The following is a 111,962-nucleotide window of genomic DNA, read 5'->3' as shown; positions in this document are numbered from 1 at the left end:
TTGAAACGCCCGAGCAGGGTGCTGCGCAAGTGGTGCTCGCCCTGAGGCGTGACCAGTGTGGCGCGCACGCCTTCGTCATTGAATTGGGCTTCGCGGCAATACAGGTACGCGCCGGCGTCTTCCAGGCTGTAGGTGATCAGGCGCGCTTCGCTGTCTTGGGCCGCCAGTTGGCGACCAAAAGCGTCGTCCAGGTTGATCACCCGGCACTTGAGGTCATTCCAGGCAAACAGCTTGGCCTTGGCGGCGGCGTACGCCTCCATGGTGCCGTGATAATCCAGGTGATCGCGGGACAGGTTGGTCATCACTGCCACATCAAAGGCCAGGGCGGTGACGCGGCCCTGGTCCAGACCGTGGGACGACACTTCCATGGCAATCGCCTTGGCACCGGCCTTTTTCAGGTCGGCCAGGGTCGCTTGCACGGCGATGGGGTTCGGCGTGGTATGCAGGCCGCTTTGCAGCGCGCCATAAAAACCGGTACCCAGGGTGCCGACGATGCCGCAGTGCTGGCCCAGCAGGTCAAGGGCCTGGGCGACCAATTGGGTCACGCTGGTCTTGCCGTTGGTACCCGTCACGCCCACCAGATTGAGGTGGCGGCTCGGGTCGCCGTAAAAACGCCCGGCAATATCGGACAGTTGCTTGGCCAGCCCCTTGACCGGGATCAGCGGCACGTCGGTGATCGGCAGCACCGTGGCGCCTTCGACTTCATAGGCCACGGCAGCCGCGCCGCGCTGCAGAGCGTCGGCGATGTGCGCACGGCCATCGTACTTGCCGCCCGGCACCGCCAGGAACAGGTCGCCAGCGCGCACGTTACGGCTGTCCAGGGTCAACTCGCGAATCAGCAGATCGCGGCCGGCGTGGGCAAAAATCTTGTTCAGGCTAAGAGACATCAGCCGCGCCCTCCATTGGCTTTTACTGCAGCGGCCGGTGGTCCGGCATTCGCTTGTTGGGTCGGCGGCAGGTTATCCGGGGTGATGTTCATCAGGCGCAGGGTGCCGGACATCACTTTGCTGAACACCGGCGCCGATACCAGGCCACCGAAGTAACCGGCTTTGCTCGGCTCATCGATCACAACGACGATGGCGTAGCGCGGATCGCTCATCGGGCCGAAGCCGGCGAACAGCGAGCGGTAGGAGTTTTCGGCGTAGCCCTTGGTGCCCACCGACGTCTTACGCGCGGTACCGGACTTGCCGGCCACGTGATACGCCGGCACCTGGGCACGAAATACGCCGCGCGGTGCTTCGATCACTTGTTGCAGCATGCCCTGCATGGTCTTGGCGACATTTTCCGGGATCACCTGGGTGGCTTTCGGCGCTTCATCGACGTGGATCAGGCTCAGCGGCACCATGCGCCCGTTATTCGCCAGCACGGAGAAGGCATGGGCCAGCTGGATGGCGGTCACCGACAGACCGTAGCCGTAGGAAAGCGTGGCGGTCTCGGCTTTTTTCCAGTCGCGGTAGTTGGGCAGGTTGCCGACGCGCTCACCCGGGAAATCCAGGCCGGTGGGTTGCCCCAGGCCGATCTTCTGCGCCAGGTGGTAGATGGTTTCACCACCGATATCGAAGGCGACCTTACTCATGCCCACGTTACTGGAGTTGATCAGGATACCTGTCAAATCCAGCACCGGACCTTCAGTACGGGACACGTCGCGAATGGTGTATTTGCCCAGCTGCAACGTACCCGGATACACCTCGACCTTGTCGCTGGGCTTCCAGCGTCCGGTTTCCAGGGCGGCACTCATGGAGATGGCTTTCATGGTCGAGCCCGGCTCGAACACGTCGATCATCGCGCGGTTACGCATCATCGCCGGTTGCAGGTTGCGACGGTTGTTCGGGTTGTAGGTCGGCTGGTTGACCATGGCGAGGATCTCGCCGGTCTTCACGTCCATGATCACCAGGCTGCCGGCCTTGGCGCCGTTCTCGATGATCGCGTTACGCAGCTCACGGTTGGCCAGGTATTGCAGGCGCAGGTCAATCGACAACGCCAAGGGCTTTCCGGCCTTGGCGTTTTTGGTGACTTGGACATCCTTGATCAACCTGCCGCGCCGATCCTTGATGACCTGTCGTTTCCCCGGCACCCCAGCCAGCCATTCATCGTAGGCGAGTTCCACACCTTCACGACCATGATCGTCAATGTCGGTAAAGCCGACCATATGGGCAGTGGTTTCACCGGCCGGGTAGAAACGACGGAACTCCTCGATGCCGTAGACACCGGGGACTTTAAGGTCGAGCACCTGCTGGCCTTGTTCGGGGGTAAGGCCGCGAACGAGGTAGATAAATTCTTTATTTGCCTGGGCCTCGAGGCGCTCAGCCAAGGCTTTCGGATCCTGGCCCAGGGCGGCAGCCAACTGCGGCCACTTGTCCTTGGCAACCTGCAATTCCTTGGCGTTGGCCCACAGGGTGGTCACCGGGGTACTCACCGCCAACGGCTCGCCGTTACGGTCGGTGATCAGGCCACGGTGCGCAGGGATCTGGATATGACGCAGGCTACGGGCATCGCCCTGGCCGATCAGGAAGTCACGGTCGACCACTTGCAGGTCGATGATCCGCCAGGCAATCGCACCCACCATCAATGCCAGCAAGCCGAGCATCAGGCGGAAGCGCCATGGGTAGAGTGCGCCTTCGAGTTTCATCATGGCGCCACCATGCGCACTTCGGCCGCGCCCGGGATGTGCATTTTCAGCTGTTCGGTGGCCAGCACTTCGATACGGCTATGGGCCGTCCAGGTGCTTTGCTCGAGGATCAAACGGCCCCACTCCGCCTGCGCCTTGTCACGCACGCTCAATTCCCCATAGAGGGTGTTGAGCAGTTGGCGGTTGTAATGGGCGCTGTAGGACACCGCAATTGCGGACACCAGCACGCCGACAAACAGCAGCAACATAAAGAAGCTGCCGCCCGGGAGGGGCTTGGCGAAAAGCTTGCTCACCGCAGCTTCTCCGCGACGCGCATGACGGCGCTACGGGAACGTGGGTTGGCCTTGAGTTCGGCTTCGGAAGCGAACTGCGCTTTGCCATGGATTTTGATTTTCGGCACAAAGGCTTCGAAACGTACCGGCAGGTTGCGCGGCAGGTTGTCGGACTCGCCCTTGACCAGGCGGCGCATGAACAGCTTGACGATGCGGTCTTCCAGGGAGTGGAAACTGATCACCACCAGGCGACCGCCTACTTCCAGCGCCTCGAGGGCGGCCTCGAGGCCAGCCTCCAGGTCGCCCAATTCGTTGTTGACGTGGATACGCAGGCCCTGGAACGCGCGGGTCGCCGGGTTCTTGCCCTTTTCCCACGCGGGGTTGGCGACTTTCAGCACTTCGGCCAGGTCGGCGGTGCGCTCGAACGGCTGGATTTCGCGGCGCTCCACCACGGCACGGGCCATGCGGCCGGCGAAGCGTTCTTCACCGTATTCCTTGAACACACGGGCGATTTCTTCCACCGGCGCGGTGGCAATGAACTGCGCGGCACTGACGCCACGGGTAGGGTCCATGCGCATGTCGAGGGGGCCGTCGTTCATGAAGCTGAAGCCGCGCTCCGGGTCATCGAGCTGCGGCGAAGACACGCCCAGGTCGAGCAAAACCCCGGCTACCTTGCCCGCCATGCCACGCTCGGCGACTTCGGCACCCAGCTCGGCAAAGCTGCGCTGCACAACGACAAAGCGGCCGTCTTCGGCCGCTAGCGCTTGCCCGGTGGCAATCGCTTGGGGGTCTTTGTCGAACCCGAGGAGTTTGCCGTCGGGCCCGAGCTGGCTGAGGATCAACCGGCTATGCCCGCCCCTGCCAAAGGTACCGTCCAGATAGCAGCCATCCGCGCGTACGGCGAGAGCCTCAACGGCTTCGTCAAGCAGTACGGTGATGTGGTTAAAGCCGCTATCAATAGTCACAGGATCAAATCACGCAGTTCATCAGGCATGGCGCCCGGTTGTTGAATAGCAGCCAGGTCAGCTGCAGAAACAGCATCCCAGGCATCTTCGTCCCACAATTGGAACTTGTTCAGTTGGCCGACCAGCATTGCGCGCTTATCCAGCTTGGCGTACTCGCGCAAACGCGGGGGCACCAGGAAACGACCACTGCCATCGAGTTCGAGGTCGACGGCATTACCAATCAGCAAACGCTGCAGACGGCGGTTTTCTTCACGCAATGAAGGCAAGGCACGCAACTTGGTCTCAATCAACTCCCACTCATCGAGGGGGTAAACACATAAACAAGGGTCAACGGCATCGATTGTGATGATCAACTGTCCGGAACTTCGCGAAATCAGCTCGTCACGATACCGGCTCGGCATGGCGAGACGGCCTTTTGCATCGAGACTGATAGCGTTAGCTCCGCGAAACACAGATGCGTTTCTCCAAATTTTAGCGTTTTACGTTCAAAAAACCCACTTTGTGCCACTTTCCGCCACTTGCGCACACTATAGGAATGCGCCCACCACACCGTCAAGGCGCGGATTCAAGGAAAAGCCTTACAGATCGGAGATTTAGGAGCGTAAAAGGAGGAGAAACCAGAGTTCGGCGGTGTTTTTGGCTCGACAAGCACAGATAGCTCAAAGAGCTACAGATCAAAGTTAAAGTGATTTATTAAGAGTAAGATTTTTTTGGTATTACGAAGATGCATCTGCCAATGATTTGGCAGGGAGGGATTCTTGCGCTACTACCGGTTTTCTGCCCGAGATTCGGACAGAAGGAAAAAGGTGGAGAGTCGATCTGTAAGCCGGGTTCTGTCTTGAACAGTCATTCGTCTACGATGGCCATCACTGGACATCTTTAGCAACCTACCCGGTCCCAGCGCGGGCCACGCCTTGGGACCCTATTTGGTCTTGCTCCAAGTGGGGTTTACCTAGCCACGAACTGTTGCCAGTCGTGCGGTGCGCTCTTACCGCACCTTTTCACCCTTACCGGCACCGAAGTGCTTAGGCGGTTATTTTCTGTGGCACTTTCCGTAGGCTCACGCCTCCCAGGCATTACCTGGCACTTCGCCCTATGGAGCCCGGACTTTCCTCCCCCCCCTAATTTTCATAGAGGGCAGCGACTGTCCAATCGACTCTCCGCCGCGCAGGTTAACGGCACGACGGCTTCAGGACAAGTATTAAAAGTGCAGCATTGCCATCACGTTCGGACGGAATACCGGTTTACCCCCGGAACTATTCGGCTTTCTGTTTATCCAGCGCGACTTGATACAACACATTCTTGCGCACGCCGGTAATTTCCGCCGCCAACGCCGCAGCGCGCTTGAGGGGCATCTCCTTGAGCAGCAGGTCGAGGATACGCATGGCCTCGCTGCCGACGGCCTCTTCATTTTCCGGCGCGGTCCAGCCCGCCACCAACACCACGCACTCGCCGCGCTGCTGATTACTGTCGCCCTCGACGAACGCGCGCAGCGCTTCCAGCGGCAGGCCCTTGAGGGTTTCGAAGGTTTTGGTCAGCTCACGGGCCAGCAGGGCCAGGCGCTCGCCGCCGAACACCAGTTCCATATCCTGCAGGCATTCAAGAATACGATGAGGCGCTTCGTAGAAGATCAGCGTGCGCGGCTCTTCTTTCAATGCCTGTAGACGCGCACGACGCCCCACGGCCTTGGCCGGCAGGAAACCTTCGAAAATAAAACGGTCCGACGGCAGGCCTGCCGCCGACAATGCAGCGATCAGCGCGCACGCGCCTGGAACAGGCACTACATTGATACCTGCGGCACGCGCCTGGCGGACCAGATGGTACCCAGGGTCGGAGATCAGCGGCGTACCCGCGTCCGAGATCAGCGCCACATCGTCGCCCGCCAACAACCGCACGATAAAGCGACTGCCTTCTTCGCGCTCGTTATGCTCGTGACAAGCCGCCAATGGCGTGCTGATACCAAAATGCTGCATCAAACGCTGGGAGTGTCGAGTGTCTTCCGCCGCAATCAATTTAACCTCGCGCAACACTTTCAGCGCCCGGGCACTGATGTCGTCCAGGTTGCCAATGGGCGTCGCCACGACAAAAAGCGAGCCTGCAGTGGAATTCAAAGGACCTGGAGCAGTCAAAGCGCACACCTCGATGGTTGGCAAAAGCCATATTGTAGCGCGTAGGCGCCTTGAAAATATGCCATCACGGCCGATGGCTTTTCAGCCGTGCATGGCTGATCGCACCACTTGCACGACCTAAATCGACGGTTTCACGCCAGTAACATCGCGCCTGGGCCAGTGCTTGGGTACAATTCCACGCTAATTTGATCGGTATCAGGAACACTTACATGATCGCTTGCCTGCGGCTGCTCTCCGCCCTCTGCCTCGCTGCCTTACTGGCCGCTTGCGCCAGCTCGCCCTCGTCCAGCCTTGGCGACCTTCCACGGACCCCGGACGCCAGTATCGAGCAACTGCTCGAACAGGCCACCACCGCCAAGACGCCAGAAAAGGCCGCGTTGCTGCGCCTGAGTGCGGCAGACATGGCCTACCGCCAGAACAACCCTGGCCGCTCGTCGCAGATTCTTGCGCAAGTGTCCCCGGATGTCCTCAAGCCAGCCGCGCAAGTCTTTGCCAGCACCCTGGCTGCCGAATTGGCCATGACGCGCAACCAGCCCAAGGCCGCGTTGACCGCCTTGAACCATCCGAGCCTGCAAAGCCTGAAGGAGCTGCCGACCGAACAGCAGATCCGCACCGGCACCGTGCACGCCCGCGCTTATGAAGCCGATGGCCAGACCCTGGCCGCTGCCCGCGAGCGCGTTGCCATGGCGCCATTGCTCAGCGGCGATGCCGCCAAAAGCAATCACGAAGCCATCTGGACCTTGATTGCCGCACTGCCTGCAGAACAACTGCAAGCCAGCGGCAACCCGACCCTGGACGGCTGGATTACCCTGGCCCAAGCCGTCAAGGGCGCCGGTACGCTTGAGCAACAGCAGGCCGCTATCGACACTTGGCGCGCACAAAACCCGGGCCACCCGGCCGCCGTGCAACTGCCAACCCCGCTGACCAAGCTCAAGGAGCTGGCCAGCCAGCCCTTGAACAAGATCGCCCTGCTGCTGCCCCAGGAAGGCCCGCTGGCCTCCGTCGGCAAGGCCCTGCGCGAAGGTTTCATGGCGGCGCACTACCAGGCTGAACAAGCCGGGCAGAAGCCACCGGTCATCGAGTTCTATGACAGCTCGCGCCTGGCCTCCATCGACGACTTCTATGCCAAGGCCCAGGCTGCAGGCGTGCAATTGGTAGTTGGTCCGCTGGAGAAGCCATTGGTCAAGCAGCTCAGCACGCGCCCTCAGCTACCGATCACCACGCTGGCGTTGAACTACAGCGAGACCGATCAGGGCCCGGCGCAATTGTTCCAGTTCGGCCTGGCCGCTGAAGACGAAGCCCGCGAGGTGTCGCGCCGCGCCCGTGCCGATGGCCTGCACCGCGCCGCTGCCATGGTGCCCCGTGGCGAGTGGGGCGAGCGTGTCTACAAGGCCTTCCGCCAGGATTGGGAAGCCAACGGTGGCACGGTTGTCGGTGTCGAGTATGTCGACCAGCCGGTCGCCCTCGCCCAGCAAATTGCCGACCTGTTCCAACTGCGTAAAAGCGAAGGTCGCGCCAAGAGCCTGCAAAGCACAGTGGGCACAGACGTAGCGGCACAGCCGTCACGTCGCCAGGACATCGAGTTCATCTTCCTGGCCGTTACCCCGCAACTGGCCCAGCAGATCAAGCCGACCCTGAACTTCCAGTACGCCGGTGATGTGCCGGTGTACGCCACGTCCCACGTATTCAGCGCCAGCGGTGACAAGAACCAGTACCTGGACATGACCAACGTGATGTTCTGCGAAACCCCTTGGCTGCTCAACACCACCGACCCGCTGCGTAACCAGGTTGCCGCACAATGGCCGCAAGCCAATGGCAGCCTTGGCCGCCTGTATGCGATGGGCGTCGACGCCTACCGCCTGGCCCCGCGCCTGGGCCAGTTGAAGGCACTGCCGGATACACGCATTGACGGCCTCTCGGGCAACCTGGGCATCAGCACCAACCAGCGCGTCGATCGCCAGATGCCATGGGCGAAGTTCGTCGGCGGCGAGATCCAGCGCCTGCCGGACACCCCGCGCTGATGCCGGAGCGGTCTACTGCACAAAGCGGCAAGGATGCCGAACTTCAAGCATTGAAACACTTGCAACAACAGGGTCTGCGCCTGCTGGCGCAGAACTGGTTGTGTAAACGCGGCGAGCTTGATCTGGTCATGCTTGACGGCGATACAGTAGTATTCGTCGAAGTCCGCTACAGAAAACACGCACAATGGGGTGGCGCGCTCGCCAGTATCGACGGGCGCAAGCGTCAGAAGCTGATACTCGCTGCGCAGTTTTTCCTGCAACAAGAGCATCGCTGGGCCGACGCCCCCTGCCGTTTCGATGTGGTTGCCATGGAAAGCACACCGTCTGGTCAGGTTGATCTGAACTGGCTGCAAAATGCCTTCGACAGCTGATTCACCGGACATCTTCACCACACACTTTTGCTCTTTGCTTTGCGGGCTGCACATTCCTGTGCCAAACAGCCGCGCTACTTAAGGTCACACAGATGGACATGCAATCCAGAATTCGCCAGCTTTTCCAGGCCAGCATCGACACCAAGCAACAGGCGATGGACGTACTTGCACCGCACATCGAGCAAGCCAGTCAGGTCATGGTCAATGCCTTGCTCAACGAAGGCAAAATGCTTTCGTGCGGCAACGGCGGTTCGGCCGGCGATGCCCAGCATTTTTCGTCCGAACTGCTCAACCGCTTCGAACGTGAGCGCCCGAGCCTGCCGGCCATCGCCTTGACCACCGATTCGTCGACGATCACCTCGATCGCCAACGACTACAGCTACAACGAAATCTTCTCCAAGCAGATCCGCGCCCTGGGCCAACCAGGCGATGTGCTGCTGGCGATCTCCACCAGCGGCAACTCGGCGAATATTATTCAAGCGATCCAGGCCGCACATGATCGCGAAATGATTGTCGTAGCATTGACCGGACGCGACGGCGGCGGCATGGCCTCGCTGCTGCTGCCCGAAGATGTGGAGATTCGCGTCCCGGCCAATGTCACCGCACGTATTCAGGAAGTCCACCTGCTGGCGATCCATTGCCTGTGCGATCTGATCGACAGCCAACTGTTTGGGAGTGAAGAATGACCGTTAACCGCCTCGGCCTTTTGGCCATTACGTTGTGCCTCGGCATCAGCGGCTGCAGCACGGCAATCACTGCGACACGTGACACCCCTATTCAGGATGACAAGGGCACCCGCACCTTCGGCAGCAAGATTGATGACTCGCTGATCGAAACCAAGGTCGAAGTCAACATTGCCAAAGCCGCCACGGACCTGGGCAACGGTGCTTCACGCATCGTCGTGACCAGCTTCAACGGCGTGGTACTGCTCGCAGGCCAAACGCCACGCGCCGATCTCAAGGCCCAGGCCGAACAGGCGGCCTCGGCCGTACAGCGGGTCAAGAAGGTCCACAACGAATTGCAGGTCATGGACCCGATCACCCTGCTGGCCATCAGCAACGATGCCCTGCTGACGACCAAGATCAAGGCGCAGATGCTGACCGACAACGCGATTCCCGGCTCGCGGATCAAAGTGGTCACCGATAACGGCATCGTCTACCTGATGGGCCTGCTGACCCAGGCGGAAGCCACGCGCGCAGCCAACCTGGTGCAGGGCGTATCCGGCGTGCAGAAGATCGTCAAGGTGTTCGAGTACATCGATTGATGTAAGCGGCCATAAAAAAGGGCGCCATGCATTCACTGCATGGCGCCCTTTTTAGTGACCAGCGTTTATTGGTATTGCTGGTACGGGTTGCCCTGGAACTGGTTGTTCTGCTGCGGCGCTTGCTGCTGCGCGCCAGGCTGGCCGTACTGCTGGCCGGGGATCGGGCCGAGGTTCACTTCTACGCGACGGTTCTGCGCACGACCGTTCACGTCGGCGTTGCTGGCTATCGGGTTATCCGGGCCGGCACCGCGTGCACTGAGGTTGGCACCATTGACGCCTTGGGACGTCAGGTAGTTGGCCACGCTCTGGGCACGGCGCTGGGACAGGTCCATGTTCAGTTGGCGGCTGCCGGTGCTGTCGGTGTAACCGACGATCTGGATGGTGTTCTGGTTGAACTGCTTGAGGGAGTTGGCCAGGTTGTTCAGCGGCTGGTAGAAGCTGCTGGAGATCGCGTCCGAGTTGGTGGCGAAGGTGATGTTACCCGGCATGATCAGCTTGATCTGGTCGCCCTGGCGCTGAACTTCAACCCCGGTATTGGCCATGCTCTCACGCAGTTTCTTTTCCTGCTGGTCAGCGTAGTAGCCGTAACCCGCGGCGCCAGCACCTGCAACCACGGCACCGATCAGCGCGCCCTTGCCACGGTTGTTATGGTCGATGGCAGCACCCGCCAATGCACCGGCCAGGGCACCCAGGCCACCGTACTTGGCGGTCTTGCTCATACCGCTGGATTCATTATTCGCCTGTCCCTGGCTGCCACCGCCATAAGGATTAGGTGAAGCGCAGCCGGACAACAGGGCTACGGCGGTAGCGACAACAAGCAGACGACGCGGAGTGAACATGAAGGGAGCTCCTACTTTTGCATTCTGTGGTGCAAAGGACATTGGCAATGGACCCGTGCCGAGTTTGGAACGCGACAAACGGTAAAAATTCCGTGTGCACGCCCCGAGCTGTAACAAAACATTCGGGGCTTGCGTTGCTACAGAAACCGTAGCAGACACATGCTGAACGCGGCCTGAGTTTTTGCTACAGCGGATTGCCGTTCGAACCATTGCTTCACGCCCGCACAAATGGGTTCTCACGCATCTCGTCACCCAGGCGCGTGTCCGGGCCATGGCCGGTCACCACCGTAGCGCCCTCGTCCAGCGTGTAGAGCCGTTGCTTGATCGAACGCACGATCGTCGCCTGGTCCCCCCCCCACAAATCCGTACGCCCAACACCGCGCCGAAACAGCGTGTCCCCGGCAATCAGCAGCTTGGCATCGGCAAACCAGAAGCTCATCGAGCCGGGCGTGTGCCCCGGTGTATGCAGCGCCACACCGCACCCGCAGGCCAACCCCTCATCATCGGCCAGCCAGCGATCCGGCGACGGCACCGGCGTGTAGGGCACACCAAACATCTGGCACTGCATCTCCAGGTTGTCCCAGAGAAACTGGTCTTCCTTGTGCAGGTGCAGGGTTGCACCGGTCTTTTCCTTCAATTGCCCCGAGGCCAGGAAGTGATCGAGATGGGCATGGGTGTGGATGATGCTCACCACTTTCAGGCCCAGGGCATCGAGGCGCGCCAGGATCAGTTCATGATTGCCACCCGGGTCGACCACGATGGCCTTCTTGGTAATGGGGTCGCCAATGATCGTGCAGTTGCACTGCAACGGGCCGACCGGGAAGGTTTCGCGGATCAGCGCGGCTTTTTCAATATTCATCGATGCTCCTGCGGGCGCTATGGCATATTCCGCACAGTATGGTTGACGCGCTGCCAGACCTGAAGAGCAGCGACTGCTAAGCTTGCCCACGCCATCGAAAAACAACCCAGGCCCCCGCCACCGTGCCGCGTTGGAGCGATCCCCATGGCGAATCAACTGATCATCTGCGAGCACTGCGACTGTGTGTACGAAAAAGTCACGCTCGCCAAACATCAAAAAGCCCACTGCATACGTTGCGCAGGCGTGCTCCAGCGCTACAACGGCCTGACCGTGCAACAGCGTCTCGCCCTGACGCTGACGGCTGCGGTGCTGTGGACGTTCGCCAATTTCTATCCCGTGATGAGTATCAGCCTGCAAGGCCTGAAAAGCAGCGCCACGCTATGGGATTCGGTGGTAGCGCTGAGCCTGGGGCCGATCACGTTTATCGCCTTGGTGGCGGCCATTTCCATCATCATCGCGCCGGTGTTCCAGTTGCTGCTGCTGATGTGGGTCTTGAGTTTCGCCCTCGCGGGCAAGCGCTCACCGGCGTTCCGATTGTGCATGCGTTGGCTGGAGGCACTCAGGCCCTGGAGCATGCTGGAGGTGTGCCTGCTCGGGGCAATGGTGGCGGTGTTCAAGCTGGCCGGCATGCTTGATGTGATCCCCGGCACCGGCCTGTTTGCCCTGGCCGTGCTCAGCCTGTTGCTGATCCGCATTGCCGGGCGTGATGTGCGCGACCTGTGGGACAGCGTATGAGCACACCGCCGACGGCCAGCGAGCTCGGCCTGTGCCTCTGTCACAGCTGCGGATTGTCCTGCGACCTGCGCGCCGGGCCGACCGAATGCGAGCGCTGCGGCGCGCCCTTGCACCGGCGCAAGGTCAATTCCCTGACGCGCACCTGGGCCTACATGCTCACCGCGCTGGCGTTCTATGTGCCGGCCAATCTCCTGCCCGTGATGAACACCAGCATGCTCGGCTCGGGGGCGGACAGCACCATCATGAGCGGGGTGCTGGAGTTCTGGCAGCACGGCGCGTGGGACATCGCGCTGATTATTTTCATCGCCAGCATCGCAGTGCCCGGCATCAAGTTTGTGTCCCTGGCCCTGCTGCTGGTCACCGTGCAGCGCAATAGCCTTTGGGCACGCAAGGAACGTTCGAAGCTGTTCCGCTTCGTCGAACTGATTGGCTACTGGTCGATGCTGGATGTCATCGTGGTCGCGCTGGTGGCCGCACTGGTGAAGTTCCAGGCCCTGGGCACCATCGAGCCGCGCCTGGGTATCCTGTTTTTCGGCCTGGTGGTGGTGTTTACCATGCTGGCCGCCATGAGCTTCGACCCGAGGCTGATCTGGGAAACCCCACACAACAAGGAGACCGCGGATGACGTCACATCCCACTGACACCCCGCAAGCCCCAGGATCGCCTGCGATCAAGACACGGCGCTTCAGCGTTTCGCTGGTGTGGATCGTGCCGATCGTCGCGGTGCTGGTGGGGATTTCGCTGGTGGTACACAGCGTCCTCCAGCAGGGCCCGACCATCACCCTCAATTTCAAGACCGGCAGCGGTCTGACCGCGAACAAAACCGAGGTCAAGTACCGCAACGTGGTGATCGGCCAGGTGACCGACGTCGCCTTGAGCGACGACCAGAAAAGCGTCAACGCCACGGTTCAACTGGCCAAGCAGGCCGAAAGCTTCACCCGCGCCGATTCGCAGTTCTGGGTGGTGCGCCCGCGTATCGGCGCCGGCGGCGTATCCGGCATCGACACCCTGCTCTCCGGCGACTACATCGGTGCCGACATCGGCCAATCGGAGACCCGTGCCAAGCAGTTCAAAGGCCTGGAAAACCCGCCGCCCATCACCTACGGCGAACCGGGCAAGCGTTTCACGCTGCACACGCAGACCCTTGGTTCGCTGGATATCGGCTCACCGGTGTACTACCGCAAAATCGAGGTCGGCCAGGTGGTGGCCTACGAGTTGGATGCCGAAGGCAAGGGTGTCAACGTCGAGGTGTTCGTGCATGCGCCCAATGATGCCTATGTCACCGAAAACACGCGTTTCTGGAACGCCAGCGGGGTTGACCTGAGCGTCGGCGCCAATGGCTTCGCGCTGAAGACCGAATCGCTTTCGTCCATGCTGGTCGGCGGCATCGCCTTTCGGGCACCGCCGTACAGCCCCAACGACAAACCGGCCGACGAGGCACGTACCTTTGAGCTCTTCGACGACCAGGACAGCGCCCTCGCCCCACCCAATGGCGAGGGGCAATACATGGCCCTGCGCTTCGACCAGGCATTGCGCGGGCTCAAGGTCGGGGCGCCGGTGGAGTTCCTCGGCGTCGAGTTTGGCAAGGTGGTGTCGATCAACCTGGACTTCGATGCCAGTAAACGCAGCTTCCCACTCAACGTCGGTATCGTGATCTATCCACAGTTGCTCGGGCAGGCCCACACCAAACTGCTCAAGGTCATGAACCATGACCCCAACGATGAGGCCGCCGGCGTACGGCTGATCGGCTCGTTCATCGAAAATGGCCTGCGCGCCCAGGCGCGCAGCGGCAACCTGTTGACCGGCCAGTTATACATCGCGCTGGACTTCTACCCGAAAGCCGAGAAGGTCAAATTTGACCCCAGCCTGCGCCCGGTCAGCATTCCAACCATTCCCGGCAACCTCGAGCAACTGCAGGAAAAACTCGAGAGCATCGTCAACAAGATCAACCAACTGCCGATCGAACGCATTGCCGGCAACCTCGACAGCAACCTGGTCGAGCTGCGCAAAGGCCTGACCCAATTCAATGCCAAGACCCTGCCCGGCGTGCAGAACACCCTGGCTGACGTGAGCAAGACGCTGCAATCGGCCAGTTCGACCCTGGCCGAGGACTCACCGCAGCGTGAGCAGCTGACCCAGACCCTGGATGAACTGGGGCGCATGTCGCGTTCCCTGCGCGAACTGTCGGACTACCTGGGCCGTCATCCGGAATCGCTGATTCGCGGCCGTCCCGACAACGCCGCGCCCCTGGACCTGCAAGGACCTCCACGCAAATGACCCCTGGAGCAAGCGCCATGACGTTTCCGTTGAAAATCACAGTGGTCGGCATGCTGCTGTTGCTGGCGGCGTGCAGCAGTACGCCGATTACCTTTCATACGCTGACACCGGCGCACTGGAATGCGGCCACGGGAGCCGAGGCAGGCAGCATCCGGATTGAAAGCATCACCGTTCCCCCCCAGGTCGACCGACCGCAGATTGTGATTCGCCAGGGCGACAGCGGCGTGGCGATCCTGGAAACCCAGTGGTGGGCCGCGAGCCTCGCGGATGAGCTGAGGAGTGCGCTGGTGGACCAACTGGCCAACAGCAACCCTCGGCAATCGATGTTGTTGCGTCTTGAAGTGCAGCGCTTTGACTCAGTGCCCGGCCAGTACGCGCTGCTCGACGTCAAATGGCGCCTGCGCCCGGCCGGGGGCACCGAGCGCCCACCGCTGACCTGCCGGACCACGTTGCAGTCGCCCGCCGGGCCGAGCATCGACAACGTGGTGCTCGCCCATCAAAACAATCTCAAGCGCTTTGCCGCGCAGGTCAGCCAGACGGTCGACAGGTCAGCCGGCCAGTGCCCGACGGCACCGTAAACCGCCCGGCACTTACGCCAGCAAGCCCATGGCCTTGGCTCGCGCCACGGCCTGGGTGCGTCGCTCCACCCCAAGTTTGCTGTTGATGTGGCTGGCGTGGGTCTTGACGGTGTGCAGGGAGATAAACAGCTGGTTGCTGATTTCCTGGTTGGAGCAGCCTTGGGCGATCAGTTGCAGGACCGCCAGCTCGCGCGTGCTCAGGGTTTCGTGGCCAGTCGTGACCTCGGGCGTCACGGCCGCCGGGAGAAGCGCGAGCAGGCTCTGGTGCAACACACCTTGCGGGTCTTTGCCCAATTGCTCGCGCATCCAGTCCGGATACCCGTCCAACAAGCGCTGGAACGGCTGTAACGCGCCCCCGGCGCCCGACTCAAGCGCCTGGGCCAGCACCGGCCGCGCCCTGGCTTCCTGACCGCACTCCAGCAGCAACTGCGCCTGCTGGGTCAGCGCCATCAGGGCAATCATCTGGCGCCCACTGTCGTGGGCCTGTTGCGCCAGTGCTTCGAGCCGCTCCAGCGCCGCCAGGGGCTGATGGCGCACGGCATCGAGGGCGGCTTGTTGCAGCCCGATATGTTGCGGCAAGTGCGGGTGGAATTCCGGTGCAGCGGCGGCCTGTTCGCCGTGGTAAGTCTGCCCCAGGCGCGTCAGCCAGGCATCCGCCAGGTCGGTGCGGCCCTGGGCCAGCCACAGTTCGCATTTGATCAGGGTAATCATCGCCAGGTAGTAGATCGGCGGCACATCCCAGATATGCATCAGGCGCTCGGCTTCGGCGAGTTCGGCGAAGGCTTTGGGAAAGTCATGGCGCCGCCCTTCGAAGCTGGCGATCACGCAATGGCCGATCAGCACGCTGATATCGCGACAGGCCCGCGCCTCGGCCAGGCCTGCGCGCAGGAGGGCAATGCCGGTTTCGGGCTGGTTGCGCACCAACAGCAAATAGCCTTCGTAGAGCGACAGCCGCGCACGCACCGCATACAGTCGCTGCGGTGCCAGGCCGTGTAGGCGCTGCAGGCCCTGGCGCACCTCGTCGAGGGCGCGCAGGATTTCGCCACGGGCCTGCAGCACCCGTGCACGGTCGTAATGGGCCAGGGCTTCGAACAGCGGGTTGCCGACGCGCTGCGCCAGTTCCAGGGATTCACGGTTCAGGCCACGGGCGCGCCACAAATCGCCATCGGCAATGGCCAGGTTGGACAGGGTCGACAGGCACACCAGGCGCTGGCCGTAACGCCGTTGCGGCAGGCTGTCCAACGCCTCGCTGCAATAGCGCTGCGTCAATTCACGGTCACCTCGACCGCGGGCGATAATCCCGCTCAGCGCCAGCCACTGGGCCAGCATCGAGCGCTGTGCGGTGGCCGAGGGCGCCGGCAGGAAGCGACTGAGGTACGCGGACAGCTCCTGCGCCGCATCCAACTGGCAGGCCAGTGCCAACGCCCAGCTGTACAGCACAATCAGGCGCGGCGTGCTGATCAGCAGGCTGTCGGGCAAGTCCATTTTCCAGCGCAGCAACATGCCGACATTCTGCTCGGCCAGCAGTTGTTCTTCGGACAGGTTCTGCACCAGGTTGGCCGCCACGTCGAGGTGCCCGGCACGCAACGCCTGCTCCACCGCCTCGTCGATCAAGCCCTGGGCGTTGAACCAACGGCACGCGCGCAGATGCAGGCTGGCGGCCGGCAAGACATTGCTGCTCGCGCGACGGGTGCGCAGCAGGTCGGAGAACAAATGGTGATAACGGTACCAGTGCCCCTGCTCGTCCAGGGGCACCAGGAACACCTGGTGGGCTTGCAGGTAACGCAGGATCTCGGCGCTGTCATGGGCTTCGCGCACGGCATCGCACAACTCGCTGCAAAAACGCTCCTGGGGCGCGGTGTCGAACAGGAACGCCTGCACTTCGGGTGGCAGGCAGTCGATCACTTCTTCCAGCAGGTAGTCGCGGATCAGCCCTTCCCCACCGTGCAGGCTTTGTGGCAAGGCGTCCTCGCTGCCGGCTTCGGAAGCCGCCAGCAGCCAAAAGCGCAGGCCGGCCACCCAGCCTTCGCTGCGGCGGATGAGGTTGTCGAGGGCTTCACCACTCAAGGAGCTGCTGTGGCGATCCAGCAACGCCTGGGATTCGGCATGGGTCAGGCGCAGGTCTTGCTCGTGCAACTCCAGCAAATGCCGTGACAACCGCAATCGCGCCAGATGCCAGTCCGGGCGCTGGCGGCTGGTGACCAGCACCACCAGGCCATCGGGCAAATGGTTGAGGAAGAATTGCAGGCAACGATCCAGCACCGGTCCCTGGGCCAGATGGTAGTCATCCAGCACCAGCAATAATGGCGCACGGGTGGACAGGTGCACGGTCAGCTCATCGAGCAGGCCGTCGAGCCACTCTTCAAACGCAAAGGGTTGGTGACGCTGGCGCATTTTCAGCAAGCCCAGGGATTGGGCGCCGAGTGCCGGGAAGTAGTGCTGCAACCCTTCGAGCAGGCGCTCAAGAAAACGCCCCGGGTCGTTGTCCCGTGGGCTCAGGCCCAGCCACAGGCTGTGCCAGTGAGCCGGCAGGCCCTGGCAGAACTCCACCGCCAACGAACTCTTGCCGAACCCGGCCGGTGCGCAGACCAGCAGCAACCGCCCCTCCAGGCCGGCGCCCAGCCGTTCACACAGGCGCGGGCGCAGCACGTAGCCATCAGGCAGCGGGGGCCTGTAGAAGCGACCTTCCAGGGTCGGGATTATCCGGCTGGCAGGCCCTTGGATTCGGGACAGATCAGTCATCGCCGGGCTCTTGTAGAAGGCTGTTGTCGGCATTGCAGATGTCCGCAGACTAGCGGTAAAAGCGGCGGGTTTGTAGATATTTGCAACATTTGCCTGAAAAAGAACTGAGACAAGAAATATCACCGCAAACAAAAAGTGGAAGGGGGCTTGCTCCCGATAGAGGCGGATCAGTCAATGCTGCGCTGACTGTCACATCGCTATCGGGGCAAGCCCCCTCCCACCTTGAGTTACTCGTGCAGCTTAGCGAACACCGTCCTGGCGCAGGGCCGCCGGGGTGAAGTCGCTGGTGGTGGCGGTGAAGCCGAAGTCATAGGCCTGCTTCTCTTCGTTCTTCATGCCCAGGGCCAGGTAGCGGCCGGACTGCAGGTCGTAGAGGGTTTCCAGGGCGTACCACGGCACTTGCTTGTCGTAGTAGTTCTCGGCATGGGCTTCGGCGACACGCCACAGTTGGCCACGGCCGTCGTAGTGGTCGATCACTGCGGCTTGCCAGGTGTCTTCGTCGATGTAGAAGTCACGCTTGGCGTAGATGTGGCGCTGGCCTTCCTTCAAGGTCGCGACCACGTGCCAGACACGGCGCAGCTCGTAGCGTGCCAGGTCCTGGTTGATGTGGCCGGCCTTGATGATGTCGGCGTACTTGAGCTTCGGATCGTCGATCTTGTAGCTGTTGGAGGCGATGTAGATTTCCTTCTTGCCTTCCAGTTTCCAGTCGTAGCGGTCCGGCGCACCGTTGTACATGTCAAGGTTGTCGGAGGTACGCAAGCCGTCGGCGGCGGTACCCGGCCCGTCATAGGACACTTGCGGCGCCCGGCGCACGCGGCGCTGGCCGGCGTTGTAGACCCACGCCGAACGCGGTTCCTTCACCTGGTCCAGGGTTTCGTGCACCAGCAGCACACCACCGGCCAGACGTGCCGGCGCGGTCACTTGCTGCTTGAAGTAGAACAGGATGTTGCCCGGGTTTTTCGGGTCGAAGTCCTTCATCTTGTCACGGAACACGAACTGGTCGCGGAAGTACACCAGGCTGTAGGAGCCGTTGGTTTGCGGCGTGGCCTGGGTCACCAGGCGGGTCACGCTGCCGCCGCGATAACGGGTGATGTGGTTCCAGATGACTTCCACGCCGCTTTTCGGGATCGGGAACGGTATGGCGGTTTCGAAGTTCTCCAGGCCGTTGCCGCCAGACACCAGGTTGGTGGTGGTGGCGTTCTTCTTGATGGAGGCGAACACATCGGCCGGCACGGTAGCGCCGCGATGGGTCGGGTAGACCGGCATCTTGAAGGTCTCCGGGTAACGCTTGAACATCGCGTACTGCCCCGGTGCCAGCTTGTCCTTGTACTGCTCGACGTTCTGCGCGGTGATGGTGAACTGCGGTTGCTCACTGGCGTACGGGTTGGCGAGGAAACCTTTGGTATCCACAGCGCCGGCGTTGGTCGGCATCGGCGACCATTTCGGGATGGTGCCGGCCGCGTTACCGGCCATTTCCGCGCCCATCGGTGTCAGCGTCGTGCCCAGCTTGGCGGCTTCATCCGCCGACACTGCCGCCATGACATTGCTCGCCAGGATCGACAGCCCAAGCACACCCACGTGCAACAGACTTTTGGTTATTTTCATGTTCTGGTCTTCCTGAAAATACAGTGTGCTTAGAAGTTGGCGCCGAAGCTCAGGGCGACGAAGTCGCGGTCATTCACCGTGCTGAAATCACCACCGAAAAAGTTGGTGTAGTTGAGGCTGGCGGTGTAGGTGTTCTGGTACTCGGCATCCAGGCCCAGGCTGACGGCTTTGCGGCCCTCTTCGAAGTTGGCGCCAGGACCTGGGGAGTACCCCTTGACGTCATGGGACCATGCCACGTTTGGCTTAAGGTTTACGCCGGCGAAAACGTCCGGATATTCCCAGATAGCACGGGCGCGATAACCCCAGGAAGTAGCCGTGGTAAAGCCATCATTGTTGCAGTTGGTATTCAGCCCGTTGGCGTTACCCAGGCCGGCGCCCACAGCGGTCGAGTTATTGAGCGTGTTACAGAAACCACCGGGCAATGTGCCTGGACCAAACACCGGGTCGCGCCCATAACGCGCCTCGGATTTGCTTTCCAGGCCGCCCACGTGAGTCACACCGATCTCACCCACCGTAGTCAAGCGGCTTGCGCCCATTACCTGATCAAAGAAGTGCGTGAACGTGGTCTGGAACTGCGTGACCTCCTTACGGTTGTAACCATGCAAGTCTTGACCGGCCGAGCCCTTGAGCACAGAGGCATTGCCAAAACCAATAATGGGCGTAACACCGGCGTAAAGGATGTCGGTGGTACTTAACTGCACGGGCGCATTTGGCCGATAGCTCAACTCACCGCTCCAGGCGGTCCCCGTAGGCAGGGTGGTGGAAAAGCTCAAGCCGTAGAGGCGGATATCTTCTGGGTATTCGACGAAGTAGTTAGAGCTACCCGCCACAATCACTGGACGCAATGCCGCCAAGGGCCCCAGAGGCCGCGTGTATGCCGAAGCTGGCGCACCTTGTGCACTGAAAATCGGCGCACGGCTGTGATAGTTCATGAAGTACGCGCCGAATTCGGTGTCCAGCGGCTCAAAGTTGTAGTGCATCGCCACGCCAAACTGGCCACTGTCACGAGCATCGCGGTCAGGACCACGGCGCACCAATACGCCCTCCTCATTCACATCAACACCAGCAGCGTTGAGGGTTGGATACGCCAGAGGCGAAATGCGCGAGCGCTTGCTCAAGACCCGCAGGTTGTTATCGCAGCCATCAGAGATAACGTCCGGCTGCGAAAAGAACGTCCCGCAATTATCGGTAACCGTCTGGTCCCACTCCAACTGATAAAAGGCTTCCGCCGACAAGTTATCGGTCAGCGTTTGCGACACATAGAACATGTTGACCGGAATCAAGCCTTCCTTGATTTCGGCCCCCGGACGACGGAACGCAGACACGTCGATCGGGTTGATGGAGTTGATACCACCGCCGATGAAGGTACTTTCGCCCCAACTCACCACCTGCTTACCGAACCGCACGCTGCCCGGCTGATCGGCAATGGCATAGTTGTGATAGACGAAGGCGTCGAGAATCTGCCCACCGGAGGACTTGGCGCCCTCCTTGCGGTTGTTGTCGCTGATGTCCTTGAACTCACGGCTTTCGTCCTTGAGTTCGAAGTCATACCAGTACTTGCCGCGCACAAATACGCCGGTATCGCCGTATTTCAATTCCAGGTCATGGATGCCCTTGAAGATCTTCGAGAACGTTTCACCGCGCTTGAAGTTCAAGTGCCCATCATCGGAGGTCTGGGACAGACCTTTGCCACCGTTGTTGGCACCGATCAGATCCTGGTTCGGCTTGGCCGTCGACCAGCTCGCCCCCACAGACAGCGACGAGTCAAAACTCCCTTCGATTTCACCGATATTGAAACTGACGCCGAATGCGGGCCCGGCGAGCGTAGAGGCGAGACTGACGGCCAGGGGCAGTCTTGCCCGGCGCCAGAACTGGTTTACTGAGGTCATCGACGCTACTCCATGTGCATTATTGTTATGGCAGTGAGTTTGTTCTGTGATGCTTGTAACGGCCGGAATACAACGATTCCAATGCCGCCTGGCAACTGAACCTCCATGGCCCGAAGCGATGCATCCTTGAAAAACTCTGGGTGGGACTATAGCCAGCAGGGGGTACCGCTTGATCCCTCTAAAGTGTGATTTGCATCACCAACCCGTCTGCCACAGCCCTTTCGCCATGTCGGCGAAGGCCGACGCGGCAAGGATGGCTGAAAATTGGCAAATCACAAGTGAAGGCGCGAGATAGAGCATCGCCGTGCCACAAGGGCACGGCAAATCGGCTCAGAGGGTGGACAGGAAGGTGCTGTTGTTGGCCTGCCATTCAATGATGTCAATACGGATACGTTTTTTGTCGAGCTTGCCGACACTGGTCTTGGGAATTTCCGTAACAACGGCGATCTGGCTCGGAATCGCCCACTTGCTCAGATGGCCCAGTTCGACAAAAGGCTTGAGGTGTTCCTTGAGCTCGCGGGCCCCAATCTCATGGCCATCACGCACCACCAGCAACGCAAACGGGCGCTCGCCCCACTGCGGGTCGGCGATGCCCACCACCGCTACTTCGCGTACCGCCGGGTGACGGCTGACCAGGTCTTCGAGGGCCAGGGAGGAGATCCACTCGCCGCCGGTCTTGATCACGTCCTTGATGCGGTCGCGGATATCGATCACCCCAAATGCATCGAGGGTGGCCACGTCGCCGGTGTGCATCCAGCCACCCGCCCACAGCTCGGCGCCCTTCTGCGGCTCGTTGTAATACCCCTCGGTCAGCCACGGCGCGCGCAGCACCAACTCACCCTGGGACTCGCCGTCGGCGGGCAGGAAATTCCCCTCAGTGTCCATGATCGCCGCTTCCACCAACGGCCCGGGCACGCCGGCCTTGATGCGATAGCTGATGCGCTCGTCCTCGGTGCCGGCCATCAGTTCTTCGTTGAGGTGGGCGCAGGACACCAGCGGGCCGGTCTCGGACATGCCGTACGCGGCGGTCAGCTGAATCCCACGGGCCTTCGCCGCCTCATACAGCGTGCGGTTGAGCGCACTGCCGCCGATGACGATTTTCCAGCCGCCAAAATCGACGCCTTGGGCAGCCTTGGCGTTGAGCACCATTTGCAGGATGGTCGGCACGCAGTGGGAAAAGGTGACCTTCTCCTTGCGCCACAGCTCCACCAGGTATTCCGGGTCGTAGCGGCCGGGGTAGACCTGCTTCAGGCCAAGCATGGTCGCCACATACGGCAGGCCCCAGGCATGCACGTGGAACATCGGCGTGATCGGCATGTACACGTCGTTGGTGCCCAGCAGGCGCACACTGTCGACGCTGCCCATGATGGTCGCCACGCCGATGGTGTGCAGCACCAGTTGGCGATGGGTGAAGTACACGCCCTTGGGGTTGCCGGTGGTGCCGGTGGTGTAGAAGGTGGTGGCGACGGAGTGTTCGTCGAAGTCCTGGAAATCGTACTTCGGGCTGGCGGCGGCCAGCAGGGTTTCATACTCACCGACCAGGTTGGGCAACTCGGCGGTCTTGGCTTCGCCGTCGGTGAGCAGCAGCGTCCTGTCGACGGTGGTGAGCTGCCCGGCAATGGCCTGGTAGAGCCCCACGAACTCGCTGTTGACCAGCACGAAGCGGTCTTCGGCGTGGTTCATGGTGTAGAGAATCTGTTCCGGCGACAGGCGCACATTGATGGTATGGATCACCGCGCCGATCATCGGGATGGCGAACATGCATTCCAGGTAACGATGACTGTCCCAATCCATCACCGCCACGGTGTCACCGGCCTTGACCCCGGCTGCGGTGAGCACGTTGGCCAGGCGCGCGACGCGCTCGATCAAGGTCGGGTAGGTGTAGCGCAGCTTGTCGCGGTAGACGATTTCCCGGGTCTTCTCGTAACGGGTACCGGACATCAACAGGCGCTTGATCAACAGCGGGTATTGATACGCACCTTCGGCGGGCGGAATAACACGGGTCTGCAACATACGAATCCCTTTTATGACTGCACGGTCTTGGCTTGAAGACCTGCACTGTAGAGACGTTATGTGTCAGACAAATCAGCCAAAGGAATGATTTGCAGAGGCTGGGGAATGCTAGCTTTGAGCCATTATTCAGGGACAATGGAGGTCAAATGTGGGAGGGGGCTTGCTCCCGATGGCGGTGAATCAGTCAATACACGTGTCGACTGAAGCACCGCCATCGGGAGCAAGCCCCCTCCCACACTGGATTGTGTTTACTTGAGAACAGCGTTTATTTCGCGCTGGTAAACGCCAACTTCACCCCAATCGCAATCAACACCGCTCCCATGGTCCGATCAAACCAATGCCCCATCCGTGCAAACCCGGCGCGCACGCGCTGCTGGCTGAACAACATCGCCACCAGGCAGAACCACAACGCCGTCGCCACCGCCAGGTACACGCCGTAGCCGGCCTGGATCGCCAGCGGTGTGTGCGGGTTGATCACCACGGTGAACAGCGACAGGAAGAACAGCGTCGCCTTGGGGTTCAAGCCGTTGGTGACGAAGCCTGCGGTAAACGCGCCGCGCGGGGTGCGCTCGCCCGCTTCGCGGTGCAACTCGCCCTCGACGGCAGGCTTGGCCGGTTTGGCGCGCAGGGCCTTGAAGCCGATGTACAGCAGGTAGGCGGCGGCCGCCCATTTCAGTGCGTTGAACAACACGATGGACTGGGACACGATCAGGCCGATGCCGAGCAACGAATAGCCCACGTGCAGGAAAATCGCCGAGCCCACGCCCAACGCAGTCCAGGTTCCGGCGCGGCGGCCGTGGGTCACGCTCTCACGCACCACCACCGCAAAATCCGGGCCGGGGCTGGCCACCGCCAACAGGTGAATCAGGGCTACGGTCAAAAACTCGGCGGCGTACATACTCACTCCATTAAGTAACGGATTATTTCATCTGATAGGCTCGGCAGATTACGCCTTCGAACCCTGTCGCAAAAGGTACAGTTGATGACGAACAATCGCCGCGCCGTCTTCCTTGATCACCCGTCCCTGGATCTGGGCGACCTCGACCTCAGCGAGTTGCACGCCCGCTTCAGCGACTTGCAGTTGTTGACGGGCACCACGCCGCAGAATGTGGTCGAGCGCCTGCAAGGCGCGCAGGTGGCGATCAGTAACAAAATCCCGCTCAACCGCGAAACCCTGGCGGCCTGCCCGGAACTCAAGTTGATCCTGGTTTCGGCGACCGGCACCAACAACATTGACCTGGAAGCCGCCCGCGCCCACGGCATCACCGTGAGCAACTGCCAGGGCTACGGCACACCGTCGGTGGCGCAGCACACGATCATGCTGTTGCTCAACCTGGCGACGCGGCTGCAGGACTATCAGCGCGATGTGAGCGCCGGCAAATGGCAGGAGGCCAAGCAGTTCTGCCTGCTGGACCACCCGATTGTCGAGCTGGAAGGCAAGACCCTCGGCCTGCTGGGCCATGGCGAACTGGGCAGTGCCGTGGCCCGCCTGGCCGAAGCCTTCGGCATGCGCGTGCTACTCGGCGCGATTCCCGGGCGCCCTGCCCGTGCCGACCGCGTGCCCCTAGATGAACTGCTGGCGCAGGTGGACGCACTCACCTTGCACTGCCCGCTCAATGAACACACCCGGGACTTTATCGGCGCCCGTGAATTGGCGCGGCTCAAGCCCGGCGCGTTTATCGTCAACACCGCGCGCGGTGGCTTGATCAACGAGCAGGCCCTGGCCGATGCCTTGCGCAGCGGCCATCTGGGCGGCGCGGCGACCGATGTGCTGAGTGTTGAGCCCCCGGTCAATGGCAACCCATTGCTGGCCGGCGATATTCCTCGACTGATCGTCACGCCCCACAATGCCTGGGGCAGCCGCGAAGCGCGGCAGCGTATCGTCGGCCAACTGGCGGAAAACGCCCGGGGCTTTTTCAGCGGCGCCCCGCTGCGCGTCGTCAGTTGATAAACTGCGCCCCTTTTCAAGGAGCAGACCATGGATCCGCGCAGTGAAGTACTGCTTCGTCAGGCCGAACTTTTTCAAGGCAACCTGCTGCTGGTGGGCTTGCCCGCCGACGACCTGCTGGGTCGCCTGCCCAACGCCCACGGCTGGTGCTGGCATGCCGGCGACCAGGCGGCGCTCGACGCGCGCTTCCCGGAGCGCAGCCAGTTTGGGGTGAATGCGCCCGAGCGCGGGTTCGAGGCGGCGGTGATCTTCCTGCCCAAGTCCAAGGACCTCACCGATTACCTGCTCAACGCCGTGGCAGCGCGACTGCCCGGCGCAGAGCTGTTCCTGGTAGGGGAGAAAAAAGGCGGTATCGAAAGCGCCGCCAAGCAGATGGCCCCGTATGGCAAACCGCGCAAGCTCGACAGCGCGCGGCATTGCCAGCTGTGGCAAATCACCGTGGCCAACGCCCCGCAAGCGGTCGAGCTGGAAAGCCTGGCGCAGGTGTTCGATGTGCCGCTGGCCGAAGGCCCGCTCAAGGTGGTGAGCCTGCCGGGTGTATTCAGCCACGGCCGTCTGGATCGCGGTACCGAGCTGTTGCTGGAGCACTTGGACAAACTGCCGAGCGGCCACTTGCTCGACTTCGGTTGCGGCGCCGGTGTGCTGGGAGCGGCGGTCAAACGTCGCTACCCGCACAACAGCGTAACGATGCTGGATGTGGATGCTTTCGCCGCCGCCAGCAGTCGCCTGACCCTGGCCGCCAACGGTCTGGAAGCCGAGGTATTGACCGGTGACGGCATCGACGCCGCGCCGATGGGGTTGAATGCAATCTTGAGCAACCCACCGTTCCATGTCGGCGTGCACACCGACTATTTCGCCACGGAGAACCTGCTGCGAAAAGCGGCGAAACACCTGGCAAAAGGTGGCGAACTTCGCCTGGTGGCTAACAGCTTCCTCAAGTACCAGCCGTTGATCGAAGAGCATCTGGGCGTGTGTGCGGTCAAGGCCGAAGGCAATGGTTTTCGCATCTACCGTGCCAAGCGCGGCTGATGGCGGTTTGAAAAAGAACGCTTGCCGAATGGATTTTGCCTAGGCAGAATCCGCTCCGTCCTAGGGGAGTAGTCTCCCACGAGCGCCACGCTCGTCCGGCATACGTCAACATACTTGGTCAACAGGCCATGGCGTATGCGACCCAGGAGTCCGCACAGACGGACCGGGGTTTGACAAGACCTATGACACGCACACCTTACCCGGGGCGGGAAGGCTGTACGTGTCATAGCCGTGTCGACCCGCCCCCTGGAAACCTACCTGATGCTGGATTCATTGCTCGTTCCTACCGCAATCGTTGCCTTGGCCGAAATCGGCGACAAGACGCAACTACTCGCGCTCATCCTTGCCGCACGCTTTCGCAAACCCTGGCCGATCATCGCCGGCATCGTCGCTGCGACCCTGGCCAACCATGCGGCCGCCGGTGCCGTGGGGGCCTGGTTCGGGAGTTTCTTCTCGGATGCGGTATTGCACTGGATTCTCGCGGCCAGCTTCTGCGCCACCGCGCTGTGGACCCTGGTGCCAGACAAACTCGACGACGACGAAGCCAGCACCACGCGCAAGTTCGGGCCGTTCCTGACCACGCTGATTGCCTTCTTCCTGGCGGAAATCGGGGACAAGACCCAGATCGCCACGGTGATGCTGGCGGCGCAATACCCGGAACTGTGGCTGGTGATTATCGGCACCACCCTGGGCATGTTGATTGCCAACGTACCGGTGGTTCTGGCGGGGAATTTCGCGGCGGAGAAACTGCCACTGACATTGATTCGTCGACTGGCGGCTACGGCGTTCTTTGTCCTGGCGATTGTGGCGGTGTACAAGGCCATGCAGAGCAGTGGCTGGATCTAGCTGCAAGCTTCAAGCCTCAAGTTGCAGGAAGAAGCAGTGCTTTTTCCTGCAGCTTGAAGCTTGCTACTTGTCGTTGAAGTCTTAGGACTTCTTGGCCTGCTGATAGAGCGGCATCACCTTCGGAATCGCCGCCTGCAACGAGGCGATCCGGCTGTCGGAGGCCGGGTGAGTGCTCATGAACTCCGGCGGTGCGCCCTCCGAAGCCTTGGCCATCTTATTCCACAGGGTGATCGCCGCGTTCGGGTTGTAGCCGGCGCGGGCCGCCAGTTCCAGGCCGATCAGGTCCGCTTCGTTTTCATTGCTGCGGCTGTTGGGCAAGGTCATGCCGTAGTTGGCCACGGTATCGGCCAGCGCCAGGCTGTCCTGGCCCAGGCCGAACAACGCACCGGCGCCCTGCTTGGCCATCTCGATGCCGTAGGCCTTGGACATGGCTTCGCGGCCGTGCTCACGCAAGGCGTGGGCGATTTCATGGCCCATCACCGCGGCGAGTTCATCGTCGGTGAGCTTGAGGTTGTCGATCAACGCGCTGTACACGAAGATCTTGCCGCCAGGCCCGCAGTTGGCGTTCATCTCATCGCTCTTGATCAGGTTCACTTCCCACTTCCACTGCGCCGCATCCGGGCGGAAGGTCGGCGCCTGGGCGATCAGGCGATTGGCGATCGCCTGCACGCGCTTGGCATTGGCACTGGTCTTGTCCAACTGGCCTTTGCTGCTGGCCTCGCCCAGGGTCTGCTGGTAGGACTGGGCGTACATCTGGTCGACTTCCTGGCTCGACAGCATGCTGAACATATATTGCTTGCGCTCAACCCCGACGGCGCCGCCGCTGGTGGTGTTGACCGACTGACACCCGGCCAGCAACACGCCTGCCGCCAATACACTTACGGCCAATGATTTCTTCATCAATACACTCTCCCTGAAAAGACGCCCTGAAAACATGGCGCGTATCGTAGGCGCTCATTTGTATCGGCGCCAGATACAACAGACGTGTAACCGATGAATTTCGGACACATCTCACACGCCCGGCAACGTCAGTGAGCAACCGGCCTCAGGCTCAGGCCGGGGTCAGGCACTCCGGCCCGTTGAGCTTGGGATCATTGACCATGTTGGCCAGGACTCGCTCACGCAATGGGGCCGGCTCACTGGCCAGCAAGCCTTGCAACACATGCAAGGGCGTCTCGGGATCGAGCCAGGCGGCCTGCCCCGCCGCGTCCAGAATCAACGGCCGGCGCTGACTCTGGGCGGCCTGGGTCACCACTGCCGTACTCAGCCACACCTGCTCCTGCACCGGGTACGCCTCCCAGATCGCGGCAAAAAACAGGGTCGAGCCCTCCCCCGGCGTCAGCCAGTACGGACGCTTGCGCTGGGTGCCGCGCCATTCGTAAAAGCCGTTGGCGGGCAGCAGGCAACGACGCTGGCGAAACGCTTCGCGAAACATCGGTTGCTCGGCCAGGGTTTCGGCACGGGCATGGGCCGGGGTGCGGGAAAGGTCAGTCAGCCAGGGCGGCGTCAGGCCCCAGCGCGCCCGTGCCAGGGTGCGCTGGCCGTCATTGAGGCGCTGGATCAGCACCGAATCATTCGGGGAAATGTTCCACTGGGCCTGCTGGTCGGCCGGAAAGCCCGGCAGGGCAGCAAAGGTAGGGTTCCAGCGAAACAGGGCATAACGTCCACACATGGGGCAACACGACTCTTGGGTAAACCGACCGACAGCCTAACAGACCAATACGTCGGGGAAGCTGTCGGGTTCGTCGCCGGGCAGGGGTTGCGCACCGATATAGGCGGTAATCAGCTCGCGGGCTTCAGCCGCCCGGTCGTTGTCCACTTCCAGCCCCAGCAGGCCGAAGATCGGCAACTCCCCCGTGCCGCCGAGCAAATGGCGCCCTACCAGGTGCGCCTCGATGCCCTCGCTGGCGAGCATTTGCTGCAGCAACTCGCCTTCCATCAGGTTTTCCGGTTCGTAGATTCGCTGCATGGGCGTACCTGCTATTCGTTTTCACTGCGGGTTTCGAGCATCCACTCTTCACCATGGACCTGCAGGTTGAAAATGATCGGTCGGCAACACACCTGACAGTCCTCGATGTAGGTCTGATCACCGCCGGATAAATCCACCGCGGTCTCTACCGCTTCACCACAATAAGGACAATCGTACAGTGCAGTTTCCAGCATCGCAGTCTCCCAGGTGACTTGTGCGTATAATCGCCGGTCTATTTACAGGGCTATTTTCCGGCCGGGCCAATTCCCCGGACCGCACCCTGGTATTTCCTTTACTTACCCTAGCCGTTTCTAACAAGAGAGCATGATGGGCGAATTCGATACCATCCGACCTTACAACGACAGCGAAGTCCCGGCAGTGCTGGCCCGGCTGTTCAGTGACAAGGCCTTTCTGGACATCCTGACCCACTTCCGCTTCCCGCGCTTTGCCGGCGCCCTGGGCTGGCTGCTCAAGCCCATGATCGCGCGCAAACTGCGTCGCGAGTTCGCCGGTGTCACCACCGTGGCCACGCTTCAGGACAAAGTCGAGTATTACGTCGACCACACCATTGACCGGGCGACCGACGGCGTGACCTACACCGGCGTCGAACAGCTCAAATCCGGCACCGCCTACCTGTTCCTGGCCAACCATCGCGACATCGTGATGGACCCGGCCTTCGTCAACTATGCCGTCTACCACGCCGGCCTGCCGACGCCACGCATCGCCATCGGCGACAACCTGCTGCAAAAGCCGTTTGTCAGTGACCTGATGCGCCTGAACAAGAGCTTCATCGTGCACCGTTCGATCACCGGGCGAAAGGAGAAGATGGCGGCGTTCAACCTGCTGTCGGCCTATATCAACCATTCGATCCGCAACGACTGCCAGTCGATCTGGATCGCCCAGGCCGAAGGCCGCGCCAAGGACGGGGATGACCGCACCGAGTCGGCGATCCTCAAGATGTTCCATGTCAGCCGCAAGGACGAGCCGTTTGCCGAAGTGATCCAGTCACTCAACCTGACGCCGGTGTCCATCAGCTACGAGTACGACCCGTGCGATGCCGCCAAGGCCCGCGAACTGTATATCCGCGCCACCACCGGCACCTACGTCAAGGCGCAAGGCGAGGATGACGTCAGCATTGCCCTGGGCATCACCGGCTACAAAGGCCGCGTACATATCAACTTCGCGCCGCCGATTACCGAGCGTTTCGAAGACACCAAGGTCCTGGCCGTGGAAATGGATCGACAGATTCTCGGCGGCTACCGGCTGTTCCCGGTGCACTACCTGGCGTACGCCCAGTGGAGCGATGCCGACCCGCAGTTGCAGGTGCCGAAGGCGGCCGACGTGTTCCCGGCGGACGAACTGGCCAAGGCACAGGCGGAGTGGGAGCGGCGCCTGAACGAATGCCCGGCCGAGCACCGTCCGTTCCTGGTGGTGCAATACGCGACGCCAGTGCGCAATCAGTATCGGGTCAAGGCTGGAATCCCGCTGTAAACACCGATCAAGAAAATATGGGAGGGGCCAAGCTCCCTCCCATATGATGGGTTCTGCGGTTTTTTAGATTCGGGTGCTGAGCCAGGAAATAGCCAGCGCCAGCCCAAGGCAGGCGAACCCGATGCGGTAAGCCACACGGTGCGCCCGCTCGGTGCGCACATCCAGGAACAGCATGGGCTGGTCGATTGCGCGATCTTCACTTTGCGCCGTCAGTTCAGCCATGGCGCGTTGCTCGCGCAGGCGGGTGATGAACAGCAGCGCAGCGCCTGGGCAGGCCACTGATAAAGCCACGGCATTGATCAATAGTGCGGGCAGCGCCATCGCAAACCTCGATGAAACAGTGTCTGGGTATCGGTTCAGATAGAAACCTGAACCGTAGTGGCCTCGAGCGCCAAAACCGCTCCGCCTCCCATGGACGATTAATGTATCCAGTAATTTACGCCGTCACCTGAACGTCACCTTAACAAGCCACTCTGTTGCCCTTCGAACATTCAGGAGCTTGTCATGCTGCACGCGCACAACCAGGATCGGCTGTATCTGATTGCCCAAAGCGACGAGCAGGAGGCGCTGATCGGCGGCCTGGCGTTCAACGTGCAGGACCGCCACTGGCTGGTGTATTGCGCCCTTGGCGGGCACCAGCATGCGGACTTGCCGGAGGCCGATCTGTTGACGGGGGTGAGCATGCTGGACTTTTGTATCGACACGGCCGCGTGAAACTGAAGGCATAAAAAACCGGGCTCATCGCTGAGCCCGGTTTTTTGTTTGAGCGATTACTGCGCGCTGAGCAATGAACCGATGCTTGGGTCCTTGAACAGGCGGGTCAAGGCGTCGCTCAGGACGTCGCTGACCAGCCTGGTGTTGGTTTCCTGGTTAGGCGACATGCCGAAGCGCTGGTTCAGCGACGCACCGTAACGGCCGCTGTAGCGACGGGTGCCGGCGGTGACGTCGGACTTGAAGGTGGCGCCAATGGACGCCTCGGTCACGTAAAGACCGTCTTTAGGCGACTGATACTTCAACTCGGCCAGGGTGATCGTCAACTGCGGAGCGCCCGGCGCGTTGGGGCTGGGGGTGAAACCCAGCAGCCGCACCGCCGCTTCGGCCTGGGCCTGCAGCTTGGGCAGCACGTCTTGAGCGTTCACCGACACCAGGGCGGTTTCCGGGTACAGGCCACCGCGCGAACCGAGTGTCGGCGACGGACGACCGTCCACCACCCGTACCGACACCGGCTGGCCGTGGCCCACCGGGGCCAGCTGCGTGGTGATTTTCGGTTCCGGGGTCAGTTGCTGCGGGCTGTTGGCGCAGCCAACCAGGGTCAAGCTGGTCACAGTGATCAAACCGAACAACAGGCGTTGCAACATGCGCTTCTCTCCAGAAATCAGGTACCGACAGGCCGGCAGTATAGCGGGGCGCCCCTGCAGGGAACTAGCGTCAGTTACAACCTGTGACCCGGGGCTTCGCCTGCGGTTCGATGTCACCGATATGTCATAGCCGTTACATGGGCTCGTCATCCGAAGCAGGCATGCTTGGCCTCAATCTCAGGAGGTTGATCGCCATGCATTTTCTCTGGTCGCTGTTTACGCGCAAGCCCGCCCTTCGCCAGTTCGCCCTGCTCGATGCGCAAGGCCGTTGCCAGGCGTTCAAGGCGTGCTGCCAGCCTCCCGTCGGCGAAGGCTGGGTGGAAATCGAAGAAATTCGCCTGAGCTGGATGCATCATCCGTTGCCGGCCCGCGCCCGTGTAAACCCACGCCCTGCGCGGTCGCCACGTCACCAGGCGTTGGCCGCCTGACCGAACGCCTAATAAAAGTCATAAAACCCGCCCATTTCCCCGGCGTTCTTCGCTACAATCTCCCCCCGATTATAAGGACGTCTCCTGATCGGGCCTCGCAGCATCGTTAATGCCTCGGTATTAACCCCAAGAATCGCCCACAGAGAGCCGCCCACACAGATCGAGTGAAGCTGGCGAGCTTGCTGTTTCCTTTGCAAACCACCCGCCTTTGCCGAATCTGCCAGAGCTGCCATTGCGCTCGGCCACTTGAGTTGTTTGCCCGTTTTGCCGCGTGTCGGCAGAGGTTTGCGGGCCAGGTGCCAGGCCGGGGCAGCCCTTTTTTGAGGTTCACGTCTTCAAAAGAGCGTGAAAAAAACGGGTTTTCACAACTTCACAAGAGTGTGGCGAGCAAATGAATAGTTTGGCGTTTGTACAAGCACCATCAGCGTCTGGAACAGCCCAACCACACAGGACCGAGTACTCCGCAAACACCGGAGCTTGAGCCTGTCCGCTACGGATTGATTGCACGAATCCCACGCTTTGACCATAAGTCGAATTGCCACAGGCGCCCATGAATGCGTTCATAGGCAGATCAGGCCGGGCAGGAAGCGTGTGCTGAATGTGCAAGGAATTGCGAAACGGACATGGCGATCCTGGCCATGGGTGACCTGGGGCAACACGTGAAACGCCCCGTCACTCCTGGCAGCCATGCCGTCAATTTGGTGCTGCAGATTTTGGAGACGCGTTAAATGGCGCATAACGAAGCAGTCGACGTAGTACTGGTAGGGGCCGGCATCATGAGTGCCACCCTGGCCGTACTGCTTAAAGAGCTCGACCCCGGCCTCAAGCTGGAAGTCGTTGAGCTGATGGACTCGGGTGCCGCGGAAAGTTCCAACCCGTGGAACAACGCCGGTACCGGCCACGCCGGGCTGTGTGAGCTGAACTACACGCCCCAGGCCGCCGATGGCTCCATCGACATCAAGAAAGCCGTGCACATCAACACCCAGTTCGAGGTGTCGAAGCAGTTCTGGGCCTACCTGACCAGGAAGGGCACCTTTGGCTCGTCCAAGTCCTTTATCAGCCCGGTGCCGCACCTGAGCTTCGTGCAGGGCGAAAAAGGCGTGGAGTTCCTCAGGAAGCGCTTTGAAACCCTCAGCCAGCACCATGCGTTCTCGGACATGCACTACACCGAAGACCGCAGCGAAATGGCCGAGTGGATGCCGCTGATGATGCCGGGGCGCCCGCTCGACGAAAAAATCGCGGCCACCCGCGTGATGAACGGCACCGACGTCAACTTCGGCGCCCTGACCAACCAGTTGCTCACTCACCTGACCAGCTCACCGGACGCCCAGGTCAAGTACAGCAAGCGCGTGACCGGCCTCAAGCGTAACGGCGCGGGCTGGACCGTGAGCATCAAGGACGTCAACAGCGGCAACAGCCGCGAAGTGGACGCCAAGTTCGTGTTCCTCGGCGCCGGTGGCGCGGCCCTGCCGCTGCTGCAGGCCTCGGGTATCGAAGAAAGCAAAGGGTTTGGCGGTTTCCCGGTCAGCGGCCAGTGGCTGCGTTGCGACAACCCGGAAGTGGTCAAGCACCACCAGGCCAAGGTCTACAGCCAGGCTGCCGTGGGCTCGCCGCCGATGTCCGTGCCGCACCTGGACACCCGCGTAGTCGACGGCAAGAAATCCCTGCTGTTCGGGCCCTACGCCGGCTTCACCACCAAGTTCCTCAAGCACGGCTCGTTCCTCGACCTGCCGCTGTCGGTTCGCGCCGGCAACATTGGCCCGATGCTGGCCGTGGCCCGCGACAACATGGACCTGACCAAGTACCTGGTCAGCGAAGTGATGCAGTCCATGGAGCAGCGCCTGGAATCCCTGCGTCGCTTCTACCCTGAAGCGAAAGCCGAAGACTGGCGCCTGGAAGTGGCCGGCCAACGGGTGCAGATCATCAAGAAAGACCCGAAGAAAGGCGGCGTGCTGCAATTTGGCACCGAGCTGGTCGCGGCCAAGGACGGTTCGCTGGCTGCGCTGCTGGGTGCCTCGCCGGGCGCCTCGGTGACGGTGTCGATCATGCTGGAATTGATCGAGCGTTGCTTCCCGCAGAAAGCTGCCGGTGAATGGGCGACCAAGCTGCACGAGATCTTCCCGGCGCGGGAGAAGGTCCTGGAGACTGATGCCGAGCTGTATCGCAAGATCAACGCGCAGAACAACATCAGCCTCGAACTGGTTGAGCAGAGCAACGAGGCCGAGAGCTACGCCTAAGGCATTGCGGCCATGAAAAACGCCCCGTTCTCGCGATGAGAACGGGGCGTTTTTTTATGCCCAGGAATAATCAGCCGCGGGCGTTGTCGATCAGCTCGATATAGTCGGCGGCGTTGCGCTGGTCCTTGATCAGGTCGACAAACGTCTGGCCGTGCTCATCCTTGCCATCCAGGTCCAAACCGGCCGCCTTGAAGAAAACCAGGAAGCGTTCGAAGTCGTCGATACGCAGGCCACGGTAGGCCTTGATCAGTTTGTGCAGGGACGGGGACGTCGCGTCAACCGGCTCGAAGTCCAGGAACAACTTGATCTGGTCGTCGCCGATCTCGTCACCAATCACCTGTTTCTTATCTTTACGCATTACCGACTCCAGCCAGCAGACATTTACACGGGATTTGAAGTCTACCTGCGAGGCGCAGGCTTCGAAAGCGGTGAAGAACCAATGCGGCCGGGGGCAAGCCCTTCCCACATTGGTTCTTCAGTGTTTTTGCTATTTGCTACGAACAGCACCGGTATGCACATCCGCCCAGACATGCCCGTTGGCGTAACTGAGGAACTGCACATACACCGTGTCATTGCGCAGCAGGTCGACAATCACTCGGTACTGGGCCACCGGGTAGGACAGGGTCAAGGTTTTGCTCTTGTCATCGTATACCGGCTTTTTCAGGCTTTTGCTTTCGGCATCGAAGTTGAGCACCACCTGGCTGATAGTCGCGCCTTTGTTCAGGGACTTGCCCTTGAGACGGATCATCAGCGGCGAGGTCACCGGGATCGGCTGTTGCGTGGATTGACGCTGGTTGCCCACCACCACCGCATACTCGGTGACTTGCAGCAGTTGCTGCTGGTCAGGGGTTTCGGCGCGCAGGGTCAGATCGTCCGGCGGCAGGAACTGCGCATGCATCGGCGCAGGCGCCGCAGCCAGCGGCAGACTGAGGGTCAACGCCAGGGCGGCGCAGGTGCGTATCAACAGGCTCATGGGCCGCTCCGCAAGAGGTGGCCCAGCACTGTAGCTCAATCGAACTGGGCAAGCATCCAGCGTTGATACTCGGCCACGTTGGCGTCGCCTTCACGGGGCGCCCAATCGGCCAGTTCGCCTTCGCCCACCGGCCGATAAGGCCCGGCCTTGCACTCGAACATCACCGTGTCGGGGGCGAGCACCACCAGGCCATGGAACACGCCGGGCGGCAGGTCGACGCCCGAGCATTCGCCGCCGGCCTGCATCACGCGCTTGGCAAGCACCTCGCCGGTGTCGCTGAACACCAGCAAGCCCAAGCGCCCCTGGAGGACCAGCAAGGTTTCCGCCTTGTCCGCGCTCAAGTGCCGATGGGGCGGCACGTAGGTGCTGGGCTGCAGGCCCACGGCCAGGCGATGGCACGGCTCTTCCATCTGATGAAAGTTGTGATGATGCCGGCCACGGAGGCTGGCGCCCGCTTTCTCGGCCAACTCGGCAAACAGCGTCTGATCAAGAAAGCGAGTCATGGGTTACATACCTTTGACGGCGTAGATTCCATTGGCGTTGCGCCAGTAGCCCTTGTAATCCATACCGTAACCGAAGATGTAGCGATCGATGCACGGCAGGCCGACGAAATCGGCTTTCAACTCGGGACGGGCCTTGCGGTCGTGGTCTTTGTCGATCAGCACGGCGGTGTGCACCTTACGTGCGCCAGCGTGTTTGCAGAAGTCGATGATCGCGCCCAGGGTGTGGCCCTCATCGAGGATGTCGTCGATGATCAGCACGTCGCGGTCGATGAACGAAACTTCCGGCTTGGCTTTCCAGAACAGGTCGCCGCCGCTGGTTTCGTTGCGATAACGAGTGGCGTGCAGGTAGGACGCTTCCAACGGGAACTGCAGGTGAGTCAGCAATTTGCCGGCGAAGATCAGGCCACCGTTCATCACGCAGAAGACCACCGGGTTGGTGTCGGCCATCTCGCGAGTGATGTGTGCGCCGACCTTGGCGATCGCTGCTTCGACTTGCGCTTCGGTGTACAGGCAGTCAGCCTCGCGCATGATTTGACGGATATGCTCGAGATCAGCGGACATGGCGCTCTCCAAGGGGTGCTGTGGCAAGAAAAGCGGGCGAAGGTACGCTTCTCATGCGCTCCGAGCAAGCCTTAATGGACTAACGTACTAGATGTCTATAGGACAACACCCTCGGATAGATTAATCTAGGCCGGTTTTTTTGCCCGCCGCCGGAGCCTTTCCCATGCCCACTCGCGAGATCCGCCACCCGCTGATCCGACACAAACTCGGCCTTATGCGCCGTGCCGACATCAGCACGAAGAATTTCCGTGAGCTTGCTCAGGAAGTTGGAGCGCTGCTCACTTACGAAGCCACCAAAGATTTGCCCCTGGAAACCTACGACATCGAAGGTTGGGCTGGCACCGTCCAGGTCGAGAAAATCGCCGGTAAGAAAATTACCGTGGTGCCGATCCTGCGTGCCGGTATCGGCATGCTCGAAGGCGTGCTCAGCCTGATCCCGGGCGCCAAGGTCAGCGCCGTCGGCGTCGCCCGCAACGAAGAAACCCTGCAGGCCCACACCTACCTGGAAAAACTCGTACCGGAAATCAACGAGCGCCTGGCCATGATCATCGACCCGATGCTCGCTACCGGCAGCTCCATGGTTGCCACCATCGACCTGCTGAAAAAAGCCGGTTGCCGGGACATCCGTGCCATGGTGCTGGTGGCCGCGCCCGAAGGCATCGCCGCCGTCGAGAAAGCCCACCCGGATGTACAGATCTACACCGCCTCCATCGACGAGCGCCTGAACGAACACGGTTACATCATCCCAGGCCTGGGCGATGCCGGTGACAAGATCTTCGGCACCAAGCAGAAGGACGCGTGAGCATGCAGGATGAGTTCAACGACCCGCTTTGGCGCCAGATCCTGTCTGGCGCACAGATGCTCTTCGTAGCATTTGGCGCGCTGGTGTTGATGCCACTGATCACAGGTCTTGATCCAAACGTCGCCCTGTTCACCGCCGGCCTGGGCACGTTGTTGTTCCAACTGGTGACAGGACGGCAGGTGCCGGTCTTCCTGGCGTCGAGCTTTGCCTTCATTACCCCGATCATTCTTGCCAAGGGCCAGTTCGGCCTCGCGGCGACCATGGGCGGGGTGATGGCGGCCGGTTTTGTCTATACCTTCCTCGGCCTGGCCGTGAAGATCAAAGGCACCGGTTTCATCGACCGCCTGTTGCCACCTGTGGTGATCGGCCCGGTGATCATTTCCATCGGCCTGGCCATGGCACCGATTGCCGCGAACATGGCGATGGGTAAATCCGGCGATGGAACCGAGTTGATTCATTACCAGACGGCGATGATGATCTCGATGCCGGCGCTGCTGACCACGTTGATCGTCGCGGTGTTCGGCAAGGGTATCTTCCGCCTGGTGCCGATCATCTCCGGCGTGCTGGTGGGCTTTGCCATGGCGTTCTACTTCGGCGTGGTCGACACGGCGAAGATCGCCGCAGCACCGTGGTTCGCCCTGCCCCACTTCACCGCGCCGGAGTTCAACTGGCAGGCGATCCTGTTTATCGTCCCGGTGGCCCTGGCCCCGGCGATCGAACATATCGGCGGCGTGATTGCGGTGGGCAGCGTGACCGGTCGCGACTACCTGAAGAAACCTGGCCTGCACCGCACCCTGCTCGGTGACGGGATCGCCACCACGGCCGCCGGCCTGTTTGGCGGCCCGCCGAACACCACCTACGCCGAAGTGACGGGCGCGGTGATGCTGACCAAGAACTACAACCCGAAGATCATGACCTGGGCGGCAGTGTTTGCCATCAGCCTGGCGTTCATCGGCAAATTCGGTGCACTGCTGCAAAGCATCCCGGTGCCGGTGATGGGCGGGATCCTGTGCCTGCTGTTCGGCTCGATTGCCGCGGTGGGGATGAACACCTTGATCCGCCACAGGATTGACCTGGGTGAGGCGCGCAATCTGGTGATTGTGTCGGTGACCCTGGTGTTCGGCATTGGCGGCGTGCTGGTGGGAACCGGGACCGGTCCGGATGACTTCGGCCTGAAGGGCATTGCCCTGTGTGCGGTGGTAGCGATTGGCCTGAACCTGTTGCTGCCGGGTAATGATGGCTGGAAGAACAAGAAGCCGGATGAGCCGCTGATCTAACACATATGGCAGAACCTAATGTGGGAGGGGGCTTGCTCCCGATGGCAGTGTGTCAGTCAATTCATTAGCTGACTGACACACCGCTATCGGGGGCAAGCCCCCTCCCACATTTTTTGATCTTCAGTTTGGCTTAGAGCTCACCCAACCCATCGATCAGCGCCTGGTTCTGCTCCGGCGTACCGATGCTGATCCGCAGGAACTGGGCAATCCGCTCCTGCTTGAAGTGCCGCACGATCACCCCTTGCTCACGCAGCTTGGCCGCCAGGCCGGCTGCGTCGTGCCGTGGGTGGCGGGCAAAGATGAAGTTGGCCGCTGACGGCAACACTTCAAAGCCTTTACCTTCCAGTTGCGCGACCACCTTGTTGCGGTTGTCGATGACCAGTTGGCACGTCTTGTCGAAGTACGCCCGGTCCTCGAACGCCGCCGCCGCGCCGACAATCGCCAGGCGATCCAGCGGGTAGGAGTTGAAGCTGTTCTTGACCCGCTCCAGCGCTTCGATGAGGTCCGGGTGGCCCACGGCCAGGCCCACGCGCAAACCGGCCAGTGAGCGCGATTTGGACAGGGTCTGGGTCACCAGCAGGTTCGGGTAACGGTCCACCAGGCTGATGGCTGTTTCGCCGCCAAAGTCGATATAGGCTTCATCGACCACCACCACCGAATCCGGGCTGGCCTTGAGGATCTGCTCTACGGCGTCCAGCGCCAGCACACAGCCGGTGGGCGCGTTCGGGTTGGGGAAGATGATCCCGCCGTTGGGCCTGGCATAGTCCGCTACGCGGATCTGGAACTGCTCGTCCAACGGCACCGGGTCGGACTTGATGCCGTAGAGGCCGCAGTACACCGGATAGAAGCTGTAGCTGATATCCGGGAACAGCAACGGCAGCTCGTGCTGGAACAGGCCGTGGAAGATGTGCGCCAAGACTTCATCGGAGCCGTTACCGAGGAACACCTTGCCGGCGTCTATCCCGTAGTACTTGGCCACGGCCTGCTTGAGCAGGTCGCTGTTGGGGTCCGGGTACAGGCGCAGGTTGTCGTTCAACTCGGCCTGCATCGCAGCCAGCGCCTTGGGCGACGGGCCGTAGGGGTTTTCATTGGTGTTGAGCTTGACCAGCCTGGTCAGCTTCGGTTGCTCGCCGGGCACGTAAGGCACGAGGTCCTTGACGAAGGGGCTCCAGAATTTGCTCATGTGTTATTTCCCCTCTTCCAGGATTCGATACTCAGCACTACGGGCGTGGGCGCTCAGGGATTCACCACGGGCCAGCACCGAGGCGGTCTTGCCCAATTCGGAAGCGCCTTGTGGCGAGCAAAAGATGATCGACGAACGCTTCTGGAAGTCATACACCCCCAGCGGCGACGAGAAGCGCGCGGTGCCGGACGTCGGCAGCACGTGGTTGGGACCGGCGCAGTAGTCACCCAGGGCTTCGCTGGTGTGGCGGCCCATGAAGATCGCACCCGCATGGCGAATCGACGGCAGCCAGGCCTGTGGATCGGCCACGGACAGCTCCAGGTGCTCCGGCGCGATACGGTTGGCCACTTCGATAGCCTGTTCCATGTCACGCACCAGGATCAGCGCGCCACGGCCATTGATCGACTTCTCGATGATCTCGGCGCGGTCCATGGTCGGCAGCAGCTTATTGATGCTGGCGGCGACCTTGTCGAGGAACTCGGCGTCCGGGCTGACCAGGATCGCCTGGGCGTCCTCGTCGTGCTCGGCCTGGGAGAACAGGTCCATGGCGATCCAGTCCGGATCGGTCTGGCCGTCGCACACCACGAGAATTTCCGACGGGCCGGCGATCATGTCGATACCGACCTGGCCGAACACGTGGCGCTTGGCAGTGGCCACGTAGATGTTGCCGGGGCCGACCACCTTGTCGACCTTCGGCACGCTTTCAGTGCCATAAGCCAGGGCGGCAACCGCTTGGGCACCGCCGATGGTGAACACGCGGTCGACACCGGCAATGCAGGCGGCAGCCAGTACCAGTTCGTTGATTTCACCGCGCGGGGTCGGTACCACCATGACCACTTCGGTCACGCCGGCCACCTTGGCGGGAATCGCGTTCATCAACACCGACGAGGGGTACGAGGCCTTACCACCCGGCACGTACAAGCCGGCACGGTCCAGGGGCGTGACCTTCTGGCCCAATACGGTGCCGTCGGCCTCGGTGTAGCTCCAGGAATCCTGCTTCTGTTTTTCGTGGTAGCTGCGCACTCGGGTCGCGGCGACTTCGAGGGCCTGGCGCTGGGGCGCGGTGATGCGCGTCAGGGCCAGTTCCAGGCGTTCGCGGGGCAGGATCAGTTCGGACATGGACTTGACGTCCAGACCGTCGAACTGCCGGGTGAAATCCACCAGCGCCGCATCACCGCGCTCGCGCACGGCCTTGATAATGTCGAGGACCCGCTGGTTGACCGAGTCGTCGGACACGCTTTCCCAGCTCAGCAGATGATCCAGATGATGGGCGAAATCCGGGTCGGCAGCGTTGAGTCGGGCAATTGCAGTGGACGTGGTCATAGCGAGGGCCTCAATAGAATTGGCAAAAACTCAGGCGCCCTAAACTAGCAGTCGTTTCCGCTTGGGCACCTGAGAATTCTGGCTATGAGGCGGATAGACGGGCGCAGCTTTTCAGCTACGCGGGTGAGTCAACCGCGGTGTCGAGACTCCACTGCCTGGCGCAGGGTGTCGATCAACGCCTGGATACGGGCGTGCTGCATCTTCATCGACGCTTTGTTGACGATCAGCCGAGAGCTGATGTCGGCGATAAAGTCCTGTGGTTCGAGACCGTTGGCACGCAGGGTGTTGCCGGTGTCGACCACGTCGATGATCTTGTCGGCCAGGCCGATAAGCGGCGCCAGCTCCATCGAGCCGTAGAGCTTGATGATGTCGACCTGGCGGCCTTGCTCGGCGTAGTAGCGCTTGGCGACGTTGACGAACTTGGTGGCCACGCGCAGGCGGCCTTTAGGCTCGACATCACCGACACGGCCGGCGGTCATCAGCTTGCACAGGGCAATGCGCAGGTCCAGCGGCTCGTACAGGCCTTGGCCGCCGTATTCCATCAACACGTCTTTACCGGCGACACCGAGGTCGGCCGCGCCATGTTCAACATAGGTCGGCACGTCGGTAGCCCGTACGATCAGCAGGCGAACGTCGTCCTGGGTCGTCGGGATGATCAGCTTGCGGCTCTTGTCCGGATTCTCGGTCGGCACGATGCCCGCTTCAGCCAGAAGCGGCAAAGTGTCGTCAAGGATGCGGCCCTTGGACAGTGCAATGGTCAACATGGGAAACGTCAGTCCTTCATCAGGCTATTGCTGTCCGGTCGCAAACGGCGCCAGACACAGATCGAGGCCATGACAGCCTCGATTTGAAACAAACCAGTGTCTGTAGGAGCGAGCTTGCTCGCGAAAAACGTCAACGATAACGCGTTTATTCAGACTCAACGCGGTGCCCACGAGTTCTTCGCGAGCAAGCTCGCTCCTACAATGCAGTGGGACTAGCCCGGTACGCGGCGGATTTTCGCGCCGAGCATCTGCAGTTTTTCTTCGATGCACTCGTAGCCACGGTCGATGTGGTAGATGCGGTCGATCAGGGTATCGCCTTCGGCGATCAGCGCCGAGATCACCAGGCTGGCAGAAGCGCGCAGGTCGGTGGCCATGACTGGCGCGCCCTTGAGCTTCTCGGTGCCGGTCACGATGGCAGTGTTGCCTTCGACCTGGATCTTCGCGCCCATGCGGTGCAGTTCGTACACGTGCATGAAGCGGTTTTCGAAGATGGTCTCGATCACGGCCCCCGTGCCTTCGGCAATGGCGTTCAAGGAGATGAACTGCGCCTGCATGTCGGTCGGGAACGCTGGGTACGGAGCGGTACGCACGTTGACGGCTTTTGGCCGCTTGCCGTGCATGTTCAGCTCGATCCAGTCTTCACCGGTGGTGATTTCGGCACCGGCTTCGCGCAGTTTTTCCAGGACCGCTTCCAGGATGGTCGGATCGGTGTCCTTGACCTTGACGCGACCACCGGTGACGGCGGCAGCAACCAGGTAGGTACCGGTCTCGATACGGTCCGGCATCACTTTGTAGGTGGCCGGGTGCAGGCGTTTCACACCGTCGATGGTGATGGTGTCGGTGCCGGCGCCGGTGATGTTGGCACCCATGGCGATCAGGAAGTTGGCCAGGTCGACCACTTCAGGCTCGCGCGCAGCGTTTTGCAGCACACTGCGGCCGTTGGCCAAAGCAGCAGCCATCATGATGTTCTCGGTACCGGTCACACTGACGGTATCAAAGAAGAAGTTGGCGCCACGCAGGCCGCCTTCCGGCGCCTTGGCCTTGATGTAGCCGCCTTCGACGTCGATGGTCGCGCCCATGGCCTCAAGGCCACGGATGTGCAGGTCCACCGGACGCGAGCCAATGGCGCAACCGCCAGGCAATGCGACTTCGGCTTCGCCGAAACGAGCGACCATCGGGCCCAGTACCAGGATCGACGCACGCATGGTCTTCACCAGTTCGTACGGGGCGATCAGGGTCTTGATGGTGCGCGGGTCGATTTCGACGGACAGCTTCTCGTCGATTACCGGCTCGATACCCATGCGACCAAACAGCTCGATCATGGTGGTGATGTCGTGCAGGTGCGGCAGGTTGGCCACGGTCACAGGGCCATCGCACAGCAGGGTCGCAGCCAGGATCGGCAAGGCAGAGTTTTTCGCACCGGAAATGCGAATCTCGCCATCAAGGCGGGCACCGCCGGTAATAATCAATTTATCCATAAGAATCTCGACGCCTTGGGGGCTCAGGTGCGCTCGGCCCAGGCCGCGCGGCTGAAAAATTTCATAGTGACCGCGTGGATGCTGCCATCGGTGATCCACGGGTTCAAATGGGCATAGATCTGCTGCTGACGCTTGACCGGGCTGAGTGCCGCCAGTTCATCGCTAATCACGTTCAGCTGGAAGTTGCAGCCTTCGCCTTCAACTTCTACGTTCGTATCCGGCAGCTTTCCTTCAAGAAAGCTTTTAACTTCTAGGGCCTGCATGATCAACCTCTATCGGCGCCCAGTGCGCACGGGTCGCACATCATACAAAAAAGCCCCGCGCCTGCGAACCCCGCATAGCAGGACTCTGACGGGGGGCTTTATCGATAGTGTGTATTAAGGATGCGCCAACAGCTCGGTCAAACCGGAAACTTCGGCGATTTCACGCATGTCTTCGGGCAATGCACGAAGGGTGACCGACTTTTTGGCCGCTTCGGCATCGCGCATGAAACACAGCAGCAACGACAAGCCGACACTGCTGGACTTGGTTACCGCCGAGCAATCCAGCACCAGCGCAGGGGCCGTGCTGCTCTTGATCAGCGCCTGGCCCTGCTTGCGCAGGTCAGGCCCGGTGCGGTAATCGAGCACGCCGCTGAGGAACAGCTCGCCCGCGTCGCCGAGACGAACAGCCGACTCGGTCATTGCGCAGGTTTCCCGGCGGCTTTATCGGTCTCTTCCTTGGCCTTGGCGACTTCACCGGCCCAACCATTGATGGTTTTGTCCAGGTCGTTGCCATTGCGCTGCATGGCGTCGGCGAACTGGTCACGGAACAGCTTGCCGATGTTGATGCCGTTGATGATCACATTGCGCAGTTTCCACTCGCCATTGATCTTCTCCAGCGTGTACTGCACAGGGTAGACGGCACCATTGTTGCCCTTGACGCTCATGTTGACGCTGGTGCGGTCGCCCGACTCATCCCCGGCGGGAGCGACGGTAATGCCCTGGTTGTTGTACTCGAGCAAAGCGTTGCCATAGAACTGGAACAGGCCGCGCTTGAAGTTCTCCTGGAACGTCTGCATTTGCGCAGGGGTGGCCTTGCGCGAATATTTGACCGTCATGATGCTGCGAGAAATGCCTTCAGCATCGACGACCGGGCCCACGATGCTGTTCAGCGCCTCGTAGAATTTGCTCGGGTCTTGCTTGTACTGCTCTTTATTGGCAGTCAGGTCAGCCAACATCCTGTTGGTAGTGTCCTGCACCAGTTCGTGCGCAGAACCCGCTGCGTTGGCCATCAACGGCAGCGCTGCCAGCAGTACCAGGAGGCCACGTCGCAAGGTAGAGATCATGTACAGATTCCTCATTTGGCGTCTTTATTGACCGTATTGAGCAGGAATTTACCGATCAGGTCTTCAAGTACCAGCGACGACTGCGTGTCGTGGATGGTCGAGCCATCCTTGAGCAGGGCTGTTTCCCCGCCCACACTGACACCGATGTACTTCTCGCCCAGCAGGCCCGCAGTGAGGATAGATGCAGTGGAGTCGGTCGGCAGATTATCTACCTTCTTGTCCAGTTGCATCGTCACTCGACCGGTGAAGCTGTCGCGATCCAGATCGATTGCCGTGACCTTGCCGATAGTCACACCGGCCATGGTCACTTTAGCTCTGACAGTCAAACCGGCGATATTGTCGAAGTACGCGTAAAGTTTATAAGTATCGGCGGTGGGGCTGGCCGAAAGGCCGCTGACTCGCAGGGCCAGCAACAGTAAAGCCAGGATGCCAGCCAGCAAGAAAAGGCCGACACCGATTTCCACAGTGCGGTTTTGCATCAGAAATCTCCAAACATCAAGGCGGTCAAAATGAAGTCAAGGCCCAGTACTGCCAACGAGGCGTACACAACGGTCTTGGTGGTGGCGCGACTGATCCCTTCTGAAGTGGGCTCACAGTCATAGCCTTGGAATACGGCGATCCAGGTCACTACAAAGGCGAAGACGATGCTCTTTATGATGCCGTTGAGCACGTCACCGCTGAAGGTCACGCTGTTTTGCATGTTGGCCCAGTAGGAGCCGTCATAGACGCCCAGCCAGTCCACCGCCACCCACGAGCCGCCCCAGATACCAACCACGCTGAAGATCATCGCCAGCAACGGCAGGGAAATAAAGCCGGCCCACAGGCGCGGGGCAACAATGTACTTGAGCGGGTCCACGCCGATCATTTCCAGGCTGGACAACTGCTCGGTGGACTTCATGTTGCCGATTTCGGCGGTCAACGCAGAACCCGCACGCCCGGCGAACAGCAACGCGGTCACGACCGGCCCCAGTTCACGCAGCAGCGTCAGGGCAACCATCTGCCCCACCGCCTGCTCCGAACCGTAGCTGGACAGGATATTGAAGCCCTGCAACGCCAGCACCATCCCGATGAACACCCCGGAGACGACAATGATCACCAGGGACATCACGCCCACCGAATGCAGCTGCTTGATCAACAGGCCGAAGCCGCCACCAATGCCACCGCGGCCGAGCAACGCGTGAAACAGGAAAATCGTCGAGCGGCCCAGCACTTCGACGATGTCGATACCGGATCGACCGAAAAGGCGAACCTTCTCGATGAGAGATGTCTTGCGCATCAGCGCTTCCCCAGAAGGTCTGAGCGGTAATCCGCTGCCGGAAAGTGAAAAGGCACAGGGCCATCGGGATCGCCGGTCATGAATTGGCGAATACGCGGGTTGTCGGCGTTCATCAGCTCTTCAGGCGTACCCTGCCCCAGCACCTGGCCATCGCCGACTACATAAAGGTAATCGGCAATGCTCGCGGTTTCTGCAAGGTCGTGGGAGACCACGATGCTGGTGATACCCAGCGCATCGTTGAGCAGACGGATCAGGCGTACCAGCACGCCCATGGCAATCGGATCCTGGCCGACGAAGGGCTCGTCGTACATGAGGATCTGCGGGTCGAGGGCAATGGCGCGCGCCAGGGCCACGCGGCGCTTCATGCCGCCGGACAGTTCGTCGGGCATCAGGTCGATGGCGCCGCGAAGGCCCACGGCCTGCAATTTCAGCAACACAATGTCACGAATCATTTCATCGGACAGCTGGGTATGCACCCGCAACGGAAACGCCACGTTCTCGAACACATCGAGGTCGGTAAACAGCGCGCCGCTCTGGAACAGCACCCCCATATGCTTGCGCGCATCGAACAGATCGCTGCGCGACAGTGTCGGCAGGTTCTGGCCGTTGACCCATACTTCACCGGCGCTGGGGCGCAATTGCATGCCCATCAGACGCAGCAGCGTGGTCTTGCCGCAACCGGACGGCCCCATGATGCCCGTGACCTTGCCGCGGGGAATGCGAATATCGACGTTATTGAAGATGCTGCGCGTCCCGCGCTTGAAGGTCAGTCCCTTCAGCTCGACCGCGTAGGCGTTATCGGCACTCATCTAAACTCCTTGGGATGCAGCCTCTCACTCAGACACCATGCATGCGACAAACGTTTGCAACGGTGACGCATATAGATAGCCACATGGGCTGGGCGGACCGAACTGGCGGCGAACTATATCACTGCTGGTACAGGGCGCCCAAGGCCGGAACTGCGCTAGTTCAGTTTAAGGACAGGGAAAAAACGTTGCTGGCTATGTTACTGAGGATCGATCTCAGGCATTCGTTGAATAAAGCCTGACGAACTTGCGTGAGGGAATTGATCATTACCGCTATAATCGCCGACTTTTCGTCAGGCTATACGACTTCAGACATGAGCCAATCCAGCGACCTTATTCAATCCGCGCAACGCACCATCCGCCTCGAAGTTGAAGCCGTAGAAGGCTTGCTGGCCCATATCGACGCAGATTTCGTACGCGCCTGCGAGATGATCCTGGCCAGCAAGGGCCGTGTTGTCGTGGTCGGCATGGGCAAATCGGGCCACGTCGGCAACAAGATCGCCGCCACCCTGGCCAGCACCGGGACCACCGCATTTTTCGTGCATCCGGCCGAAGCCAGCCACGGCGACATGGGCATGATCACCAAGGATGACATCATCCTGGCGCTGTCCAACTCCGGCACCACCAACGAAATCGTGACCCTGCTGCCGCTGATCAAGCGCCTGGGCATCAAGATGATCAGCCTCACCGGCAACCCGGAATCCACCCTGGCCAAGGCCGCCGACGTGAACCTGAATGTTCACGTGGACCACGAGGCCTGCCCGCTGAACCTGGCGCCGACCTCCTCCACCACCGCCGCCCTGGTCATGGGCGACGCCCTCGCCGTGGCGCTGCTGGAAGCCCGTGGATTCACCGCTGAAGACTTCGCATTTTCCCACCCGGGTGGCGCCCTGGGCCGCCGCCTGCTGCTGAAAGTGGAAAACGTCATGCATTCGGGCGAGGAATTGCCCCACGTCCAGCGCGGCACCCTGCTGAAGGACGCGCTGATGGAAATGACCCGCAAGGGCCTGGGCATGACCGTGATCCTGGAAGCCGACGGGCGCCTGGCCGGGGTATTCACTGACGGTGACCTGCGCCGCACCCTGGACCGCACCATCGATATCCGTACCGCGACCATCGACGCCGTGATGACCCCCCATGGCAAGACTGCACGCCCTGAAATGCTGGCAGCCGAAGCATTGAAGATCATGGAAGACCACAAGATCGGCGCGCTGGTGGTGGTCGATAGCGACGACCACCCGGTGGGCGCCCTGAACATGCACGACTTGCTGCGTGCGGGAGTGATGTAAATGACCAGCGACCTGTTGCAACGCGGCAAACACATCAAACTGGCGATTTTCGACGTTGACGGCGTGCTGACCGATGGCCGCCTGTACTTTCTCGAAGACGGCAGCGAATTCAAGACGTTCAATACCCTCGACGGCCAGGGCATCAAGATGCTGATGGCTTCGGGCGTGCAAACGGCGATTATCAGCGGCAGAAAAACCCCCGTTGTGGAACGCCGCGCACAAAACCTCGGTATTCCTCACCTGTATCAGGGCCGCGAGGATAAACTGGTGGTTCTGGACGAGCTTCTTGGCCAACTCAACCTAAGCTATGAGCAGGTCGCCTATCTGGGCGATGATCTGCCCGACTTGCCGGTCATTCGCCGAGTGGGCCTGGGAATGGCCGTCGCCAATGCGGCGACGTTTGTTCGCGAGCACGCCCATGGCGTCACCACCGCCCGTGGCGGCGAAGGTGCCGCCCGCGAGTTCTGTGAACTGATCCTGCGAGCCCAGGGCAGTCTTGAAGCGGCCCACGCCGCCTACCTATAGAGCGTTTTATGCTGAGTAAAAAGATTCGCAACTTCCTGCTATTCGGAGTCATCGCCGCGCTGTTCCTCGCGGTGGGCTACTGGAATATCAGCCCGGGGCGCTTCCTCGACCAGCCTGCAGCGCAGGTTGAAGAAGGGGCTATCGACTATTACGCAACCAATGCCTACAGCGTGCAGTTCCTGCCTGACGGCAAGGTGCAGTACGAAATGACCTCGGACAAAGTCGAGCATTTGAAGGCCACCGAAGTCACCCTGCTGACCAACCCGGACCTGAACCTGTACCGCGGCACCGAGTTCCCATGGCATGTCACGAGCAAGCGTGGCGAGGTGAACCCGGACGGCACCGAGGTAGAACTGATTGACTCGGTACGCGTTGCGCGTACTGACGCCAAAAAACGTGACACCGTGATTACCAGCAGTCGCATGACCGTATTCCCACAGAAGCAATATGCGCAGACCGAGCAAGACGTTAGAATCGACGGCGCTGGCGGTGTATCGACTGGCAAGGGAATGAAAGCGTATTTGAAAGAAAGCAGGATACACCTGCTATCGAACGTAAGAGGACAGTATGAGGCTCGTTAAAACTCTCCCTATTTTGCTCGGTCTGGGCGCAGCACTGGGAAGCGTGAGCGCCTGGGCTCTGCCGAACGATAGCCAGCAACCGATCCACATCTCGGCTGACGATGCGCAACTGGATGACAAGCAAGGCGTCGCCACCTATACCGGCGGCGTGATCATCACCCAGGGCTCGATGAAGATCACCGGCAACACGGTGACACTGACGCGCACCCAGGCGGGCGATATCGACGTGGTGACTTCGGTGGGCAACCTGGCGTACTTCGAACAGAAGCAGTCGGCTACCGACACCGGCCCGATGAAGGGCTACGGCAAGACCATCCAGTATCACGCCCAGCAGAATCGCATCGTGCTGATCGACCAGGCCAAGGTACTCAGCCCCGATGGCAACTCCACGGAAGGCGAGAAGATCACCTATGACACCGTGAAGCAGATCGCCAACGCCGGTCGCGCCAATGGCAGCAAGGTCACCGCGCCACGCCCACGTATCGACATGGTTATCCAGCCGAAGAAGAAGGCCGAGTAATGGCAACCCTGAAAGCCCAGCATCTGGCCAAGGCCTATAAAAGCCGTCAGGTCGTGCGCGACGTCAGCCTGTCGATCGACAGCGGCCAGATCGTCGGCTTGCTTGGCCCTAACGGCGCCGGCAAGACCACCTGCTTCTACATGATCGTCGGCCTGGTCCAGGCGGACCAAGGTCGCGTACTGATCGACGACCTGGATGTGAGCCACCAGCCAATGCACGGCCGTGCCCGCGCAGGTATCGGCTATCTTCCGCAGGAAGCGTCGATCTTCCGCAAGCTGTCGGTATCCGACAACATCATGGCCATCCTTGAAACCCGCAAGGAACTCGACCGTGAAGGCCGCCGCAAAGAATTGGAAAGCCTGCTGCAGGAATTCCACATCAACCACATTCGCGACAACCTTGGCATGAGCCTGTCCGGTGGTGAGCGTCGTCGCGTGGAAATCGCCCGCGCCCTGGCCACTGCCCCCAAGTTCATCCTGCTGGACGAACCGTTTGCCGGCGTCGACCCTATCTCGGTCGGCGACATCAAGCAGATCATCCACCACCTCAAGGCCAAGGGGATCGGTGTACTGATCACCGACCACAACGTGCGTGAGACCCTCGATATCTGCGAAACCGCGTATATCGTCAACGATGGCCAGCTGATCGCCGAGGGCGACTCTGCCACCATCCTGGCCAACGAACTGGTCAAGGAAGTGTACCTGGGTCACGAGTTCCGCCTGTAAGGCCGCCTGCAAAAACAAGGCGGTGGCAGGTCGTTTGCCCGATGCGCGGGAGTCAATGAAAACCTCCGGATTTTTATTGTTACCGCGCTCTAGGCAAAGCCCCCGATATCAGGCATATAATTTGCTTATGTTTGGCGCTCACGCGCCCTGTCGTGGATGGCGCATTGCGCCGGCGAATAAGGTGTTAAGCCCCTGCCATGAAACCATCGCTAGTCCTGAGAATGGGCCAGCAGCTGACGATGACACCGCAGCTGCAACAGGCCATCCGCCTGCTCCAATTGTCGACCCTGGACCTGCAACAGGAAATCCAGGAGGCCCTGGAGTCCAATCCGATGCTCGAACGCCAGGAAGAAGGCGACGACTTCGATAATGCAGACCCATTGGCCGACAACATCGAGCAAAAACCCAATTCCGACGTACAGGAACCCTCCTACCAGGAAACCGCCCCCACGGTGGATAACCTTGAGGAAGGCGATTGGAACGAACGCATTCCCAACGAACTCCCGGTGGACACCGCCTGGGAGGACGTCTACCAGACCAGCGCCAGCAGCCTGCCCAGCAATGACGATGACGAGTGGGACTTCACCACCCGCACTTCCGCCGGCGAGAGCCTGCAGAGCCATCTGCTGTGGCAACTGAACCTCGCGCCGATGTCGGACACCGATCGCCTGATCGCCGTGACCCTGATCGACTGCATCAATAACCAGGGTTACCTGGACGAGACCCTCGAAGAGATTCTCGAGGCCTTCGACCCGGAACTGGACATCGAGCTGGACGAAATCGAAGCGGTCCTGCACCGCATCCAACAGTTCGAGCCCGCCGGCATCGGTGCCCGCAACCTGAGCGAATGCCTGCTGCTGCAACTGCGCCAGCTGCCCGCCAAGACCCCATGGCTCGCCGAGGCCCAGCGCCTGGTCACCGACTATATCGACCTGCTGGGCAGCCGCGACTATAGCCAGTTGATGCGGCGCATGAAGCTCAAGGAAGACGACCTGCGCCAGGTCATCGAGCTGGTGCAAAGCCTCAACCCGCGTCCAGGCTCGCAGATCGAGTCCAGCGAAGCCGAATACGTCGTTCCCGACGTGATCGTGCGCAAGGACAACGAGCGCTGGTTGGTGGAACTGAACCAGGAGTCGGTGCCGCGCCTGCGGGTCAACCCGCAATATGCCGGTTTTGTGCGCCGTGCCGACACCAGCGCCGATAACACCTTCATGCGCAACCAGTTGCAGGAAGCGCGCTGGTTCATCAAGAGCCTGCAGAGCCGCAACGAAACCCTGATGAAAGTGGCCACCCAGATCGTCGAGCATCAGCGCGGCTTCCTGGAATATGGTGACGAGGCGATGAAACCGCTGGTCCTGCACGACATCGCAGAAGCGGTGGGCATGCACGAATCGACGATTTCCCGGGTGACCACACAAAAATTCATGCATACCCCACGGGGCATATATGAGCTGAAATACTTTTTCTCCAGTCATGTCAGCACATCCGAAGGCGGCGAATGCTCGTCCACGGCGATCCGCGCAATCATCAAAAAACTGGTTGCTGCGGAAAATCAGAAAAAGCCGTTGAGTGACAGCAAGATCGCTGGTTTACTGGAGGCACAAGGCATTCAGGTCGCCCGTCGAACCGTCGCCAAGTACCGCGAGTCCCTTGGGATCGCGCCTTCCAGCGAGCGTAAGCGTTTGATGTGACGGGCGGGCCACAGCGTTCCAGTGGCGGGTATTCCTACCCGCCGCTTTATGCACTGGCAACGAAGGAGAAGCTGTATGCAAGTCAACATCAGTGGACACCATGTAGAAGTCACCCCTCCACTACGCGACTACGTCGAGCAGAAGCTGAGGAAGCTTGAGGGTCATTTCGACAAGATCACCAACGTGCAGGTCATCATGAAGGTCGACAAGCTTCAGCAGAAAATCGAAGCGACTCTTCAGATACCCGGTGGAGAAGTGGTCGCCAATGCCGAACATGAAGACATGTATGCATCAATCGACTTGCTCACCGACAAGCTTGACCGCCAACTCAAAAAGCATAAGGAAAAGAATCTGAGCCTGCTCCAGGGCACAGGTCGTTAACTCTCCCCCCATGATCCGACTTGAAACCATCCTGACCCCCGGCCGTTCCCTCGTGAACGTGCCGGGCGGCAGCAAGAAGAAAGCCCTCGAACAAATTGCCAACCTGATCAGCAGCCAAGTGCCTGAGCTGGAGATGCAAGATGTCTTTGAGGCTCTGATTGCCCGTGAAAAACTCGGCTCCACCGGTTTTGGCAACGGCATCGCCATTCCCCACTGCCGCCTCAAAGGCTGCGAGACACCTGTCAGCGCCCTGCTGCACCTGGACGCACCTATCGATTTCGACGCGATCGACGGCGCCCCGGTAGACCTGCTGTTTGTTCTGCTGGTCCCACAGGCCGCCACCGACGCACACCTGGAACTGCTTAGGCAGATCGCAAGCATGCTCGACCGCAAGGAAGTACGCGACAAACTGCGCAGTGCCAGTAGCAACGAGGCGCTGTATCAAGTTGTCCTGGATGAGCAAAACGGGCAGTAATCATGCGTTTGATCATCGTCAGCGGCCGCTCCGGCTCGGGTAAAAGTACCGCCCTCAACGTCCTTGAGGACAACGGCTTCTATTGCATCGACAACCTGCCCGCCGGCCTGCTCCCGGAATTGGCGGAACGGGCACTGATCCATACCGAATTGGCCCAGCCCCTGGTCGCCGTTTCGATTGACGCCCGCAACCTGCCGAGCCACCTCACGCGCTTTCCTGAATTGCTCGAAGAGGTGCGCGCCAAGCACATTCATTGCGATGTGCTGTATCTGGACGCCGACGAAGAAACCCTGCTCAAGCGCTTCTCAGAGACCCGCCGACGTCACCCCCTCAGCAGCCCGCACCGTTCCCTGGCCGAAGCCATCGAGGACGAAACCAAGCTGCTGGGGCCGATCATTGACCTCGCCGACCTCAAGATCAACACCACCAGCCTCAACCTGTACCAGTTGCGCGATGCCATCAAGCTCCGCCTGCTGAACCAGCCGGAGCCTGGCACGGCATTTCTGGTCGAGTCCTTTGGTTTCAAGCGTGGCATGCCGGTGGATGCCGACCTGGTGTTCGACGTGCGCTGCCTGCCCAATCCTTATTGGAAGCCGGAACTGCGCGACCAGTCGGGGCTGGATCAGCCTGTGGCCGATTACCTGGCCGCGCAACCGGATGTGGAGGAGATGTTCCAGGACATTTCCAGCTACCTGCTCAAATGGTTGCCGCGCTTTGCCGCGAGCAACCGAGCCTATGTCACCATTGCCATCGGCTGCACCGGCGGTCACCACCGCTCTGTCTACCTGACCGAGCGCCTGGGCCAGGTGCTGCAACAAACCCTCAAGAACGTCCAGGTTCGCCACCGCGACCTTAGCTGAAAGGAACACCCCCGCGATGCCCGCTCTGGAAATTGAAATCATCAACAAGCTGGGCCTGCATGCCCGTGCCTCGGCCAAATTCGTCGGTATTGCCGGGCAGTTCCCTTGCCAGATCCGCGCCGGGCGTACACCTGAGAGCATGGTCGATGGCAAAAGCATCATGGCGATGATGATGTTGGCGGCCGGCAAGGGCACCAAGATTCATTTGAGCACCGAGGGCGAGCAAGAGCAGGAAGCAATGGACGCCCTGGTGGCGCTGATCAACAACTTCTTTGATGAGGGTGAGTAACCCCTACCCCCGCTGAGGCCTCACCCCAAGGCGGTATCCATCACCATCATCAAGCAGAACCCCATGCACAACCCCAGGCTCGCGAGTTTTTCGTGACCGTTGCGGCGCGACTCCGGGATCACTTCGTGGGTGACCACCAACAGCATCGCGCCAGCGGCCAGTGCCAGGCCCAACGGTAACAGCACCTCGGCCAGGGTCACCAGCCAGGCGCAAAGCACGGCGAACACCGGCTCTACCAAGCCTGACGCGGCGCCGATCAGGAACGCCCTGATCCGCGACATCCCTGCCCCAGCCAATACCAGCGCAATGACCAGGCCTTCGGGCACATCCTGCAAAGCAATGCCCATGGCCAAGCTGTCGGCATCCGGCATGCCGCCGCCGGCTGAGACGCCAACGGCCATGCCTTCGGGGATATTGTGGGCGATGATGGCAAACACGAACAGCCAGATACGCGGTGGAATCACCGGTTTATCCGGTGTGCCCACCAACATCTCCGGGCTGGCGCCGGAGACCTTGCGGTCCACCAGATACAGACCGAATGCCCCCAGCATGATGCCGAAGCTGATCAGCCCACCTGCCCCCCAGGGCGAAAGACCAAGGGCTTCGGCCGCAGCAATTCCCGGCACGACCAGCGAAAACGCGGTCGCCGCCAGCATCACACCGGCACCGAAGCCCAACAAGGTATCGCTCAACGCCACCGGCATCCGCCGAATCACCAAGACCGGAACCGCCCCCAGCGCCGTGCCAAGCGCGCAAATCGCCCCGCCCTGCAGGGCGCGCATGATGCGCGGTGCCAGATCCAGCCAGGCCAGCCCGTGGGCCACCAGCAATGCAGTACCTGCCAACAGCAGCAGCGAACCAAACGCATAACGAAACATTCGCACGCTGCTGATCGCCAGTGTTTCAGTGCCCATAGTCGGCCTTAGATCTTGTTATGGAAGTGAATGTCAGGCCAACGCGGCCTGATAGCGTGCGGCGACTTCCGGCCAGTTGATAACACTGTAGAAGGCGTTGATGTATTCAGGTCGACGGTTCTGGTAGCGCAGGTAGTAAGCATGCTCCCAGACGTCCAGGCCGAGGATCGGCGTGTTGCCATTCATCAACGGGCTGTCCTGGTTGCCGCTGCTTTCCACTATCAGCGTCTTTTGCGGAGTGACACTCAACCACGCCCAGCCGCTGCCGAAACGGGTCAAGGCGGCCTTGGTGAAGGCTTCCTTGAAACTGTCGAAACCGCCGAGTTGCTCTTCTACAGCTTTTCCCAATGCGCCGTCGGGCTTGCCGCCACCTTTAGGCGACATCACCGCCCAGAACAGCGAGTGGTTGGCATGGCCGCCGCCTTGGTTGATGACGGCCGCACGCAGTTTTTCCGGCAGTTGCTGCACGCTGGACACCAGTTTTTCTACAGGCCAGCCCGCAAACTCGGTGCCCTCGACCGCCGCATTGAGGTTATTGATGTAGGTCTGGTGGTGCTTGGTGTAGTGAATCTCCATGGTTTGCGCATCGATATGCGGTTCCAGGGCATCGTAGGCATAGGGCAAGGCAGGCAAGGTGTAGGTCATATCAATGTGCTCCGTATTGAGACGGTGTCGGCTGCACCGCAGTACCGCCCAGCAAGCGATGGGTGCGCGGGTACTCACCGTGATCGCTGATGAAATTCAACAGTTCGACGTAAGTCTTGCTGCTCTGGCGCAGCGCCGCTTCCCGCAGCTGCGGGCTCAGGCGCACGTCCTGCATGGCCTGGAGCAAGCGCTGGTGAATAGCGCAGAGGTATTCGGCGCTTTCCTCGGGCTGATTCAGGCGCAGGTGCAAATCCGCCAGGTTGTGATGGGAAATGACGCAAGCCGCTACTGCTTCGTCGGCATTCGCCCAGCGCTCGAACAACACTTGAGCCAGGGCCAGGGCTTGCAGATAGGCCTCGCGAGCGTCAACCAATTCGCCCTGCATAAAGCAGCGATTGGCGCGTTCGATCGTGCGTTTCCAGTGCTCCATGGTGAGCCTCCAAAGCAGGGTCGGTGATTACACGCCGCCGGCCGTGAGCTTCTCCGGATCCAACAGGACTTCCAGTTGGCTACGGGGCAGGTCGGTGTGCTCAAGGGCCACCTCAATCACCGGGCGGCCCTGCTGATAGGCCTTCTTGGCAATCTCAGCGGCCTTTTGGTAACCAATGATCGGGTTGAGTGCGGTGACCAGGATCGGGTTGCGCGACAGCGCTTCCTTGAGCTTGGCTTCGTTGACCTTGAAGCTGGCGATCGCCTTGTCTGCCAGCAGACGGCTGGCATTGGCCAGCAACTCGAGGCTGCTGAGCAGGTTCTGGGCAATGATCGGCAGCATCACATTCAGCTCGAAATTGCCGGATTGGCCAGCGACGGTGATCACCGTGTCATTGCCGATGACTTGGGCAGCCACCATGGCGGTCGCTTCCGGAATCACCGGGTTGACCTTGCCTGGCATGATCGAAGAGCCCGGCTGCAGGCCCTCCAGTTCGATTTCCCCCAGGCCGGCCAGCGGGCCGGAGTTCATCCAGCGCAGGTCATTGGCGATTTTCATCAGCGACACGGCGGTAGCTTTCAACTGGCCGGAGACGGCGACGGCAGTGTCCTGGGAGCCGATCAGCGCAAACAGATTCTTGCCCGGCGTGAATTTCACGCCTGCCAGGCTGCTGAGCTGTTGACTGAAACGCACGGCGAATTCCGGGTGCGCATTAATCCCGGTGCCCACCGCCGTACCGCCCTGGGCCAGAGCCTGCAGGGCCGGTAATAAATCCTGCAGGTGACCGATATTGGCCTTGAGTTGCTGCGCCCATCCATTGAGGACCTGGCTCATGCGCACGGGCATGGCGTCCATCAGGTGCGTGCGGCCGGTCTTGATGAATGGGTGAACCTCTTCGGCTTTCTGCTCGATCACCTGCACCAGGTGCAGCAGGGCCGGCAGCGTTTGCTCGTGCAGCACCAGCGCAGCACTGACATGGATGGTGGTCGGAATGATGTCGTTGCTGCTTTGACCGCAGTTCACATGATCGTTGGGATTGACCGCTTCGCCGAGCAAGCGGCTGGCGAGCGTCGCAATCACTTCGTTGGCATTCATGTTTGAACTGGTGCCGGAACCGGTCTGGAAGATATCCACCGGGAAATGCCGCATGTAATCGCCTTCAAGCAAGCCTTGGGCGGCATCGACAATGGCTTTGCCCTGCCCTTCGCTGATCTGCTTGAGGTCGACGTTGACCTTGGCGGCTGCGGCCTTGGCCAGGATCAGTGCGCGAATGAATTGCGCCGGCATGCGTTGGTGGCTGATCGGAAAGTTGTTCACCGCGCGCTGGGTCTGCGCACCGTACAAGGCCTCGGCGGGGACTTGCAGTTCGCCCATGCTGTCGCGTTCGATACGGGTGTTACTCATCGGAAGATCCTTGCACCAGGTCAGAAACGGAAATGGAGGGAAGCAATTCGCAGGTCGCCAATTGCCAGGCAAAGGTCTGCCAGCGCTTGAGGCGGCAGGCACAGTGAGAGAGTTTTTCCAGGTCGCGCAGTGGGCGCCAGGCTTGATCCAGACACAGGGATCGCCAATGCCACGGCAGTGCAATATCGCTGGCGGTGTCGATCAGCAGGCGGAATGAGGTTTCAGCGATGGTCCACGGATGGGTCGCGGTACAACACGCCAGGTATCGGCCCTCGTTGAGGTAATGTTCGATCAGGCGAGGCTCATTGGGATCCAGACCACAGCGAATCTGGCGACTCATCCAGCGCCAGCTTTCCAGGTAAGGATCCTCATGCAGGACAGAACTCATGATCCACACTCATCCGGTAATGATATTTATTATTAAATGATATTGAGAATCAAAACAAGAGTGGCACCTCAATCCCCCTGAAACACGCCCACAAAAAAGGCGCGCCATCCGTAAGAGGGCGCGCCTTTTTGTGAAGCTGTAGCGGGATTAACTGCCTGCGACGGTCATCCGCTCGATCAGCACCGAGCCTGTGCGAATATTGCTGCGCAGTTCCAGGTCATTTCCCACGGCAACGATCTGCTTGAACATATCGCGCATGTTGCCGGCGATGGTCACTTCCTGGACGGCAAACTGAATCTCACCGTTTTCCACCCAGAAGCCCGCCGCGCCACGGGAATAATCCCCAGTGACCATATTCAGGCCATGGCCCATCAATTCGGTTACCAGCAGGCCACGTCCCATGCGACGCAACAGCGCCGCCTGGTCTTCGTCGCCATGGGTCACGAAAAGGTTATGCACGCCACCGGCGTTGGCGGTGCTTGGCAGGCCGAGTTTGCGGCCTGAGTAGGTGCCGAGTACGTAAGACACCAGCTCCCCGTTTTCGACGAACGGCTTGGCATACGTGGCCAGGCCGTCCCCATCGAACGCCGAACTGCCCATGGCCCGCATCAAGTGCGGACGCTCATCGATGGTCAGCCACTCGGGAAACAACGTCTGGCCGATCGCCCCTTCAAGGAACGAAGACTTGCGATACAGGTTGCCGCCGGAAATGGCACTCAGGAAACTGCCGAACAAACCGCCTGCCAGCTCCGCCGAAAACAGTACAGGCACTTCACAGGTCGGCACCGGACGCGCGCCCAGGCGGCTCGCGGCACGTTGTGCGGCACGTTGACCAATGCTGGCCGGATCTGCCAGCAATTCACCCTGACGACTTACGTCGTACCAGTAATCACGCTGCATCTGGCCATTGGCCTCGGCGATCATCACGCAGCTCAGACTATGGCGCGTGGACGCATACCCGCCGATAAACCCGTGGCTGTTGCCGTAGACGCGACAGCCCTGATGCGTGTTCAACGTGGTGCCATCGGCGTTCTTGATGCGGGTATCGGCATCGAACGCCGCCGCTTCGCAGGTCAGCGCCAGCTCGATGGCCCGCTCGGGCGTGATGTCCCAGGCATGGAACAGATCGAAATCCTTCAAGTCCTTGGCCATCAGCGCCTTATCGGCCAAGCCCGAGCTTTCATCCTCAGAGGTGTGCTGGGCAATCGCCAACGCGGCGGCAACCGTTTCGCGTATGGCCTCCGGACCGCTGGCCGACGTACTGGCCGAACCTTTGCGCTGCCCCACATACAAGGTGATGCCAAAGCCCTGGTCACGGTTGAATTCGACGGTTTCCACTTCCCGTTGACGTACCGACGTCGACAACCCCTGCTCCAGCGACACCGCCACTTCACAGGCACTGGCCCCCTGGCGCTTGGCCTCGGCAAGGATCTGCTCGACTTGTTCCTGCAGGGCCGGTAACGCTTGCGGACCGACGCTTTGGGCTGCACTCATGGTTTTCTCCACTCAAATTCTGCTTTCGGCTAAGGCCATCGAGCGACCGGGCCGGACAAGCGGCCCCCGACTGGTTATCATGGCGGCGTTTCTTTGCGGACTGCCACCATGGTTGATTCTTACGACGACTCCCTCGATGGGGAGAAAAGCAAAACCCAGGTCAAACGTGAGCTGCATGCTCTGGTCGACCTGGGCGAGCGCCTTACAACGCTCAAGAAAGACTTGATTGCAAAACTGCCACTGACCGACGAAATGCGCCGGGCGCTTGCGGACGCACCCAAGCACACCGCGAATATCGCGCGTAAACGGCACATCATGTTTATCGGCAAGCTGATGCGCGATCAGGACACTGACGCCATTCTCGCCTTGCTTGATCAAACCGATGCCTCCACTCGCCAGTACAACGAACGTTTCCACAACCTGGAACGTTGGCGTGACCGCCTGATCTCGGGCGATGACGCGGTGCTGGAGAAATTCGTGCTGGACTACCCGGACGCCGACCGCCAGCAACTGCGCTCCCTGATCCGTCAGGCCCAGCACGAGCAGGCGCATAACAAGGCGCCGGCCACCAGCCGTAAAATCTTCAAATACATCCGTGAGCTGGACGAGACTCAACGCGGCCTGCGTTGATGCCCTTCCCCGGGTGGCGATCTTCGCCACCCGAAGCTCCACCCCTTACGACCCCGTGCCACCCACGGTGATCGCATCAATTTTCAGCGTTGGCTGGCCGACCCCTACCGGCACCGACTGCCCATCCTTCCCGCACATGCCCACACCACTGTCCAGGGCCAGGTCGTTGCCGACCATCGACACCTTGCTCATGGCTTCCGGGCCATTGCCAATCAACGTTGCCCCTTTGACCGGCGCGGTAATCCTGCCGTCTTCGATCAGGTACGCCTCGCTGGTAGAGAACACGAACTTGCCGCTGGTGATATCCACCTGGCCGCCGCCAAGGTTGGCGCAGTAGATGCCGCGCTTCACCGAGGCGATGATCTCCGCCGGGTCGCTTTCGCCACCGAGCATGTAGGTGTTGGTCATGCGGGGCATCGGCAGGTGCGCATAAGATTCGCGACGGCCGTTACCGGTGCGCGCAACGCCCATCAGGCGGGCATTGAGCTTGTCCTGCATGTAGCCCTTGAGCACACCGTTTTCAATCAAGGTGGTGCATTCGGTCGGCGTGCCTTCATCATCGACGCTCAACGAGCCGCGGCGACCGGCCAGGGTGCCATCATCGACAATGGTGCACAGCTTGGACGCAACCATCTCGCCCATGCGCCCGCTGTAGGCGGAACTGCCTTTGCGGTTGAAATCGCCTTCCAGGCCATGGCCCACGGCCTCGTGCAGCAATACGCCGGACCAGCCCGGGCCCAACACCACCGGCAACGTGCCGGCCGGCGCAGGAATGGCTTCCAGGTTCACCAACGCCTGGCGCAAAGCCTCACGGGCATAGCCCATGGCACGGTCGTCGGTGAGGAAGTAACGGTAGTCGGTACGCCCGCCGCCGCCGTGGCCGCCACGCTCGCGGCGGCCGTTCTGCTCGACGATCACGCTGACATTGAAACGCACCAGCGGCCGCACGTCCGCCGCCAGCCCCCCGTCGGTGGACGCCACCAGGATGCGTTCCCACACACCGGCCATGCTCACCGAGACCTGCTGGATACGCGGGTCCAGGGCGCGGGTGGCCGCATCGATACGCTTGAGCAACTCGACCTTTTCCGCGCGGCTGATCACTTCCAGGGGGTTGTCCGGCGCATACAACTGCGCCACGTCCTGGGTACTGAACGCCTGTACCGTGCCATGTTGGCCGGCACGGGAGATCGAACGCGCAGCACGTGCGGCCAGGCCCAACGCCTCCAGGGTGATCGCGTTACTGTAGGCAAAACCGGTCTTTTCACCGGATTGCGCACGAACGCCTACACCTTGGTCAAGATTGAAACTGCCTTCCTTGACGATGCCATCTTCCAGGGCCCAGGACTCGGAGATCTGCCCCTGGAAATACAGGTCGGCGGCATCGATGCCTGGCCCGGCCAGATCGCCGAGCACGGTTTGCAAACTTTCGATGGTCACGCCACCGGGTGCCAGGAGGTGTTCACTGACTGAGGACAACAACTCGCTCATAGGTTTGGCCTTAAATTCATCGTTCTGAAGCAGGCCGCTGGGCGCCCTGCGAGAAAAAGCGCCGATGGTTGACCACCGGCATGCGCGCCCGTATCGACGCCTGTTCACTGCTATCGCGTTCGGCCAGCAACACCGCTTCGCCTTGATCCTGTTGTGCCAGCACCCGGCCCCATGGGTCGACGATCGCCGCATGACCATAAGTTTCCCGTGGCCCTGGATGCACACCGCCCTGGGCGGCCGCCAGCAGGTAACACTGGGTCTCGATGGCCCGTGCACGAATCAGCACATCCCAGTGGGCGGCACCGGTCACGGCGGTAAAGGCCGAGGGCGCGGTAATCAATTCAGCCCCCGCCGCGCGCAGCTCGCTGTACAGCTCGGGGAAGCGCAGGTCGTAACAGACCGTCAGGCCCAAACGGCCAACCGGCGTATCCGCCACCACCACGTTGCTCCCGAAAGCATAGTCATCGGACTCCCGATAGCGACCCCGGGCGTCCGCCACGTCCACATCAAACAAATGCAGCTTGTCGTAACGGGCGACGACTTCGCCGCGATCATCGACCAGCAGCGAGCAGGCATTGGATTTGGCGTGCGGTTGATCCTTGGGCGGCAACGGCAGCGTGCCAGCCACTATCCATAAGGTGAGGTCGCGGGCGGTCTGTTTCAACCATGGCAGGATCGGACCTTCACCCAGCGCCTCGGCGCGGCCGATATCCGCCACGTCGCGGCGGCCCATGGCGGCAAAGTTTTCCGGCAGCACCGCCAGCTTCGCACCGCCGGCCGCCGCTTGCTCCAACAAGCGCCGGGCCTGGACCAGGTTGGCCAGCACATCGCTCTGACTGACCATTTGGATTACTGCAAAGGACATGGGCCGATACTCCGTAAAAGGCATGGGGCCATGCTACTCCACAGGCTCTCAGTTTGGTTTTTCAAAGGGCTTGTCGAAGGTGATTTTTGGATCCTTCCATGGGCCTTCCACCTTGTATTGCACGCTGGCGAAACGCGAAACACGGTCACCGATCAGCTTGTCGATCAGGAACAGTGCGCCACCAATCGCCGGCGCGCCCACGATCAGCGCGGCAATCGGCAGGTTGTTGGTCACCGGCAACGTCACCAGCAACTTCGCATCGACACGGTCAGCCACCAGGTCCAGGGTGCCGTTGAGCTCCAGGTTGCTCGACGGGCCGGTCATGGTGATCGGCTCGCGCGTCACGAACACGCCATTGCTGGCGACCAATTGGCCCTTGACCCGGTCATAACTCAAGCCCTTGCCCAGCAGGTCGGAGAAGTCCAGGCGCAGGCGGCGCCCGATGGAGTTGAAGTTGAGCAGACCGAACACCCGCAGCGCCTGGGCACCACCTTCCACCTCGACAAACTGACCTTTACGGAACGTCGCATCCAGGCTGCCGGAGAACCGTTTAGGCCCGACCCAGGCCGGCGAACCCGGCCACCGCCCATCTACATCCAGGTGGAAGTCCTCGCTGGTGACCGTGGGCGCATAGCCCCAGCCTTTGAGTACGTCGGCGATGTTCTTGCCGTCCAGGCGCCCCTTGTACCAACTGCTGCTGTCACCCGGGACACCTTCCCATCCGCCGGCGCCCTTGAGTTGCATGCCTTTGAGGCCCAGGTCCAGCGTATTGAAAGCCAGGCCTTTGGCCGTTGGCCGGATCTTGAGTGACCAGGCGCCAATCAGGTCCGGCCCCTGGAACAGCTGGTCAATGGCGATATCCAACGCCGGAATATCCTTGGGATCGATACTGGCCAACGGGTCCGGTGCGTTTTCATCAGCCTGTACCGTCGGGTCCACCGCCGGCAGCTTCACGTATTGCAGGTTGACCGCAATCGGCGCGCCCTTGGCATCCGGCAGGTTCACGGCGCCCTTGGCTTGCTGGCTGTCAAAGCGTAAACCCCAGGCAGCGGGCTTGCGATCCAGCTGCAGGTTGACCTGATCGAACTGGGTACCCAGGCCGGTGAGCTTGCCAATCTTGAATTCGGCACCGCTGAGCAACTGCTTGGCACTGCCACCTGGGTCATTGCCAGCATACTGGTTCACCAGTTTTTTCCACGGGTCGATATCCAGCTCCGAGAGCACGCCACGGATGCGCAAACCCTTGGCGCCTGGCAGCACGGCATCACCATCACCGAGGAACAACTCGCCACGGCCGTCATTGAGTTTGTCCGGCGGCGCGGCAAAGGTGAAGTTGGCCAACTCACCGTAATCAAACCAGTAGCGGCGCTCAGCCCCCTGCAAGGTCATGCGGAATACGCTGTCACGTCCCTGGCTGGCCGGCATGCCGAACGGCGCCGGCAAGTCCACCACAACACCCTTGAGGTTGGAGCTGACCATCAGTTGGCTGTCGGCACCGTCCAGGTTGAGCTGCAATTGATACGAAATATCGCCGGACACCGGCAACGGCTGACTGACTTTCAACCAATCCGTCAGACGCTTGACCGTCACCTGCCCCTTGGCAGCGACACGGGTGCTGATATTACCCGGCTTGCCATCGGCAAAGATCTGCGCGGTGATCGGCCGGTCAAATGCCTGGGCGGTAATCTTTTCGCCGCTCAAGCCCTTGGCGCTGTCGAAGCGGAAATTGCCCTTGAGCTGCGTCAGGTCCAGAGGCGGTTCCGCCAATTGCAGGCGTGCCTTGTCAGTCTGGAAATCCACCACGATCCTGGGCTCGATGCCCTTGACCAGCGGAACATCCAGATCCAGCATGCCTTGCAGGTCTCCTTCGCCTTTCCAGCCGGCGAAGGTGGAGGCCGTGCCGATTGGCGCTTCCTGGAGGATCTTCAGCCCATCACCCAGGCCACCGGCAAAACCACCGGTAAGCAGCAGATGGCTTTCCTTGCCGGACGGCGCGTGGGGAATATTGACGTAGACGTCCTTGACCTTGGTGTCGAGCAACTGCCCCTTGCTGGCCAGGATGCGTACGCCCGTCTCTTCGACAAACACTTCGCCATTGACCTTGTTCACATGGGGCCAACCCGGCTGGAACGCCAGTTCGGCGTCATGCACCTTGAAGAACAGGCTGATATTGCGCGCGGCGGGCAACGCATCGTGGTTCAGCGAGCCCTGGTACTGGAAGAACCCCTGGTCCACCGCACCCTTGAGAATCGCCGTGCGCAGCCACTCATCCAACGCGGGACTCAACACGGCCGGCAGGTATTTAGGGGTAAAGCGTCCATCGCCATCGACCATACCGACCCGCAGGTCCATATAGTCTTCCTGGCTGTGGTCGAAATGCAGGCGAATCAGGAAATCGGCAGCGATCTTGCCCTCTTCCCCCAGCACCTTGATATACGGGGCGATCAGGGTGAAGCCTTGTTTATCCAGCTTCCACGTCAGGCGTGCATTGGCCTGGAGGTATTGCCAGGGCTTGGCGAAGATCGGATCGAGGTGCAGGGAAAAATCCTTGCTGTCCATGCGCAACTCGCCCTGGCCCAGGTCGCCGCTGATGCTGCCGGAAACGTTGCGTGCGGCCGGCGCACCGAAGTAGGCGTCAAACCCGACCCGTTCCAGGTTGGCGGCAAAGCTGACTTTTTGATCGGTGGTGTCTTGAGGACGGAAATCCACCAGTACATTGCGCAGCAGACCGGTGGCCTTCAGGTGCTCGACGGTCTTGGCGACGCCTTCCGGCAGCGGCGCCAGGGCGTTGAGCAACGGTGTGATGGGGGTCAGGTCGAGGCGGTCAGCCTGCAGCTTCCAGACTTCCAGGGCCGTGTCGGTCGCCAGGGTCTGCTGCAATTGCAGGCGCGATTCCCATCGGGTCTCGCCCAGGTTCATCGCCAGGGAATCAAACAACACCTTCAAGCCGGTATCACTGCGTTGCAGATAGGCCGTAAGTGCAAGGTTTTCGATATGCACCGGCTTGCGCTCGGCGTAGCTGCCCTTCACCTGCGGCGAGTTGAGGCGCACGACCGCACTTTGCACCGTGCCTTTACCCCAGTTCAGCCAGAACTCACCGCCGGCCTTGAACTGCGTGAGTTTCCATTGCCGGGTCAGCCTGGCGGGGATCCACTTGGCCCAGTCGCTTTGGGGCAGACTCAGGTAGGCCTCGACTTCAGCATCCTTCCACTGGCTCGCGCGAATGCGGCTGCGCAGGCTCAGGGCAAGGGGCTGGCCGTCGGGCAAGGTCAGGCGGGCGTCCAGGCGCTGGCGGGTGACGCCCGTGTGCAGGCTCAAGCCCACATAGGTCAGGGTCAGCGGCGCCTGGTCGAACGGTTGCAGGGTGACCTGGCTGTCGAGCAGCGATACGCGCTTGACCATCTGCATGCGCTTGAGCAATTGCTCCGGGTCCAGCGGCTGGTCGTCCTGTATCGGCAAGCCTTGCAGCGCCCAATGGCCGTCCTTGTCTTCCTTGGCGCTCAGTTGCAGGCCACTGACTTCCAGGTGCGCAATACGCACTTCGCGCGCCATCAGGCTGGCCCACATGTCCGGCACCACTTCGACCTGATCCAGGCGCAAGGCACTGCTGCCCTCGCCGACCATTACGTCGTGGGCCAGCAACACGGGCGCAAAACCGCTCCAGCGGCCTTCAAGGCTGCCGATGTGCACAGGCATGTCCACCGCAGCCTGGGCCTTGGCTTCGATTTCCGCGCGGTATTCGGCCACCAGCGGGGTCAATTCGCGCCCCAGGCTCACGTACACCGCCGCCAACACCAGCAGCAAGGCGCACAGCCCAAGGCCCCAACGGGTCAAAGCGGCAAAAAAGCGTGTCAGACGCTCCATGTCAGGCGACCCTCAAGGCAGTAGTCGGACTGCAGATCAAGGTCTGCGAGTCGCGTAAAAAGAAAGCGAATGGGGATCAGAGCAGCACCACGTCATATTGTTCCTGGGAATACATGGTTTCGACCTGGAAGCGAATCGTACGCCCGATAAACCCCTCCAGCTCAGCCACGTTACCGGACTCTTCATCCAGCAGGCGGTCGACCACTTTCTGGTTGGCAAGCACTCTATAACCTTCGGCCTGGTAGGCCCGTGCCTCTCGGAGGATTTCCCGGAAAATCTCGTAGCAAACCGTTTCCGGAGTCTTCAACTTACCGCGGCCCTGGCAACTGCTGCAGGGCTCGCACAGCACCTGCTCCAGGCTCTCGCGGGTGCGCTTGCGGGTCATCTGCACCAGGCCCAGCTCGGTGATGCCGATGATATTGGTCTTGGCGTGATCGCGCTCCAGCTGTTTTTCGAGCGTGCGCAGCACCTGGCGCTGGTGCTCTTCATCTTCCATGTCGATGAAGTCGATGATGATGATGCCGCCCAGGTTACGCAGGCGCAGTTGACGAGCAATCGCCGTGGCCGCTTCGAGATTGGTCTTGAAGATGGTCTCTTCAAGGTTGCGATGACCTACGAACGCGCCGGTGTTGACGTCGATGGTGGTCATCGCTTCCGCCGGGTCCACCACCAGGTAGCCACCGGACTTGAGCGGCACCTTGCGCTCCAGGGCTTTCTGGATTTCGTCCTCGACGCCATACAGGTCGAAGATCGGCCGTTCGCCAGGGTAATGCTCCAGGCGATCGGCAATTTCCGGCATCAGCTCGGCAACAAATTGCGTGGTGCGCTGGAAGGTTTCCCGCGAGTCGATGCGAATTTTCTCGATCTTGGGGCTGACCAGGTCGCGCAAGGTACGCAGGGCCAGGCCCAGGTCTTCGTAGATCACACTCGGCGCGCCGATGGTCTTGATCTGTGCGCCGATCTGGTCCCACAGGCGCCGCAGGTAGCGAATGTCCATGAGGATTTCGTCGGCACCTGCGCCCTCGGCGGCGGTGCGCAGGATAAAACCGCCCGCTTCCTTGATACCTTCGGCGGCCACGCAGTCGCTGACCACCTTTTTCAGGCGCTCGCGCTCGGCTTCGTCTTCAATCTTCAGGGAAATGCCGACATGGGCGGTGCGCGGCATGTAAACCAGGTAGCGCGACGGAATCGACAGTTGAGTGGTCAGGCGTGCGCCCTTGGAGCCGATGGGGTCCTTGGTGACTTGCACCACCAGGCTCTGCCCTTCGTGCACCAAGGCGCTGATGCTTTCCACCGCCGGCCCTTCGCGCAGGGAGATCTCCGAGGCATGGATAAATGCCGCCCGGTCCAGGCCGATATCGACAAATGCCGCCTGCATCCCCGGCAACACCCGCACCACCTTGCCCTTGTAGATATTGCCGACGATCCCGCGTTTCTGGGTGCGCTCGACATGCACTTCTTGCAGAACACCGTTCTCTACCACCGCCACGCGCGATTCCATCGGCGTGATATTGATCAGAATCTCTTCACTCATGGCTGGGTCTCGTTCAGGCGTTTTCACAATAGTGACCGATCGCTGTAAGGCTGGGCGCTGGAGTAACGCGTTCAGCGCGCGGTAAGGTTTTGCCAACAGGGTATGCCGAATTGTGCAAGCAGTTGCGCGGTTTCGCACACCGGCAGACCTACCACGGCGGAATAGCTGCCATTGAGCCCGGCCACAAACACCGAGCCAAGCCCTTGGATAGCATAGCCGCCCGCCTTGTCCTGGGGTTCGCCGCTGTGCCAGTAGCTTGTAGCCTCCTCGACAGAAATCCCACGGAAAAGTACACGACTGCTTACACATCGGGTTTCACAGCGCTGGCCGTCAGTCAGGGCAATCGCAGTCAGAACTTCATGTTCACGCCCCGCCAGTGCCATCAACATCGCCAACGCATCGGCTTGGTCTACGGGCTTGCCGAGGATCTTGCCGTCCACGATCACTGCGGTATCGGCGCCCAGGACGCAGGCGGCCGAGCGTTGCCCGAGCGCAGCAAAACCCGCTGCGGCCTTACCGCGAGCGAGACGCTCAACGTAGGAAACAGGGGTTTCGTTTGTAAGAGGAGTTTCATCAATGGCAGCGCTGACCACGGTGAAAGGCACACCGATCTGGGTCAGCAGTTCACGCCGCCTCGGGGAACCCGAGGCCAGATAAAGCGAATTCATTGCAGACTCTCCCTGTGGGGTTCGATAACCAGGCAGAGCCTCGCAATCCATTCAATTGATTTTATAGCGACGACGTAACCCACGCAGGCCGAAACTGATCCACGGCCACAGCAGCGCACTGACCAGGGCCGGCAACACCAGCGCCAGGGTTGGCTGGCGGTTGCCGGTCAGGGCACTGAGCCACAACTGTACCAACTGCGCCAGGCCGAAGATCACCAGGATCACCAGGCATTGCTGCCACATCGGGAACATGCGCAGGCGCTGCTGCAACGACAGCACCAGGAAGGTAATCAGGGTCAGGATCAACGCGTTCTGGCCCAGCAAGGTGCCATACAGCACATCTTCCGCCAAGCCCAGGAACATCGCCGTCACCATGCCCACTTTATGGGGCAGGTTCAGCGACCAGAATGCCAGCAGCAATGCCAGCCACAGCGGACGCAGGATCTCCATGAACTGCGGCAGCGGCGAAACGCTGAGCAGCAAGCCGATAGCGAATGTCAGCCAGACGATCCAGCCATTGCTCGAATGAGTACCGGCCATTATTCCTCCCTCTGCCGTGTGGTGGCCGGGGCTGCGGCTGGAGGCTTCGCAGCGGGCGTCGTAGTGGCAGGCGTGGTGGCCGGCGGTTTCGCTGCAGTCGGTTTCACCGGGTGCACGCTATGGGCCGCAGGCTTGACCGGTGTGGCCACAGGCGCAGTAGCTGCCGGAGTTGCCGCCGGTACAACGGGGGGAGTCGACAGAGGCTTGGGCACGGTCGCAGGAATGATCGGCGCAGTGCCGTTCTTCTTGTCTTCCGCTTCCTGGGCCTGGGCGGCGTCGTTGGCGCGTTCTTCCGGAGTACGGTTGTCGCTGAACACCAGCAACAGGTAGCGGCTGCGGTTCAGGGCGGCAGTGGGTACGGCACGCACAATGGCGAAGGGCTGGCCGGAATCGTGGATCACTTCCTTGACCGTTGCCACCGGATAGCCTGCCGGGAACCGCTGGCCCAGGCCGGAGCTGACCAACAGGTCGCCTTCCTTGATGTCGGCCGTGTCCGCCACATGACGCAATTCCAGGCGCTCAGGGTTACCGGTCCCGCTGGCAATCGCGCGCAAGCCGTTACGGTTGACCTGCACCGGAATGCTGTGGGTGGTGTCCGTCAGCAGCAGTACCCGCGAGGTGTAGGGCATCAGCTCGACGACCTGCCCCATCAGTCCCCGAGCATCCAGTACCGGCTGACCAAGCACCACACCGTCGCGCTCACCCTTGTTGATAATGATGCGATGGGTAAAGGGGTTGGGGTCCATGCCGATCAACTCGGCCACTTCGACCTTTTCGTTGACCAACGCAGAAGAGTTAAGCAACTCGCGCAGCCGAACGTTCTGCTCGGTGAGGGCCGCCAGCTTTTGCATGCGCCCCTGCAACAGCAGGTTTTCGGTCTTGAGTTTTTCGTTCTCGGCAACCAGTTCGGTACGGCTGCCAAATTGGCTGGCCACGCCCTGGTAGAGACGTTGCGGCAGGTCGGTGATCCAGTAGGTCTGCATCAACACCAGCGACATTTGGCTACGCACCGGCTTGAGCAGCGCAAAGCGGGCATCGACCACCATCAATGCGACCGAAAGCACGACCAGCACCAATAAGCGCACGCCCAATGAGGGGCCTTTGGCGAAAAGCGGTTTAATAGGCCGCTCCTCCCAGGCAAATGTTCTCTTTATTCATACGGCATCTAACCGGCCTGGATGCAGATTGAAGAAGATAAACGCCAACAGGCAGCACTGCAAAGTGCTGCCTGCGGGCGAAGCATGGTGCAACCAACGATCTTATTCGCTGGAGAGCAGGTCCATGGTGTGTTTATCCATCATTTCCAGTGCACGACCACCGCCACGGGCAACGCAGGTCAGCGGGTCTTCGGCGACGATCACCGGCAGGCCGGTTTCCTGGGCCAGCAGCTTGTCGAGGTCGCGCAACAGGGCGCCACCACCGGTCAGCACCAGGCCTCGCTCGGCGATGTCGGAAGCCAGCTCCGGCGGCGATTGCTCCAGGGCGCTCTTCACAGCCTGAACGATGGTGGCCAGGGACTCTTGCAGAGCTTCCAGCACTTCATTGGAGTTCAGGGTGAAGGCACGTGGAACGCCTTCGGCCAGGTTGCGACCGCGAACATCGACTTCGCGAACTTCGCCGCCCGGGTAAGCGGTACCGATTTCCTGCTTGATGCGCTCGGCGGTGGATTCGCCGATCAGGCTGCCGTAGTTGCGACGTACATAAGTGATGATCGCTTCGTCGAAACGGTCGCCGCCTACCCGTACGGATTCGGCATACACCACACCGTTCAGGGAGATCAGGGCGATTTCAGTGGTACCACCACCGATATCCACCACCATCGAACCGCGCGCTTCTTCAACCGGCAGGCCGGCACCGATCGCAGCAGCCATCGGCTCTTCGATCAGGAACACTTCGCGGGCACCGGCGCCAAGGGCCGATTCACGGATGGCACGACGCTCCACCTGGGTGGATTTGCACGGAACGCAGATCAGCACACGAGGGCTGGGCTGCAGGAAGCTGTTTTCGTGAACCTTGTTGATGAAGTACTGCAGCATCTTTTCGCAGACGCTGAAGTCGGCGATCACGCCGTCTTTCATCGGACGAATGGCAGCAATATTGCCTGGTGTTCGGCCGAGCATGCGCTTGGCCTCGGTGCCGACGGCAACGACACTTTTCTGATTACCATGGGTCCGAATGGCCACAACCGATGGCTCATTCAGAACGATACCGCGCTCGCGCACGTAAATAAGGGTGTTGGCAGTGCCCAGGTCAATGGAAAGATCGCTGGAAAACATGCCACGCAGTTTCTTGAACATGGGGAAAGGACCCTAGGCAACGCGTGGGTAAAAAAGTGCGGCAAACTCTAACAACGACAGGGATTTTGGGCAAGGCGCCAATGTGCTAAATTGGCCGACTTTCTGTGCACCAACCCCCACAATCGCGGCCGTAAGACCGTAGAAATGCGGTAGTGTTCCGACAATCTAACACACGGACAGCCTCCGTTCTGTTTTCCACTGGAGATTCCCATGGCGCTTGAACGCTCCGACGTGGAAAAAATCGCTCATCTGGCCTCGCTTGGCCTGAATGAAGCCGATCTTCCACAGACCACCGCAGCCCTGAACAGCATTCTCGGGCTGGTTGACCAAATGCAGGCCGTGAATACCGACGGCATCGAGCCCCTGGCTCACCCGCTGGAAGCCAGCCAGCGCCTGCGCGCAGACGTCGTGACCGAGCGCAATAATCGCGAGGCCTACCAGTCCATCGCGCCAGCGGTCGAAAACGGCCTGTACCTGGTTCCGAAAGTCATCGACTAAAGGGAAAGAGCCTTTCATGCATCACATGACTCTGGCCGAGATCGCCCGCGGTCTCGCCGACAAAAAGTTTTCCTCCGAAGAGCTGACCAAGACCCTGCTTGCGCGCATCGCCGAGCTGGACCCCAAGGTCAACAGCTTCATCAGCCTCACCGAAGAGCTGGCCCTGAGCCAGGCCAAGGCCGCGGATGTACGCCGCGCCAACGGTGAAACCGGCGCCCTGCTGGGCGCACCGATCGCCCACAAGGACCTGTTCTGCACCCAAGGCATTCGCACCAGCTGCGGCTCGAAGATGCTCGACAACTTCAAGGCGCCCTACGACGCCACCGTGGTCGCCAAGCTGGCCGCTGCCGGAGCCGTGACCCTGGGCAAGACCAACATGGACGAATTCGCCATGGGGTCGGCCAACGAGTCGAGCTACTACGGCGCGGTGAAGAACCCATGGAACCTGGAACACGTGCCCGGCGGTTCGTCCGGTGGTTCGGCTGCGGCCGTTGCCGCGCGCTTCCTGCCAGCCGCCACGGCCACCGACACCGGCGGCTCGATCCGCCAGCCGGCGGCCTTCACCAACCTCACCGGCCTGAAGCCGACCTACGGTCGCGTTTCCCGCTGGGGCATGATCGCCTACGCCTCCAGCCTCGATCAGGGCGGCCCACTGGCCCGCACGGCCGAAGACTGCGCGATTTTGTTACAAGGCATGGCAGGCTTCGACGCCCAGGACTCCACCAGCATCGATGAACCGGTGCCGGACTACAGCGCCAGCCTCAATACTTCGCTCAAGGGCCTGCGCATCGGCGTGCCGAAGGAATACTTCAGCGCCGGTCTCGACCCGCGCATCGCCGAACTGGTGCACAACAGCGTCAAGACGCTGGAAAAGCTCGGCGCCGTGATCAAGGAAATCAGCCTGCCGAACAACCAGCATGCGATTCCTGCCTACTACGTGATCGCGCCGGCAGAAGCCTCTTCCAACCTGTCGCGTTTCGACGGCGTGCGCTTCGGCTATCGCTGCGAAAACCCGAAGGACCTGACCGACCTGTACAAACGCTCCCGTGGCGAAGGCTTCGGCGCCGAAGTGCAACGCCGGATCATGGTCGGTGCCTACGCGCTGTCCGCCGGCTATTACGACGCGTACTACCTCAAGGCGCAAAAGATCCGACGCCTGATCAAGAACGACTTCATGGCTGCCTTTGAAGAAGTCGACGTGATCCTCGGCCCAACCACGCCGAACCCGGCCTGGAAGATCGGCGCCAAGACCGGCGACCCGATTGCCGAATACCTGGAAGACCTCTACACCATCACCGCCAACCTCGCGGGCCTGCCGGGCTTGTCCATGCCTGCCGGTTTCGTCGATGGCCTGCCGGTGGGCGTGCAGTTGCTCGCCCCGTATTTCCAGGAAGGCCGCCTGCTCAATGTGGCGCACCAGTACCAGTTGAACACCAACTGGCACACTCGCACCCCTACCGGCTTCTGAGGAGAACACTATGCAATGGGAAGTTGTGATCGGGCTGGAGATTCATACCCAGCTCGCCACCCAATCGAAGATTTTCTCCGGTAGCGCCACCACGTTCGGCTCCGAGCCCAACACCCAGGCCAGCCTGGTAGACCTGGGCATGCCTGGCGTACTGCCGGTGCTGAACCAGGAAGCCGTGCGCATGGCGGTGATGTTCGGCCTGGCGATTGACGCCGAGATCGGCCAGCACAACGTGTTCGCGCGCAAGAACTACTTCTACCCGGACCTGCCCAAGGGCTACCAGATCAGCCAGATGGAATTGCCGATCGTCGGCAAGGGCTACCTGGACATCCCGCTGGAAGACGGCACCATCAAGCGTGTCGGCGTCACCCGTGCGCACCTGGAAGAAGACGCCGGCAAGAGCCTGCACGAAGAGTTCAACGGTGCCACTGGTATCGACCTGAACCGTGCCGGCACGCCGCTGCTGGAGATCGTGTCCGAGCCGGACATGCGCAGCGCCAAGGAAGCCGTGGCCTACGTCAAGACCATCCACGCGCTGGTGCGTTACCTGGGCATCTGTGACGGCAACATGGCCGAAGGCTCGCTGCGTTGCGACTGCAACGTGTCGGTGCGGCCAAAAGGCCAGGCCGAGTACGGCACTCGCTGCGAGATCAAGAACGTCAACTCGTTCCGCTTTATCGAGAAGGCGATCAACACCGAAGTGCGGCGCCAGATCGAATTGATCGAGGACGGCGGCAAGGTGATCCAGCAAACGCGCCTGTACGACCCGAACAAAGACGAAACCCGCGCCATGCGCAGCAAAGAGGAAGCCAACGACTACCGCTACTTCCCCGATCCGGACCTGTTGCCGGTGGTGCTTGAGGATTCGTTCCTCAATGAGATCCGCGCCACCCTGCCGGAATTGCCACCGCAAAAACGCGAGCGCTTCCAGGCGCAGTTCGGCCTGTCGGTCTACGATGCCAGCGTACTGGCTTCGAGCCGTGAGCAAGCCGACTACTTCGAAAAGGTCGTGAGCATTGCCGGTGACGCCAAGCTGGCAGCCAACTGGGTGATGGTCGAGCTGGGCAGCCTGTTGAACAAACAGGGCCTGGAGATCGACGAAGCGCCGGTGTCGGCCGAGCAATTGGGCGGCATGCTGCTGCGCATCAAGGACAACACCATCTCCGGCAAAATCGCCAAGACCGTGTTCGAAGCCATGGCCAGCGGTGAAGGCAGCGCCGACGAGATCATCGAGAAACGCGGCCTCAAGCAAGTCACCGACAGCGGCGCCATCTCGGCCGTGCTGGATGAAATGCTGGCGGCCAACGCCGAGCAGGTCGAACAGTACCGTGCGGCAGACGAAGCCAAGCGCGGCAAGATGTTCGGCTTCTTTGTCGGCCAGGCGATGAAAGCCTCCAAAGGCAAGGCCAACCCGCAACAGGTGAACGAACTGCTGAAAAGCAAGCTCGAAGGCTGATTGCGATGAATGGTCCGGGCGAGACTTCATGCCTGACTCGGACCTCCTGTGGGAGGGGGCTTGCCCCCGTTAGCAGAGTGTCAGTCACTGCTGTTTTGACTGAATCACCGCTATCGGGGGCAAGCCCCCTCCCACATTTGTGATGGGGAGCACCTTGATAATGAAGCGTCTATTAGGTCTATGGGCTCTATTCTCACTGCTGGCCGGCTGCGCCAGCGGCCTCATCGACCCCAACGGCTACGACGAAACCGGCACCGCCTCTTATTACGGCGCCAGGCACCATGGCAAGAAAACCGCCAGCGGTGAACCCTTCAACCAGAACGCCCTGACCGCCGCCCACCGGCGACTGCCCTTCGGCACCCAGGTCAAGGTCACCAATCTCGACAACGACAAATCCGTCGTGGTCCGCATCAACGATCGCGGCCCGCATACCCGTGGGCGCTTGATCGATCTATCACGCAAGGCGGCCGAGCAACTGGGCATGCTGAGCAGCGGCACTGCGCGGGTTTGCGTGCAAGCCTTGAGCAATTGAAGACGGAGCCCTGGCCATTTTCGGATTAACCGCCCTCTCGCCCTGGAGCCTGCTCGAACTGGTCAGCGGCCTGGTGCTGCTGATCCTCGGCGCCGAAATCCTGGTGCGCGCCGCCGTGCGCCTGGCCGCCAGCCTCAAGGTGCGGCCGCTGATCATCGGCCTTACGATCGTCGCCTTCGGCAGCAGCGCGCCGCAGATGACCGTCAGCCTGCAGGCCACCCTGGCCGGCAATACCGACATTGCCGTGGGCAGCGTGATCGGCAGCAGCATCTTCAACATTCTCGTGACCCTGGGCCTGTCGGCGCTGATCATCCCCCTGCGCGTCTCGCGGCAGCTGGTGCGCCTGGATATTCCGGTGATGATCCTCGCCGGGCTGCTGGTGTTTACCCTGGCGGCCAATGAAGAACTGACGCCGGTCGATGGCCTGCTGCTGCTGATTGCCCTGCTGGCCTACCTCGGCGTGCTGCATTACCAGACCCGCCATTCGCGCCGCCCGCGCACCCTGGATACCGTCGCCCGGGCGCCCTGGCTGAGCAGCGTGCTGCAGATGCTGGGCGGGCTGTTGATCCTGGTGCTGGCCGGGCACTTGCTGCTCGGCGCGGCGGTGGATGTGGCGGCGGACCTGGGCCTGTCGGAGCGCATCATCGGCCTCACGCTGATCGGCGTCGGTACGTCGCTGCCCTGCCTGGCTACCTCACTGATTGCCGCCCTGCGCGGCCAGCGGGAAATTGCCGTGGGCAACGTGATCGGCAGCAACCTGTTCAACCTGCTGGGCGTATTGGGGCTGACCGCGCTGCTCGCGCCTTCGCCGCTGTCGGTGTCGCCCAACGCCCTGGACTTCGACCTGCCGGTGATGCTCGGCGTGGTGGTGCTGTGCCTGCCGGTGTTTTATACCGGCTACCGCGTCACCCGCGCCGAAGGCCTGGTGCTGCTGGGCCTGTACCTGGCGTATGGGCTGCACGTGATGTCGTTCACCACCGGCATGCCCCTGGCCAACAAGCTTGAACAACTGATGCTGTATTACGTCCTGCCAGTGCTGGTGGCTTTCCTGTTGTTCAGCACGCTGCGAGCCTGGCGCCGCCAACACAAGAGGGAATCGCAATGACCGATCAGAAAAAGCCCGGGGTTGAAATGCGTCGCCAGGTGATGGGCGATGTGTTCGTCGACCGTGCCCTGGGCAACGCCACCGAGTTCACCCAGCCGCTGCAGGACTTCGTCAACGAACATGCCTGGGGCAGCGTGTGGAGCCGCGAAGGCTTGCCGCTCAAGACGCGCAGCCTGATCACCCTGGCCGCCCTCACCGCGCTCAAGTGCCCGCAGGAGCTCAAGGGCCACGTGCGTGGCGCGTTGAACAACGGCTGTACTGTGGAGGAAATTCGCGAAGCGCTGCTGCATTGCGCGGTGTATGCCGGCGTACCGGCGGCGATTGATGCGTTTCGGGCGGCGCAGGAAGTCATCGACACCTATCAGAAAGAAGGCTAGATCCAGCCACCCGCCTGCAACACGAAAATCCCGATATTCGTGGTCACTGCCGCCATCAGCGTGGTGATCACGATAATCGCCGCCGCCAATTCATGATTGCCCTCGGCCGCCCTGGCCATCACGAAGCTCGCCGCAGCGGTCGGCGCACCGAAGTACAGGAACAGGATTCCCAACTCCGGCCCGCGAAAGCCCAACAGCCATGCGCCCAGGGTCGCGACCACCGGCAGCCAGACCATCTTCATCAAGCTCGCGCTCAGCGCCATATTGCCGCTCTTGCGCAACGCCGCCAGGGACAAGGTGCCGCCAATGCAGATCAATGCCAGCGGCAAGGTGGTGTCCGCCAGGTACTGCATGGATTTTTCCAGCCAGCCCGGCAGGCCAATCTGAAAATACGCGAACGGCGCCGCCACGATGACGCTGATGATCAGCGGATTGGCCACCACACTTTTGCAGATGCTCCACGGGTCGGACTTGATCACCGGGCTGTACACCGCCAGCACAATGGTCGACAGCGTGTTGTAGAACAGGATCACCAGCGCCGCGAGGATCGCGCCGAGGGAGATACCGTAGTCGCCGTACATGCTGGCGGCCAGGGCCAGGCCGATCACCCCGTTGTTGCCGCGAAACGCGCCCTGGGTGTAGATGCCCCGGTCTTCACGCTTGCAGCGAAAAATCGCCCAGCCCCAGGCCAGGGCAAAGCTCAGCAGCGTGGCCACGGCAAAATAGATCAGCAACCCCGGCTTGAGCGCCGAGTGCAGGTCGGCGTGGAGGATGCCGAGGAACAGCAGCGCCGGCATGGTGACGTTGAACACCAGGGACGAAGCCGTGTGGATAAAGTTGTCGTTGATCCAGTTGATGCGCTTGAGCAGCACACCCAGGAACAGCATGGCGAATACCGGCGCAGTGATGGTGAGGGTGGTGAGGAAAATTGCCAGCATGCCGGGGAGAACCTTGGTGAGCGTCGTCAGGTGGCTAATGATAAGCCATACAGCCCAACGGCGCCTGATAGACCGCTATCGGGAGCAAGCCCCCTCCCACACTTGAAAGTATTCACAATTCAAACTGTGGGAGGGGCTTGCCCCCGATGGCAGGCGACGCGGTCTCAGGTAATCGGCGCCGGGTTGAACAAGGTGATGTCGTTATGCAGCTTGTGATGTTCCGCCCAGGTCTGCTTCTTACCGCTGGCCACGTCCAGGTAGAAGTGGAACAACTCCCAGCCCAATTCCTCGATGGTCGCGCGCCCGGTGGCAATGCGCCCGGCGTCGATATCGATGAGGTCCGGCCAGCGCTGCGCCAGCTCCGTACGCGTCGAGACCTTCACCACCGGCGCCATCGCCAGCCCGTAAGGGGTGCCACGCCCGGTGGTGAACACATGCAGGTTCATCCCCGCCGCCAGTTGCAGGGTACCGCAGACAAAGTCACTGGCCGGCGTGGCGCAAAAGATCAGGCCCTTGCCCTTGAAGCGCTCGCCAGGGCCCAGCACGCCATTGATCGCGCTGCTGCCGGACTTTACGATGGAGCCCAGGGACTTCTCGACAATGTTCGACAGCCCGCCCTTCTTGTTGCCTGGCGTGGTGTTGGCGCTGCGATCGGCCTCACCCTTGGCCAGGTAGCGGTCGTACCAGTCCATTTCCCTGACCAACTCTTCGGCAACTTCCTTCGTCTCTGCGCGCGAAGTCAGCAGGTAAATGGCATCCCGCACTTCGGTGACTTCGGAAAACATCACCGTTGCCCCGGCCCGCAGCAACAGATCCGAGGCATAGCCCAGCGCCGGGTTGGCGGTGATGCCGGAAAACGCATCACTGCCGCCGCACTGCATGCCCAGGATCAACTCGGACGCCGGCACGGTTTCCCGGCGACGCTGGTCGAGCTTCTTCAGGCGCACTTCGGCCAGGTCCATGATCTGTTCGATCATTTCGGTAAAGCCGTGGCTGGAATCCTGCAACCGATACAGCCACGGCTCGCTGAGGTCGACGGAGCTGTCGTTGTCGTGCATCACCTGCCCGGCCTGCAATTTCTCGCAGCCCAGGCTGATCACCAGGGCTTCGCCGCCCAGGTTCGGGTTGCGCGCCAGGTTACGCACGGTACGGATCGGGATGTAGGCATCCGTCGCGGTGATCGCCACCCCGCAGCCGTAGCTGTGGGTCAGCGCCACCACGTCATCGACGTGGGGGTACTTGGGCAGCAATTCGTCCTTGATGCGCTTGACCGCATGGTCCAGCACGCCCGTCACGCACTGCACCGTGGTGGTGATGCCGAGGATATTGCGCGTGCCCACGGTACCGTCGGCGTTGCGATAGCCCTCGAAGGTAAACCCCTCCAACGGTGCCTGGGTTTCAGGCACCTCGGTGGACAGCGGCAAGCTGTCCAGCGGTGGCGCGGTGGGCATGCGCAGTTGATCTTCCTGGACCCAACTGCCGCGCGGAATCGGCGCCAGGGCGTAACCGATGGTCTGTCCGTAGCGAATAATCTGACCGCCTTCAGGGATGTCTTCCAGGGTCACTTTGTGGCTCTGGGGGATGAAATCCACGGTCACCAGGCCGTCCGGGAACTCGGTCCCGGCCGGTACGCCCTGGTCGTTGACCACGATCACTACGTTGTCGCGCTCGTGCAGGCGGATGGAGCGCGGCGAGTCGGCATGTTCAATCAACTGCATCACGGGGCCTCTCAGGAATGCGCTTCGGTTAGGTTGGTCAACTCAGGCCCCTTGCTTGGCGGCTCTTTGAGTACTACACGCTTGATCGGGCCGACGATGACCAGATAGCTGAACACCGCCACCAGCGCGTTGGCGCCGACAAACACCAGGGCCCACTTGAACGAGCCGGTGGTGCTGATGATGTAGCCGATGACAATCGGCGTGGTGATCGACGCGAGGTTACCGAAGGTGTTGAACAAGCCGCCACTGAGACCGGCGATTTGTTTCGGCGAGGTGTCGGACACCACCGCCCAGCCCAATGCGCCAACACCCTTGCCGAAGAAAGCCAAGGCCATGAAGCCCACCACCATCCATTCAACGTCTACATAGTTGCACGCGATGATGCTGCTGGAGACCAGCAGGCCGGCAATGATCGGCGCCTTGCGGGCGAACGTCAGCGAATGGCCTTTGCGCAGCAGGTAGTCGGAAATCACCCCGCCCAGCACGCCACCGATAAACCCGCAGATCGCCGGCAACGAGGCGATGAAACCGGCCTTGAGGATGGTCATGCCGCGGTCCTGCACCAGGTAAACCGGGAACCAGGTCAGGAAGAAGTAGGTGATGCCGTTGATGCAGTACTGGCCCAGGTACACGCCAAGCATCATGCGGTTGGTCAGCAACTGACGGATGTAATCCCACTTCGGACCGTCGGTTTTCTTACCCTTGCCCTTGTCCTGGTCCATATCGACCATCGCGCCATTGGCGGCGATGTGATTGAGCTCGGCTTCGTTGATCATCGGGTGCTGGCGCGGGCTGTGGATAACTTTCAGCCAGATCAGCGAGAACACGATGCCGATCACGCCCATCACGATAAACACGTGCTGCCAGCCGAAGCGGTAGACGATCCAGCCCATCAGCGGCGCGAACAACACCGTGGCGAAGTACTGCGCCGAGTTGAAGATCGCCGAGGCCGTACCGCGCTCGGCGGTCGGGAACCAGGCGGCAACAATCCGCGCGTTGCCCGGGAAGGACGGCGCCTCGGCCAGGCCCACCATGAAGCGCAGCATGAACAGCGCAACCACTGCGGTGGAGACACCGAACTCACCGACGTAGCCTTGCAGCACGGTGAACAGTGACCAGGTGAAGATGCTCAGGGCGTAGACTTTTTTCGAGCCGAATCGGTCCAGCAGCCAGCCACCGGGGATTTGCCCGGCCACGTAGGCCCAACCGAATGCGGAGAAGATATAACCGAGGGTGACCGCGTCGATGCCGAGGTCTTTTTGCAGGCTGGAGCCCGCGATGGCGATGGTGGCCCGGTCGGCGTAGTTGATCGTGGTCACCAGGAACAGCATGAGCAGGATCAAATAGCGGACATGGGTCGGCTTGGTCGCTTGCATGTAGAAGTACTCCCACTAATTATTTTTTTTGCGGGTAATGGTTTTCTGTTTTTGTCGTGGGGACCGGCAGGCCTCCGGCCCCCACTGGGTGTTGCGTATTACGAACCGATGTAGCTGGTTTTCACCACGGTGTAGAACTCCTGCGCATAGCGACCTTGCTCCCGCGAGCCATAGGACGAGCCTTTACGGCCACCGAATGGAACGTGGTAATCCACACCTGCGGTCGGCAGGTTGACCATCACCATCCCCGCCTGGGAGTGGCGCTTGAAGTGGTTGGCGTACTTCAACGACGTGGTGGCAATGCCCGCCGACAAACCGAACTCGGTGTCGTTGGCCATGGCCAGTGCCGCCTCGTAGTCCGCCACGCGCACGACGTTGGCGACCGGGCCGAAGATCTCTTCACGGCTGATACGCATGGCGGCTTCGCTGTCGGCAAACAGCGTCGGCGCCAGGTAGTAGCCTTCGGTGTCGCAGGTGACCAGGCCGCCACCGCTCACCAGCCGCGCACCTTCGCTTTGGCCGATGTCGATGTACTTCATGTCCTGGTCCAGTTGGGCCTGGGAAACCACCGGGCCGATGTCGGTGCCGCTTTTGAGCGCGTGGCCGACCTTGATCGACTTCATGCGCTCGGCCATGGCCGCGACGAACTGGTCGTGGATACCGGCGGTGACGATCAGGCGGCTGGACGCCGTGCAACGCTGGCCGGTGGAGTAGAACGCGCTCTGTACCGACAGCTCGACGGCCTGCTTGAGATCGGCGTCGTCGAGAATGATCTGCGGGTTCTTGCCGCCCATTTCCAACTGCACTTTGGCTTGGCGCGATACGCAGCTGACAGCGATCTGGCGACCCACACCGACGGAACCGGTGAAGCTGATGCCGTCGACTTTCGGGCTGTTGACCAGCACATCGCCCACCACACGGCCGCTGCCCATTACCAGGTTGAACACGCCGGCAGGGAAACCGGCGCGGGAGATGATCTCCGCCAGGGCCCAGGCGCAGCCCGGTACCAGTTCAGCCGGTTTGATCACCACGCAGTTGCCGTAGGCCAGGGCCGGGGCGATTTTCCAGGCGGGAATCGCGATCGGAAAGTTCCACGGGGTGATCAGGCCGACCACGCCAAGGGCTTCACGGGTGACTTCCACATTGACGCCCGGGCGTACCGACGGCACGTAGTCGCCGGACAACCGCAGGCATTCACCGGCGAAGAACTTGAAGATGTTACCGGCGCGGGTCACTTCGCCGATGGCTTCCGGCAGGGTCTTGCCTTCTTCCCGGGCCAACAGGGTGCCGAGTTCTTCGCGACGGGCGAGGATTTCACTGCCGACTTTATCCAGGGCATCGTGGCGAGCCTGGATCCCGGAAGTGGACCAGGCCGGGAATGCGGCGCGGGCGGCGTCGATTGCGGCGTTAACCTGGGTGACGTCGGCCTTGGCGTATTCACCAATGACATCGGACAACTCCGACGGGTTGAGGTTGACGCAGTAATCGGCGCCGGCAACCCATTCACCGTTGATGTAGTTCTCAAAACGCTTTACTTGGGACACGAATCTTCTCCTGACGCAAAAGGCCGCTGATTGCTCAGCGGCCTTGTGGATAATTTATTGCGGACCTTGCTTGTCGATCAGCGCGGCCAGGGCTTCGTATTCTTCCGGCAGCAGATCGGTCAGCGGCGTGCGCACAGGGCCTGCGTCATAGCCGACGATTTTTGCACCCGCCTTGACGATGCTCACGGCATAACCGGCCTTGCGGTTACGGATGTCCAGGTACGGCAGGAAGAAGTCGTCGATGATCTTGGCGACGGTGGCGTGATCGTCCTTGGCAATGGCGTGGTAGAAATCCATCGCGGTCTTCGGGATGAAGTTGAACACCGCCGAGGAGTACACCGGTACGCCCAGGGCCTTGTAGGCAGCGGCGTAGACCTCTGCGGTCGGCAGGCCGCCGAGGTAGCTGAAACGATCACCCAGACGGCGGCGGATCGACACCATCAACTCGATGTCACCCAGGCCATCCTTGTAGCCGATCAGGTTCGGGCAGCGCTCGGCCAAGCGTTCCAGCAGCGGAGCGGTCAGGCGGCACACGTTGCGGTTGTAGACCACCACACCGATCTTGACTGATTTGCACACCGCTTCAACGTGGGCGGCGACCCCGTCCTGGCTGGCTTCGGTGAGGTAATGCGGCAGCAGCAGCAGGCCTTTGGCGCCCAGGCGCTCGGCTTCTTGCGCGTACTCGATGGCCTGGCGGGTCGAACCACCGACACCGGCGAGGATCGGCACGCTGGTGGCGCAGGTATCCACGGCGGTCTTGATCACTTGGGAATATTCGCTGGCGGCGAGGGAGAAAAACTCACCAGTGCCGCCCGCTGCGAACAAAGCAGTGGCGCCGTAAGGGGCCAGCCATTCCAGGCGCTTGATGTAGCCCGCCTGGTGGAAGTCACCCTGGGCATTGAAATCGGTCACCGGGAAAGACAGCAGACCGTGGGAGAGGATGGACTTCAGTTCTTGTGGATTCATTATTCGAACACCCTGGGCGAAGACTTTCTATTGAAAGGTTGTTGGTTTTGTTGATGTCGTACGTCATCGTACAACCATAAATAATTTCGTCAACTGCAATTCATCGGCGTTGTGCACTTGAGGGCGTTGAAAGGCTTGGGCAGCGGTGTTCTTGACGTAGGAAATTATTCCTCTATGCTCTGCATGACTGTATATATATACAGTATTCAAGGAAGATTCCTACGACATAGCAAGGAGCTAACATGTCAGGTCCTGAACTCGCAGCACCCGCAAAAAAACCGCCTACCCTGCGCTTCGAAGGCGGTGAACACACCGCCATCGGCGACGATACGCTGTTGCGCTTCAGCAAGGACGCCCCGGCAATCCCCGCGCGGCAAGTCGAACTGCACCTGCCCAACGGGCTGGCACTCACCTACGGCCAAGTGATCGCCCTGGGCGGTGATTTTTATGGCATCCCCGGCCAGCCCATCAACGAAGGCACCTCACCTGCCGATCGTATGCAGCGTTTCAGCGCCGCGTTCAACTCACTGGCCGTGCTGCCGGCCTCGCGGGACGAAGCGCCGAAGATCCTGGCGGTGATGCAAAAAGAGATCAACGCGGTCAACCAGGCGATCAAGGACGGCAAGCAAGCCCATGAAGCCTATGATGCTCTGGGTGATACGTTGTCCGAGGAATGGAACCGCATCACCGGTGGCGGCAGCGCGGTGTCGGCACTGATCCCACTGGGGCGTTACCTGAAACTGGCGGCGGACAACGCCGACCACTTCGGCGAATGGGCGCTGGCGGCCTACCTGGCGGGGCATGCAGCCGCCTTGCAACAGGCCGTGGTGGCCCACCAGACCGGTACCGATCAGGCATTGGAGCTGGCCTACGCCATGAACGGCTTTGCCGATCACTTCTTGACCGATCTATTTTCTGCCGGCCACCTGCGCGTGCCGCGCAAACAGCTGGCGGCGGTCGTCACTCCGGGCGAACTGGGCTCGCTGATCAGCCGCTTCATGCACGATGAAGACAGCAAGTTCGGGCTCAAGGTGCGCAATGCCGTGGGTGACGAGTGGCATGCCTATGGCGACAAACGCTATTTCGACAGTATCGACGCAGCCAATCGGGCACAGGTCAAACGCGCCGTTCAGGCATCCGCTGATGAGATCTTCGAAACCTTCATCGATGGCGTTGCGCCCTCCCCGGCCAACTTCAAGGCACCGCTGTACGTCCCGGATTTGAACGCGGCACAGAACCCGGCGAATAACTTCTCGCCATTGTTCAAGATGGAGGGCGACAAGGTGCTACGACGCAAGGACGTGAATGACCTGAACGACAAGCACTGGACCAATGATTGGTGGGGGTGGAGTACGTATTTGTTGCTTAAGGATTACAAGCCGAATACCCCGGCTTGAGCGGTACCGCCTGTCGATACTGTGAGTTCTAACAGTTATGTACCGTTCATCAAGGGCGGATAACACACCTCAGGGGCTTAGGCATTGGCTCCTGAGGCGAACACTGGACTCGTTAGCGTCCTACATCCAATCAATGCAAACGTCATAGAAAAACGCTGGACAGCACATGAGCCACCTGCTGACGATCAGCCTGCCCTTTCAGCCTCTTCATGGGCATGGCGCAGCCGCTCACGGCTGTTGGTCAGGTGCAAGCGCATCGCCGCCCTCGCCGCATCCGAATCCTGGCGAGCAATCGCTTCATAAATTTCTTCGTGTTCGCGGCTCAGGCGTCCCATGTAGTGCTGGTGGTCATCATGGGCCAGGCGTGCCGAGTTCAGGCGCGTACGCGGGATGATGCTGGTGCCCAGGTGGGTCATGATGTCGGTGAAGTAGCGGTTGCCGGTGGACAACGCAATTTCCAGGTGGAACGCGAAGTCCGAGGCCACTGCATCACCGGCGTGTGCCGCGCTTTCATTCAGGGCATCGAGGGCCGCGCGCATGGCGGCCAGCTGTTCATCGCTACGGCGCAGTGCGGCCAGCCCGGCGGATTCCACTTCCAGGCTGATACGCAGTTCGAGAATCGCCAGCACATCACGCAGGGTCACTACGGTGGCCGGATCGATGCGAAAGCCGCTCGGGCTCGGCGTGTCGAGCACAAAGGTGCCGATACCATGACGGGTTTCCACCTGCCCCGCCGCCTGCAAGCGGGAGATGGCCTCGCGGACCACGGTGCGGCTGACGCCATGGGCGTCCATGATCGCCGATTCGGTGGGCAGCTTGTCGCCACGTTTGAGTTGACCATCACGGATCTGCTCGGACAGCACCGTGACCAATTCCTGGGCAAGGCTGCGGCGCTTGCGGGGAAGACGAGGGGCGGTGCTGGCGTTTTCCATGTGGAATCATCTATCTCGGTGGACTAAAACAGCATCATAGCCCATGGCGGTTGTACGATCACCGTTTGTACCGCACTTTCATGTACAAGCGGGCAGCTTTCAGCTCCGGCTGTATAGGGCTCCCGTGAAAAGGGGGTTCAAATTCGAACATAACGCGTGGCTACTTCACGCCTGGGTCTTAGTGCCAAACGTTCTCGCGCACCTGGCAATTATGACAGCAGACGGTTTTCCATCCCCGTAGCAGAGTAAAGCCTGTTCCAGCAAACAGGTGCCGGGTGATGAAACGCACAGGCTGGTATTGCACAACGATTGTCTGGCTGCTGGCATGCGCCGTCCACGCTGCACCGCCGAGCGTGCGCAATGGCGGTGGAGAAGACATCCTGCTGCAGGGTTTCCACTGGAACTCCAGCCGCAATGCCCCGCAGAAATGGTATGAGGTGCTGGCACAAATGGCCCCCACTATCGGCCAGGACGGCTTCACCAAAATCTGGCTGCCGCCCGCCTGGAGCGATCAATCCAGTTGGAGCGACGCGACGTCGGGAACGTCGGGCGGCGGTGAAGGCTACTTCTGGAGCGACTTCGACAAGAACAGCCAGTACGGCAGCGACAGCCAGCTCAAACAGGCGGTCGCCGCCCTGGCAGGTGCCGGCGTGCAAGCGATATACGACGTGGTGCCCAACCATATGAACGACAAGCTGCCAAGTAAACAGATACGCTTTCCCAGGGGGCTCAAGCTGTGGCGCGATGACTGCACCGCCCCCGTCGCCTGTGATGAGGGCGATGCGTTCATGAGCGGTTCGGCCGACCTCAACACAAGCAACTCGGAAGTCTCGCAGCGCTTCATGCAGGAATTCAGGAACCTGCGGGACAACTACAGCGCCAAAGGCTTGCGCTTCGATTTTGTGCGCGGCTACGCGCCGGAGCGGGTCGATGTGTGGATGAAAAACTTGGGTGACCAAGCGTTCTGCGTCGGCGAGTTGTGGAAAGGCCCCGGCGAGTATCCGGCGAACGACTGGCGCAGCCAGGCCAGTTGGCAGGATGCGTTGAAGGACTGGTCGGATCGGTCCCACTGCAGCGTGTTCGATTTTGCCCTCAAGGAGCGCATGCAAAATGGCAGCTTGGCCGAGTGGCGTCATGGCTTGAATGGCAATCCCGAACCGGCATGGCGGCAGGTCGCGGTGACCTTTGTCGACAACCACGACACCGGTTATTCGCCAGGGCAATACGGCGGGCAGCATCATTGGCCCCTTGCCGACCCGCAACGCAATATCGCCTACGCCTATATCCTGCTGAGCCCGGGTACGCCGACTGTGTATTGGCCCGACACGTACGACTGGGGCCGGGGCGACCTGATCCGCGAGCTGATCAGCCTGCGCAAGGACGCCGGCATCAGGGCCGATTCACCCATCAGTTTCCAGACCCACTATTCCGGATTGGTGGCCGCCATCCAAGGCAGCCGCAAGCGCCTGCTGATCGCCTTGGACTCCGACCTTTCCAAGGTGCCTGACGGCTTCAGCCCTGCCCTGTTTGCGGACGGGCAGCGCATCCGCTCGTGGCAGGCCGCCCCGGCACCTTCCGACACCACGACCACCCTGCACTGCGACAACGCCAGGCCGGAGCTCGGCCAGGCAGTCTACGCAGTGGGGTCGCCTATCGAACTCGGCGCCTGGGACCCGGCCCACGCTATCGCACTGCAATCCGGCGCATCCAATCGCTGGAGCGGCACTGTCGTGTGGCCCACACAGCAACACATCAAATGGAAATGCCTGATCCGCAGCCTGAGCAATGTCAACGAGGTCTACTGGCAAGGCGGCGTCGACAATCAGTTCACCACGGGAGCCGCCAGCGAAACAGCGGGGAGTTTTTGACAAAAAAATGCCCCGGCAGAGCCGAGGCATTTTTTAACGCAGGCCCGAAGACTTACGCACTTTACTTCACCACTTTCAGGCTCGGCCGACCGCTTGGACGCGGTGGCTCGGTATCCGGTGGCGGCACATCATCGCCATCTTCCTCTTCAATCACTTCGTCGTCCTCGAAAGGCGACTCCAGATCGAACACCATGCCTTGGCCGTTCTCCCGGGCATAGATGCCGAGGATAGCGCCAATCGGCACGAACAGCGTATGCGGCACACCGCCGAAGCGCCCTTCGAAGCTGACCGCTTCATTGTCCATGTGCAGGTGGCGCACGGCGCTGGGTGATACGTTCAACACAATCTGCCCGTCACTGGCAAAACCCTGCGGTACCTGAACCGCAGGAAATTCGGAATTGACCAGCATGTGCGGGGTGCAATCGTTATCCACAATCCACTCATAGAGCGCGCGGACCAGGTAAGGTCGACTGGAGTTCATCAACGGCTCCTTAAGCCTTAGCGCATATCGCGTTCGACACCAGACAGACTTGCCTGGAAAGCCTCACGCGCAAACTGGCGCTCCATGTAATCAAGCAACGGCTTGGCCGGCCGTGGCAGTTCAATGCCCAGAAGCGGCAAGCGCCAGAGTATGGGTAATAGGCAGCAATCCACCAAGCTTTGTTCCTCGCTGAGGAAAAAAGGTTTATCGGCGAACAACGGCGAAACACCGGTCAGGCTCTCGCGCAATTCCTTGCGCGCCTGCACCCGAGCGGCTTCTTTGCTGCGGGTATCCAGGATCAAATCCACCAGCCCGCACCAATCTCGCTGGATCCGATGGATCAGCAGGCGGCTGTTGGCACGGGCCACCGGATACACCGGCAGCAAAGGCGGATGCGGGTAACGCTCATCCAGATATTCCATCACCACGGTTGACTCCCACAACGCCAGGTCACGATCGACCAGGGTGGGCAAGCTGCCGTAAGGGTTCACTTCGATCAGTTTCGGCGGATGACGACCCACCTCCACACTGATGATCTCGGCGCTGACACCCTTCTCTGCGAGTACGATGCGTACTCGGTGGGAATAGTGGTCGGCGGGGTCGGAGTAACAGGCCAACCGATTGGTCACGCCCATGGCGGTCCTCCTCGCTTGTTGAAATTATGGAAAGCTCAAAAACGAGCGCGCCCAGAAAGCATCTCTGCAGCCTCTGGAAAGTCCAGGTCGCTACGGGTTAGAGATGCCGCTGGGCGCGCAAGATTAACAGCAATTGCTTACGGTTGGATCAATGCACATCCTTCCAGTATTCACGTTTAAGCAGATAAGCGAATACGAAGAAGAAAGCCAGGTACAGCAAGACATACGTCCCGATGCGCTGGTGTTGCAGTTTGACCGGGTTGGCCGAATAGGCCAGGAAGGTCACCAGATTCTTGACCTTCTCGTCAAACTGCTCGTCAGTCAACGAACCAGGGGTTTCTATCTTCAGTTGATCGCACGCTTCATGGGTCAAAGGCGTACCGGTCAACGGATCATATTGCTTCTTGCCGTCTTCGACGACCTGAACCTGCTTGCATCCTACCACTTGCTTGCCTTGCAGGCCGACCAGAACGTTAGGCATGCCGACGTTCGGGAACACACGGTTGTTCACGCCATAAGGGCGCGCCGGGTCCTCGTAGAAGGATTTCAGGTAGCCGTAGAGCCAGTCGGTGCCGCGTACACGTGCCACCAGAGTCAGGTCAGGCGGTGCTGCACCGAACCAGGTCTTGGCGTCGGCAGGCTTCATGCCGATATTCATGTGGTCGCCGATCTTGGCGCCGGTGAACACCAGCTTCTCCAGCATCATTTCATGGGGGATACCGAGGTCATCGGCCACCCGCTCGTAACGCTGGAACTTGGCGCTGTGGCAGCCCATGCAGTAGTTGGCGAACGTACGCGCGCCGTCTTGCATAGCCGCCTTGTCAGACACGTCGATATCGACTTTTTCCAGTTCCGGGCCGCCGTGCTCGGCAGCGAAGGACAGTAGCGGCAGCGCCGCAAGCATCAATGCAACGAATAATTTTTTCATCAGCCAGTCACCCTTTCCGGAACCGGTTTGGTCTTCTCGAGCCGGGTGTAGAACGGCATCAGAATGAAGTAGGCGAAGTACAGGAAGGTGCAGACCTGCGACAGCAGCGTACGCTCCGGGGTCGGCGCCAATACGCCCAACACGCCCAGAATCACGAATGCAATGCAGAACACCCACAGCCAGATTTTGCTCAGCCAGCCTTTGTAGCGCATGGACTTGACTGGGCTTCGGTCGAGCCACGGCAACACGAAAAGCACCGCAATGGCCGCGCCCATGGCGATGACGCCCATGAGTTTGTCGGGGATCGCCCGCAAGATCGCGTAGAACGGCGTGAAGTACCAGACCGGGGCAATGTGCTCAGGTGTCTTGAAGGCGTTCGCCTGTTCGAAGTTAGGCTTCTCGAGGAAATAACCACCCATCTCCGGGAAAAAGAACACGATCGAGCAGAACACGAAGAGGAACACGACCACGCCGACAATGTCTTTCACGGTGTAGTACGGGTGGAACGGGATGCCATCCAGCGGGATGCCGTTCTCGTCCTTGTGCTTCTTGATGTCCACGCCATCCGGGTTGTTGGAACCCACTTCGTGCAGCGCCAGGATGTGCAGCACCACCAGGCCCAGGATCACGATGGGCAGCGCCACGACATGCAGGGCGAAGAAGCGGTTCAGGGTGATACCGGAGATCAGGTAGTCACCGCGGATCCACTGGGTCAGGTCGTTGCCGATGACCGGGATCGCACCGAACAGCGAGATGATCACCTGGGCGCCCCAGTACGACATCTGGCCCCATGGCAGCAGGTAGCCCATGAAGGCTTCTGCCATCAGCGCCAGGTAGATCAGCATGCCGAACACCCACACCAGCTCCCGTGGCTTCTGGTACGAACCGTAGAGCAAACCACGGAACATGTGCAGGTAGACCACGATAAAGAACGCTGAAGCGCCGGTGGAGTGCAGCAGACGCAGGATCGAGCCGTACTCGACGTCACGCATGATGTATTCGACGGAAGCAAACGCCTCCTCCGCCGACGGGGTGTAGCTCATCGTCAGCCAGACACCGGTGACGATCTGGTTGACCAGCACCAGCAGTGCCAGGGAGCCAAAGAAGTAGAAGAAGTTGAAGTTCTTCGGGGCGTAATACTTGCTGAGATGGTCTTCCCACATTTTAGTAGCGGGGAAGCGTGCATCGACCCAATCCATGAACTTGCTCATCACGCGTTCTCCTTATCGAGGCCAATGACAATGAGGTCGTCAGTTTCGTAGGTATGCGGAGGCACGGGCAGGTTCAAGGGAGCGGGCTGGGACTTGTAGACGCGACCCGCCAGATCGTAGTGGGAGCCGTGGCAGGGGCAGAAATAACCACCGACCCAGTCTTTCCCCAGATCGACTGGGGCAACTTCCGGGCGGAAAGTGGGTGAGCATCCCAAGTGGGTACACAGGCCGACCAGCAGCAGAATCTCTGGCTTGATCGAACGTGCTTCGTTTTTGGCGTAGGCGGGTTGGTCGGATTTCTCAGATTTGGGGTCAGACAACTGGCCTTCGATCTTTTTCAGATTTCCCAGGATTTCCTCCGTACGACGAACAATGAATACCGGCTGGCCGCGCCACTCAGCAATCATCTGCTGGCCTGGTTCGATCTTGCTGATATTCACCTTCACCGGTGCACCTGCGGCTTTCGCCTTGGCACTGGGAAACCATGACCCCACGAACGGGACCGCAGCCCCCACCGCTCCTGCAGCACCCACCACGGATGTGGCTGCTACCAAGAAGCGACGCCGGCCTGCATTCACGCCGTCATTGCTCATTCAGTCCTCTCCCATCAGCTTTTTGGCCTGTTAAATCAGGCGTCTACTAAGTATTAAATCTGAACTTATAAAAATTTTGCCGAATGGTAATGAAAAGCCCCACGTCTGACAAGGGAATTGCCCGGGGCTCCGCCTCCAGGCCTTGTAGTATAGGGGGTCTACGGATGTGGCAAGTTGTCACGGTGAAAAATGTGCATAAATCGCAGGCAATAAAAAACGCCCAGCTCCGTAAGGAGGCTGGGCGTTTTTGTGGAACGTAAAGCGAATTAACGCTTCGAGTACTGCGGACGCTTACGCGCTTTACGCAGACCGACTTTCTTACGTTCAACTTCACGGGCATCACGAGTCACGAAGCCAGCTTTGCGCAGAGCGCCACGCAGGGTTTCGTCGTACTGCATCAGAGCGCGAGTGATACCGTGGCGGATTGCGCCAGCTTGACCACTTACACCGCCACCGATAACGGTGACGTAGATGTCGAACTTTTCAACAGTCTCGGTCAATTCCAGCGGCTGACGAACTACCATGCGGGCAGTTTCGCGACCGAAGAAGTTGTCCAGAGTGCGGTTGTTGATCGAGATGTTACCAGTGCCCGGACGCAGGAAAACGCGTGCGGTTGCGGTTTTGCGACGGCCAGTGCCGTAATTTTGAGTCGCCGACATAATGAACTATTCCGTTAAAACTTCAGTTCTTGGGGCTGCTGAGCAGCATGAGGGTGTACAGCGCCCGCATAGACTTTCAGCTTGCGAAACATATCGCGACCCAGTGGGCCCTTCGGCAGCATGCCTTTGACCGCGATTTCGATCGGGGCTTCAGGCTTCTTGGAGATCAGGCCTTCAAAGTTGGAAGACTTGATACCGCCTGGGAAACCGGAGTGACGGTAGTACATTTTGTCTTGCGCTTTGTTGCCGGTAACACGTACCTGCTCAGCGTTGATGATCACGATGTAGTCACCGGTGTCAACGTGAGGGGTGTACTCAGGCTTGTGCTTGCCACGCAGACGGCTGGCGACTTCAGTGGCCAGACGACCCAGGGTCTGACCAGCGGCGTCGACGACAAACCAGTCGCGCTGAACTGTTTCCGGTTTTGCAGTAAAAGTTGTCATTCTTTAATAGCCTCAGGGGCCGCCCTGTAAATTAGACGGCGGATCTTACTGAATAGTGCTTACTTTGACAAGTCAAAGGCAGCCGGATACAGACGCTATCGGGGGCTCGGGTCGGCGCGTCCGTTCAACGGCAAGATTCTTCGGCAGGCGGCGCATCACTTCCACTGCAGAAAGAGGTGGGCAATTATGCAGATTGCGAAAAAAAATTCAACCTGCTTTTATGATTGTTTTCCCTGAAGGAGTACCCGATGGATTATCGACAGCTGGGCCGTACGGATCTGAACGTGAGCGCGATAGCCCTGGGCACCATGACGTGGGGCGAGCAGAACAGCGAGGCAGAGGCCTTCGCGCAGATCGAACGGGCCAAGGCGGCGGGGATCAACTTCCTCGATACCGCGGAAATGTACCCGGTGCCGCCCAAGGCCGACACCTACGCCACCACCGAACGCTATATCGGCAATTACTTCAAAAGCCGCGGCGACCGCGGCGACTGGATCCTCGCCAGCAAGATCGCCGGCCCCGGCAACACCATCGACTACATCCGCGACGGCCACCTGCGCCATAACCGCAAGCACATCGTCGAGGCACTGGACGCCAGCCTCAAGCGCCTGCAAACCGACTGGATCGACCTCTACCAGTTGCACTGGCCGGAGCGCAGCACCAACTTCTTCGGCCAACTGAGCTACAAGCACAAGGACGAAGACGACCTCACCCCGCTGGAGGAAACCCTCGAAGCCCTGGACGAGCAGGTCAAGGCCGGCAAGATCCGCCATATCGGCCTGTCCAATGAAACCCCGTGGGGCACCATGAAATTCCTGGCCCTGGCCGAAGCCCGTGGCTGGACCCGCGCGGTATCGATCCAGAACCCCTACAACCTGCTCAACCGCAGCTTTGAAGTGGGCCTGGCCGAAGTGGCCATCCGTGAGCAATGCGGCCTGCTGGCTTACTCGCCCCTGGCGTTCGGCATGCTCAGCGGCAAGTACGAAGGTGGCGCACGCCCGGCCAAGGCGCGCCTGACCGAGTACAGCCGTTTCAGCCGCTACTTCAACCCGCAGTCGGAGGCGGCGTGCAGCCGTTACGTGGCACTGGCGCGGGAGCATGGCCTGGATCCGGCGCAGATGGCGTTGGCGTTTGTGACCCAACAACCGTTCGTGACCAGCAACATTATTGGCGCCACGAACCTGGAGCAACTGGACAGCAACATCGCCAGTGCTGATCTGAAACTGTCGAAAGAGGTGCTGGAAGGGATTGAGGCGATTCAGAAGGATCATCCGAATCCGGCGCCTTGATCGATCTGTAGACCGCTATCGGGGGCTTGCCCCCGATGACGCACTCAAGACCAGCAAAAATCAAAGCGCCCGCGCAATGATCTCCTTCATGATCTCGTTGGTCCCCGCATAAATCCGCTGCACCCGCGCATCCGCCCACGCCCGCGCAATCGGGTATTCCCACATGAAGCCGTAGCCGCCGTGCAACTGCACGCACTCATCCAGCACCTTGCATTGCAGGTCCGTGGCCCAGTACTTGGCCATCGCGGCAGTGGGCACATCCAGCTTGCCTTCCAGGTGCAGCGCCATGCATTTGTCGACGAATACGCGGCCGATCTGAATCTCCGTGGCCATCTCCGCCAGCTTGAAACGGGTGTTCTGGAAGTCGGCAATCGCCTTGCCGAACGCCTTGCGCTCACGGGTGTATTCCAGGGTCCACTGCAACGCCGCCTCGGCAGACGACAGCGCGCCAATCGCGACAGTCAGACGCTCCTGGGGCAATTCCTGCATCAGGTAGGCGAAGCCCATGCCGGCCTGGCCCAGCAGGTTTTCCTTGGGCACCCGCACGTCCTGGAAGAACAGCTCCGAGGTGTCCTGGGCCTTCATGCCGACCTTCTCCAGGCGCTTGCCCTTGGCGAAGCCGGGCGTATCAGCCTCCACCAGAAACAGGCTGGTGCCCTTGGCACCGGCCTTGGGATCGGTCTTGGCGACCACGATCACCAGCTCAGCCAGGAACCCGTTGGTGATAAAGGTCTTGGAGCCATTGATCACGTACTCATCACCGTCCAGCACGGCGGTGGTCTTGACCCCTTGCAAGTCGGACCCGGCACCCGGCTCGGTCATGGCGATGGCCGTGACTGTCTCGCCAGAGATCAACTTGGGCAGGTACTTGTGCTTCAGCGCTTCACTGCCGTAATGCAGGATGTAGGGCGCGACAATGTCCGAATGCAGGGAAAAGCCGATGCCAGTCAGGCCCAAGCGACTGATCTCTTCGATCACTACCGCGCTGTAGAGAAAGTCCGCGCCCAGCCCGCCGTACTCCTCCGGCAGATGGGAACACAACATCCCCGCCTCCCCCGCCTTGTTCCACAGGTTACGGTCGATGTAGCCCTGCTTCTCCCATTGCCCGTGAAACGGTGCAGCGTCTTTTTCAAGAAAAGTGCGCACGCTCTGGCGGAAGAGTTCGTGCTCCGGGCTGAACAAGGTTCTCGGAATCATGGGTCACCTGCGTGGATTGTCGGACAAGGAGGAACCCACAGAGCCTATGCCCCGATGGCGTCACAGGACACTGGACACATGCGACAAAAAATAAGACGATCCAGCCGTCTGGTGACCACTTTCCCCTATAAGAATAAATGAAATTATGTCTAACCAAATCTCCACGCCGTTGCGGCGCGTCAGCATTTTGGCCATTGATCGGGTATTCGCTTCAACCCTGATGCAAGCCAAGGATTTCTTCCATCTCGCCAGCCTGCGTTATGGCAAACAGCAAGGCCTGGGCCTGACCCCAGCGTTCGAAACACGCCTGGTGAGCCCCGACGGAAAATCGGTGCGCAGTTTCAGTGACGTGATCATGCCGGTGGACGGCGGCCTGGAAGACGCCGACATCATCGTGCTACCGGCCTTCTGGGATGACTTCGATGCCCTGTGCGCGCGCTACCCGCAAGTGCTGCCGTGGCTGCGCGAACAGCATGCACGGGGCGCGGTACTCTGCGGCGAAGCCACCGGGGTGTTCTGGCTGGCCGAAGCCGGCCTGCTCGATGGCAAGGAGGCGACCACCTACTGGCGTTTCTTCAACGCGTTCGGCGAACGCTTCCCCAAGGTCCAGCTCAACCAGGACAAGCACCTCACCGACGCCGACAACCTGTATTGCGCCGGCGGCACCACCTCGGCGTGCGACCTGTATATCTACCTGATCGAACGCTTCTGCGGCGCCAACATCGCCCAGGCCGTGGCCCGCGACATCCTCTACGAAGTGCAGCGCAGCTACTCACCGGGACGTATCGGTTTTGGCGGGCAGAAGCTGCACCAGGACGTGATCATCCTGCAGATCCAGCATTGGCTCGAAGAGCACTTCGCCGACAAATTCCGCTTCGAAGACGTCGCCCGGGAACACGGCATGAGCATCCGCAACTTCATGCGCCGCTTCCAGACCGCCACCGGCGACAAGCCGCTGCACTACCTGCAACGCTTACGTATCGAGACGGCCAAGGGCCTGCTCTCGGGCAGCCGCAAGAGCATCAAGACCATCAGTTATGAGGTGGGCTACGACGATGCGAGTTTCTTTGCGCGGTTGTTTCGCCAACACACCGAGTTATCGCCGAACCAATACCGCCAGCAATTCCAACAGGCTGCGTAAGCAAATGTGGGAGGGGGCTTGCTCCCGATAGCGTTGGATCAGTCAGTGCATCTGTTACTGAAAGACCGCTATCGGGAGTAAGCCCCCTCCCGCACTTGACCTACATCTGTCTTAGGGTTTGTGCCCGCGCGACAGGAACTCGTGGGACTGCATTTCGAGCAAGCGGCTCAATGTCCGTTGGAATTCGAAGTTCAAGCGCCCGCCGGTATACAAGTCCTTGAGTTCGACTTCCGCCGAGATGATCAACTTGACATTACGGTCGTAGAACTCGTCGACCATGTTGATAAACCGTCGTGCGATATCGTCGGTGGTGACGCTCATCTGCTCCACGCCGCTGAGGATCACCGCGTGGAAGATCTTGCCCAGCTCGATGTAGTCGTTCTGGCTGCGTGGGCCGTCGCACAGTTGGCGGAATTCGAACCAAGCCACGTCATCGCAGGTACGCAGGGCGATGATTTCGCGGTTCTCGATCATCAGCTTGTCGTTTTCCACCGCCTGGGTGCATTCCGGCGTAAGGGCGCGGAAGCTTTTGCGCAGGCTTTCATGCGCCGCTTCGTTCAGCGGGAAGTGGAACAACTCCGCTTGCTCGAGGTGACGCAGGCGGTAGTCGACGCCGCTGTCGACGTTGACGATCTCGGTGTTCTGCTTGATCAGCGCAATGGCCGGCAGGAAGCGCGCGCGTTGCAGGCCGTCCTTGTACAAGCCGTCGGGCACGATGTTCGAGGTGGCGACCAGGGTCACGCCGTTCTTGAACAACTCTTCCATCAGGGTGCCGAGGATCATGGCATCGGTGATATCGGAGACGAAGAATTCATCGAAGCAGATGACCCGCGCTTCATCGGAGAAACGCTTGGCGATGATGGTCAGCGGGTTTTTCTCACCCGGCAGGGTCTTCATCTCTTCGTGCACGCGCTTCATGAAGCGGTGGAAGTGTGTCCGTACCTTTTCCTTGAACGGCAGCGCTTCAAAGAATGTATCGACCAGGTAGGTCTTGCCCCGGCCCACGCCACCCCAGAAATACAGGCCCTTGACCGGCACGTGGTCTTTCTTGCCGAACAGCTTGCTGAGCATCCCCGGCTTGCTTTGCGAGGCCGCAACCAGGTCGTCGTACAGGCGCTGCAAATGACGCACCGCCGTTTCCTGGGCCGCGTCATGGAAGAATTCAGGGCGTTTCAGATCAGCTTGGTATCGTTCTAGGGGCGTCATAATTTCGTTAGCAAGGCAACAAAAACGGGCCGTCACTGTAACGACGGCCCTGGATAATGGCAATCAACCCTTGGTCGGGTTAATCCTCGATTGGGGTCAACGCAATGCGCAGGGCTGCAATGGCGGCATCACGGGATGCGGCATCGGCGAACTCGGCGCTGTCGGCGACTGCGGTACCGTCCAGCCATACGCTGAAGCTCAGGGCTTCGCTGCGTACGTCCAGCGCAGCGCCACTTTGCAGTTGCTTGGTGACTGCGCCGGCCGCCTTGCCATCGGCAAAGTTGCGCGACAGCAGCAATTGCTCGCCATCGGCGGCCAACAGGCGGAAGCGGAAGCTGCCGTCGTCTTCACGGAAGCTCACGAAACGCGCGGCTTTCGCGGCTTTCTTCTTGGTCGCGACCGGCGCCGCAGCCTGGTTGACGAACGAACGCAGGCCCACCGCTTCACGCAACTCGGCCAGGAATGGCGCGGCGACTGCACGGGCTTTCTTGGCGCCGACCAGCAACAGGTCTTCCATGTCCGTCGGGCGCGACATCAACTGGTGGTAACGCTCGCGCGCTTCGCCCAGTTGGCTGTCCAGCAGTTGGAACAGACGACTCTTCGCCTCGCCCCAGCCCAGGCCTTGCAGCAGCTCGCCGCGGAACGCTTCTTCCTGGGCCTTGCTGGCAAACGCCTGGTAGAGGGTGAACAGGTGCGAGTTGTCCGGATCCTTGGCTTCGCCGGGCGCGCGGGAGTCGGTGACGATCCGCGAGATGGCGTCTTTCATGTCCTTGGCACTGGTGAACAACGGGATGGTGTTGTCGTAGCTCTTGGACATCTTGCGGCCATCCAGGCCCGGCAAGGTGGCAACGCTTTCCTCGATCAACGCCTCGGGCATGGTGAAGAATTCTTTACCGTTGCCGAACAGGTGGTTGAAGCGCTGGCCGATGTCGCGGGCCATTTCCACGTGCTGGATCTGGTCGCGGCCCACCGGCACCTTGTGCGCGTTGAACATCAGGATGTCCGCCGCCATCAGCACCGGGTAGCTGTACAGGCCCATGGTGATGCCCGCATCCGGGTCTTCGCCGGTCTCCACGTTCTTGTCCACCGAGGCCTTGTACGCATGGGCGCGGTTGAGCAGGCCCTTGGCGGCGACGCAGGTCAGCAGCCAGGTCAGCTCGGGGATTTCCGGGATGTCGGACTGACGATAGAAGGTCACCCGGTTCACATCCAGGCCACCGGCCAGCCAGGTCGCGGCGATTTCCATACGCGAGCGCTGGATGCGCTGCGGGTCATCGCATTTGATCAGGGCGTGGTAGTCGGCCAGGAAGTAGAAGGAATCGGCATTGGCATCCTGGCTGGCCAGGATCGCCGGGCGGATCGCACCGGCGTAGTTGCCCAGGTGCGGCGTGCCGGTGGTGGTGATGCCGGTGAGGATACGGGTACGAGTCGTCATGGGTAATCGCTTATCAGACTGCTATCAATTCGAGAGGCGCGGCAGCACCAGATCCTTGAGATCGGTGAGCTTGCCATGAAAAAAGTGCCCGCATTCTGCCACTTTCAGCAGCTCATGGGGGCGTTTCAAGGCGGCGGACCAGTCGTAGACGGTTTGCGGGTCGACCACTTCGTCGGTTTCCGGCTGGATCAGGGTCAACGGGCAGCTGTGGGGCAGCACATCGGTATCGCGCAGGCGCATCACCGCCGCGGCGACCATGAACAGGTGCGCGAGCTTTTCGCCTTTGGCTTCCAGGCGGCCGCCGAGGCTGGCCGCCACGTAGCCGCCAAAGGAAAAACCGAGCAGGGTGATCGGCAGGTCGGGGTGCTTTTCACGCAGCCAGGTGGCAGCCGCTTCGGCATCGTCCACTTCACCGGTGCTCATGTCGTGGGTGCCGGCACTCGCACCGACGCCACGGTAATTGAAACGCAAAGTAATCAACCCGGCATCGCGAGCCGTGCGTTGCAGGGTCGAAACGACTTTATTGAGCATGGTCCCGCCCTGCACCGGATTAGGGTGGCAGATCAGCGCCAGGCCACGTGGCTCGGGGTGATCCAGGTACAGGGCTTCCAATTGGCCTACCGGGCCATCGATCAAAACGGGGGTTTCACGCATGAGCAAGGAATGAACTCCGTGACCTCTCAAAGGGTCGACTCGTCTAGCTAAAAGTCTGTGCATGGCATCATTGCGAGCTTAATCGCGGTATACAGCGCAGGTTTGAGCCGTTAACGTAAAGCAAAGCCGTTTATAGAGGAAGGACTCGTGGAACACTCGCTCTTAGTTTGGTTGTTGCCGACTCTCGCCTTGGTTGCCGGTGTCGCCATTGGATTCCTGGTTGCCCGCCTGCTGCCGAATGCCGCGCCTAACCGCACGCAGCGTCAGTTGGATGACATTCAGGAACGTTTTGACAGTTATCAGAACGAGGTTGTTACCCACTTCAACAGCACCGCGACCCTGGTCAAGAAACTCACCCAGAGCTACCAGGAAGTACAGGATCACCTCGCCGATGGGGCAAACCGCCTGGCCCTCGACGACATCACCCGCCAGCGCCTGCTGGCCGCGCTGCATTCCGATGCACCGCAAACTCCACGGGAACGCCTGACTCCGCCCCGGGAGAACCAGGAACCGCCACGGGACTACGCGCCAAAAACGCCAAACGCCCCAGGCATGCTGGATGAGCATTACGGCTTGAAGAAGTAAGTTATTTTCAAGCAATAGAAAAGCCCGGTTGATCGCTGATCAACCGGGCTTTTTGTTGGGCACCATTCTCCAGAACAAGGGGCCTCAGGCCACAGGTTGCTCTTGAAGCCACCCACCCTCGATCCGCACATGCCGCCCATGGAAGCGCTTGAGGCTGCTGCGATGACCGACGCTGACAATGCTCAACCCCGGCAATTCATCAATCAACGCCTGATACAACGTCGCCTCATCCTCTTCATCCATGGCCGACGTCGCTTCGTCCATGTACAGCCATTGCGGCGCGAACAACAAGGCACGGGCAAAGGCCAGGCGCTGTTGCTCGCCGGGCGAGAGCATGCGTTGCCAATGGTTGGCTTCGTCCAGGCGCTCCACCAGGTGCGGCAGGCGACAGGTTTCCAGGACCTGTGCATAACGTTCTGCCGAATAGAAGCTGTCGTCCTGTGGGTAACTCAACACCGCCTTGAGCGTGCCGATCGGCAGGTAAGGCTTCTGCGGCAGGAACAGGTAACGCCTGGCCGGCAGGCGGATGCTGCCGTGACCAGCCGGCCAGAGATGCCCCATGGCGCGCAGCAAGGTACTTTTGCCGCTGCCGGAACGGCCGCTGAGCATGACGCGCTGGCCCGGTTCAACGATCATGTTGGCGTCGGTCAGCAGGTGGCGACCATCCACCAGGTTCAAGCCCAGCCCTTGCACCACAAGACGCTCGCCTTCAGCGCTGACGTCGATGGCAGCTGGGCGCTGCTCGTTCTCACGCATGGCCTGCTGAAAACTCAGTAGACGGTCGCTGGTCGCGCGCCAGCCGGCCAGGTCGGCGTACGCGCTGATAAACCAGCTGAAGTTGCCCTGCACGTTGCCGAACGCCGAGTTGATTTGCATCAGCTCGCCCAGTTCGATCTTGCCGGAAAAGTAGCGCGGGGCAGCCACGATAAACGCAAAGACGATCGCAATCTGTTCATAGCCGGCAGTGAAGAACGTCAGGCGCTTGGACACCTTCATGATGTCCCAGTAGTTATGCCAGACCTTCCCGAACCGCGCGTTCAAACGCTGATGCTCATTGGGTTCGCCGTTGTACAGGGCGATGCTCTCGGCATTCTCCCGCACCCGCACCATGGAGAAACGCAAGTCCGCTTCGAAGCGTTGCTGCTGGTTGCTCAAGCCGATCAAACGACGACCGATCAGATGGGTCAGCCAACTGCCGACACCGGCATAGACCAATGCACACCAGAACATGTAGCCGGGGATGGTGATACCGAACACTTCAATACTGCCGGACACGCCCCATAGGATAATGGAGAACGACACCAGGCTGACCACATTGCGCAACAGCCCAAGGCCAAGACTCAGGGTGTTCAGGGTAAAGCTGTTGAGGTCTTCGGAAATCCGCTGGTCCGGGTTATCGGTGTAGCCGCCCTGCTCCAGCTGGTAGTAGTTCTTGTCGCCAAGCCAGCGGGCGAAATACTTTTCGGTGAGCCATGCACGCCAGCGAATGGTCAGCATCTGGGTGAGGTAGAGACGGTAGACCGCGCCGAGAATCGCCACCGTGGCGATACCGCAGAAATAACCGATCTGTTGCCAGAAGGCGGCGGTGTCCTTGTTTTCCAGGGCGTTGTAGAAGTCCTTGTACCAGTGGTTGAGCCACACGGAAATGGCCACGCTGAACAGCGACAGGCCAATCACCACGGCGAGCAACAACCAGGCCTTGCCCTTCTCTTCACTTCGCCAATAAGGCGTGATCATCGCCCAGGTTCGGCGAAAAAATTGCCCACGCACAGCGTCATTGACCGCGGAGTACTCAGCGTTCTGATTCATCGTTCAGGCTCGTAGGGAGGAAGGCAGGCGTTTGAACCGATCATAGGTGATCGGTTCAGGGTTCCGTGCGGCCTGAAGCAGGCTGTTCAGCTTAGGTTCAGCGGCGTACCGGACGCTTCTGCAGCTTGCGTTGCAGGGTGCGACGGTGCATGCCCAGGGCGCGGGCAGTGGCGGAGATATTGCCTTCGTGTTCGGTGAGGACGCGCTGGATGTGTTCCCACTGCAGGCGGTCCACCGACATCGGGTTTTCCGGCACCAGGGTGTCGAGGTCGGCGTGCTCGGACAGCAATGCGGCCAGCACATCATCGGCATCCGCCGGCTTGCACAAGTAGTTGCAGGCGCCGCGCTTGATGGCCTCGACGGCCGTGGCAATGCTGGAGTAACCGGTGAGGATCACCACGCGCATTTCCGGGTCGAGTTCCAGCAGCTTGGGCAACAGCACCAGGCCGGAATCGCCGTCCATCTTCAGGTCGAGCGCGGCATAGTCCGGCAGGTCGGCCTGGGCGATGGCCAGGCCCTCTTCGGCGGAGCCGGCGGTGCTCACGCGGAAACCGCGACGGCTCATGGCGCGCGCCATCACGCGGGTAAACGTGGCGTCATCATCTACCAGCAACAGGTGCGGCAGTTCTTCGCCTTCGACTTGGATCTCGTCACTCATCGATATCTCCTCGTGCGACACGGGGCAGGCGCAGCTCGGTGAGCGTACCGCCTTCCTCATGACTATAGAGCTTCACTGAGCCGCCCGCGCGGGTCACGCTGGCCTTGCTCAAAAACAGGCCCAGGCCGAAGCCTTTGCCCTTGGTGGTAAAGAACGGTTTGCCGATCTGCTCGGCGATGGCCAGCGGCACGCCTGCACCATGGTCGCGAATGCTGATCGTCAGGTCATCCACATCCCAATCCAGCCGGACTTCCAGGCCTTCGGGGCAGGCGTCGGCGGCGTTGTTCAGCAGGTTGAGCAAGGCTTGGGTCAGGTCCGGCGGTGGCGCCAGGCGCGGCACGGTCCCCTGCCCCAGCAGATGGAAACGGTAGCTGGCTTCGGGGCGCATCAGGTGCCAGCGGTTCAGGGCTTCGTCGAGCCACTGGGTCACGTCCTGCATATCGACCGCCAGGCGGCGATTGGCTTCAGCCGCGCGTACCAGTTGCTGCAAGGTTTGCTTGCATTGCTTGACCTGTTCGCGCAGCACGCCGAGATCCTCTTGCAGCGCCGGGTCGTGATGGTCCTGGGTCATTTCGTTGAGCAGCACGCTCATGGTCGCCAGCGGCGTGCCCAATTCGTGAGCCGCGCCGGCGGCCTGGGTGGCGACGGCGAGCAGTTGCTGGTCACGCAGGCCTTCTTCGCGGCGAATGGCGCGCAGTTCTTCCTGGCGGCGCAGCTCTTCGGCCATGCGCGCAGCAAAAAAAGTGATCACGGCGGCAGACAGGGCAAAGCTCAGCCACATCCCGTAGATCTGCAGGTTTTCGCGGGCGATGGGGAATGTCTGCAGCGGATAGAACCGCGCCAGCAGCAGGGTGTACAGGGTCAGGGCGATACCCGACAGCACCACCGAGTAGCGCCACGGCAAGGTCACCGCAGCGATGGTCAGTGGCACCAGGTAATAAGACACGAACGGGTTGGTGGAACCGCCGGAGAAATACAGCAACACACTGTGGATAAACAGGTCGCAGGCCAATTGCAGGGCGTATTCCAGCTCGGTCACCGGCCAGGTGGTGCGCAACCGAATGGCGGTAAACACACACAGCACGATGGAGAAACCCAGGGTCACGCCCAATTGCAGCCACGGCAGCGGCAGCAGGTCGAACCAATAGGCGAGCCCGACCGAACCAGCCTGCGCGGCCAGTACCAGGGTACGAATGAACGTCAGGCGCCAGAGGTTCTGGCGGGTGGCGGAAGTCAGTTTTACGGCGGCGAGCATGAGCTCTCCCGATGAGCGCTGCAGGCGGATCGGCAGGAGTATAAACGAAGCGGGCACGCTGGCATGGCGCGTGTGGCTCTTTGCCGCAGGCCGGGCGAACGACCGTTCGTCGGCGGCCGCACAATGTGTAGCGAATATGTAAACCCGAAGAACCCGACACCACCGTCTACAGTCATACCGATACGAACACCCTAAGGAGCTTCCATGTCTCGTTTCACTCGCAGTGCAGTTGTTCTCACCCTCAGCGCCAGCGCCCTGGCCAGCCTTCCGGCACTGGCCGCCGATGCACTGAATTACAACCAGATTTCCCTGCGCGCCGAGGTCAGCCAGGAAGTGGCCCGCGACAAGATGATCGTCACCCTCTACACCGAGTCCCAGAACGCCGACCCGGCCAAGCTCGCCGCCGAAATCACCACCACCATGAACAAGGCCCTGGGCCAGGCGCGCGAAGTCCAGGGCGTGACCTTGCGCCAGGGCAGCCGTAACAGCTACCCGATCTACGACAACAAGAACCAGAAGATCACCGGCTGGCGCGAGCGCGCCGAACTGCGCCTGGAAAGCGCGGACTTCCCGGCGCTGTCCAAACTCACCGGCGAACTGCTCAACACCCTGAAAATGGAAAACATGGACTTCGCCATCGCCGACACCACGCGCAAGACCAGCGAAGACGCCCTGCTCAAGGACGCGGTCGCCGCGTTTAAAGCACGCGCGCAACTGGCCACCGATGCGCTGGGCGGCAAGGGCTACAAGATCGTCAACTTGAACTTCAACACCAATGGCTACCCACAACCTTATGCCCGTGGCGGAATGATGATGAAGGCGGCCATGATGGATTCAGCACCGACGCCGGAAGTGGAGGCAGGTACCAGCCAGGTCAGCATGAGCGCCGATGGGGTAATTGAAGTCGTGCAGTAAACCGTTTGCAGCATTAGAAGCGGCGCAGCCTCAACGGCTGCGCTTTTTTTTTGGACAGCTCTTATGTCGCCCATCAGCCCCCACACCGCCAGAATAAAATCACTACTCACATCGCCGCTCTCGAAGGCCATGCAGGCAAAGTTTCACTAACCGCAGCAGTAAGACCCAAATGGCAAGTGCCCAACTCAGACAGCCATGAAACATGCCTACGCTGCTTGCGCGTAAAAAATTTCTTCCGCGCCATAGGAATAAGCTTAAGGGTTACGCTGCGCGCCCAATCCAATTATATAAAGGGAACTCGGTGCATCCGCGTGGCCACGTAACTACTGTCACTGCCAGCTTAGTTTGAAAAAACGTGGCTTTTTCGAGGTTCTCGGTACGATGCCTGCTAATGCACAGCAGTTTGAAATCATTGCCGCTTGGCAGCACATAGATGATCAACGATAGAGCTTAAAAACCACTACGTAAATCGAGCCGCCAATGCAAAAAATGACGCCCCCCCACTGCAATTTTCTTCGACAGCTGCCCCCTCATCAACAGCCTACGCCTCGGATCCAAAAGCGTACTCCGCAGAACAAGAACCCGTGCGGAATCGCCTCCGTCGCTCAATCGCCCCTTCGGACACAGGAAGCAATACTCCGCACAGCAAGAAGTTTTATATTGGCGGATTAATAAACGGCCACACGCAAAAAAAAGATCTTAAACCGGGTAACTACAACGGTGTCATTTATGGGTGGAGCGTAACTCCGCCCAACGACAGCGCTTCTATGCAAGAACGGGAGAAGCGTGTCAAAGAATATGCGTATCGCGTAGATTGGAAGATCAAGGATATCGAGTCCGGTAAAGAAGGCGAAAGGAATATTAAATTCCAGGATACTCGTCAATTCATGGACCCCGCAGGTTACTTCAGTGCTGGTTTGTTGGCAGCCGGATACGACCCGCATAAAAAAATCACGGTGACATTCGAGTCCTATGTAGGGCGGGGTACTCCCGAGAATTTAAGCGCCTCAGAGAAACGCACCTACTACGCATGGGAAATTGCGGCAGGCGCACTGCAGCACGATAAAGTAGAACGCGGTGGGCCGATCAACTTTAACTTCATGAATATCGACCCAAAAGACAGGAGTACGGTGAGTGACTTGGAGTCGCTGGGCAAAAGCCTCCAAAACAGGTGGGAAACGACCGTAGCAGCGCCAATGCGAGACGCCTCGGGAGAACTGGCAAAAAGATCAGGAAAAGCAGATATCTATCTTCTAGAGGGAAACTTACAAAGCCTACGCAGTGTTAAAAGCGCATTCAACAGCCTAAGCCCTGAAGGTCAGGAAGCCATTAACCGGACACTGGATAAAAATGGGCAGGTTATAATTCCCAACATATACGGCTACCCACTGGCAGGGCATGCATTTATTCCTTACACCCCCTACGACGGCGATTACAACAATAGGCCCAACAAGGGAGTGATGGTCGACTTGAAAAACGGCATCATCCGCGAAATACACGGGGACAAGGACTTTGCCAGCTGGGCCAAAGACCATCGTGACAGCGTGCTTAAAAGTTTAAATGCCAAGGATATACAAGGAGGAAAAGACGCACATTGGCCGAAGGCAGGTGAAGTTCTCGACAATCTGATTTCAGGCGAAAATGCTCACCTTGAGGGGTATAACAACTTGTTTTCAGACCAATCCATACCGGTATCTGAGGCATTTAATTACACTCGTGCGCGAGGCGCTGACTATCAACTTAAATATGGCGACCTGAACAACGGAATAGCCGATAAATACCAGGACATAAACACAAAAAATTCGGTATGGGCCGACCAGACGGAAGTGTTTGGCTCCTCGCAACAATCCTGGAAAGCAGCCAAAGAATTCTGGGGGAATACCTTCGGCTACGCCCCCGTCATCGGCAACGCTGGCAACATTGTCTTTGGCATTCATGATGGCATCTATGGCATGACGGCAGAGGATCGCGCTGGCGGAAATGCCGCGGCCGTGATATCGGGGCTGCAATTGGCACTCGAACTGGCACCAGGTGCGGGAGAGCTTGGGGAAGGTGATCTGCCCGGCCTTTCTAACACGCTGAATGCCGAACGTTACAATTGGAGATTCAACCCTGAAACAAGCGATGTGGAATTGGTACGCTCACCCAAGGCTTCGAACACTATCGATGGCATGCCCGCCGAACCTGCGCCCGGTGGAGCAACAGGAGACATTCAGTTGCCACCGACGGGAGAAGTCGACCGGATACGCACAAGCCAATCGGGAAAGATCAGCCAGCATGCAGTGCCTAACGGTGAGCAGGTGATTGAAAATGCCCCGCGCAACGCCAAAGGCATTTACCACGTCAAGGGGCCAGCCCCCGGAGAAGACCGCTGGTACATTCGTTATACCGACGCGACAGGTGTTCCCGAGGTCTATGAGATCAAAAGCAATTTCAAACTGAGCGACAACCGTGTAGAGATCATTGATCCCGGAACCCGAAAACAGGTGATGATCGTTCACTCTTTTGGTGATGGCGAGTGGGCGCCTGCCAAGGGAGATGGCGGCATCAGACTGCCTTGGAGACGTGCGCCCTTACCCGCCCCCAGCGATGAAGCAAGGCGCCCTGCCAACTTCGCCACACAATTTCGCGACGTCGAAGGCAATGTGATGAAAGGGGCCGAGGCCGTCGATCAGTATTTGCAAATCAATGATGGAGCCGAGTTTGACCTCGCCACTAAAAATTTCCGCGATCCAAGCGGCGACAAAACGAAATTCAACGTTAACTGGTCAATCGACAAAAAGTCCGACTTTGAAGTTCTAGCTGCAGAAACCGCCGGCCCCTCGGAATATGGCAGCAGCGAGTATGCATCGCCCTTTATCAAAGATGTACGCCGTAACCCCTACATCATAAATAACGGGGAAAGTCGCACGGAAATCAACATCAACATGCAATTAAACGAACTACGCAAAACAGGGAATGAAGTCACGGCAGAAACCGCTGATCTTCTTATGAGAAACAGCATAGAACGCTTTGAAGCTGCCATTCCCGACCCGGAGCTGCGCGCCAGGATCTCTGAGGTGGCCCACCAGGGAGCGACCGGGCCAGGTGTAGTCGACTTGAATAGCCATGCGGTTCTGAAAGAGCCTTATCTGTTCAGCGCTACGGATACGACCTTTCAAATCGATCACGATCCTTCCACCAACGTCACCAAGGTCAGCGTGATATCCAAAGGACGTCTCTTGAATCCGGACGTCGAACCCAGCGAAGTCAAGGGTGTGGACGTGTCCATCAAACGAACCTTTACCATCCGGGAGAGTAACGAGCTGGACTCTGATTATGCTATCGATAAACACGCCCCGACTACCTTGGAGATTGCCGTCACGCCGACTTGATCAACCGCACAAGCATGCCCCCTTACCTCATGCCCCGAACGGCGGTAACCTCGGTGACCGCCGTTTTCGTTCGCGCAGCTTTTATATGCCAGCCACTTCAGGGGTCTCCATGCCAAGAACTGCCTTAAAACCGCTGCTCCTCACCGCCGGCCTGCTGGCCTTTATGCCGATGGCCCACGCAGCCAGTACCCTGGTCTACTGCTCCGAAGCCAGCCCCGCCGGGTTCGACCCCAGCCAGTACACCAGCGGCACCGATTTCGATGCGTCCGCCGAAACCGTGTTCAACCGCTTGACCCAATTCAAGCGTGGCGGCACCGAAGTCGAACCGGGCCTGGCCACACGCTGGGAGGTGTCCGAGGATGGCCTGGCCTACACCTTCCATCTGCGCGAAGGCGTCAAGTTCCACACCACTGATTTCTTCAAACCCAGCCGCGATTTCAATGCGGATGACGTGCTGTTTACCTTCAATCGCCTGCTGGATGCCGAGAGTCCGTTTCGCAAGGCCTACCCTTCCGAATCGCCGTACTTCACCGACATGGGCCTGAACACCACGATCAAGAGCGTCGACAAACTCGACGAGCACACCGTGCGTTTCAACCTGAACAACGTCGATGCCTCGTTCGTGCAGAACCTGGCCATGAGTTTCGCCTCCGTGCAATCGGCCGAGTACGCCGCCCAGCTATTGAAGGAGGGCAAGGCCGAAGACATCAACCAGAAACCGGTCGGCACCGGGCCGTTTGTGTTCAAGCGCTACCAGAAGGACTCGCAGATTCGCTACGTGGCCAATAAGCAGTACTGGAAACCCGAGGATGTGAAACTCGACAACCTGGTGTTCGCCATCACCCCGGACGCCGCGTCGCGCCTGCAAAAGCTCAAGGCCGGCGAATGCCAGGTCAGCGGCTACCCGCGCCCGTCGGACATCGAGGTGATGAAACAGGACCCCAACCTGCGCGTGCTGCAGCAAGCGGGTTTCAACCTGGGCTTCCTGGCCTACAACGTGACCCACCCACCGCTGGACCAGCTCAAGGTCCGCCAGGCCCTGGACATGGCCATCGACAAGCCGGCGATCATCAAGGCGGTTTACCAGGGCGCCGGACAATTGGCGCAGAATGCACTGCCACCGGCGCAGTGGTCTTATGACCCCTCCATCAAGGATGCCCCGCACGATCCGACCAAGGCCCGCGCGCTACTAAAAGAAGCAGGGGTTGCACCGGGCACTACCATCAACCTGTGGGCAATGACCGTCCAGCGCGCTTCCAACCCGAACGCGCGCATGTCGGCCCAGATGATCCAGCAGGATTGGGAAAAAGTCGGCATAAAGGCCAATATCGTCAGCTATGAATGGGGCGAGTACATCAAGCGCGCCAAAAATGGCGAGCACGATGCGATGATTTATGGCTGGACCGGCGACAACGGCGACCCGGATAACTGGCTCGGCGTGCTCTACAGTTGTGCCGCGGTCAAGGGCAGCAACTACGCCAAATGGTGTAACCCGGCCTACGACAAACTGGTGCAGCAGGCCAAGGTCAGCAGTGACCGCGAGCAGCGCATCAAGTGGTATCAACAGGCACAAAAAATTCTTAAAGAACAAGTACCTATAACGCCCATTGCAAACTCGACGGTTTTCCAACCCCTGCGCAAGGAAGTGAAGGACTTCAAGATCAGCCCCTTTGGGCTGACACCGTTCTACGGCGTGAGTCTAGATAAGTAACAGAAATGCCCCAACCGAGTGCGCCAGACGCCTCGGTTGACCCTCTCTGGTGCACCTTATGCACCGAAAAAAACCCATAAATACGTTCAAATATGTCAAAACTTTCATAATTGCGACATTCCTGTACGTTCGTACCACTCTTTCCGCCTTGCGACGGTTCAGCATCTTGCAATGGGTATGGCGCCTGCATAAGTATCCGCAGGCCGACTCACGAGGTCGCCCTCACCACCAAAAATGACAACAAATCATGAGGCCAACATGCTTAAACACGCAGTCCTTCCGTTATTAGTGAGCGCTGGCCTTATGGCCGCGGCCCCATTCGCCCAAGCGGCGACTAACCTGGTGTTCTGCTCCGAAGGGAGCCCGGCCGGTTTCGACCCAGGCCAGTACACCACCGGAACAGACTTCGATGCCTCGGCCGAAACCATGTTCAACCGCCTGAGCCAGTTCGAACGAGGCGGCACCGCCGTTGTTCCTGGCCTGGCCACCAGCTGGGACGTGTCCCCGGATGGCCTGACCTACACCTTCCACCTGCGCGAAGGCGTCAAGTTCCATACCACCCCATACTTCAAGCCGACTCGTGAATTCTCGGCTGACGACGTCCTGTTCACCTTCAACCGGATGATCAACAAAGACGATCCATTCCGTAAGGCCTACCCCACCGAGTTCCCGTACTTCACGGACATGGGGATGGACACCAACATCAAGAACATCGAGAAGGTCGATGCCCACACCGTCAAGTTCACCCTTGGCACCGTGGACGCCGCGTTCATCCAGAACCTGGCGATGAGCTTCGCGTCGATCCAGTCGGCCGAATATGCCGCCCAGTTGCTGAAGAATGGCACGCCTCAGGACATCAACCAGAAGCCAATCGGCACTGGCCCGTTCGTATTCAAGAGCTACCAGAAAGACTCGAACATTCGCTACACCGGCAACAAGGACTACTGGAAACCTGAGGACGTGAAGATCGATAACCTGATCTTCGCCATCACCACCGATCCGTCGGTGCGTATCCAGAAGCTGAAGAAAAACGAGTGCCAGATCACCCTGTTCCCACGTCCGGCCGACCTCAAGGCGCTGGGTGAAGACAAGGACCTGAAACTGCCGCACCAGGCCGGTTTCAACCTGGGCTATGTCGCCTACAACGTCATGGACAAGGTCAAGGGCAGCGACCAGCCCAACCCACTGGCCGACCTGCGCGTGCGCCAGGCGCTGGACATGTCGGTGAATAAACAGCAGATCATCGATTCCGTCTACCAGGGCGCAGGCCAACTGGCGGTCAACGCCATGCCGCCAACCCAATGGTCCTACGACACCACCATCAAGGACGCCAAGTACGATCCCGAGAAAGCCAAGGCGCTGCTCAAGGAAGCGGGTGTCAAGGAAGGTACCGAGATCGTTCTGTGGGCGATGCCGGTTCAGCGTCCGTACAACCCGAACGCCAAGCTGATGGCCGAAATGCTGCAAAACGACTGGTCCAAGATCGGCCTGAAGGTCAAGATCACCAGCTACGAGTGGGGCGAGTACATCAAGCGCTCCAAAGGCGGCGAGAACCAGGCCATGATCATTGGCTGGAGCGGCGACAATGGTGACCCGGACAACTGGCTGAACGTGCTGTTCGGTTGCGACTCCCTGGCCGGTAACAACTTCTCCAAGTGGTGCGACAAGAAATTCGACGGCGTCGTGAAAGAAGCCAAGGCTACGTCGGACGTCGCCAAACGCACCGAGCTGTATAAGCAGGCGCAACATATCCTCAAAGATGCAGTCCCGATGACACCTATCGCGCACTCGACGGTGTATCAACCCATGCGCAACACCGTACAGGACTTCAAGATCAGCCCGTTTGGCCTGAACTCCTTCTATGGCGTGAGCGTAAGCGGCAAGTAAGGACCAATGACGGCGACGTTTAATAACGTCGCCGTTATTGCATCCGCCTGGACCGTAGGAAATAGACCACGCTCGTAATCGCCGCTTCCTACAGCTGCGAACTGCGACAAGTAGCTCTTTTGCCTACAAGGTCAGTCCAATTTGGCGCATTTACTGCGCAGTCCGCGGCCCATACCGTCGTAGGACAGCAGAGGCTCCAACCTGGGAAAGGCACTTGCTGTGTGTGGGATCAGTAATGTCCCCCTGGCCGTACGCCTGGGTGATTGCTTGCTGATGACAACTACAAACAAGGATCGGGATCGTCATGCGCCATACCACCGTTCTATCCGCAATTTTTGGCACCAGCCTGCTGGCCGTAGCCACGATGGGCCAGGCGGCCGACAAGAAGAGCCTGGTGTTCTGCTCCGAAGGCAGCCCGGCAGGGTTCGACACCGCGCAGTACACCACCGCTACCGAT

111 protein-coding genes, 1 other RNA gene and 1 riboswitch (2 of these 113 cut by a window edge) are annotated in these 111,962 nt (G+C 60.4%); of the genes, 44 read left to right on the top strand and 68 right to left on the bottom strand.

Translation table 11 applies throughout. The annotated features are described in order from the left end of the window. From J1N02_RS18430 to rsmI, 7 genes are all read right to left on the bottom strand, one after another. A protein-coding gene (locus J1N02_RS18430) for a UDP-N-acetylmuramoyl-L-alanyl-D-glutamate--2,6-diaminopimelate ligase (protein WP_421147551.1) crosses the window boundary here: on the bottom strand, nucleotides 1–887 show its 5' portion. The gene continues 577 nt to the left of window position 1, outside the view; the window shows 887 of its 1,464 coding nt (coding positions 1–887); the start codon lies at nucleotides 885–887; its stop codon lies off the left edge, out of view. Continuing rightward, nucleotides 887–2,629 (bottom strand): peptidoglycan D,D-transpeptidase FtsI family protein, encoded by a 1,743-nt coding sequence (locus J1N02_RS18425; protein ID WP_162844256.1) that lies wholly within the window; start codon nucleotides 2,627–2,629, stop codon nucleotides 887–889. The genes J1N02_RS18430 and J1N02_RS18425 overlap by 1 nt, the downstream gene beginning before the upstream one ends. Beyond that, on the bottom strand, nucleotides 2,629–2,922 hold the full coding sequence (ftsL, locus tag J1N02_RS18420; protein WP_003216203.1) for a cell division protein FtsL: 294 nt from the start codon (nucleotides 2,920–2,922) through the stop codon (nucleotides 2,629–2,631). Before ftsL ends, J1N02_RS18425 begins: the two co-directional genes overlap by 1 nt. Then, entirely contained in the window at nucleotides 2,919–3,866 is a 948-nt protein-coding gene (rsmH, locus tag J1N02_RS18415) for a 16S rRNA (cytosine(1402)-N(4))-methyltransferase RsmH (protein ID WP_010213048.1), read from the bottom strand. The genes ftsL and rsmH overlap by 4 nt, the downstream gene beginning before the upstream one ends. Next, nucleotides 3,863–4,318 (bottom strand): division/cell wall cluster transcriptional repressor MraZ, encoded by a 456-nt coding sequence (mraZ, locus tag J1N02_RS18410; protein WP_003171868.1) that lies wholly within the window; start codon nucleotides 4,316–4,318, stop codon nucleotides 3,863–3,865. Before mraZ ends, rsmH begins: the two co-directional genes overlap by 4 nt. 354 nt (nucleotides 4,319–4,672) lie before the next feature. Further along, nucleotides 4,673–5,026: RNase P RNA component class A (gene rnpB, locus J1N02_RS18405), an RNA gene on the bottom strand. Nucleotides 5,027–5,122: 96 nt separating this feature from the next. Then, on the bottom strand, nucleotides 5,123–5,995 hold the full coding sequence (rsmI, locus tag J1N02_RS18400; protein WP_027604767.1) for a 16S rRNA (cytidine(1402)-2'-O)-methyltransferase: 873 nt from the start codon (nucleotides 5,993–5,995) through the stop codon (nucleotides 5,123–5,125). Between the two features lie 209 nt (nucleotides 5,996–6,204). On the opposite strand from rsmI, the gene J1N02_RS18395 reads away from it, so the two are divergent. From J1N02_RS18395 to J1N02_RS18380, 4 genes are all read left to right on the top strand, one after another. After that, nucleotides 6,205–8,016: a penicillin-binding protein activator gene (locus tag J1N02_RS18395; RefSeq protein WP_421147550.1), complete on the top strand. Its 1,812-nt coding sequence runs from the start codon at nucleotides 6,205–6,207 to the stop codon at nucleotides 8,014–8,016. Continuing rightward, nucleotides 8,016–8,387: a YraN family protein gene (locus tag J1N02_RS18390; protein WP_027604769.1), complete on the top strand. Its 372-nt coding sequence runs from the start codon at nucleotides 8,016–8,018 to the stop codon at nucleotides 8,385–8,387. Before J1N02_RS18395 ends, J1N02_RS18390 begins: the two co-directional genes overlap by 1 nt. Before the next feature lie 92 nt (nucleotides 8,388–8,479). After that, nucleotides 8,480–9,073, top strand: a complete 594-nt coding sequence (locus tag J1N02_RS18385) for a phosphoheptose isomerase (RefSeq protein ID WP_007904374.1) — start codon at nucleotides 8,480–8,482, stop codon at nucleotides 9,071–9,073. Beyond that, nucleotides 9,070–9,651 (top strand): BON domain-containing protein, encoded by a 582-nt coding sequence (locus J1N02_RS18380; RefSeq protein WP_027604770.1) that lies wholly within the window; start codon nucleotides 9,070–9,072, stop codon nucleotides 9,649–9,651. Before J1N02_RS18385 ends, J1N02_RS18380 begins: the two co-directional genes overlap by 4 nt. Nucleotides 9,652–9,716: 65 nt before the next feature. On the opposite strand, the gene J1N02_RS18375 is transcribed toward J1N02_RS18380, so the two are convergent. Together J1N02_RS18375 and J1N02_RS18370 are read right to left on the bottom strand one after the other, a co-directional pair. Continuing rightward, entirely contained in the window at nucleotides 9,717–10,490 is a 774-nt protein-coding gene (locus tag J1N02_RS18375) for an OmpA family lipoprotein (protein WP_027604771.1), read from the bottom strand. A gap of 214 nt (nucleotides 10,491–10,704) precedes the next feature. Then, on the bottom strand, nucleotides 10,705–11,349 hold the full coding sequence (locus J1N02_RS18370; protein WP_421147549.1) for an MBL fold metallo-hydrolase: 645 nt from the start codon (nucleotides 11,347–11,349) through the stop codon (nucleotides 10,705–10,707). A gap of 144 nt (nucleotides 11,350–11,493) precedes the next feature. Here J1N02_RS18370 and J1N02_RS18365 point away from each other — a divergent pair, with 144 nt between their 5' ends. Genes J1N02_RS18365 through J1N02_RS18350 form a run of 4 tightly spaced genes read left to right on the top strand, consistent with a single transcriptional unit; the run spans nucleotide 11,494 to nucleotide 14,939 of the window. Further along, nucleotides 11,494–12,084, top strand: a complete 591-nt coding sequence (locus J1N02_RS18365; protein ID WP_027604773.1) for a paraquat-inducible protein A — start codon at nucleotides 11,494–11,496, stop codon at nucleotides 12,082–12,084. Then, nucleotides 12,081–12,725, top strand: a complete 645-nt coding sequence (locus J1N02_RS18360) for a paraquat-inducible protein A (RefSeq protein WP_098480361.1) — start codon at nucleotides 12,081–12,083, stop codon at nucleotides 12,723–12,725. The genes J1N02_RS18365 and J1N02_RS18360 overlap by 4 nt, the downstream gene beginning before the upstream one ends. Beyond that, a complete protein-coding gene (locus tag J1N02_RS18355; protein WP_098480362.1) occupies nucleotides 12,706–14,361 on the top strand; it encodes an intermembrane transport protein PqiB in 1,656 nt (551 codons plus the stop codon). The genes J1N02_RS18360 and J1N02_RS18355 overlap by 20 nt, the downstream gene beginning before the upstream one ends. A gap of 17 nt (nucleotides 14,362–14,378) precedes the next feature. Beyond that, entirely contained in the window at nucleotides 14,379–14,939 is a 561-nt protein-coding gene (locus J1N02_RS18350) for a PqiC family protein (protein WP_421147548.1), read from the top strand. Between the two features lie 12 nt (nucleotides 14,940–14,951). On the opposite strand, the gene J1N02_RS18345 is transcribed toward J1N02_RS18350, so the two are convergent. The 5 genes from J1N02_RS18345 to J1N02_RS18325 form a co-directional block, all read right to left on the bottom strand. Continuing rightward, a complete protein-coding gene (locus tag J1N02_RS18345) occupies nucleotides 14,952–17,681 on the bottom strand; it encodes a LuxR C-terminal-related transcriptional regulator (protein WP_421147547.1) in 2,730 nt (909 codons plus the stop codon). 240 nt (nucleotides 17,682–17,921) lie between these two features. Then, the gene (locus J1N02_RS18340) at nucleotides 17,922–19,286 is read right to left on the bottom strand and encodes a DUF1329 domain-containing protein (RefSeq protein ID WP_421147546.1); all 1,365 of its coding nucleotides are present in this window, start codon (nucleotides 19,284–19,286) and stop codon (nucleotides 17,922–17,924) included. A gap of 29 nt (nucleotides 19,287–19,315) precedes the next feature. Beyond that, entirely contained in the window at nucleotides 19,316–21,175 is a 1,860-nt protein-coding gene (locus J1N02_RS18335) for a DUF1302 domain-containing protein (RefSeq protein WP_092356148.1), read from the bottom strand. A gap of 330 nt (nucleotides 21,176–21,505) precedes the next feature. Then, a complete protein-coding gene (locus J1N02_RS18330; RefSeq protein ID WP_027604780.1) occupies nucleotides 21,506–23,188 on the bottom strand; it encodes a fatty acid--CoA ligase in 1,683 nt (560 codons plus the stop codon). Nucleotides 23,189–23,453: 265 nt separating this feature from the next. Further along, the gene (locus J1N02_RS18325; RefSeq protein ID WP_065924273.1) at nucleotides 23,454–24,086 is read right to left on the bottom strand and encodes a LysE family translocator; all 633 of its coding nucleotides are present in this window, start codon (nucleotides 24,084–24,086) and stop codon (nucleotides 23,454–23,456) included. Nucleotides 24,087–24,170: 84 nt separating this feature from the next. On the opposite strand from J1N02_RS18325, the gene J1N02_RS18320 reads away from it, so the two are divergent. The 3 genes from J1N02_RS18320 (at nucleotide 24,171) to J1N02_RS18310 (ending at nucleotide 27,011) form a co-directional block, all read left to right on the top strand. Continuing rightward, nucleotides 24,171–25,136, top strand: coding sequence for a 2-hydroxyacid dehydrogenase (locus J1N02_RS18320; protein WP_027604782.1), 966 nt, complete (start codon nucleotides 24,171–24,173; stop codon nucleotides 25,134–25,136). 30 nt (nucleotides 25,137–25,166) lie between these two features. Then, nucleotides 25,167–26,165: a methyltransferase gene (locus J1N02_RS18315; protein ID WP_419480316.1), complete on the top strand. Its 999-nt coding sequence runs from the start codon at nucleotides 25,167–25,169 to the stop codon at nucleotides 26,163–26,165. Between the two features lie 51 nt (nucleotides 26,166–26,216). Beyond that, nucleotides 26,217–26,336, top strand: a riboswitch (yybP-ykoY riboswitch). 90 nt (nucleotides 26,337–26,426) lie between these two features. Then, nucleotides 26,427–27,011, top strand: a complete 585-nt coding sequence (locus tag J1N02_RS18310) for a TMEM165/GDT1 family protein (RefSeq protein ID WP_005784895.1) — start codon at nucleotides 26,427–26,429, stop codon at nucleotides 27,009–27,011. 81 nt (nucleotides 27,012–27,092) lie between these two features. Here J1N02_RS18310 and J1N02_RS18305 read toward each other — a convergent pair whose 3' ends face one another. The 4 genes from J1N02_RS18305 to J1N02_RS18290 all read right to left on the bottom strand — a co-directional run bounded on the left by J1N02_RS18305 (nucleotide 27,093) and on the right by J1N02_RS18290 (nucleotide 29,174). Next, entirely contained in the window at nucleotides 27,093–27,911 is an 819-nt protein-coding gene (locus tag J1N02_RS18305; protein WP_027604784.1) for a M48 family metallopeptidase, read from the bottom strand. Between the two features lie 151 nt (nucleotides 27,912–28,062). After that, entirely contained in the window at nucleotides 28,063–28,683 is a 621-nt protein-coding gene (locus J1N02_RS18300) for an SOS response-associated peptidase (protein WP_027604785.1), read from the bottom strand. Nucleotides 28,684–28,719: 36 nt separating this feature from the next. Further along, the gene (locus tag J1N02_RS18295; RefSeq protein ID WP_027604786.1) at nucleotides 28,720–28,980 is read right to left on the bottom strand and encodes a putative signal transducing protein; all 261 of its coding nucleotides are present in this window, start codon (nucleotides 28,978–28,980) and stop codon (nucleotides 28,720–28,722) included. Nucleotides 28,981–28,991: 11 nt separating this feature from the next. Further along, nucleotides 28,992–29,174 carry a CPXCG motif-containing cysteine-rich protein gene (locus J1N02_RS18290; RefSeq protein ID WP_027604787.1) on the bottom strand — a complete coding sequence of 61 codons (183 nt, stop codon included), beginning with the start codon at nucleotides 29,172–29,174 and terminating at the stop codon, nucleotides 28,992–28,994. A gap of 133 nt (nucleotides 29,175–29,307) precedes the next feature. On the opposite strand from J1N02_RS18290, the gene J1N02_RS18285 reads away from it, so the two are divergent. Then, complete coding sequence (locus J1N02_RS18285) at nucleotides 29,308–30,471, top strand: 1-acyl-sn-glycerol-3-phosphate acyltransferase (protein WP_027604788.1); 1,164 nt, start codon at nucleotides 29,308–29,310, stop codon at nucleotides 30,469–30,471. 63 nt (nucleotides 30,472–30,534) lie between these two features. On the opposite strand, the gene J1N02_RS18280 is transcribed toward J1N02_RS18285, so the two are convergent. Beyond that, a complete protein-coding gene (locus tag J1N02_RS18280) occupies nucleotides 30,535–30,792 on the bottom strand; it encodes a hypothetical protein (RefSeq protein WP_027604789.1) in 258 nt (85 codons plus the stop codon). A 183-nt stretch (nucleotides 30,793–30,975) separates the two neighbouring features. On the opposite strand from J1N02_RS18280, the gene J1N02_RS18275 reads away from it, so the two are divergent. Then, nucleotides 30,976–31,185 (top strand): hypothetical protein, encoded by a 210-nt coding sequence (locus J1N02_RS18275; RefSeq protein WP_027604790.1) that lies wholly within the window; start codon nucleotides 30,976–30,978, stop codon nucleotides 31,183–31,185. A 56-nt stretch (nucleotides 31,186–31,241) separates the two neighbouring features. Here J1N02_RS18275 and J1N02_RS18270 read toward each other — a convergent pair whose 3' ends face one another. Beyond that, the gene (locus J1N02_RS18270; protein ID WP_027604791.1) at nucleotides 31,242–31,829 is read right to left on the bottom strand and encodes a YajG family lipoprotein; all 588 of its coding nucleotides are present in this window, start codon (nucleotides 31,827–31,829) and stop codon (nucleotides 31,242–31,244) included. Between the two features lie 194 nt (nucleotides 31,830–32,023). On the opposite strand from J1N02_RS18270, the gene J1N02_RS18265 reads away from it, so the two are divergent. Further along, nucleotides 32,024–32,257 carry a hypothetical protein gene (locus tag J1N02_RS18265; protein ID WP_027604792.1) on the top strand — a complete coding sequence of 78 codons (234 nt, stop codon included), beginning with the start codon at nucleotides 32,024–32,026 and terminating at the stop codon, nucleotides 32,255–32,257. A gap of 728 nt (nucleotides 32,258–32,985) precedes the next feature. Continuing rightward, nucleotides 32,986–34,494: a malate dehydrogenase (quinone) gene (gene mqo / locus J1N02_RS18260; RefSeq protein WP_027604793.1), complete on the top strand. Its 1,509-nt coding sequence runs from the start codon at nucleotides 32,986–32,988 to the stop codon at nucleotides 34,492–34,494. A 70-nt stretch (nucleotides 34,495–34,564) separates the two neighbouring features. Here the strand turns inward: mqo and J1N02_RS18255 are convergent, their stop codons facing one another. From J1N02_RS18255 to J1N02_RS18240, 4 genes are all read right to left on the bottom strand, one after another. Then, entirely contained in the window at nucleotides 34,565–34,852 is a 288-nt protein-coding gene (locus J1N02_RS18255; protein WP_027604794.1) for a PA4642 family protein, read from the bottom strand. Between the two features lie 129 nt (nucleotides 34,853–34,981). Next, entirely contained in the window at nucleotides 34,982–35,467 is a 486-nt protein-coding gene (locus tag J1N02_RS18250) for a hypothetical protein (RefSeq protein ID WP_027604795.1), read from the bottom strand. 35 nt (nucleotides 35,468–35,502) lie between these two features. Further along, nucleotides 35,503–35,970 carry a WbuC family cupin fold metalloprotein gene (locus tag J1N02_RS18245; RefSeq protein WP_065938539.1) on the bottom strand — a complete coding sequence of 156 codons (468 nt, stop codon included), beginning with the start codon at nucleotides 35,968–35,970 and terminating at the stop codon, nucleotides 35,503–35,505. Nucleotides 35,971–35,973: 3 nt separating this feature from the next. After that, the gene (locus J1N02_RS18240; RefSeq protein WP_027604797.1) at nucleotides 35,974–36,531 is read right to left on the bottom strand and encodes a hypoxanthine-guanine phosphoribosyltransferase; all 558 of its coding nucleotides are present in this window, start codon (nucleotides 36,529–36,531) and stop codon (nucleotides 35,974–35,976) included. 163 nt (nucleotides 36,532–36,694) lie between these two features. Between J1N02_RS18240 and upp the strand changes: the two genes are divergently transcribed. Further along, on the top strand, nucleotides 36,695–37,333 hold the full coding sequence (gene upp / locus J1N02_RS18235) for a uracil phosphoribosyltransferase (protein ID WP_027604798.1): 639 nt from the start codon (nucleotides 36,695–36,697) through the stop codon (nucleotides 37,331–37,333). A 2-nt stretch (nucleotides 37,334–37,335) separates the two neighbouring features. Further along, entirely contained in the window at nucleotides 37,336–38,610 is a 1,275-nt protein-coding gene (locus J1N02_RS18230) for a uracil-xanthine permease family protein (protein ID WP_092356139.1), read from the top strand. A 130-nt stretch (nucleotides 38,611–38,740) separates the two neighbouring features. On the opposite strand, the gene hisC is transcribed toward J1N02_RS18230, so the two are convergent. The 10 genes from hisC to J1N02_RS18180 all read right to left on the bottom strand — a co-directional run bounded on the left by hisC (nucleotide 38,741) and on the right by J1N02_RS18180 (nucleotide 46,770). Beyond that, on the bottom strand, nucleotides 38,741–39,793 hold the full coding sequence (hisC, locus tag J1N02_RS18225; RefSeq protein WP_027604800.1) for a histidinol-phosphate transaminase: 1,053 nt from the start codon (nucleotides 39,791–39,793) through the stop codon (nucleotides 38,741–38,743). A gap of 3 nt (nucleotides 39,794–39,796) precedes the next feature. Next, nucleotides 39,797–41,116 carry a histidinol dehydrogenase gene (gene hisD, locus J1N02_RS18220; RefSeq protein WP_421147545.1) on the bottom strand — a complete coding sequence of 440 codons (1,320 nt, stop codon included), beginning with the start codon at nucleotides 41,114–41,116 and terminating at the stop codon, nucleotides 39,797–39,799. A 128-nt stretch (nucleotides 41,117–41,244) separates the two neighbouring features. Further along, nucleotides 41,245–41,880 (bottom strand): ATP phosphoribosyltransferase, encoded by a 636-nt coding sequence (gene hisG / locus J1N02_RS18215; RefSeq protein WP_027604802.1) that lies wholly within the window; start codon nucleotides 41,878–41,880, stop codon nucleotides 41,245–41,247. A 212-nt stretch (nucleotides 41,881–42,092) separates the two neighbouring features. Then, entirely contained in the window at nucleotides 42,093–43,358 is a 1,266-nt protein-coding gene (murA, locus tag J1N02_RS18210; protein WP_024073479.1) for a UDP-N-acetylglucosamine 1-carboxyvinyltransferase, read from the bottom strand. 23 nt (nucleotides 43,359–43,381) lie between these two features. Then, on the bottom strand, nucleotides 43,382–43,621 hold the full coding sequence (locus J1N02_RS18205) for a BolA family protein (RefSeq protein ID WP_027604803.1): 240 nt from the start codon (nucleotides 43,619–43,621) through the stop codon (nucleotides 43,382–43,384). Nucleotides 43,622–43,735: 114 nt separating this feature from the next. Continuing rightward, nucleotides 43,736–44,041 (bottom strand): STAS domain-containing protein, encoded by a 306-nt coding sequence (locus J1N02_RS18200; protein ID WP_098480371.1) that lies wholly within the window; start codon nucleotides 44,039–44,041, stop codon nucleotides 43,736–43,738. Then, complete coding sequence (locus J1N02_RS18195; protein ID WP_027604805.1) at nucleotides 44,038–44,685, bottom strand: MlaC/ttg2D family ABC transporter substrate-binding protein; 648 nt, start codon at nucleotides 44,683–44,685, stop codon at nucleotides 44,038–44,040. The genes J1N02_RS18200 and J1N02_RS18195 overlap by 4 nt, the downstream gene beginning before the upstream one ends. 11 nt (nucleotides 44,686–44,696) lie before the next feature. Next, nucleotides 44,697–45,164, bottom strand: a complete 468-nt coding sequence (mlaD, locus tag J1N02_RS18190; RefSeq protein WP_003171814.1) for an outer membrane lipid asymmetry maintenance protein MlaD — start codon at nucleotides 45,162–45,164, stop codon at nucleotides 44,697–44,699. Next, nucleotides 45,164–45,961: a lipid asymmetry maintenance ABC transporter permease subunit MlaE gene (gene mlaE / locus J1N02_RS18185; protein WP_010213107.1), complete on the bottom strand. Its 798-nt coding sequence runs from the start codon at nucleotides 45,959–45,961 to the stop codon at nucleotides 45,164–45,166. The genes mlaD and mlaE overlap by 1 nt, the downstream gene beginning before the upstream one ends. Further along, nucleotides 45,961–46,770, bottom strand: a complete 810-nt coding sequence (locus J1N02_RS18180) for an ATP-binding cassette domain-containing protein (RefSeq protein ID WP_003171811.1) — start codon at nucleotides 46,768–46,770, stop codon at nucleotides 45,961–45,963. The genes mlaE and J1N02_RS18180 overlap by 1 nt, the downstream gene beginning before the upstream one ends. Nucleotides 46,771–47,081: 311 nt before the next feature. Between J1N02_RS18180 and J1N02_RS18175 the strand changes: the two genes are divergently transcribed. The 10 genes from J1N02_RS18175 (at nucleotide 47,082) to J1N02_RS18130 (ending at nucleotide 54,103) form a co-directional block, all read left to right on the top strand. Then, complete coding sequence (locus tag J1N02_RS18175; RefSeq protein ID WP_027604806.1) at nucleotides 47,082–48,056, top strand: KpsF/GutQ family sugar-phosphate isomerase; 975 nt, start codon at nucleotides 47,082–47,084, stop codon at nucleotides 48,054–48,056. Continuing rightward, entirely contained in the window at nucleotides 48,057–48,581 is a 525-nt protein-coding gene (locus J1N02_RS18170) for a KdsC family phosphatase (RefSeq protein WP_027604807.1), read from the top strand. It abuts the gene before it with no gap. Nucleotides 48,582–48,589: 8 nt separating this feature from the next. After that, nucleotides 48,590–49,162, top strand: coding sequence for an LPS export ABC transporter periplasmic protein LptC (lptC, locus tag J1N02_RS18165; protein WP_027604808.1), 573 nt, complete (start codon nucleotides 48,590–48,592; stop codon nucleotides 49,160–49,162). Beyond that, on the top strand, nucleotides 49,149–49,682 hold the full coding sequence (gene lptA, locus J1N02_RS18160) for a lipopolysaccharide transport periplasmic protein LptA (RefSeq protein ID WP_027604809.1): 534 nt from the start codon (nucleotides 49,149–49,151) through the stop codon (nucleotides 49,680–49,682). Before lptC ends, lptA begins: the two co-directional genes overlap by 14 nt. Further along, a complete protein-coding gene (gene lptB / locus J1N02_RS18155) occupies nucleotides 49,682–50,407 on the top strand; it encodes an LPS export ABC transporter ATP-binding protein (RefSeq protein ID WP_027604810.1) in 726 nt (241 codons plus the stop codon). The genes lptA and lptB overlap by 1 nt, the downstream gene beginning before the upstream one ends. A gap of 197 nt (nucleotides 50,408–50,604) precedes the next feature. After that, a complete protein-coding gene (locus tag J1N02_RS18150; protein WP_027604811.1) occupies nucleotides 50,605–52,098 on the top strand; it encodes an RNA polymerase factor sigma-54 in 1,494 nt (497 codons plus the stop codon). Nucleotides 52,099–52,173: 75 nt separating this feature from the next. Further along, nucleotides 52,174–52,479: a ribosome hibernation-promoting factor, HPF/YfiA family gene (gene hpf, locus J1N02_RS18145; RefSeq protein WP_027604812.1), complete on the top strand. Its 306-nt coding sequence runs from the start codon at nucleotides 52,174–52,176 to the stop codon at nucleotides 52,477–52,479. Nucleotides 52,480–52,489: 10 nt separating this feature from the next. Continuing rightward, nucleotides 52,490–52,954, top strand: coding sequence for a PTS IIA-like nitrogen regulatory protein PtsN (gene ptsN, locus J1N02_RS18140; RefSeq protein WP_027604813.1), 465 nt, complete (start codon nucleotides 52,490–52,492; stop codon nucleotides 52,952–52,954). Between the two features lie 2 nt (nucleotides 52,955–52,956). Then, nucleotides 52,957–53,814, top strand: coding sequence for an RNase adapter RapZ (gene rapZ / locus J1N02_RS18135; RefSeq protein WP_027604814.1), 858 nt, complete (start codon nucleotides 52,957–52,959; stop codon nucleotides 53,812–53,814). Between the two features lie 16 nt (nucleotides 53,815–53,830). After that, on the top strand, nucleotides 53,831–54,103 hold the full coding sequence (locus J1N02_RS18130; protein WP_027604815.1) for an HPr family phosphocarrier protein: 273 nt from the start codon (nucleotides 53,831–53,833) through the stop codon (nucleotides 54,101–54,103). Nucleotides 54,104–54,123: 20 nt separating this feature from the next. Here J1N02_RS18130 and J1N02_RS18125 read toward each other — a convergent pair whose 3' ends face one another. The 6 genes from J1N02_RS18125 to pmbA all read right to left on the bottom strand — a co-directional run bounded on the left by J1N02_RS18125 (nucleotide 54,124) and on the right by pmbA (nucleotide 59,378). After that, entirely contained in the window at nucleotides 54,124–55,017 is an 894-nt protein-coding gene (locus J1N02_RS18125) for a ZIP family metal transporter (protein ID WP_027604816.1), read from the bottom strand. A gap of 33 nt (nucleotides 55,018–55,050) precedes the next feature. Then, a complete protein-coding gene (locus J1N02_RS18120) occupies nucleotides 55,051–55,662 on the bottom strand; it encodes a superoxide dismutase (RefSeq protein WP_027604817.1) in 612 nt (203 codons plus the stop codon). A gap of 1 nt (nucleotide 55,663) precedes the next feature. Beyond that, nucleotides 55,664–56,092, bottom strand: a complete 429-nt coding sequence (locus J1N02_RS18115) for a hypothetical protein (protein WP_027604818.1) — start codon at nucleotides 56,090–56,092, stop codon at nucleotides 55,664–55,666. A gap of 27 nt (nucleotides 56,093–56,119) precedes the next feature. Beyond that, a complete protein-coding gene (locus tag J1N02_RS18110; protein WP_421147544.1) occupies nucleotides 56,120–57,496 on the bottom strand; it encodes a class II fumarate hydratase in 1,377 nt (458 codons plus the stop codon). Next, nucleotides 57,489–57,884 carry a hypothetical protein gene (locus tag J1N02_RS18105; protein ID WP_027604820.1) on the bottom strand — a complete coding sequence of 132 codons (396 nt, stop codon included), beginning with the start codon at nucleotides 57,882–57,884 and terminating at the stop codon, nucleotides 57,489–57,491. The genes J1N02_RS18110 and J1N02_RS18105 overlap by 8 nt, the downstream gene beginning before the upstream one ends. A 147-nt stretch (nucleotides 57,885–58,031) precedes the next feature. Next, nucleotides 58,032–59,378: a metalloprotease PmbA gene (gene pmbA, locus J1N02_RS18100; protein WP_027604821.1), complete on the bottom strand. Its 1,347-nt coding sequence runs from the start codon at nucleotides 59,376–59,378 to the stop codon at nucleotides 58,032–58,034. 108 nt (nucleotides 59,379–59,486) lie between these two features. Between pmbA and yjgA the strand changes: the two genes are divergently transcribed. Beyond that, nucleotides 59,487–60,008, top strand: coding sequence for a ribosome biogenesis factor YjgA (gene yjgA, locus J1N02_RS18095; protein ID WP_017138246.1), 522 nt, complete (start codon nucleotides 59,487–59,489; stop codon nucleotides 60,006–60,008). 45 nt (nucleotides 60,009–60,053) lie between these two features. On the opposite strand, the gene tldD is transcribed toward yjgA, so the two are convergent. The 8 genes from tldD to mreB all read right to left on the bottom strand — a co-directional run bounded on the left by tldD (nucleotide 60,054) and on the right by mreB (nucleotide 71,264). Then, entirely contained in the window at nucleotides 60,054–61,496 is a 1,443-nt protein-coding gene (tldD, locus tag J1N02_RS18090; protein ID WP_027604822.1) for a metalloprotease TldD, read from the bottom strand. Nucleotides 61,497–61,512: 16 nt separating this feature from the next. Then, nucleotides 61,513–62,361, bottom strand: coding sequence for a carbon-nitrogen hydrolase family protein (locus J1N02_RS18085; protein ID WP_027604823.1), 849 nt, complete (start codon nucleotides 62,359–62,361; stop codon nucleotides 61,513–61,515). 48 nt (nucleotides 62,362–62,409) lie between these two features. Further along, nucleotides 62,410–66,225 carry a YhdP family protein gene (locus J1N02_RS18080; protein ID WP_421147543.1) on the bottom strand — a complete coding sequence of 1,272 codons (3,816 nt, stop codon included), beginning with the start codon at nucleotides 66,223–66,225 and terminating at the stop codon, nucleotides 62,410–62,412. Nucleotides 66,226–66,301: 76 nt separating this feature from the next. After that, nucleotides 66,302–67,759 carry a ribonuclease G gene (gene rng / locus J1N02_RS18075; protein ID WP_010213134.1) on the bottom strand — a complete coding sequence of 486 codons (1,458 nt, stop codon included), beginning with the start codon at nucleotides 67,757–67,759 and terminating at the stop codon, nucleotides 66,302–66,304. A gap of 71 nt (nucleotides 67,760–67,830) precedes the next feature. After that, nucleotides 67,831–68,427, bottom strand: a complete 597-nt coding sequence (locus tag J1N02_RS18070; RefSeq protein ID WP_027604825.1) for a Maf family protein — start codon at nucleotides 68,425–68,427, stop codon at nucleotides 67,831–67,833. 51 nt (nucleotides 68,428–68,478) lie between these two features. Next, complete coding sequence (mreD, locus tag J1N02_RS18065) at nucleotides 68,479–68,967, bottom strand: rod shape-determining protein MreD (protein WP_027604826.1); 489 nt, start codon at nucleotides 68,965–68,967, stop codon at nucleotides 68,479–68,481. Then, nucleotides 68,967–70,088, bottom strand: coding sequence for a rod shape-determining protein MreC (gene mreC / locus J1N02_RS18060; RefSeq protein WP_421147579.1), 1,122 nt, complete (start codon nucleotides 70,086–70,088; stop codon nucleotides 68,967–68,969). The genes mreD and mreC overlap by 1 nt, the downstream gene beginning before the upstream one ends. A 138-nt stretch (nucleotides 70,089–70,226) precedes the next feature. Beyond that, complete coding sequence (gene mreB / locus J1N02_RS18055) at nucleotides 70,227–71,264, bottom strand: rod shape-determining protein MreB (protein ID WP_002555108.1); 1,038 nt, start codon at nucleotides 71,262–71,264, stop codon at nucleotides 70,227–70,229. Between the two features lie 210 nt (nucleotides 71,265–71,474). Between mreB and gatC the strand changes: the two genes are divergently transcribed. From gatC to J1N02_RS18025, 6 genes are all read left to right on the top strand, one after another. Further along, entirely contained in the window at nucleotides 71,475–71,762 is a 288-nt protein-coding gene (gatC, locus tag J1N02_RS18050; protein ID WP_003171764.1) for an Asp-tRNA(Asn)/Glu-tRNA(Gln) amidotransferase subunit GatC, read from the top strand. A 16-nt stretch (nucleotides 71,763–71,778) separates the two neighbouring features. Next, nucleotides 71,779–73,230: an Asp-tRNA(Asn)/Glu-tRNA(Gln) amidotransferase subunit GatA gene (gatA, locus tag J1N02_RS18045; protein ID WP_421147542.1), complete on the top strand. Its 1,452-nt coding sequence runs from the start codon at nucleotides 71,779–71,781 to the stop codon at nucleotides 73,228–73,230. Between the two features lie 10 nt (nucleotides 73,231–73,240). Next, complete coding sequence (gene gatB, locus J1N02_RS18040) at nucleotides 73,241–74,686, top strand: Asp-tRNA(Asn)/Glu-tRNA(Gln) amidotransferase subunit GatB (RefSeq protein WP_108573889.1); 1,446 nt, start codon at nucleotides 73,241–73,243, stop codon at nucleotides 74,684–74,686. Nucleotides 74,687–74,846: 160 nt separating this feature from the next. Next, complete coding sequence (locus J1N02_RS18035; protein WP_421147541.1) at nucleotides 74,847–75,218, top strand: septal ring lytic transglycosylase RlpA family protein; 372 nt, start codon at nucleotides 74,847–74,849, stop codon at nucleotides 75,216–75,218. Nucleotides 75,219–75,276: 58 nt separating this feature from the next. Continuing rightward, nucleotides 75,277–76,323: a calcium/sodium antiporter gene (locus tag J1N02_RS18030; protein ID WP_421147578.1), complete on the top strand. Its 1,047-nt coding sequence runs from the start codon at nucleotides 75,277–75,279 to the stop codon at nucleotides 76,321–76,323. Next, the gene (locus tag J1N02_RS18025) at nucleotides 76,320–76,700 is read left to right on the top strand and encodes a carboxymuconolactone decarboxylase family protein (protein WP_027604832.1); all 381 of its coding nucleotides are present in this window, start codon (nucleotides 76,320–76,322) and stop codon (nucleotides 76,698–76,700) included. Before J1N02_RS18030 ends, J1N02_RS18025 begins: the two co-directional genes overlap by 4 nt. Here J1N02_RS18025 and J1N02_RS18020 read toward each other — a convergent pair. From J1N02_RS18020 to kdgD, 5 genes are all read right to left on the bottom strand, one after another. After that, the gene (locus tag J1N02_RS18020) at nucleotides 76,697–77,638 is read right to left on the bottom strand and encodes an AEC family transporter (RefSeq protein WP_027604833.1); all 942 of its coding nucleotides are present in this window, start codon (nucleotides 77,636–77,638) and stop codon (nucleotides 76,697–76,699) included. The genes J1N02_RS18025 and J1N02_RS18020 overlap by 4 nt on opposite strands. A 164-nt stretch (nucleotides 77,639–77,802) precedes the next feature. Then, a complete protein-coding gene (garD, locus tag J1N02_RS18015; protein ID WP_027604834.1) occupies nucleotides 77,803–79,356 on the bottom strand; it encodes a galactarate dehydratase in 1,554 nt (517 codons plus the stop codon). 11 nt (nucleotides 79,357–79,367) lie between these two features. Next, entirely contained in the window at nucleotides 79,368–80,732 is a 1,365-nt protein-coding gene (locus tag J1N02_RS18010; protein WP_027604835.1) for an MFS transporter, read from the bottom strand. Between the two features lie 98 nt (nucleotides 80,733–80,830). Beyond that, on the bottom strand, nucleotides 80,831–82,276 hold the full coding sequence (locus tag J1N02_RS18005; RefSeq protein WP_027604836.1) for an aldehyde dehydrogenase family protein: 1,446 nt from the start codon (nucleotides 82,274–82,276) through the stop codon (nucleotides 80,831–80,833). A gap of 54 nt (nucleotides 82,277–82,330) precedes the next feature. Beyond that, nucleotides 82,331–83,242 (bottom strand): 5-dehydro-4-deoxyglucarate dehydratase, encoded by a 912-nt coding sequence (gene kdgD, locus J1N02_RS18000; protein WP_027604837.1) that lies wholly within the window; start codon nucleotides 83,240–83,242, stop codon nucleotides 82,331–82,333. 242 nt (nucleotides 83,243–83,484) lie between these two features. Here kdgD and J1N02_RS17995 point away from each other — a divergent pair, with 242 nt between their 5' ends. Continuing rightward, nucleotides 83,485–84,639 (top strand): phospholipase, encoded by a 1,155-nt coding sequence (locus tag J1N02_RS17995; RefSeq protein ID WP_368960619.1) that lies wholly within the window; start codon nucleotides 83,485–83,487, stop codon nucleotides 84,637–84,639. Nucleotides 84,640–84,824: 185 nt separating this feature from the next. Here the strand turns inward: J1N02_RS17995 and J1N02_RS17990 are convergent, their stop codons facing one another. After that, a complete protein-coding gene (locus tag J1N02_RS17990; RefSeq protein ID WP_027604839.1) occupies nucleotides 84,825–85,571 on the bottom strand; it encodes a FadR/GntR family transcriptional regulator in 747 nt (248 codons plus the stop codon). A gap of 278 nt (nucleotides 85,572–85,849) precedes the next feature. On the opposite strand from J1N02_RS17990, the gene J1N02_RS17985 reads away from it, so the two are divergent. Then, nucleotides 85,850–87,439, top strand: coding sequence for a glucan 1,4-alpha-maltotetraohydrolase domain-containing protein (locus tag J1N02_RS17985; RefSeq protein WP_421147540.1), 1,590 nt, complete (start codon nucleotides 85,850–85,852; stop codon nucleotides 87,437–87,439). Between the two features lie 61 nt (nucleotides 87,440–87,500). On the opposite strand, the gene J1N02_RS17980 is transcribed toward J1N02_RS17985, so the two are convergent. The 7 genes from J1N02_RS17980 to rplM form a co-directional block, all read right to left on the bottom strand. Next, complete coding sequence (locus J1N02_RS17980) at nucleotides 87,501–87,920, bottom strand: ClpXP protease specificity-enhancing factor (protein ID WP_027604840.1); 420 nt, start codon at nucleotides 87,918–87,920, stop codon at nucleotides 87,501–87,503. Nucleotides 87,921–87,937: 17 nt separating this feature from the next. Further along, nucleotides 87,938–88,555 (bottom strand): glutathione S-transferase N-terminal domain-containing protein, encoded by a 618-nt coding sequence (locus tag J1N02_RS17975; protein ID WP_421147539.1) that lies wholly within the window; start codon nucleotides 88,553–88,555, stop codon nucleotides 87,938–87,940. 148 nt (nucleotides 88,556–88,703) lie between these two features. Beyond that, the gene (locus J1N02_RS17970) at nucleotides 88,704–89,483 is read right to left on the bottom strand and encodes a cytochrome c1 (protein WP_027604842.1); all 780 of its coding nucleotides are present in this window, start codon (nucleotides 89,481–89,483) and stop codon (nucleotides 88,704–88,706) included. Next, on the bottom strand, nucleotides 89,483–90,694 hold the full coding sequence (locus J1N02_RS17965) for a cytochrome b (protein ID WP_003171746.1): 1,212 nt from the start codon (nucleotides 90,692–90,694) through the stop codon (nucleotides 89,483–89,485). Before J1N02_RS17965 ends, J1N02_RS17970 begins: the two co-directional genes overlap by 1 nt. Next, nucleotides 90,694–91,287: a ubiquinol-cytochrome c reductase iron-sulfur subunit gene (petA, locus tag J1N02_RS17960; protein ID WP_027604843.1), complete on the bottom strand. Its 594-nt coding sequence runs from the start codon at nucleotides 91,285–91,287 to the stop codon at nucleotides 90,694–90,696. The genes J1N02_RS17965 and petA overlap by 1 nt, the downstream gene beginning before the upstream one ends. A 266-nt stretch (nucleotides 91,288–91,553) precedes the next feature. Further along, the gene (rpsI, locus tag J1N02_RS17955; protein ID WP_003171743.1) at nucleotides 91,554–91,946 is read right to left on the bottom strand and encodes a 30S ribosomal protein S9; all 393 of its coding nucleotides are present in this window, start codon (nucleotides 91,944–91,946) and stop codon (nucleotides 91,554–91,556) included. 14 nt (nucleotides 91,947–91,960) lie between these two features. Further along, nucleotides 91,961–92,389, bottom strand: a complete 429-nt coding sequence (gene rplM, locus J1N02_RS17950) for a 50S ribosomal protein L13 (protein ID WP_003171742.1) — start codon at nucleotides 92,387–92,389, stop codon at nucleotides 91,961–91,963. Between the two features lie 248 nt (nucleotides 92,390–92,637). Between rplM and J1N02_RS17945 the strand changes: the two genes are divergently transcribed. Beyond that, on the top strand, nucleotides 92,638–93,678 hold the full coding sequence (locus J1N02_RS17945; RefSeq protein WP_065924311.1) for an NADP(H)-dependent aldo-keto reductase: 1,041 nt from the start codon (nucleotides 92,638–92,640) through the stop codon (nucleotides 93,676–93,678). A gap of 60 nt (nucleotides 93,679–93,738) precedes the next feature. Here J1N02_RS17945 and J1N02_RS17940 read toward each other — a convergent pair whose 3' ends face one another. Further along, nucleotides 93,739–94,875, bottom strand: a complete 1,137-nt coding sequence (locus J1N02_RS17940) for an acyl-CoA dehydrogenase family protein (RefSeq protein ID WP_027604845.1) — start codon at nucleotides 94,873–94,875, stop codon at nucleotides 93,739–93,741. Between the two features lie 220 nt (nucleotides 94,876–95,095). On the opposite strand from J1N02_RS17940, the gene J1N02_RS17935 reads away from it, so the two are divergent. Continuing rightward, entirely contained in the window at nucleotides 95,096–96,016 is a 921-nt protein-coding gene (locus J1N02_RS17935) for a GlxA family transcriptional regulator (RefSeq protein ID WP_169899207.1), read from the top strand. A 111-nt stretch (nucleotides 96,017–96,127) separates the two neighbouring features. Here the strand turns inward: J1N02_RS17935 and zapE are convergent, their stop codons facing one another. From zapE to J1N02_RS17920, 3 genes are all read right to left on the bottom strand, one after another. Continuing rightward, nucleotides 96,128–97,222 (bottom strand): cell division protein ZapE, encoded by a 1,095-nt coding sequence (gene zapE, locus J1N02_RS17930; protein ID WP_027604847.1) that lies wholly within the window; start codon nucleotides 97,220–97,222, stop codon nucleotides 96,128–96,130. Between the two features lie 79 nt (nucleotides 97,223–97,301). After that, the gene (locus J1N02_RS17925) at nucleotides 97,302–98,657 is read right to left on the bottom strand and encodes a tryptophan--tRNA ligase (RefSeq protein WP_169899127.1); all 1,356 of its coding nucleotides are present in this window, start codon (nucleotides 98,655–98,657) and stop codon (nucleotides 97,302–97,304) included. Nucleotides 98,658–98,681: 24 nt separating this feature from the next. Beyond that, nucleotides 98,682–99,311: an alpha/beta hydrolase gene (locus J1N02_RS17920; protein WP_065924314.1), complete on the bottom strand. Its 630-nt coding sequence runs from the start codon at nucleotides 99,309–99,311 to the stop codon at nucleotides 98,682–98,684. Between the two features lie 147 nt (nucleotides 99,312–99,458). Here J1N02_RS17920 and J1N02_RS17915 point away from each other — a divergent pair, with 147 nt between their 5' ends. Further along, nucleotides 99,459–99,896, top strand: coding sequence for a YhcB family protein (locus tag J1N02_RS17915; RefSeq protein ID WP_003171734.1), 438 nt, complete (start codon nucleotides 99,459–99,461; stop codon nucleotides 99,894–99,896). Between the two features lie 84 nt (nucleotides 99,897–99,980). Here the strand turns inward: J1N02_RS17915 and J1N02_RS17910 are convergent, their stop codons facing one another. The 3 genes from J1N02_RS17910 to J1N02_RS17900 all read right to left on the bottom strand — a co-directional run bounded on the left by J1N02_RS17910 (nucleotide 99,981) and on the right by J1N02_RS17900 (nucleotide 103,618). Further along, on the bottom strand, nucleotides 99,981–101,705 hold the full coding sequence (locus J1N02_RS17910) for an ABC transporter ATP-binding protein/permease (protein WP_421147538.1): 1,725 nt from the start codon (nucleotides 101,703–101,705) through the stop codon (nucleotides 99,981–99,983). Between the two features lie 97 nt (nucleotides 101,706–101,802). Beyond that, entirely contained in the window at nucleotides 101,803–102,363 is a 561-nt protein-coding gene (locus J1N02_RS17905; protein ID WP_010565532.1) for a response regulator transcription factor, read from the bottom strand. Beyond that, entirely contained in the window at nucleotides 102,356–103,618 is a 1,263-nt protein-coding gene (locus J1N02_RS17900; RefSeq protein ID WP_090409478.1) for an ATP-binding protein, read from the bottom strand. The genes J1N02_RS17905 and J1N02_RS17900 overlap by 8 nt, the downstream gene beginning before the upstream one ends. A gap of 204 nt (nucleotides 103,619–103,822) precedes the next feature. Between J1N02_RS17900 and J1N02_RS17895 the strand changes: the two genes are divergently transcribed. From J1N02_RS17895 to J1N02_RS17875, 5 genes are all read left to right on the top strand, one after another. Beyond that, nucleotides 103,823–104,533: an SIMPL domain-containing protein gene (locus J1N02_RS17895; protein WP_169899129.1), complete on the top strand. Its 711-nt coding sequence runs from the start codon at nucleotides 103,823–103,825 to the stop codon at nucleotides 104,531–104,533. Nucleotides 104,534–105,117: 584 nt separating this feature from the next. Continuing rightward, complete coding sequence (locus J1N02_RS17890; RefSeq protein WP_421147537.1) at nucleotides 105,118–107,907, top strand: hypothetical protein; 2,790 nt, start codon at nucleotides 105,118–105,120, stop codon at nucleotides 107,905–107,907. 109 nt (nucleotides 107,908–108,016) lie between these two features. Beyond that, the gene (locus tag J1N02_RS17885; RefSeq protein WP_169899131.1) at nucleotides 108,017–109,618 is read left to right on the top strand and encodes an ABC transporter substrate-binding protein; all 1,602 of its coding nucleotides are present in this window, start codon (nucleotides 108,017–108,019) and stop codon (nucleotides 109,616–109,618) included. 258 nt (nucleotides 109,619–109,876) lie between these two features. Next, nucleotides 109,877–111,505, top strand: coding sequence for an ABC transporter substrate-binding protein (locus J1N02_RS17880; RefSeq protein ID WP_027604854.1), 1,629 nt, complete (start codon nucleotides 109,877–109,879; stop codon nucleotides 111,503–111,505). A gap of 364 nt (nucleotides 111,506–111,869) precedes the next feature. Beyond that, nucleotides 111,870–111,962, top strand: partial view of an ABC transporter substrate-binding protein gene (locus J1N02_RS17875; protein ID WP_421147577.1) — the 5' end (the start) only. Its footprint extends 1,452 nt past the window's final position; only the first 93 of its 1,545 coding nucleotides appear in the window; the start codon lies at nucleotides 111,870–111,872; the stop codon falls past the right edge of the window.

Source organism: Pseudomonas sp. NFX5, assembly GCF_049132125.1.
Taxonomy (GTDB): domain Bacteria; phylum Pseudomonadota; class Gammaproteobacteria; order Pseudomonadales; family Pseudomonadaceae; genus Aquipseudomonas; species Aquipseudomonas marginalis.
Note: the sequence above shows the minus strand (reverse complement) of the source record. Positions and strands in the feature narration are given on the sequence as shown.

What these genes read in the sequence shown, in the direction of transcription:
- J1N02_RS18425 (WP_162844256.1), bottom strand. Translation starts at nt 2,629, where the DNA reads ATGAAACTCGAAGGCGCACTCTACCCATGGCGCTTCCGCCTGATGCTC.
- J1N02_RS18395 (WP_421147550.1), top strand. Translation starts at nt 6,205, where the DNA reads ATGATCGCTTGCCTGCGGCTGCTCTCCGCCCTCTGCCTCGCTGCCTTA.
- J1N02_RS18390 (WP_027604769.1), top strand. Translation starts at nt 8,016, where the DNA reads ATGCCGGAGCGGTCTACTGCACAAAGCGGCAAGGATGCCGAACTTCAA.
- J1N02_RS18385 (WP_007904374.1), top strand. Translation starts at nt 8,480, where the DNA reads ATGGACATGCAATCCAGAATTCGCCAGCTTTTCCAGGCCAGCATCGAC.
- J1N02_RS18380 (WP_027604770.1), top strand. Translation starts at nt 9,070, where the DNA reads ATGACCGTTAACCGCCTCGGCCTTTTGGCCATTACGTTGTGCCTCGGC.
- J1N02_RS18375 (WP_027604771.1), bottom strand. Translation starts at nt 10,490, where the DNA reads ATGTTCACTCCGCGTCGTCTGCTTGTTGTCGCTACCGCCGTAGCCCTG.
- J1N02_RS18370 (WP_421147549.1), bottom strand. Translation starts at nt 11,349, where the DNA reads ATGAATATTGAAAAAGCCGCGCTGATCCGCGAAACCTTCCCGGTCGGC.
- J1N02_RS18365 (WP_027604773.1), top strand. Translation starts at nt 11,494, where the DNA reads ATGGCGAATCAACTGATCATCTGCGAGCACTGCGACTGTGTGTACGAA.
- J1N02_RS18360 (WP_098480361.1), top strand. Translation starts at nt 12,081, where the DNA reads ATGAGCACACCGCCGACGGCCAGCGAGCTCGGCCTGTGCCTCTGTCAC.
- J1N02_RS18355 (WP_098480362.1), top strand. Translation starts at nt 12,706, where the DNA reads ATGACGTCACATCCCACTGACACCCCGCAAGCCCCAGGATCGCCTGCG.
- J1N02_RS18350 (WP_421147548.1), top strand. Translation starts at nt 14,379, where the DNA reads ATGACGTTTCCGTTGAAAATCACAGTGGTCGGCATGCTGCTGTTGCTG.
- J1N02_RS18345 (WP_421147547.1), bottom strand. Translation starts at nt 17,681, where the DNA reads ATGACTGATCTGTCCCGAATCCAAGGGCCTGCCAGCCGGATAATCCCG.
- J1N02_RS18340 (WP_421147546.1), bottom strand. Translation starts at nt 19,286, where the DNA reads ATGAAAATAACCAAAAGTCTGTTGCACGTGGGTGTGCTTGGGCTGTCG.
- J1N02_RS18335 (WP_092356148.1), bottom strand. Translation starts at nt 21,175, where the DNA reads ATGACCTCAGTAAACCAGTTCTGGCGCCGGGCAAGACTGCCCCTGGCC.
- J1N02_RS18330 (WP_027604780.1), bottom strand. Translation starts at nt 23,188, where the DNA reads ATGTTGCAGACCCGTGTTATTCCGCCCGCCGAAGGTGCGTATCAATAC.
- J1N02_RS18325 (WP_065924273.1), bottom strand. Translation starts at nt 24,086, where the DNA reads ATGTACGCCGCCGAGTTTTTGACCGTAGCCCTGATTCACCTGTTGGCG.
- J1N02_RS18320 (WP_027604782.1), top strand. Translation starts at nt 24,171, where the DNA reads ATGACGAACAATCGCCGCGCCGTCTTCCTTGATCACCCGTCCCTGGAT.
- J1N02_RS18315 (WP_419480316.1), top strand. Translation starts at nt 25,167, where the DNA reads ATGGATCCGCGCAGTGAAGTACTGCTTCGTCAGGCCGAACTTTTTCAA.
- J1N02_RS18310 (WP_005784895.1), top strand. Translation starts at nt 26,427, where the DNA reads ATGCTGGATTCATTGCTCGTTCCTACCGCAATCGTTGCCTTGGCCGAA.
- J1N02_RS18305 (WP_027604784.1), bottom strand. Translation starts at nt 27,911, where the DNA reads ATGAAGAAATCATTGGCCGTAAGTGTATTGGCGGCAGGCGTGTTGCTG.
- J1N02_RS18300 (WP_027604785.1), bottom strand. Translation starts at nt 28,683, where the DNA reads ATGTGTGGACGTTATGCCCTGTTTCGCTGGAACCCTACCTTTGCTGCC.
- J1N02_RS18295 (WP_027604786.1), bottom strand. Translation starts at nt 28,980, where the DNA reads ATGCAGCGAATCTACGAACCGGAAAACCTGATGGAAGGCGAGTTGCTG.
- J1N02_RS18290 (WP_027604787.1), bottom strand. Translation starts at nt 29,174, where the DNA reads ATGCTGGAAACTGCACTGTACGATTGTCCTTATTGTGGTGAAGCGGTA.
- J1N02_RS18285 (WP_027604788.1), top strand. Translation starts at nt 29,308, where the DNA reads ATGGGCGAATTCGATACCATCCGACCTTACAACGACAGCGAAGTCCCG.
- J1N02_RS18280 (WP_027604789.1), bottom strand. Translation starts at nt 30,792, where the DNA reads ATGGCGCTGCCCGCACTATTGATCAATGCCGTGGCTTTATCAGTGGCC.
- J1N02_RS18275 (WP_027604790.1), top strand. Translation starts at nt 30,976, where the DNA reads ATGCTGCACGCGCACAACCAGGATCGGCTGTATCTGATTGCCCAAAGC.
- J1N02_RS18270 (WP_027604791.1), bottom strand. Translation starts at nt 31,829, where the DNA reads ATGTTGCAACGCCTGTTGTTCGGTTTGATCACTGTGACCAGCTTGACC.
- J1N02_RS18265 (WP_027604792.1), top strand. Translation starts at nt 32,024, where the DNA reads ATGCATTTTCTCTGGTCGCTGTTTACGCGCAAGCCCGCCCTTCGCCAG.
- mqo (WP_027604793.1), top strand. Translation starts at nt 32,986, where the DNA reads ATGGCGCATAACGAAGCAGTCGACGTAGTACTGGTAGGGGCCGGCATC.
- J1N02_RS18255 (WP_027604794.1), bottom strand. Translation starts at nt 34,852, where the DNA reads ATGCGTAAAGATAAGAAACAGGTGATTGGTGACGAGATCGGCGACGAC.
- J1N02_RS18250 (WP_027604795.1), bottom strand. Translation starts at nt 35,467, where the DNA reads ATGAGCCTGTTGATACGCACCTGCGCCGCCCTGGCGTTGACCCTCAGT.
- J1N02_RS18245 (WP_065938539.1), bottom strand. Translation starts at nt 35,970, where the DNA reads ATGACTCGCTTTCTTGATCAGACGCTGTTTGCCGAGTTGGCCGAGAAA.
- J1N02_RS18240 (WP_027604797.1), bottom strand. Translation starts at nt 36,531, where the DNA reads ATGTCCGCTGATCTCGAGCATATCCGTCAAATCATGCGCGAGGCTGAC.
- upp (WP_027604798.1), top strand. Translation starts at nt 36,695, where the DNA reads ATGCCCACTCGCGAGATCCGCCACCCGCTGATCCGACACAAACTCGGC.
- J1N02_RS18230 (WP_092356139.1), top strand. Translation starts at nt 37,336, where the DNA reads ATGCAGGATGAGTTCAACGACCCGCTTTGGCGCCAGATCCTGTCTGGC.
- hisC (WP_027604800.1), bottom strand. Translation starts at nt 39,793, where the DNA reads ATGAGCAAATTCTGGAGCCCCTTCGTCAAGGACCTCGTGCCTTACGTG.
- hisD (WP_421147545.1), bottom strand. Translation starts at nt 41,116, where the DNA reads ATGACCACGTCCACTGCAATTGCCCGACTCAACGCTGCCGACCCGGAT.
- hisG (WP_027604802.1), bottom strand. Translation starts at nt 41,880, where the DNA reads ATGTTGACCATTGCACTGTCCAAGGGCCGCATCCTTGACGACACTTTG.
- murA (WP_024073479.1), bottom strand. Translation starts at nt 43,358, where the DNA reads ATGGATAAATTGATTATTACCGGCGGTGCCCGCCTTGATGGCGAGATT.
- J1N02_RS18205 (WP_027604803.1), bottom strand. Translation starts at nt 43,621, where the DNA reads ATGCAGGCCCTAGAAGTTAAAAGCTTTCTTGAAGGAAAGCTGCCGGAT.
- J1N02_RS18200 (WP_098480371.1), bottom strand. Translation starts at nt 44,041, where the DNA reads ATGACCGAGTCGGCTGTTCGTCTCGGCGACGCGGGCGAGCTGTTCCTC.
- J1N02_RS18195 (WP_027604805.1), bottom strand. Translation starts at nt 44,685, where the DNA reads ATGATCTCTACCTTGCGACGTGGCCTCCTGGTACTGCTGGCAGCGCTG.
- mlaD (WP_003171814.1), bottom strand. Translation starts at nt 45,164, where the DNA reads ATGCAAAACCGCACTGTGGAAATCGGTGTCGGCCTTTTCTTGCTGGCT.
- mlaE (WP_010213107.1), bottom strand. Translation starts at nt 45,961, where the DNA reads ATGCGCAAGACATCTCTCATCGAGAAGGTTCGCCTTTTCGGTCGATCC.
- J1N02_RS18180 (WP_003171811.1), bottom strand. Translation starts at nt 46,770, where the DNA reads ATGAGTGCCGATAACGCCTACGCGGTCGAGCTGAAGGGACTGACCTTC.
- J1N02_RS18175 (WP_027604806.1), top strand. Translation starts at nt 47,082, where the DNA reads ATGAGCCAATCCAGCGACCTTATTCAATCCGCGCAACGCACCATCCGC.
- J1N02_RS18170 (WP_027604807.1), top strand. Translation starts at nt 48,057, where the DNA reads ATGACCAGCGACCTGTTGCAACGCGGCAAACACATCAAACTGGCGATT.
- lptC (WP_027604808.1), top strand. Translation starts at nt 48,590, where the DNA reads ATGCTGAGTAAAAAGATTCGCAACTTCCTGCTATTCGGAGTCATCGCC.
- lptA (WP_027604809.1), top strand. Translation starts at nt 49,149, where the DNA reads ATGAGGCTCGTTAAAACTCTCCCTATTTTGCTCGGTCTGGGCGCAGCA.
- lptB (WP_027604810.1), top strand. Translation starts at nt 49,682, where the DNA reads ATGGCAACCCTGAAAGCCCAGCATCTGGCCAAGGCCTATAAAAGCCGT.
- J1N02_RS18150 (WP_027604811.1), top strand. Translation starts at nt 50,605, where the DNA reads ATGAAACCATCGCTAGTCCTGAGAATGGGCCAGCAGCTGACGATGACA.
- hpf (WP_027604812.1), top strand. Translation starts at nt 52,174, where the DNA reads ATGCAAGTCAACATCAGTGGACACCATGTAGAAGTCACCCCTCCACTA.
- ptsN (WP_027604813.1), top strand. Translation starts at nt 52,490, where the DNA reads ATGATCCGACTTGAAACCATCCTGACCCCCGGCCGTTCCCTCGTGAAC.
- rapZ (WP_027604814.1), top strand. Translation starts at nt 52,957, where the DNA reads ATGCGTTTGATCATCGTCAGCGGCCGCTCCGGCTCGGGTAAAAGTACC.
- J1N02_RS18130 (WP_027604815.1), top strand. Translation starts at nt 53,831, where the DNA reads ATGCCCGCTCTGGAAATTGAAATCATCAACAAGCTGGGCCTGCATGCC.
- J1N02_RS18125 (WP_027604816.1), bottom strand. Translation starts at nt 55,017, where the DNA reads ATGGGCACTGAAACACTGGCGATCAGCAGCGTGCGAATGTTTCGTTAT.
- J1N02_RS18120 (WP_027604817.1), bottom strand. Translation starts at nt 55,662, where the DNA reads ATGACCTACACCTTGCCTGCCTTGCCCTATGCCTACGATGCCCTGGAA.
- J1N02_RS18115 (WP_027604818.1), bottom strand. Translation starts at nt 56,092, where the DNA reads ATGGAGCACTGGAAACGCACGATCGAACGCGCCAATCGCTGCTTTATG.
- J1N02_RS18110 (WP_421147544.1), bottom strand. Translation starts at nt 57,496, where the DNA reads ATGAGTAACACCCGTATCGAACGCGACAGCATGGGCGAACTGCAAGTC.
- J1N02_RS18105 (WP_027604820.1), bottom strand. Translation starts at nt 57,884, where the DNA reads ATGAGTTCTGTCCTGCATGAGGATCCTTACCTGGAAAGCTGGCGCTGG.
- pmbA (WP_027604821.1), bottom strand. Translation starts at nt 59,378, where the DNA reads ATGAGTGCAGCCCAAAGCGTCGGTCCGCAAGCGTTACCGGCCCTGCAG.
- yjgA (WP_017138246.1), top strand. Translation starts at nt 59,487, where the DNA reads ATGGTTGATTCTTACGACGACTCCCTCGATGGGGAGAAAAGCAAAACC.
- tldD (WP_027604822.1), bottom strand. Translation starts at nt 61,496, where the DNA reads ATGAGCGAGTTGTTGTCCTCAGTCAGTGAACACCTCCTGGCACCCGGT.
- J1N02_RS18085 (WP_027604823.1), bottom strand. Translation starts at nt 62,361, where the DNA reads ATGTCCTTTGCAGTAATCCAAATGGTCAGTCAGAGCGATGTGCTGGCC.
- J1N02_RS18080 (WP_421147543.1), bottom strand. Translation starts at nt 66,225, where the DNA reads ATGGAGCGTCTGACACGCTTTTTTGCCGCTTTGACCCGTTGGGGCCTT.
- rng (WP_010213134.1), bottom strand. Translation starts at nt 67,759, where the DNA reads ATGAGTGAAGAGATTCTGATCAATATCACGCCGATGGAATCGCGCGTG.
- J1N02_RS18070 (WP_027604825.1), bottom strand. Translation starts at nt 68,427, where the DNA reads ATGAATTCGCTTTATCTGGCCTCGGGTTCCCCGAGGCGGCGTGAACTG.
- mreD (WP_027604826.1), bottom strand. Translation starts at nt 68,967, where the DNA reads ATGGCCGGTACTCATTCGAGCAATGGCTGGATCGTCTGGCTGACATTC.
- mreB (WP_002555108.1), bottom strand. Translation starts at nt 71,264, where the DNA reads ATGTTCAAGAAACTGCGTGGCATGTTTTCCAGCGATCTTTCCATTGAC.
- gatC (WP_003171764.1), top strand. Translation starts at nt 71,475, where the DNA reads ATGGCGCTTGAACGCTCCGACGTGGAAAAAATCGCTCATCTGGCCTCG.
- gatA (WP_421147542.1), top strand. Translation starts at nt 71,779, where the DNA reads ATGCATCACATGACTCTGGCCGAGATCGCCCGCGGTCTCGCCGACAAA.
- gatB (WP_108573889.1), top strand. Translation starts at nt 73,241, where the DNA reads ATGCAATGGGAAGTTGTGATCGGGCTGGAGATTCATACCCAGCTCGCC.
- J1N02_RS18035 (WP_421147541.1), top strand. Translation starts at nt 74,847, where the DNA reads ATGAAGCGTCTATTAGGTCTATGGGCTCTATTCTCACTGCTGGCCGGC.
- J1N02_RS18025 (WP_027604832.1), top strand. Translation starts at nt 76,320, where the DNA reads ATGACCGATCAGAAAAAGCCCGGGGTTGAAATGCGTCGCCAGGTGATG.
- J1N02_RS18020 (WP_027604833.1), bottom strand. Translation starts at nt 77,638, where the DNA reads ATGCTGGCAATTTTCCTCACCACCCTCACCATCACTGCGCCGGTATTC.
- garD (WP_027604834.1), bottom strand. Translation starts at nt 79,356, where the DNA reads ATGCAGTTGATTGAACATGCCGACTCGCCGCGCTCCATCCGCCTGCAC.
- J1N02_RS18010 (WP_027604835.1), bottom strand. Translation starts at nt 80,732, where the DNA reads ATGCAAGCGACCAAGCCGACCCATGTCCGCTATTTGATCCTGCTCATG.
- kdgD (WP_027604837.1), bottom strand. Translation starts at nt 83,242, where the DNA reads ATGAATCCACAAGAACTGAAGTCCATCCTCTCCCACGGTCTGCTGTCT.
- J1N02_RS17995 (WP_368960619.1), top strand. Translation starts at nt 83,485, where the DNA reads ATGTCAGGTCCTGAACTCGCAGCACCCGCAAAAAAACCGCCTACCCTG.
- J1N02_RS17990 (WP_027604839.1), bottom strand. Translation starts at nt 85,571, where the DNA reads ATGGAAAACGCCAGCACCGCCCCTCGTCTTCCCCGCAAGCGCCGCAGC.
- J1N02_RS17985 (WP_421147540.1), top strand. Translation starts at nt 85,850, where the DNA reads ATGAAACGCACAGGCTGGTATTGCACAACGATTGTCTGGCTGCTGGCA.
- J1N02_RS17980 (WP_027604840.1), bottom strand. Translation starts at nt 87,920, where the DNA reads ATGAACTCCAGTCGACCTTACCTGGTCCGCGCGCTCTATGAGTGGATT.
- J1N02_RS17975 (WP_421147539.1), bottom strand. Translation starts at nt 88,555, where the DNA reads ATGGGCGTGACCAATCGGTTGGCCTGTTACTCCGACCCCGCCGACCAC.
- J1N02_RS17970 (WP_027604842.1), bottom strand. Translation starts at nt 89,483, where the DNA reads ATGAAAAAATTATTCGTTGCATTGATGCTTGCGGCGCTGCCGCTACTG.
- J1N02_RS17965 (WP_003171746.1), bottom strand. Translation starts at nt 90,694, where the DNA reads ATGAGCAAGTTCATGGATTGGGTCGATGCACGCTTCCCCGCTACTAAA.
- petA (WP_027604843.1), bottom strand. Translation starts at nt 91,287, where the DNA reads ATGAGCAATGACGGCGTGAATGCAGGCCGGCGTCGCTTCTTGGTAGCA.
- rpsI (WP_003171743.1), bottom strand. Translation starts at nt 91,946, where the DNA reads ATGTCGGCGACTCAAAATTACGGCACTGGCCGTCGCAAAACCGCAACC.
- rplM (WP_003171742.1), bottom strand. Translation starts at nt 92,389, where the DNA reads ATGACAACTTTTACTGCAAAACCGGAAACAGTTCAGCGCGACTGGTTT.
- J1N02_RS17945 (WP_065924311.1), top strand. Translation starts at nt 92,638, where the DNA reads ATGGATTATCGACAGCTGGGCCGTACGGATCTGAACGTGAGCGCGATA.
- J1N02_RS17940 (WP_027604845.1), bottom strand. Translation starts at nt 94,875, where the DNA reads ATGATTCCGAGAACCTTGTTCAGCCCGGAGCACGAACTCTTCCGCCAG.
- J1N02_RS17935 (WP_169899207.1), top strand. Translation starts at nt 95,096, where the DNA reads ATGCAAGCCAAGGATTTCTTCCATCTCGCCAGCCTGCGTTATGGCAAA.
- zapE (WP_027604847.1), bottom strand. Translation starts at nt 97,222, where the DNA reads ATGACGCCCCTAGAACGATACCAAGCTGATCTGAAACGCCCTGAATTC.
- J1N02_RS17925 (WP_169899127.1), bottom strand. Translation starts at nt 98,657, where the DNA reads ATGACGACTCGTACCCGTATCCTCACCGGCATCACCACCACCGGCACG.
- J1N02_RS17920 (WP_065924314.1), bottom strand. Translation starts at nt 99,311, where the DNA reads ATGCGTGAAACCCCCGTTTTGATCGATGGCCCGGTAGGCCAATTGGAA.
- J1N02_RS17910 (WP_421147538.1), bottom strand. Translation starts at nt 101,705, where the DNA reads ATGAATCAGAACGCTGAGTACTCCGCGGTCAATGACGCTGTGCGTGGG.
- J1N02_RS17905 (WP_010565532.1), bottom strand. Translation starts at nt 102,363, where the DNA reads ATGAGTGACGAGATCCAAGTCGAAGGCGAAGAACTGCCGCACCTGTTG.
- J1N02_RS17900 (WP_090409478.1), bottom strand. Translation starts at nt 103,618, where the DNA reads ATGCTCGCCGCCGTAAAACTGACTTCCGCCACCCGCCAGAACCTCTGG.
- J1N02_RS17895 (WP_169899129.1), top strand. Translation starts at nt 103,823, where the DNA reads ATGTCTCGTTTCACTCGCAGTGCAGTTGTTCTCACCCTCAGCGCCAGC.
- J1N02_RS17885 (WP_169899131.1), top strand. Translation starts at nt 108,017, where the DNA reads ATGCCAAGAACTGCCTTAAAACCGCTGCTCCTCACCGCCGGCCTGCTG.
- J1N02_RS17880 (WP_027604854.1), top strand. Translation starts at nt 109,877, where the DNA reads ATGCTTAAACACGCAGTCCTTCCGTTATTAGTGAGCGCTGGCCTTATG.